Origin of the sequence: Providencia sp. PROV122 (assembly GCF_028482365.1) — a bacterium.
Lineage (GTDB): Bacteria > Pseudomonadota > Gammaproteobacteria > Enterobacterales > Enterobacteriaceae > Providencia > Providencia stuartii.
This window is the reverse complement of the sequence record NZ_JAMPQI010000019.1, coordinates 1-115343: the sequence shown is the minus strand read 5'-3', so window position 1 is coordinate 115343 and position 115343 is coordinate 1. Positions and strand designations below refer to the sequence as shown.

Sequence of the window (115343 nt, the reverse complement as noted above, 5' to 3'; positions counted from 1 at the left end):
ATAGTTTGATGTATTGACCAAACACAAAGCCAGCCCTGCAATAAGCAGAAACTGACGCCGACTGAATGACATAAATTCTCCACTAAACTAAAAATAGCAGCGCTAATTATTGTTAGATATTCGCAATATAAGCCAATTTAATCGTTAATTTTAGGTTCGCGCTAGCATAACCCATCATTGGGCCATAATCTTAAACTTGATACAAATGGGTTGTAATGATATCGCGAAAATAGATGAAACTCTAAAAATATCTATAACGATAAATAAAATTTAATAGTCAAAAATGACAAGATAAAATGTAATTAGACGTGTAAACAGGATCATGTGATTCATTAAATAAAAACGCCCTTTTCTGATGAGATAACCTATTCAGAAAAGGGCGTCATGTTAAGTCATCGTGCCGAACAACTTATTTATTTTGCTTGTCTATTTCAGCAATCTCTTCATCGAGCTGCTTAATTTTAGCTTCCATCAAATCATGGCAATATTCAGCGAGCTCCCTGACTTGCTCCTTGGAATAGTTTTTTGTCTCTATTGGCTCTAACATTTCAACGATCACATGACCATTATTCCAACGGTTGAGTTTGATCCTTCCTTGAGTGGTAGAAACACAAACCGGTACAATTGGTACACCCGCAGCAATCGCCGCATGAAATGCCCCTGTTTTAAAAGGTAGCAACCCACGACCACGGCTGCGAGTTCCCTCTGGAAACATCCAAATCGAAATTTGATGTTTTTTGATTTGTTCAGCCACTTGCGAAATTGTGTTATGCGCTTTTGAACGATTCGAACGGTCGATCAAAATATTCCCCGTGATCCAGTACAGAAAACCAAAAAACGGGATCAACACTAAACTTTTTTTCCCTACTGTCACCGTTCTTGGTTGAACACCATTCGACATTGTGACCATGTCATAGTTATTTTGGTGATTACCAATATAAATGCTCGGGCCATATTTTTTCGCTTTTTCTGGAACGCGGTTAATAATTTTTATGCCAAATAATGTTGATAACCGCCCAAACATATGGCCAAAAACCATCACATGTTTTGGATCACGAGGGCTAAATAAACAATAAATTCCCCCAAATACACACACCAATATTGTATAAATAATCACAATAATGGCCCTAATCAGCGCTAGCATAGAGACCTCTGTCTAAATAATCAGAACTTGATTATCCTCGCCATACTTCAAGTGCAGCATTGTCAGCACGATTGATTCCGCTATCGGCTGGCTGACCTTTACGTATTTAGAGCATAATCAATCCCATAATAAAATTGCACTATTATTATTTGTCTGCATCCGCAGTTTCAACTTCAATTCGCTCAATATTATGCAAGCCACGAGGTAGTGATGTACCACGACGCCCTCTTTCTGCACGATATTTTTGCAACTCTTCCGATTTCAATCTCAGTTTCCGTTTACCGAAATAGAGCGTAATTGAAGCCTGTGCTGGCAGCACTAATAACCAAACAAGAAGGTCTTCACCACTTGCCGCTTGAGCACCGGTAATATTGATGATCTTATTACCTTTCCCTTTCGACAATTGAGGCAAATCAGCAACAGGGAACATTAACATACGACCAGCCTTAGTAATGGCTAACAGTACATCTTCTTGCTCATTATTGATCTCAATTGGTGTGAGGATCTTGGCGTTATCCGGCAGATTAATCAGAGCCTTACCTGTTTTGTTCTTGGTGACAAGATCATTAAAGGTACAAATAAAACCATAGCCCGCATCCGATGCCATTAAATATTTTTGTTCATCTTGGGCCATCAGAACATGTTCGACGGTCGCCCCTGGCGGTAGTGATAAACGCCCGGTTAATGGCTCCCCTTGACTGCGTGCGGAAGGTAGCTCTAATGGGTCAACCGAATAACTACGCCCTGTCGTATCTAGGAAAACAACAGGCTGATTGGTTTTACCTCGAGCGGCACCTTTGAAACTATCTCCAGCCTTATAATTCAGGTTAGAAGGCTCAATATCATGCCCTTTCGCACTGCGTACCCAGCCCATTTCTGACAATACAACGGTAATCGGCTCTGAAGGTAGAATTTCATGTTCGCTCAATGCTTTTGCTTCTTCACGTTCACGCAGTGGCGAGCGACGCTCATCCCCATAAGCTTTGGCGTCAGCCTGAATTTCTTTTTTAATCAGCGTATTTAGCTTACGCTCGGAGCCTAAAATACTTTGTAATTCATCACGCTCTTTAATTAATTCATCTTGCTCGCCTCGAATTTTCATCTCCTCGAGTTTAGCCAAATGACGTAATTTTAATTCTAAGATAGCTTCTGCTTGCGTATCAGAGAGATTAAAGCGCGACATTAAGACAGGTTTTGGCTCATCTTCCGTACGGATGATCTCAATAACTTCATCAATGTTAAGATAAGCAATTAATAAACCGTCTAAAATATGTAAGCGTCTAAGAACCTTTTCTAAACGATGATTAAGGCGATTACGTACCGTTTGACGGCGGTAAACAATCCATTCATTGAGTATATCTACCAACCCTTTAACTGCTGGACGATTATCAAGACCTATCATGTTGAGGTTAACGCGATAGCTTTTCTCGAGATCTGTCGTCGCAAACAGGTGATTCATCACTTGTTCGAGGTCAACACGATTACTACGCGGCACAATGACTAGGCGTGTAGGATTTTCGTGATCGGACTCATCACGTAAATCATCCACCATCGGTAATTTCTTCGCGCGCATCTGGCTTGCAATCTGCTCAAGCACTTTCGCCCCAGAAACTTGATGAGGCAGAGCAGTAATAACCGCATTACCATCCTCTTTTTCCCAAACAGCACGCATACGAACCGAGCCGCGACCATTTTGATAGATCTTACGAATATCCTCTCGGGAAGAGATAATTTCTGCTTCGGTTGGGAAATCTGGACCAGGAACATACGACATAATGTCATCCAGTGACAGCATTGGCTTATCCAGTAGAGCAACCAAGGCTTGAGCCACTTCCCGTGCATTATGAGGTGGGATATCTGTCGCCATCCCAACGGCGATCCCCGTTGTACCATTGAGCAAAATATTCGGTAAACGCGCTGGCAACATTTTTGGCTCATTCAAAGTGCCATCAAAGTTAGGGATCCAATCCACTGTGCCATGCGCAAGCTCACTCAATAATACTTCTGCGTATTTTGATAGCCGTGATTCGGTATAACGCATCGCGGCGAAAGATTTAGGATCATCAGGCGCCCCCCAGTTTCCTTGACCATCAACCAATGGATAGCGGTAAGAAAACGGTTGAGCCATTAGCACCATCGCTTCATAACAGGCAATATCACCATGAGGGTGATATTTACCTAGTACGTCACCGACCGTCCTCGCTGATTTTTTATATTTCGCCGTATTATTAAGTCCTAACTCGGACATTGCATAAACGATACGGCGCTGGACGGGCTTTAGCCCATCGCCAATAAAAGGTAACGCCCTATCCATGATCACATACATCGAATAGTTCAGATAGGCGTTCTCAGTAAAGGCGTGGAGGGGTAAACGCTCTACGCCGTCATGAGTAATTTCACTCATTCAATACTTTCCTTACTCTTTTTGATAGCGTGATGAATGTTAGACTTCAATTTCAGCCATATCGCCTTTTTCTTGTAACCAGTTACGACGATCTTCTGAACGTTTTTTTGCTAACAGCATATCCATGACGGCCACTGTTTCTTTGTAGTTCTCATCATCAATGGTTAATTGAACAAGACGGCGAGTGTTGGGATCTAATGTCGTTTCACGCAATTGAATTGGGTTCATTTCCCCCAACCCTTTAAAGCGCTGTACATTGGGTTTGCCTCTCTTACGACTCAGCCTATCAAGCACGGCATTCTTTTCGCTTTCATCCAATGCATAAAACGTCTCTTTCCCTAAATCGATACGATACAGTGGCGGCATTGCCATGTATACATGCCCTTCTTTGACAAGCTTAGGGAAATGACGCACAAACAATGCACATAACAGCGTCGCAATATGTAACCCATCAGAGTCAGCATCCGCAAGAATACACACTTTCCCGTAACGCAATTGGCTTAAATCCTCACTATCAGGATCCATACCGATGGCAACAGAAATATCATGAACTTCTTGCGACGCCAGCACTTCATCGGAAGAGACTTCCCATGTGTTTAGGATCTTCCCACGTAAAGGCATAATAGCTTGATATTCACGGTCGCGGGCTTGCTTTGCTGAACCTCCCGCAGAATCCCCTTCCACCAAGAACAGCTCTGTCATACTTAAATCTTGGGAGCTACAATCTGCTAACTTACCGGGTAAAGCGGGGCCACTGGTTAACTTCTTACGCACCACCTTTTTAGCCGCACGCATACGCCGCTGAGCGCTAGCAATTGCCATTTCCGCTAACTGTTCGGCAACTTGAACGTTTTGGTTTAACCATAGGCTAAAGGCATCTTTTACGACGCCAGCAACAAATGCCGCACATTGGCGAGAAGAGAGACGCTCTTTCGTTTGCCCAGCAAATTGCGGATCTTGCATCTTAACCGAAAGCACATACGCACAGCGCTCCCAGATATCATCAGCAGACAGTTTTACGCCACGAGGTAAGATATTACGGAACTCACAGAACTCCCTCATTGCATCAAGTAACCCTTGGCGCAACCCATTCACATGGGTTCCCCCTTGTGCGGTTGGGATCAAGTTAACATAGCTCTCCGTGAGCAGTTCTCCGCCTTCTGGTAGCCATAAAAGCGCCCATTCAGCCGCTTCGCTCTCCCCCGAAAACTCTCCAGTAAATGGTTGATCCGGTAACAGCTCTAATCCATTAACGGCTTCCATTAAATAGTCTGTTAGCCCATCCGTATAGCACCAGCTTTGCTCTGTATTGTTGAGCTGATCCTTAAACGTGATTTTCACGCCAGGGCATAAAACCGCTTTTGCTTTTAAATTATGAGCTAAACGAGAAACGGAAAAACGCGGATTATCGAAATAGCTTTCATCCGGCCAAAAATGCACGCTAGTGCCAGTATTGCGCTTAGCGCACGTACCGATAACATGCAATTCTTCGACTTTATCGCCATTTTCAAAGGCAATTTGATAAATTTGACCATCACGGCGCACTGTGACTTCAATACGCTTAGACAAAGCATTAACAACGGAAATACCTACACCGTGCAAGCCACCTGAGAATTGATAGTTTTTATTGGAAAATTTACCACCAGCGTGTAACTGCCCTAAAATCAGTTCCACAGCGGAGACTTTCATTTCAGGATGGATATCAACGGGCATACCTCGCCCATCGTCAATCACTTCAAGTGACTGATCAGGATATAAAATTACTTCAATATGCCCTGCATGCCCTGCCAGTGCTTCGTCAACACTGTTATCAATTACTTCTTGTGCTAAATGGTTCGGTCGGCTGGTGTCTGTATACATCCCAGGGCGACGGCGAACAGGTTCCAAACCACTGAGGACTTCAATGGCCTCTGCGTTATAACTAGATTGAGTCATGTTGTCATTCTGCGGTAATAGGTGATTAATTGAACAACTCAAAGCGTTCAATCAGTGATTTACTGTTGATAATAACAGTGTACAGATGTTTTGGCATTATTTCTCTGCCAATCTCAGAAAATGGATGATTTGCGGAAAGTGATTCTCAAAACCAACAAAGGCATGATTACCTTGTGGTTCAACAGTTTGTTTGCATTTTGCAAGATAGGAAACCGCTTGGCGATAATCGAGCACTTCATCCCCCATTTGTTGTAACAACCAGATCAAATCGGGATGATCAACTTGTGGCAGATGCAATGCTTTCAGTTCATGCATATGCTTAGGCTCAAGAAAATACTTTTCATGCGTATAAGGATTGATATTTTCGCCAAGATAATCCTGCAAAAGATCAAAAGGACGCACTGCGGGATTCACCACAACAGCTGGGATCTGAAAACGCTGTGAAAACCAAATCGAAAAATAGCCGCCTAATGATGAGCCAACGAGCCCCATCGGCGCGTCTTTATGCTGTAGCACGATCTCTTCTAACATAGAAGCGGCTTGCTTTGGATAGTTAGGCAATTGCGGCACAATCATGTTGATGTGCGGGTAGTGCTCATTCACCCACTGTTTTAAGCCATTGGCTTTCGCCGACTGTGGCGAACTATTAAAGCCATGGATATAAAGAAGCGTCGACATTAGTAGCCGTCCGAATCAAAGTCAGGACTGAATTCTTTGGTATTTAAACGACACACTTGCGTACTAATATGCCTTTCCCCTTTCTCATTGATGGAGAGTTCGAGATAGCGCCAGCCTGGAGCGACGGTATCTAGTGCAAAGTTGGTACAATGAGGCTTAAACTGCACGCATGTCGAAGGCGTCGCTAATAAACGAATACCATGCCAGTATTCATCCATTTCTTGATGAATATGCCCACAAAGCATCACTTTAACTTGTGGATACCCTTTTAGGTAATCCGCAAGAATATGGGAGTTACGCAAGCTGTGCTGATCAAGCCAAGTACAGCCCGAAGGTAAAGGATGATGGTGAAGCATCACTAAAGTGGTACGCTGAGGGCGCTTATCCAAACAGCTTTTCATCCACTCAAGTTGCTGCTCTGACAATTCGCCATGTGGAACGTCTTGCAATTGGCTATCCAGCATCAAAATTTGCCATTCATCACCAATCAAAATTTCTTTTGCGCTTGAAATCCCCGCTAACTTTAAAGAGCTGACCATTGCAGGTTGGTAATCATGATTACCTGGGAGCCAAACACAGGGAGCCGGTAAACGCTCAATCCCTTTTGCAAAATGTTGGTAAGCTTCTGGTGATTGATCTTGGACTAAATCACCAGTTGCAACGATCAGATCGATAGGCAGATTTTGTTCTAAAATAGCATCAAGGACGGCATGATAGCTCTTGTGCGTGTTAATCCCCAATAGGGTATTCGCTGTATCAGCAAAGAGATGCGTATCAGTAACTTGTAAAATCCTGACTACCTTCGCATTACGAGCAGTCACTTCGAGCTGGCTGTCCAAAAGTTTTCCTTGTTCCAATAAAAAATGTCACCGTTATTTTGCTATTCTACCGTTAACAGTAGGTTAATATCTGCTAAATAGCACACACTTCATTAGATTAATTGTTATTTAAGACAGTTTCACCCATTTTTGTTGCAATTTTTTGTAATTAAGCTGTAGCCACTGGAGCACAATGACCGTTGCCGCATTATCAATAATCCCCTCCTCAACCCATTGATAAGCCTGCTCACGGCTAACCACATGGACACGGATATCTTCATTTTCTGATTTTAAACCATGGATACCAGAAGCATGGGAACTGTCAACCTCACCAACATACACGTACATACGTTCAGAGGTGCCCCCAGGACTCGATAAATAGCTTAATGCTTTTTCAGTGCGACCAATGACCAATCCGGCTTCTTCGTCAGCTTCACGACGTACTACTTGCTCTGCAGTTTCATCGGTTTCTATCATTCCTGCAACCGCTTCAAGTAACCATGGCGTTTGACTGGTTTCTATGGCAGGCAACCTAATCTGCTCAATAAGCACAACCTTATCGGCTTCAGGATCATAGGGTAAGATAACGCCGGCGTGCCCGCGTTCAAAGACCTCACGAGTAATTTCTTCGCTCCACCCCCCCTCAAATAATCGATGGCGAAAGCGGTATTCAATCATTTGAAAAAAACCATTAAATAATTTACGCTTAGATATAATTTCAACATCATTTTTATTATATTTAATTGGCTGCTCTACATTTTTTGTCATAACAATCTCCTAAGCTGATGTTTTCCATATTAAGGAAAAATTATGGAATAAAACAGTTTTTAGGGCTTTTTCCCTTTATATGAGTTAATGTTTAAACAAATTGAGACAAAATGGCACAAAACGCTACCGTTAACCTATGCGATACTCTGTTACAATAAGCGTCAATATGAACTGAAATATATAGGCAACAACAAGGTCTGTTTTTGACAAGTATTTCTAGTGATGATGATTTATTTACATATAGGTTCCAGTTTGTCCTATTTATCTCGGCTCTCTCCTCACTTATGCCAGTGGGGCACAGGTAACAGGCTGAACTTATTTGCTGTTTAATCAAGGAATCCAAATGAAGAAACTGCTTCCCCTTTTTATTGCATTAAGTTTTGTGGGTCTCAGTACGAATAGCTACGCAGAAGATCTACTTCAGGTTTACCAAAAATCCAAAGAAAGTAACCCTGATCTAAGAAAATCATTAGCGGAACGTAACCAAGCTTTTGAAAAGATTAATGAATCCCGTAGCCCATTATTACCACAATTAGGTTTAGGGGCCGGTATAACATATGGCAGTGGTTATCGCGATACGAGAAATACTGAAAGCAACGGTCTCAATGCTTCTTTGAAATTGACCCAAGTCGTTTTTGATATGTCAAAATGGCGTCAACTCAGCGTCCAAGAAAAAACCGCGGGTATCACGGATGTTTCGTATCAAACCAGCCAACAGCAACTGATTTTGGATACTGCAACAGCTTACTTTAACGTATTAAAAGCGATTGACGCGCTATCCTATATCGAAGCAAATAAAGAAGCCGTTTACCGTCAACTCGATCAAACGACCCAACGCTTTAACGTGGGCTTAGTGGCTATCACTGACGTACAAAACGCCCGTGCAAACTACGATAGCGTGTTAGCACAAGAAGTTTCAGGCCGTAATGACTTAGAAAATGCGGTTGAAAAACTGCGTCAGGTCAGCGGTGTTTACTACAATCAACTGGCTTCACTGAATATCGATCGTTTTAAAACCGTGACTCCTGATCAGGTTGATGCAATTTTAAAAGAAGCGGAAGAGCGTAACCTAAGCTTACTGAGCGCTCGTTTAGCACAAGATGTTTCACGTGAAAACATTCGTTTAGCGGAAACTGGGCATATGCCAACCATCAACCTTGATGCGGCTACCAGCGTTGCCAATACACATAACCATGGCAGCAACTTCAACGGGTTAGATCGCAATAGCTATACAGGTCAAAACAGCATTGGCTTAACCTTAAGCTTACCACTTTATAGTGGCGGTGCAGTGAGTTCACAAGTTGAACAAGCACAATATGGTTTCCAAGGTGCCAGTGAGCAACTTGAGAGTGTTTATCGTAACGTAATTCAGTTGGTACGTTCTTCATATAACAACGTGTCATCTTCTATCAGTAGCATCAATGCGTACAAACAAGTCGTTGTCTCTGCACAAAGTTCATTAGATGCGATGGAAGCTGGTTACCAAGTGGGAACTCGTACGATTGTTGACGTGTTAACCGCAACTACCGCGCTGTATCAGGCAAAACAAAACCTGTCTAATGCACGTTATGATTACATGATTAACCAATTAAACATTGAGTTTGCTCGTGGCACACTCAATGAAGAAGATATTGCTCGCCTTAATGCAAGCCTAGGCAAAGAGGTTTCAACCTCACCTAGCAGCATTATTCGCAATATTGAAACACCACAAATTAGGTAATACATCTTCTTTAAAGGGGTCGATAAGTCGGCCCCTTTTTATTCGCGCCAACCTCCCTCCTTTTTTAACTTTCCTTTCTTAAACACGTTGATGATCACCACGGCCTAAATTGCACGCTGTCATCAGTGAAAAATTTGTGTTTTCTCCTCCATCAATAAATTAACAAAATCTATTAATATAAAATAAATTCAATAGGTTACAATGAAATCTAGCATAAATTATGGAGTTTGCGTCAGTGAATGCAAAGCCATTTTTCTCAATAATTAGGGAGTGATATAAAACGAGCTCCTTAATTGATAGATAACAGATGGAAATATTATGAAGAGATTTATTCTTCTTGCATTATGCACGACGCTTATACTGCCAACTATGGGTGCACAAGCATCCCCACGCTCTCATCATACTGAGGCAAAAATTTCAGCATCACCAGTTAAAGCACATAAAAATAAAAAGCCAACACCACCGCCAAAAAAGAAAAAAGCCCCAAGAAAACATAAATCTAAAATTCCACCAAGACCATAATTGGGACTAATGTGCATGGGTGTGTTTATGAATTTAAACCACCCATTATTTAGCAAGCAAAGTATCTTTAACTGATAAAGCCCTTTTATTTAGTGAATAATCACCATAAAACAGGGTTTTTGATTTTATAAAAAGCCTAAAACATCATGTAGTAATAGTAGAAATTCGTATAAATATCGTTTTTGCTATCTAAAAGAGTGCAACCAGACTTTATTGATTATTTCTTTGTGCAAAATCAGCCAACTCTGATGAGAAACATTAAGTAATAAATCAAAAAACCAACAAAATATAATTTATTGAAATAAAACAAAAATAGTTATACTTTTTCTAAAATAACTTCTCTTGCGTATTAATTCTGACGAGGAATTTGCAAAATTTATTATTTAATCGCATTTCATTGGCATTTCTGCTTTAATTTTCAACGTATTTCCCCTATCCTAGAGTCAACAAAACTAACCTCTTACTCACTCTTAATTCAGGGTAATTACCATGACCATGAAGCGTACCAAGCATATTAATCAAGACGCATTTCGTAAGTCTTGGCGTTCATATCGCTTAGCACCTGTTGCTATTGCCGTTAGTGCTGTATTTATGCTCTCCGCTTGTGAAGAAAGCGATGAGACTGTTTCTCTGTATACCAATGCGCAGGATTGTAGCCAAGCTAATCCTTCTCAAGCTGAACAATGTACTTTAGCCTACAACAACGCATTACAAGAAGCGGCAAAAACAGCCCCTAAATATGCAACGAAAGAAGATTGTATCGCCGAATTTGGCGAAGCAATGTGTACTCAAGCACCTGCACAGGCTAGTTTCTCAAGTACCGCAGGTAATGGTGAACAAACAGCTCAAGCACAAAGTAGCTCTGGTAGCATGTGGATGCCATTGATGATGGGTTACATGATGGGTCGAATGATGGGCGGTAGTGCACCTTCACAACCACTTTTTAGCTCTAAAAACCCAGCTAGCCCAGCTAATGGCAAATTTGTCGATGCTACAGGTAAAAGCTATGGTCCTGCTGTTGCAGGTGGACGTTCAATCAGCGTACCAAAAACAGCAATGGCACCTAAGCCACCAACCACTTCCACCATCACTCGTGGTGGCTTTGGCGACACGGTGAATAAGCAAGCGATGGCACAGAAATCTTCCTCGTCTAAATCTTCTTCATCTTCCCGTTCAATGGGTGGTTGATAAGTAATGAAACGAGTACCAATTATTGAGCGCCCTGATTGGCGCGAAAAAGCAGCTGAATTTGGCTTTGGTTTTCATACCATGTATGGCGAGCCATACTGGTCTGAAGACGCTTACTATCAATTCTCAATGGCGCAAATTGAAGAAATTGAAGATGCCACTGCTGAATTACACCAAATGTGTTTAAAAGTGGTTGAACGGGTTGTTGAAAGTGATGAGTTACTTGCGCGCTTTCAAATCCCAAAACACTGTTGGGAGTTTGTACGCCAATCGTGGAAGACGAGCCAACCTTCGCTCTATTCACGCCTTGATCTGGCCTACGATGGAGTTAATCCTCCTAAGCTACTAGAGAATAATGCTGATACACCGACATCGCTCTATGAGTCAGCCTTTTTCCAGTGGATTTGGTTGGAAGATCAGATCAATGCAGGGAAACTACCAGAAAACGCCGATCAATTTAACAGTATTCAAGAGCAGTTGATCGAACGTTTCACTCAGCTTAAAGATCAACATGGTTTCCGTCTGCTGCATATGGCGTGCTGCCGTGATACCGATGAAGATCGTGGCACTGTTCAGTACCTACAAGATTGTGCTCATGAAGCAGGTGTCGCAACTGAATTCCTTTATATGGATGAAATTGGCTTAGGTGAAAGAGGTGAATTCACAGATACACAGGATCAGATCATTAGTAATCTGTTTAAACTGTATCCGTGGGAATTTATGCTCAGAGAAATTTTTTCTACCAAATTGGAAGATGCCGGTGTACGTTGGTTAGAGCCAGCTTGGAAGAGCATTATTTCGAATAAAGCACTGCTACCAATGTTATGGGAAATGTTCCCAAATCATCCTAATTTGTTGCCAGCTTACTTTGCTGATGGCGAAAAACCAGAGCTTGAAAGTTATGTGATCAAACCACTATTTTCTCGCGAAGGGGCAAATATTCGTGTGATTGAAAAAGGCCAAGAGATTGCCTCAGCAGATGGCCCATATGGCGAAGAAGGCATGATCATCCAGCAGTTCCATCCGCTACCTCAATTTGAAGGTAACTATACATTAGTAGGAAGTTGGTTAGTGAATGATCAACCTGCGGGTATCTGTATTCGCGAAGACAAAGAGCTTATCACTCAAGACCTCTCTCGCTTCTATCCTCATGTCATTATTGACTGATAGACAAACGGCATGTTAACCATGCCGTTTTCTTCCACTAAAAACACAAGGCAGTAAATTTACCTTCAACGCGGGAAAGTCATTTTTGTTTACCTTTCCTAGCCTGTTATTCACCTACTTGCACCGATAGCATGCTCAAAGAGCCTGATACAATCCCTTCTGTCGGGGTAGATATTGCTTCTTTACCATCCCAGCTACCAATCACATACAACAAAGGTAAAAAATGCTCCGGTGAAGGGTTAGAACGCCTCCCATCTTCCCGTATAAGAGCCGCTGTCAAAGGGTGAGGTAACTGCTTGCTTGTTAGGTGCTCAATCACAAATTGCTCAAACGAACGCGCCCAAGGGTACGCCTCAACATTCGCATTTTGCCAATTCATTTCCCTCAGATTATGCACCACATTCCCACTAGCCATAATCATCACTCCCTGCTCTCTTAATGAGGCCAGCTTACGCCCCACTTCTAAGTGCCAAGCCGCAGGTTTTGTTCCATCAATACTCAATTGAACGACTGGAATATCTGCTTGAGGATACATACGAACGAGGATCTCCCATGCACCGTGATCTAGCCCCCATTCACTTTTATCTAAATAGACTGGTAATGGCGCTAATAAATCGGCGACTTGCTGAGCTAGTTCAGGGGAGCCTGATGCTGGATATTGCACTTGATACAAAGGTTCAGGAAAGCCGCCAAAATCATGAATGGTTCTTGGCTGAGCCATCGCGGTGACCGCGGTTCCTCGAGTATACCAATGTGCCGAGATCATCAAGATAGCTTTGGGTTTAGGCAGCGACTGCCCAAGAGCTGCCCATGCCTGAGTATATTGGTTATCTGATATCGCATTCATTGGGCTGCCATGGCCAATAAAAACCGCTGGCATTTTGTTCGCTGACATGAGTTTCATGCTCCATCTTACACATTATTATCTCAGCATACGCAGTTTAATAATAAATCACAGTAGATGGTGCTGAGCATCTTCGTCAAATAAATTGAATAAGCCACAAAGGTGTGCAACTTTGTGGCTTAAAATTCGATGCTAAATGTCTAACTTTCTGTTTGCTTAGCTCGCTTTCTTTTCCATCTGCAAACGGTATGCAACCAGATCTTCAATCGTTAAAACGGTCATACCATGTTCTTTAGCAAAAGCAACGACGTCCGGTGCGCGAGCCATTGTGCCATCATCGTTAGTCAATTCGCACAACACTCCCGCGGGTTTAAACCCAGCTAGTGTCGCTAAATCAATGCTCGCCTCTGTATGACCACGACGAGTCAGAACCCCGCCATCACGACCACGCAGCGGGAACACATGTCCTGGATGATGTAGATCTGCCGGCGTTGCATTATCAGCAATGGCAGCACGGATTGTTGTGATGCGGTCTGCTGCTGAAACGCCCGTCGTTACCCCTTTAGCTGCCTCAATCGTTACCGTAAAAGCAGTATTGTTTTGGCTGGTATTATTTTGCACCATCATAGGCAATTCAAGCTGTTTACGGCGTTCTTCCGTAATGCACAGGCACACAATCCCGCTACTATAGCGGATCGTCATGGCCATTTGTTCTGGCGTCATTGTTTCTGCGGCAAAAACAAGGTCGCCTTCATTTTCACGATCTTCATCATCGAGCACAAGCACACCTTGGCCTTGGCGCAATGCTGCAATGGCACGTTCAACACGTTCGATTGGATTACCGAATTCGGAAAGTAGCGTCTGATTCATGGTAAAAACCTCTTAAGTAATAATTTATTAGTTACCAGAATCAGGGCAGTCTTAGGAGTATGAGAACTGAATAAACAAAACAGCCACGAGTGTGCGCTCTGCCAATTCAGATATGAAAAGCAATACAGTGCTTCGATAGCACAATGATGCTAATACCGTTATTCTCTCCCATCCGGACTATAACCGTCGGCTCCAGATTCACACTGGATCTGCTGACCTTTACCCTAACAAATGATAAAGCGCTCGCGGGCTTCATGCCTAGGCATGTTACCGCCGGTGGGGACTTCCACCCCGCCCTGAGATAAGCGCATTCAATATAACGCCAATAATTACAACGTGCAACGGGCAAACCCAAAATTAACGGCTAACTCACATTTTCTGTCAAAAAAAATCAATAAAAAACGAAGCGTTATTCATTCGAGTCACACATTAGATACGCTTAAGTGAAGATGAGTAATTGAGGAAGACAGGCCTATCTTGCACACCTTTATCTCAACTTGCTGCACAAGGTGCATATGGGCTTTATTACAAAGCATTCTAGTATTACACTATCGGCAAATTGATCTTTTAAAACTTAAGGACCCGCGAATGCTCGATCCGAAAAAAATTGAACAAGTAGCCCGCCAAATTCAAGGTGCTTTACCAAAAGGCGTCCGTGATTTGGGTGAAGATTTTGATAAGAAACTACGTTCACTGCTTCAGTCACAACTCAGTAAACTTGACCTTGTAAGCCGCGAAGAGTTTGATATTCAAACCCAAGTGTTATTGCGTACACGCGAAAAGTTAGCGCAAATGGAACAACGAGTGAAAGCATTAGAAGAGCGTTTTGGTGAACCAAAAGCGCTTGAAGAGAAGCCATCTGAACAAGAATAATTTCTTGCTCCCCTAGGCGGTAGCGCTATACGACGAATTTTGATAAGACCTGTGCCACATCTATCACAGGCCTTATCAACGGTATGTTTGTAGCTTATTTGCTGGTTTTCATAATATTTTTAATGATATTCGTCGTTGAAATACCATCTTCAAAGTTCAGTACTTTAACCTCACCACCCGCAGCCCAAACTTCCTCGCTCCCAGCTATCTCTTCAGGGCGATAATCTCCCCCTTTCACCAGAACATCAGGTAGCACTTCACTAATTAAACGTTGTGGCGTGTCTTCTTCAAAAGGAACGACCCAATCGACAGATTCCAACGCTCCTAGCACAATCATACGCTGCTCCAGCGGATTGACGGGGCGAGTTTCGCCTTTAAGGCGGCGCGTCGAAGCATCACTATTTACGGCGACGATTAGCCTATCCCCTAGCTTACGAGCATTAGCAAGGTACGAAACATGGCCTGCATGCAGAATATCAAAACAACCATTTGTCATCACCACACGTTCGCCACGCAACCTCGCGTTTGCCACAGCCTGTTTTAGCTGCTTTTCATCCATCACACCAAAACCGTTATCGGCACGGCCGCGGATCGCATTCTCTAACTCGATAGGGGAAACGGTTGAAGTCCCCAATTTTCCAACGACCACACCTGCCGCAGCGTTAGCTAACGCACATGCCTCATGCAGAGGGCGACCTGAAGCAATAGAGGCCGCTAATACGCCAATGACCGTATCCCCCGCCCCTGTTACATCATAAACTTCTTGCGCTTCTGTCGGTAAATGTAGCGGTGGCTCATCACGGCGGATCAGGCTCATCCCTTGCTCAGATCGTGTGATCAATAACGCTGTTAAATCGAGGGATTTCAATAAATTCATCCCCTTCTCTTCAACATCTTGGTTATCACGGCAACGACCGACAATGGCTTCAAACTCAGACATATTTGGTGTCAGCAACGTCGCCCCACGGTAGCGTTCAAAATCACTCCCTTTCGGATCAATCAGAACAGGCACGCCGGCTTTGTTTGCCAAGGCAATCATTTTTTGTACTTGCGATAATGCCCCTTTAGCATAATCTGACAATACCAATGCACCAATATGTGGCAAGGCTTGTTCAATACGTTCTAGCAAAGGTTGAACATCAATATTTTCAAAGCCTTCTTCAAAATCAAGGCGGATCAGTTGTTGATTACGTGACAACACCCGTAATTTCGTAATCGTGGGATGAGTTGGGATTGCCACAAAGTCACAACGTACTTTTACAGCATTCAAACTTTCAGTGAGTGCTTTTGCCGCATCGTCAATTCCCGTCAAGCCAACAAGGCGAGAGTTGGCGCCTAATGAAGCAATATTCATGGCTACGTTAGCAGCACCACCAGGACGCTCTTCAACCATATTGACTTTAACCACCGGCACCGGTGCTTCTGGTGAGATACGACTCGCTGGGCCATGCCAATAGCGGTCTAACATGACATCACCAACAACAAGTACACCTGCTTGTTTATAATCAGGGAGTGTTACTTTCATCCCAAAACTCCAGTTTTCAAAAGGAAGCTGTAATTAATTAACGCGATATTATCACAAAGCAATAGGCCGCGTTAATGATGCGATTCGACCGCCCCTAGCCATTTTTCCCAACTCGCTAAAACCTGTTCACGCTCAACGACAAACTGGCTGATATTCACTCTACTTGGCAATGATTGCAAAGCAAGATGATGTAATTCATCACGCATAGTCACATACGCCTGAGTTAAAGCATTGGCTTCATTTTCAGGCATCAACGAATGTTGAGCCATAAGTTCAAAGATACGGACATTATCAGACCAACGAGTTAATGATGGGTTTTCAGGTGCGTAGCGTAAAACAAGGTATTGTGCGATAAATTCAATATCGGTAATGCCACCCGGATCAGCTTTCAAATCAAATAGGTTACTTTGATGGCTCCCTAAGTGTTGATGCATTTTCAACCGCATATCACGTACTTGCTGACGTAATGTTTCTGCATCTTGTGGAGTACATAAGGTTTCATGGCGAATACGATTAAACTCTTGTTGTAATCTAGCATCGCCAAATACCATTCTAGCTCGGATCAATGCCTGATGTTCCCATGTCCATGCTTCATTTTTTTGATAATCATCAAAGGCTTCAATGGTACTGACTAACATACCAGACTCCCCTGATGGCCTTAAACGGGCATCCACTTCATACAGTACCCCAGAGGCTGTACGGGTACTAAATAGATGAATAATGCGCTGTGCAACACGTAAATAAAATTGCCTTGCGTCTATTGAACGCTCACCATTCGTGACAACCCCGATAGGGCAATCGAATAGAAACACCAAATCCAAATCGGAACTGTAGCCAAGCTCCCAGCCGCCTAATTTCCCATATCCCAATACCGCAAAACCATATTGTTTTTCATCTAATTGAGCAAGATGTGCTGGCTCACCGTAGCGTTTCACCATTTTTTGCCATGCTTGATGAACAACGGCATCAATGATCGCTTCAGCCAAATAGGTTAAATGATCACTGACTTTCATCACTGGCAAGACGCCCGTAATATCTTCCGCAGCAATACGCAATAATTGTGCTTGTTTAAATTGCCTTAATGCCTCTAGCTGTTGCTCTTCATCTTCTTCTGGCACTCGCATTAAATATTGACGCAATTCATCACGATATGCGGTTAAAGGTAGAGGTTGGTAAAGGGACTTCGGATCGAGTAGCTCATCAAGCAATAATGGGTGGCGGGCAAGCTGCTCCGCAATCATTGGGGATGCGGCACATAAGCGAATAACGTGAGTCAATACTTCATCAAATTCAAGCATCAACTCTAAATAGGTTGTTCGGCTAACTATGCTTAATAAAAGTGGTGTTAGACGTTCGACAACTTGCCCTGCATCCGCCCGCTCTCCCACTTTTGCCAATAATTTAGGCATTAATTCATCAAGAACATCTCGCCCACGCGGCCCTATCGTGCGTTTATTGAGGTCGTGACGAAACATCAAAATGCCATGAATGATTTTCTGGGCAACTTCCTCGTCCTGAGAAGGCAAGTAAGGGGCTAACTCCTCTTTAGTAAGCTCCCCTTGCCACAAGGTGATATAGATCTCATCGAAGCTATCTTGACGCTCTTCTTCATCATCCTGACCAATTTGTTCAGTAAAAATATGATGAACCATCGCCATTTTCTGCATGAGTTCTTGATAAAAAGCCTGCCAGTGTTCAAAGCCCATCCCCCAAGCTAAACGGGCTTGATTGAGAGCATCATCCGGTAGAGTCTGGGTTTGCTGGTCATCAATACTTTGCAATAAATTTTCCACCCGCCGTAAAAAGAGATAATTCTCTTGTAGCAGTTCGACTTGCTCGGCAGGAAGCAGTTCAAGCTCTCGAATACCTTTCATGGCTAGCAGTAATGATTGTGATTGCAGTGCCGGTTCGCGGCCGCCACGGATCAACTGAAAAACTTGAGTGATAAATTCAATTTCTCGAATGCCACCAGCCCCAAGTTTAATATTATCGACCAGCCCCCGACGGCGAACCTCTCGCTCAATCATATTTTTCATATTACGTAGCGATTGAATAACACTAAAATCGATATAACGGCGATAGACGAAGGGACGTAGTAACTGACGCAATGTATCTGCATAATGTAGGCTATCTGGCCCCATAATACGTGCTTTAACCATTGCATAACGTTCCCAATCTCGCCCTTGCTCTTGATAATAATCCTCTAAAGCAGAGAAACTGAACACCAAAGGTCCACTGTCACCAAATGGGCGTAAACGCATATCGACACGATACACAAAACCCTCAACCGTGACTTGATCGAGGACGCGGATCAACTTTTGTCCTAGACGGGTAAAAAATTGCGCGTTATCTAGCTCTTTGCGTCCACCGCGTGTTACGCCATTTTCGGGATAGGCAAAAATCAAATCGATATCAGAGGAAAAATTAAGCTCTCCACCACCCAGTTTCCCCATCCCGAGAACCAGTAATGGCTGTGGGTTACCTTCGCTATCACAAGGCGTTCCCCACGATTGACTATATTGCTGATATAACCAATCTCTTGCGGCAACGATCACGGTTTCCGCTAAATGACTCAGTTGCTGTAAGGTTTCTTTTTCCGAACTGATCTTTAAGGCTTGCATCCAAGCGGCTCTGACTAGCATTTGATGGCGAAATGTCCGCAATACTCGCATCAAATGATCTTCATCTACCACCGATTCCAAATCCTTTCCAAGCCACTGCTCATAATGTTGCCATTCGCTAGGGCTAGGTCGTTGCTCACGGATCTGCTGCAAAAAACGTGAATGCGCTAAAACCTGCTTTAACACAAAGTCACTAAAACTTAGTACGATGGCTTCTTCATCACTCAGAGGCAGTAATTCACTTCCATGATCGGCCAAACGTGCGATAACCCGCTCTCGTTGGCTGTGTAGCAACTCAGGAAAAGGATGCATATCAACACCTTAATGAATATCAGTATATTTCAAGGCAATTAACCACTGCGTGAAGGCCAATTTACATTTTAACCAGCGGCTGCTGTAGCAAAAGGTTTCTGCACTCAGTTTATCATCGGCAAGATCCGCGCGAAGCTGCTCTAAAGGAATATCCTGCACAAACTGGGGGGCAGAGTTGCGATAATGCACCAAAAACGCTTGGACAAAGCGTAAAAAGACATCAAGCCCTTCACGGGCACCCGCCTCATCGGCTAGCCAATAGGCTTCATGCTGTTGGCTTAGCTGCTGCATATGCATCAATGCTTGTTCTATGGGCTGTTGCTCATAATCAAACACCGTTTCTGGCTGTTGCAATGGTGCGCGCTCTGTTTGCATCAATGAATAGCCTCTCGCAGCTTTACTGGTGGAAGAGAGGCGCAAACCATCAATGTCGGCTAGCTTTTTCGCTAAATTCAGTACATCTGCAACGAAACCTTTTTTAAGTTCTAATTCAAATTCTTGAATAGGAAGATCTCGGGAGCCTGCAGAAATTTCCCCCTGATCGAAAACAATTTCGATTTCACTGTCTTCAAATGTCACTAGCCATTTTTCACGGGTAAAATTAGTACTAAAAAGGATCTGTAATTGTGACTGTAATTGCTGGACATCGGTGCCTTCTGGCCAAATTTCGACGGGAAAAGCGGGTAAATTGAGCTCTGGTGCATCAATATCAACATTATATTCAGGACGTTGATGCAATCCGCCAATCACTTGTCCTGCCGTTTTAATGGTCATTTCATAACGACCATCACAACCGCGAATACGCAATCCCATATCCCATTGGCGCAGTTGACGTGTTTCGGTGTCGAAATAGATATTAGTCAGTTTCTTTGGTTCAGTATGTTGGTGGGAAAGTGTCGATAAAAATTGGCGTACTGGCTCGATTGCCGTGGTTTGAGCAGCCAATTTCAGTTCAACTTCTAGGTGGCTCATACATTTCCTTAATTGATAATTTCTCTGCAATTATATTACCCCAATCAGCGCCGAGTGAGAAAACAAAGCGCAAAGAAACCAAAAATTCTATGCTCTCAATTTATTTCAGGTGTTTATGTCAAGAAATGCAAGGAATTATACGCTATATAGTGAGTTAGGATAGTTCCCATTCTGGTTTTACATTTGCACACGCACACTTAACTCTTTAGTATTTGTACTCGTCGTACTTCAAGTTGTCGCAACACGCTGAGTTTTTGTTGACTAAGTCATCCGCGCGAATGGCATCGCTATCTATTTCGCTCACTCACCGTCTAGCCGCAACTCGAATGATCTAGAGTATGTCTACACATATGCCGCATTCATTCACCATAAATAATAGAAAGTAAATACTATGCGAAAAATACCATTATTACTCCTTTCAATCATGGGGCTAAGCCTATCAGTCAGCACCGTTGCCGCTGAAAAACGTTATATTTCTGATGACTTATCAACTTATGTGCATAGTGGGCCAGGAACAAAATATCGGATTGTTGGCACACTCAATGCGGGTGAAAGTGTTGAGCTTATCTCAACGGATGGTAATTTCGCTCAAGTCAAAGACGAACGTGGGCGTACAGTATGGCTTCCAGAAAACCAACTCAGTGACACACCGAGTATGAAAATACGTATTCCTGAGTTAGAAGCCGAAAATCAAAAATTACGTCAGCAACTCGAAAATATTGATAATACCTGGAATACACGCACGGCGGATATGCAACAGCGTGTTGCCGATAACGATAAAATCGTCAACCAATTGAAAGCCGAAAATGAAAAATTGAAAAATGAGCTTATTAAGTCTGGCAAGAAATTAGAAATTGCGGAAGTCAACCTTGATGACCGTCGTCGTGAACTCATATTACAATGGTTTATGTATGGTGGTGGCGTTGCGGGGGCTGGGCTTATTTTTGGTTTGATCCTGCCGCATATTATTCCGCGCCGTAAAAAACGTAATGATCGTTGGATGAGCTAAAAATTAATGATGAAAGTATATCTGGTCGGTGGAGCGGTACGAGATGAACTGCTTGGCCTTCCGGTCTCAGATAGAGACTATGTGGTGGTAGGGTCAACACCTGAAACGATGTTGGCCCAAGGTTTCCAGCAAGTGGGGAAAGACTTCCCGGTATTTCTTCACCCTCAAACCCATGAAGAGTACGCTCTAGCAAGAACTGAGCGCAAAACAGGCGCAGGGTATACTGGATTCAGTTGCTATTCCGCCCCAGACGTGACCATTGAAGATGATCTTCTACGCCGTGATCTCACTATCAATGCCATCGCTAAAGATGACCAAGGACAGTTGACCGATCCCTATAATGGGGTCGATGACTTAAAGGCGAGAATCTTACGTCATGTGTCTGAGGCATTTGCTGAGGATCCACTACGCGTTTTACGCGTAGCGCGTTTTGCCGCTCGTTACGCTGAACAAGGTTTTCATATTGCCCCCGAAACCCTATCGTTAATGCAAACCATGACGGCATCTGGTGAACTTACTCATCTAACCGCTGAACGTGTTTGGGCAGAAACCGAAAAAGCCTTGAAGTCCAAATCACCGCAGGTCTACTTTGAGGTACTCCGTCAATGTGGGGCCCTTGCCGTGCTATTTCCCGAAATCGATAATTTGTTTGGCGTGCCAGCTCCTGCCAAATGGCACCCAGAAATTGATACGGGGATACACACCCTAATGGTGTTACGTATGGCCGCCCAACTTTCCACTGATGTTGATATTCGCTTCTCTGCACTGTGCCACGATGTCGGTAAGGCACTCACTCCCAAAACTATCTGGCCTAGCCATCCTCATCATGGCGAAGCTGGCGTTGCCCTAATCGATAACTTGTGTGATCGCTTAAAAATTCCTAATAGCGCGAGGGAGCTTGCACGCCTAACCGCTCGTTTCCATGATAAAATTCATGTCATAAATCGATTAACAGCCCAAGAGCTGGTTCAATTATTTGATGGATTAGACAGTTGGCGTAAACCTGAGCGAATAGCCCAATTGGGGGTAATTAGTGAAGCTGATGCGCGTGGTCGCGCTGGCTTTGAACAGCAAGCGTATCCACAAGCGGAGTTTTTTCGCCAAGCTTTTCATGTTGCCCAAACGGTTAGCGTTAAGCCTATTGTTGAGCAAGGGTTTCAAGGTCCCAAAATCCGAGAAGAGCTGACTCGCCAACGCATTGAACAGATTGAACAGTGGCGGCAACAGCAAACACTGTTACCTATTAATGCCTAACCGATAGTTGGCGGCGATACACCGCCCTATCTTTCTTTTCAGTTTTAAGCGGGTCTAGTGCCTCTTTCAATAATAACACCCACACTTTTCGCCCGCACAACTGCGCCTGGCTTAGCAACTTTAATGCGTACCCAAGGGCAACAAAAATGACCTAATAGAAGTTGAGCGACTTCTTCCGCGACACGTTCTACTAAGCCAAATTTGTTTTTACTGACATGATCCATAATGGCTTGGCTAATTTGCGCGTAATCGAGACAATCGGTGACATTATCGCTCCTTGATGCTCGTTTGTTATCCCATCCCATTTCGATATCGAGCACGAGTTTCTGCTCAATTTTTTGTTCCCAGTCATATACACCAATGGTGGTGATGACTGATAATTGTTCAATAAATACGATATCCATCACGTCATTTTCTCGTTTATGTGCTGAATTGATACCACTTCATGGAAAATATGCGTATTATCCAATGAGTGAAATAAATTGTGTATATATACCCCAACTGTTTTGGAGTTTGCTATGAGTGCAACCGCGCTTGGCATGATAATCTTTGCCTACCTTTGTGGCTCAGTTTCAAGTGCTATACTGATCTGCCGATTGGCAAGATTGCCCGACCCTCGTCAACACGGCTCAGGTAACCCTGGAGCAACCAACGTCTTGCGCGTCGGCGGTAAATTAGCCGCAGCCGCAGTGCTCATTTGTGACGTCCTAAAGGGGATGATCCCGGTTTGGTTGGCTTATTATCTAAAAGTTCCTCCATTCTATCTTGGCTTTGTCGCGATTGCAGCTTGTCTGGGACATATTTACCCCGTTTTCTTCCGTTTTAAAGGCGGGAAAGGTGTCGCAACGGCATTTGGCTCTATCGCCGCTATCGGCTGGGATCTTTCTGGCTTAATTGCGGGCACTTGATTACTCACGGTACTTCTTAGCGGCTACTCTTCATTAGGTGCCATTATCGGTGCACTACTTGCCCCATTCTATGTTTGGTGGTTTAAGCCCGAGTTCACCTTCCCTGTGGCGATGCTCTCCTGCCTCGTCTTAGTGCGCCATCATGGTAATATTCAACGTTTATGGCGCGGGCAAGAAAGCCGTATTTGGCAAAAGCTCAAAAATAAGAAACAAAAAACCCCGAAAGAAATCGCTCAAGAAGCAAAAGAGCAGGAACAAGAAGATTAATATTAAGAGGCTGTCATAACAGCCTTTTTTATGCTTTCAACATAATTGACCTACTCCTATCCAAACTCTGTACCAAACTTAAGTGATATTGCGGGTAAAAATCAGATAAACATCAAATTATTATAAATAATGCCTAATGATAATTTGAAATAAGTCGAAATATACCATTGAGAAACTCAACAATTATAATGGTGTATTTATGACGAGCATTCCCTTTATTACACAAAACGAATATCAATTAGAAGACGATACCACACTGATGACCACGAGTGATTTAGATGGCAATATCACTCACGCAAACGATGACTTTATTAAAGTAAGTGGTTATTCACTCTTGGAACTGATGAACCAACCTCATAACATCATTCGCCACCCTGATATGCCTAAAGCAGCCTTTGCGGACATGTGGAGTACCTTAAAAAAGGGGGAGCCATGGACTGGTATTGTAAAAAATCGCCGTAAAAACGGTGATCACTATTGGGTTAGAGCCAATATTTGCCCAATGATGAGAGAAGGTGTTATCACGGGTTATATGTCGATTCGAACAAAAGCTTCACGAGAAGAAATCGCCAGTGCTGAGCCGCTCTATCGGGCATTAAACCAAGGGCGCCCCCCTCATAAATTACATAAAGGCCTCGTGTTAGCAAAGCACTGGTTTGGACAATACCCTGCGCTGTCGATACGTTGGCGTATTCGATTACTGATGATCCTGTTATTTACGGGTTGGATAAGCGTTGCTGCACTCTCGGGCCTACAAGGCTTGTCTTTTCTTCACGCAACCGTTCTCACCTTAATCACCTTATCCGCTAGCAACGTTTTACTTGAACGTATGGTGGCGAAGCCTATCGAAAATGTTGCTAGACAAGCCCTTGATGTGGCAAGAGGCGAGCGCCACAGTATCAGCCATCTTCATCGTGTTGATGAAATTGGGATGATATTACGATCTATTGGTCAACTCGGATTAGTGTGCCGGTGGTTAACCAACGACGTGTCTTACCAAATCAGTAATGTGCACAACGAGAGTGAACTATTAGTTAACGATTGTGATGAACTAGAACAGCATACCCAAAAAACAGTGGGCTATGTGCAACAAACGGTAGCGGCGATGAATCAAATGTCAGTGTCCGTACAAATGAACGCAGATAATACAATACAGGCGGATAAACTCTCTAGTCAGACAAGTGAAACCGCAATTCATGCCGCGGAAGCCATGAAAAATGTTGTCCAAACCATGGATGAAATTGTTCACAGTACGAATAAAATCAACGCTATTACCGATGTGATTAAAACGATCGCTTTTCAAACCAATATATTGGCCCTTAATGCCGCTGTTGAAGCAGCTCGAGCAGGAGAGCAAGGAAAAGGTTTTGCGGTTGTTGCAGATGAAGTGCGTAGCCTTGCCAGCCGAAGTGCGAGCGCCGTAAACGATATTCGTGACCTTATTGATGACTGTGAAAACAAAGTACATTCAGGCAAATTGCACGTACACACCACGGGAGATACATTGCAAGAAGTGGTCAAGCAAGTACAGGATGTCACCCAACTGATCAGCCATATCAGCAACGCAACTTCCGAACAAGCAGCCGGACTCACTGAAATCACACAGGCCGTCTTTGAACTCGAATCCATCGCCCAGAAAAATACCGTGTTAGTCGAGCAAAGTGCTAATGCCTCTGAGGTCGTCAAAAAACATGCGATAAGATTGGATGATGCGATAACTATTTTGCACTAAATCACCGTTTCTGGATCTAAAAAAGAAAACGAGATATCGGGAGACAATAAATTAGCGGCGACTCAATTGACAATAAATGGGCCGCCGCGCTAATCACACTTTCGATACTATTCGCGAGTTTCGACTAATGGTGGAAGCTCCGCTAATGGCCAACGCGGGCGCACTGTAACGCCTAAGCCTGTTGTCGCGCCGCCTTTTAAGCGGATCAGCCCCGCTAATGCAATCATCGCACCATTATCAGTACAGAACTCTGGGCGTGCATAAAACACCTCCCCCCCACGCTGCTTTAGCACCTCTTCCATTTTAGCGCGTAGTGTACGATTGGCACTCACTCCCCCCGCCATAACTAGGCGTTTAAAACCGGTTTGTTCAAGTGCACGCTTGCATTTTATGGCTAATGTATCCACTACGGCATCTTCGAAAGCGCGTGCAATATCTGCGCGAGTTTGCTCATCATCCGCATTTTCCCGAATGGTATTAGCGGCAAAGGTTTTCAGCCCTGAAAAGCTAAAATCAAGCCCTGGTCGGTCGGTCATTGGTCGAGGGAAAACAAAACGACCTTCTGTGCCTTGTTGTGCCATACGCGATAACACTGGACCACCCGGATAATCTAACCCGAGTAGTTTTGCTGTTTTATCAAATGCTTCACCCGCGGCATCATCAATAGACTCACCGAGTAATTCATATTCACCAATACCAGTCACACTAATTAGCTGGGTATGTCCCCCTGACACTAATAAGGCAACGAATGGAAACTCAGGGCTTTTTTCCTCCAGCATCGGTGCTAGTAAGTGCCCTTCCATATGATGAACAGCAACAGCAGGAACGCCCCATGCAAAGGCTAGCGAACGTCCCACGGTGGCACCAACCATTAAAGCGCCTACAAGCCCCGGCCCCGCTGTATAAGCGACCGCATCAATATCGGCACTCGTAAGATTGGCTTGTTTAAGCGCGGCCTGAATGAGTGGAACCGTTTTGCGAATATGATCGCGAGAGGCCAATTCAGGAACCACGCCACCGTAGTCAGCATGAACTTTTATTTGGCTATATAATTGATTAGCTAATAGACCGGCCTTATCATCGTAGATTGCGATCCCGGTTTCATCGCAGGATGTTTCGATACCTAAAACGCGCATTGCACTACCCTTGTTTGTTGCATGAGCCAAAGTCTATCATTAAATTCAGGCTATCGTATAATTTATGATGCCAAAAGGCTGACTTTTCCTGTTGTATAGTCTATAATCAGTGCCCTGTAATAAATTTCGTGTGGCTAATTTTCATTATTACCTAAACTCGCTGTTTTTTTCATCAAAAAAACAACGAAATGGTAATCTTGTGTGTTTCAATTTTATACGGCACTTTACAAACCCGTACTCATTGAAGTAAAATTCCGCACCATTTTAAATGACGGCTGGTGGAATAAAGCCAGCAACAACCCGATTTCTATTGAGGTGAGAGGCACATGCCGGTAATTAAAGTACGTGAAAACGAGCCATTCGACGTTGCATTACGTCGTTTCAAACGTTCCTGCGAAAAAGCAGGAGTCTTAGCTGAAGTTCGTCGTCGTGAATTCTATGAAAAACCAACGACTGAGCGTAAACGCGCTAAAGCATCTGCTGTTAAGCGTCACGCTAAGAAACTGGCTCGCGAAAACGCACGCCGTACTCGCCTGTACTAATTGGTCGCGGTAACCACCGCAATCATCACAGGCAGTATTAGTAAGCAGTTAAAGGCCGTGCTTTCCTGAGGGAAGCGCGGCTTATTATCGTTCATCAACAGGCGAAAAGAGGCTTATGGCTGGACGAATCCCGCGTTCATTTATCAATGATTTGTTAGCGAGAACCGACATCATCGATTTAGTCGATGCAAAAGTCCCGTTAAAGAAACAGGGTAAAAATCATCACGCGTGCTGTCCGTTCCATAACGAAAAAACACCATCTTTCACGGTGAACAGTGAAAGGCAGTTTTATTACTGCTTTGGCTGTGGTGCACATGGTAATGCGATCGATTTCTTGATGAATTACGACAAACTCGATTTTGTTGAAGCCATCGAAGAATTATCCGCCTTACATGGCCTTGATGTTCCTTATGAAACGGGAACTGGCACAAGCCAAATTGAACTTCATCAACGGCAAAATCTGTATCAGTTGATGGAGAAAATAAACCATTTTTACCACGCTGCCTTAAATCATCCATCGGCAAGTAAAGCCAAAGATTATTTAAGCCAACGTGGTTTATCGGCTGACGTTATTGAGCATTTCTCGATAGGTTTTGCCCCTGTCGGATGGGACAACCTGCTCAAAAAATTTGCCGTAAACCCAGAAAGTCGCAAACAGCTTGATGATGCAGGTATGTTAGTGACGAATGATAGTGGCCGTACCTATGACCGTTTCAGGGAACGGGTAATGTTCCCCATTCGAGATCGTCGTGGGCGTGTTATCGCTTTTGGTGGGCGTGTTTTAGGTGACGCATTACCGAAATACCTAAACTCACCGGAAACCGATATTTTCCATAAAGGCCGGCAGCTATTTGGCCTCTATGAAGCAACGCAACACAACGGTGAACTTGATAAATTACTGGTTGTTGAAGGCTATATGGACGTTGTTGCATTGGCACAATACGGTATCCGTTATGCGGTTGCCTCACTTGGAACCTCAACAACCTCTGAACATATTCAGTTGCTCTATCGTTCAACAGATACGGTTATTTGCTGTTATGACGGCGACCGTGCTGGGAGAGAGGCAGCTTGGCGAGCCCTTGAAAATGCATTGCCCTATTTGACCGACGGTCGTCAATTACGGTTTATGTTTTTACCTGATGGCGAAGACCCTGATTCTTTAGTTCGCAAAGAAGGTAAAGAAGCATTTGAATTACGAATGAATGACGCACAAACATTATCGTCATTTCTATTTGATTCACTCGTGCCACAAGTTGACTTAAAAACACAGGAAGGACGAGCAAAATTTAGTAAGCTCGCCATCCCTTTGATAAAACAAATACCTGGTGAAACATTGCGCCTATATATGGCTCAAGAGCTAGGAAATTTTATTGGTATACCGGATATTTCTCAGGTTCTTGCTATGATTGATAGAGAGAATGCAGAACCGGTAAATTACCAAGCACCGAAATTAAAACCAACCACAATGCGTATTTTAATCGCGTTGTTGGTACAGAATCCGAGTTTTTCGGAATTCGTTCCCTCGCTAGAGGGGATAGCCCATATCCAAATGCCGGGGCTTTCTCTATTTCAGGAATTGGTTGATGTTTGCCGTTCCACCCCTGGTATGACGACTGGGCAGTTGCTTGAGCTGTATCGTGACAATAAATTCGCGAGTCAACTTGAAAAACTGGCAACTTGGAACGATATAGAAATAGAGGAGATAGCGGAAAAGACATTTAAAGATGCTTTAAACCATCTATTTAATAGCGCGCTTGACGAGCGTTTTGACTACTTGATAGCCAAAGAACGAACTGAAGGGCTGACCCCAGAAGAGCGCGCAGAAGTCCGCCTAATCACGCTTTCACGTGTGAAGACATAACTGAATACCAAACGGCTTAAGTGCCGATTTACTAAAGGCAAATGCCTGTAAAATGCTACGATTTTAAAGGGGCGTAGCGTAATAATAAAAATCCCCTTTGAATGTTCTTGTTGGCCGATTGTTTCGCCGACCGACACCAATCTAAATACTCAGAAGTGTGGATACCGTCTTATGGAGCAAAACCCGCAGTCGCAGCTTAAGCTACTCGTAACCAAGGGTAAAGAGCAAGGTTACTTAACCTATGCTGAGGTCAACGACCATCTGCCGGAAGATATCGTCGATTCAGATCAGATTGAAGATATCATCCAGATGATTAATGACATGGGCATCCAGGTCATGGAAGAAGCACCTGACGCCGATGATTTGATACTGGCTGAAACCACATCCGACACGGATGAAGATGCGGCAGAAGCTGCAGCACAAGTTCTATCCAGTGTTGAAAGTGAAATTGGTCGTACTACAGACCCTGTGCGCATGTATATGCGTGAAATGGGAACGGTCGAACTCTTAACCCGTGAGGGTGAGATCGACATCGCAAAACGTATTGAAGATGGCATAAACCAAGTTCAATGCTCTGTTGCAGAGTACCCTGAAGCCATCACTTATCTCCTTGAACAGTATGATCACGTCGAGGCAGGCGAAAGCCGTTTATCCGACCTGATCACCGGTTTCGTCGACCCTAACGCTGAGGAAGATCTCGCACCAACTGCAACACACGTTGGCTCTGAACTTCCACAAGAAGAGTTAGATAAAGACGACGATGAAGACGAAGATGATGAAGACGGCGATGACAGCGATAGCGATGATGATAACAGCATCGATCCTGAACTAGCCCGTGAAAAATTCAGCGAATTGCGCGCGCAATACGAAAAAACACGTCAGCACATTAAGCAATTTGGTCGTAACAATGCACAAACCGCACAAGCGATTGAAGAGCTTTCTGAAGTCTTCAAACAGTTCCGCTTAGTGCCAAAACAATTTGACTATCTGGTCAATAACATGCGTGAAATGATGGATCGCGTTCGCCTTCAAGAGCGTACCATCATGAAACTGTGTGTTGAACAGTGCAAAATGCCTAAGAAAAACTTCATCACGCTATTTAGCGGTAATGAAACCAGTGAAACTTGGCTAACAGCCGCCAAAGCGATGAACAAGCCTTGGTGTGAAAAGCTGGTTGAAGTTGAAGAAGAGATTTTGCGTTGTCTGCAAAGATTACGTCAAATTGAAGAAGAAACAGGCCTGACTATTGAGCAGGTGAAAGATATCAACCGTCGCATGTCTATTGGTGAAGCCAAAGCTCGCCGTGCGAAAAAAGAGATGGTTGAAGCGAACTTGCGTCTGGTTATTTCGATCGCGAAAAAATATACCAACCGTGGTTTGCAGTTCCTTGACTTGATCCAAGAAGGGAATATCGGTCTGATGAAAGCGGTTGATAAGTTTGAATATCGCCGTGGTTATAAATTCTCGACCTATGCAACTTGGTGGATCCGTCAGGCAATTACGCGTTCTATCGCGGATCAGGCTCGTACCATCCGTATTCCTGTTCACATGATTGAAACCATCAATAAATTGAACCGTATCTCTCGTCAGATGCTACAGGAAATGGGCCGTGAACCTTCACCAGAAGAGTTAGCGGAACGCATGATGATGCCGGAAGATAAGATCCGTAAAGTACTGAAAATAGCTAAAGAGCCTATCTCTATGGAGACGCCAATTGGTGATGATGAAGATTCACATCTCGGCGATTTCATTGAAGATAATACTTTAGAACTGCCATTAGACTCAGCAACTTCAGAAAGTCTACGTTCGGCAACTCATGAAGTATTAGCTGGCTTGACTGCACGTGAAGCAAAAGTACTGCGTATGCGTTTTGGTATCGATATGAACACTGACCACACGCTAGAAGAAGTGGGTAAACAGTTCGATGTTACCCGTGAGCGTATCCGTCAGATCGAAGCAAAAGCACTGCGTAAATTGCGTCATCCAAGCCGCTCAGAAGTTCTACGTAGCTTCCTTGACGAATAATTCAGTCTTTAAACACCTGCTTCGGCAGGTGTTTTTTTTATTCGCCTAATTAATACACTAAATGTTCACTTTTCGACGTTTAACAATCAACCATAGCGTGAAAACCACAACACCCGCCCCACCTATCATCGCCACATTAAACCCTGATGTCATTGCCGCTCGAACAGCTTGAGCAACATAAGGTAAGGTAACAGCGGAAGAATTATTAATAAGTAAACTGACTTCTTGAGCAGGTACGGTTGCCATTAACATTTCATCATGCTGTAATTGATTGAGTGCTTGATGCGTCATTAATGTCCCTAATAGTGCGATCCCCAATGTCATGCCTGTTTGCCGTAACGCATTCATCACCGCGGAGGCAACCCCTGAATAGGCTTTATCAACACTCCCCATAATCAAAGCTCCTATCGCCGGTGTCGCCATTCCCATCCCAGCCCCCAGCACAAATAAAAGCAAAGCAATAACCGTATAAGCCGTATCTGCATTCACCAAACCAAGCGCAGTAGATGTTAGTGCAATAAGCACAAACCCTAAAATCATTAAATTTCTGACACTCGTCAATCGAGTCAAGTGACCGAAAGAGAAAGAAAATAGTGCCATGGCAACAAATTCAGGAGCCATACGCAATCCAGCCTCAAAGGCTCCCCAGCCCTGCCCTTTTTGTAGAAATAAGGCGATAAAAAATACATTGCTGTAGGTCGCAAAACCAAGCGTAAAAGAGGCCACGTTATATTGAAAAAAGTATTGATTAGTTTTAAACAAAAAGATGGGAAATAAAGGCTTTGCGACTTTCATTTCGACTATCACAAAACTGATCAAAGCGAGAAAACCTACAGTTAATCCCCCTATCGTCATAACGCTTCCCCACCCTTGCGCTCCTGCTTCAATTAAGCCATATGTCACACCCGCAAGCGCAACAATACTCAAGCATTGGCCTAATGGATCAAAGGCGGCTTTCTCGGGATCTGCACTTTCATCAATGCCTATCCAACCCAACAACAAAGTGACTATTCCAAGAGGAAGATTCATTAAAAAGATCGTTGGCCAATCAAACAGTTCAACTAATAACCCGCCTAAAATAGGACCAATTATCAATGACAATGCACTCACAGCAGACCAGATCCCAATTATCTTCACTCGCTCAATATCATTCAAAAATGCTTGGGTAATAATAGATAAAGCTCCGGGGATCAGTGCTGCTGCCGCAATGCCTTGGGTCACTCTTCCCCAAATCAGCATATTTGTTGTCGTCGCTATCGCGCAAAGGGCAGAGCCAAGTGTAAAAATGGCGATCCCTGCTAGCCACACTTTTTTACGCCCATAGCGATCACTAATCGGCCCCACAGACAAAATCAATGCAGATAAACAAAGCGCATAAGCATCAATGATCCACTGGAGCATTCCCATATCAGCATTGAGATCCTGTTGAATTGCAGGTAATGCAACATTGACGATGCTGATATCTAATGTCGCCATAAACGTGCCTAAACAAACGGCAGAGATCAAAAAAAGACGTTTCATTATTCTCACCTTCCCATCAAATGATACCTTTATCATAATTATCGACCGACCGACGGTCAATAACAAATGAGATTGAATATCATTTAATGTTAGGGATCAATAAGATCACGCCTGTGGGTTTAATGAAAAGGGATCATTAACTAAGTTATAGGGGGATGTTGATAAACCAAGCCTACTTTATCAATTCATAAAATAAGACCATCACTAAAAGGTTTAGTAATGGTCTTAGTAAACGGATATAGCATAAGTCAAAATTATTCACTGCCCAGTATTATTTCACAGGCAATTCTGTTCACTTCAACAAATTCATGCCATGTATATTGATCGTGATAATGAAGCAAATACTGTTTATCGACACGACAGATATCTGGGCGCTCTTCGTAAATAGTGCATAACATGCTAGTTTCATTATAATGTTTACAGATGCCATCGCCTCTATCAAGAAATTGAGTTTCATTAGCGCGATCAACATGGCGGCAGCATGCCCCACATTTATCACAAGGAAATAGCTCGGTTTCTAAAATCATAATGAATCCAGCCAATCACTGAATGAATCATCACTATCTACATCATAGGGTAATGCAATATTGCTCCGTTTAATTTCCTGATTAAGAATAATTTTTCGCTCATATTCTGTATTTGTCGCCTGCAATGCATGGGTAAACGTCTGCATTTCAGCAACATTAAAATTAAATTCAAGCTGAGCAAGTTCTGTTAGGTATTTATCTAAAGCAGCATTAACATCTCGGTAGTACTTTAATGTTAGCTCATACTTATTGCAGAATTTATTTAAAAAACGCCAAATCTTTTGCATTAAATTACTGTGCTCTAAATAATAGCACATCGCCAATGTCAATAAACCAGAGACTAAAGCCCCAATGAATAGCGCAACATCATTACCGAATGGGAATGATAATATTCCATTCAAGTATGTTGTTATCATTGAACCGAGTACAACAGAAATACTGGTCGATATAATTTTAATGGCTGATTTTAGTAAATCCCCTAATGCTAAATTTTCTGGATTAAAAAAGAGCAGCTTCACAGCAGAAAATAGGCTATTTGCAGACTCTCGGATTAACTTCCCTATCATTTTTGTCGATGTTAGGAAAATATTCAACATGGTGGTTGTAACACTGGCTAATAACCCACCAAACAACCCATTATTAAACTCAGTCCAAAAATCTTTAAAACGAGCTTTTAATCTTTCCCAAATATTCGTAACAACACCTTTCAAATCCTCCAAGAAAAGTTTAAATTTAAAGTTTGTTTTATGCTGTTCAATCAATTTAGGAATCGAATCTTTTAATTCAAACCAAAGCTCTGCAAATACAATCCCTAGCATTTGCCTTGCTCCCATTCTCAACCCAGTGTTAATAGCCGCTGATGCCGTATTCACAAAAAACTTACTGCTACTGTAGTACTTGCTACTAATTTCTGCATCATACTGTTTTCTGGCCTTTTCATCGACAGCCTTCATGGCATCAAAATTGGCTTTCTGCTTATTCTTAAGTGTCTTGAGTTTTTTTAACTCAATATCGGTTAGTTGCCCTTTACTTTCTAATGCACTAATTTCTGCTTTAAGCAGTGTTTGCTGTGACTTTAGATTCGAAATAAAGTCTGCCATTTTTTTGGCTTTTTTCGACTTATTTAATGTTTCATTCGTAAAGGTCAAATTTGAGTCACGGTTAGCTAAATCCGCACCGTCAATTTCAGCAAGAACACGTGCAGGGTCATTATGCACTTCATAAGCCGCAATAATATGATCAAGATTAGTCACATCATGTTGGCTAAACGTTTCTCCTGTATAGGAGTCCGTTAACTCACCCGCTAACTTTTTTTGTTTGCCTTTGCGGTTTGTCTCTTTGTAATTCTCGTGGCTGTGGTATGCATGTGAATCATATTCACCACGATCCTGATAACGATTTTTTTCTTTCTCGGTTGCCCAAATATCATTTCTGACATTATGCACCGTATCAACATCCCCCCCTTTTTTATCTTTTAATAATAAAAAATCCAAACCAAAGGAAGTGACTAAACTTTGAACAATCGTATCATTCACTTCTTTTTGCCAATTATAATTTGTCTGTTGCATATGTCTTACCTATAAGTAGCAGTGAAAGTACTGCTACTTATGATTTATGATGCCATCAAGATAACGTAAAACGCTTAGTTTCATCTAATCGCTTATCTAAACATTCCTGATTTAATATTTTCAGACCATGGCTATCTGTTTCAATCTCGATAACCTCATCAACAATAATAGCCTCATTATTTTGATTTAATTTCGGCTTAAATAATGGTGTCGTAATTAGGTTAGTCATAATAGCTGCAAGTTTATAACCATTATTAATAGTGAGCTTTAACTCATCCGTAATGCCATGGGTGTTAGCCTGACCTAATGCTTTATTACGTTGAATCATTTTGTCGGCTTCTATGAGTGCTAATAGATATGGTTTAAACACGGTAAATTGTGCTTCTAAAACATGATAAATAGCGACAACGTACTCTTTGGTTTTGGTTAAATTTTCATAAGCTAAAGTCATTTTTGCAACGGCACCATTAACTTCAGAGCGAATTTTTTGGGCATTATCTAATGCTTTTTCAGCGTGAGAATTATAAGCCCAACCAGCAATCGCTAAGATAGGAGCAACAACAGCACCACCTAACACCATTGCTCCACCTGCCATCCCCCAACCACCAGCAGCTAGAGAACCGCCACCGATAGCCGCCATTGTCGCATTATAAGCAGCCGCACCTGAAAGCGCTGCAATTGGTGTTCCTGTAGATGCAGCCGCGAATGCCATAACACCACCATAGACAGCAAACCCCGCAGCAGCACTTGATGCACCGGCTCCCACTAAGGTTCCAAGATACTCTGTTGCTGAAATAGCGAGGTTTTCAATTTTATTGATTTCATGACGTGGAATCGAAATTGAAATATCCTGTCCTGATTCATTAAGCTGCTTTAATATTGATTGTGCGATAGTGTTAAATTTATTGAAACTTTTACCGATTTTTAACTCAAGCGTACCTAACTTTTCTAATTCCGTTGTCGTGCTAACATTTATTGACTCTAGCACTTCTTTTTTTTCATCATAACGACGTTTAGAGCTCTCTAAAATATCGTCAGCTTCTGATTTTGTTTGGTATCCGTCATAAGCTTTCTTTCCACCAAACGCGGCGGCCGCAATAGCTGCACCAGCAATAATAAATGGTATTGCCATAAAATCCTCTCAGTTTTAATAAAATGAAAATAACTAGTTACAATTGACTAATATAATCCCGTAGGTTTTGTTCAAACTTTATCTTTAACCATTCTGGCTCTAAAACTTTAATATTTGGGATCCAATATTGAATTAAAGGTAAAATTTGTTTTTCACTCATCGCAGAGCATGAAATAGTTAGAGAATCACTACTTTCATCAACAATACACTGATTAGGTAAAACATCTCTTCTTTTGAAGTAATCAGCTATCGACTTTGAAACCAATACTCGAGCATGAAAATAATTATGGCTAGTCCATGGGTCTTTACTCTCCATTAACATATTGACAATATTATTATCAGGTAAAAAAGTTTTTTTGCTGACATCTAACCATTCAATCCTATTTAGTGAAAATGATTTAAGCTTCCCCTCTTCAATGGCATTCAAGTACCAAATCGTATTGTGACAGATGAGCTTATATGGATATATTGTCCGATTTTTGCTTTTATACAAAATATGACATTCTCTTTTATTATCAATTGCATACCTAATTCTTTCATAATGTGTTTTTAAGTAGCTCTTGATCTTATGCTCAATGCCATTAAATTTAATGAGAACACTTCTGTTCTGAATAGTCTCAGGAATACTCTTCAAAAAAGACTGACTAAAATCAGGCAAATACTTATCTATACCAAAAAAAGAAATCATTTTATAATATTCGACAACTGTCGAAAAACCATACTTTGAATTCCCTTTATGCTCTAAAATTAAGTTTAGCGAATTCAAATCTCGATAAATCGTCCGCTCGCTGACTTTAAAACGAGAGGCTAATTCATATTTATCTACTTCACCATAAAGATATGCTTCGAGAATAATTGTTGCTAATCTGACTCCTTGATTTTTTTTATAGTCATCCATTTTATCACCAACTATGATTTAGGTTAAGATTGATTACACAAAGAATATCAAACTCAGTGACAAATGGCGTCAGTACAAAACTTTTTATCGTATAAGATAATTCTCATTTTTATATCATAGCAATTTTTCAGCTACCTTTAATTAAAACCCTTATTAAGTGTAATTACCTTTTATTTAAAAACCACTGTAATTCTGCACAGACTACTTAAGGGTAAACAGCCAATAAAAAACATTAGTAAAAAAATTACGCTTAATAGGTGATTTTTATTCTAACGACAAGTTAAAAATGCTCATAAAACAAACTGTGATTATCTAATTCTTATTATCTTAGTCTTTTAATAAAGGGAAAACGATACCATGATTAAGTAGCGTGATGACTTTAACTGGGTTGGAAATAGTGATAATGATGGCAGCATAGTCGCTCGCACATGTGAGCAACATTTTAATGTATAAAGGAATATCCTAGTTATCCCCAGCCAATATGTCGAAAATTCGATTAAAAATGATAATGAAGATGAAAAAACGTTAGCCTACTGATCAAAAATACGCTAACGCTTTAATAAGTAAGTTAGTTTTTATTTATAGGAGTTTCATGCAAATATACCCAAAAACAATGTTCCCCAAGTACCTTAATACAAACCGTAGCAGTTCGTAACAGCCTTGATTCAGGGGTTTCATGCAACTCTTGATACTGTATCCAGCAATACTCACCTCGCTCAAAAATTGGTTTAATATCTGATAATGTAATTGTAAGTGAAGGTCTTGTGCCTATATTTTGGCTAAACAACTCATTCACTTGCTCTAAACCAATACGTTCTCCCTTAATTGTCACCATTGCAAAAGCATCATCAAAGCTAGCTAATAAAGGGGTTAATGCATGCGTATCTTTGCCAGTAAATACATTTTCAATCAAGATATGTAGATCTATAACACTCTGCAACGCTTTTTCCATGTGACTCATAAATTATCTCTCTTTTAATACTGCGATTAATGATAGTAGGCCGACAACCGCTGCTATCATGAAGGTATACTGATAGCGTAATAAATCATTTTGTACGGTGACGACACTAAAAATAGATACCAACACGACCGTTCCCACACTGAACGAAACTTGGCGATTAATATTCCATAGCACACTCCCTTGCAATAAATCCTTCCCTGAAAAATCAATTAATGCACTGATCTGAGCGGTATTAGTACACAACCCACCACCAGCCCCCATTAATAAATAAGCAGCAATGAGTAGAGGCAAATCTGAATAACTTGATACCCAAAACAGCAACATTATTCCTAAGCTATGAGTCGTCATTCCTGCAAAAAATAGTGTTTTCTTACCAACTTGGTGATAGAGGTAACCACCACTTAGCATTGATAGTAGTGCCCCTGCGGCATATAGCAGCATAAACATACCCGTCTGAGCTGCACTAAAATGCAAATTGCTTTGTAAGTTAAAAATATTGAGTAAATTGACACCTGTAAATACACCAGGTACTGCGTAATAAACAATAAAAGCATTACGCAAATTGCTATTTACGAGTAACTGAAAATTTAAAATGGGCGCCGAACATTTTTTGGCGTATTGAAGATATAAAACCAGAATAAAAGCGGAAAATAGAAAGCTACTTACGGCCAGCACAAGGCTATGATAGTCGTTATAAAATGAAAAGGATAACAATAAGAACAGTAAGCTAAAGCTCACCATAATCAACCCTATCACATCAGGTTTTTCTCTTTGTTGCCGCCCATCATTATTCACCCACCACCATGCTAAGATTGCCGCAAATAATGAGAAAGGCAAATTAGCATAAAATACCCAGCGCCACGATAATGAATCAATAATCATTCCCCCTACTGCTGGAGAAAATGCAGGGGCCGTTAAAGCGACAACCATAATTAAAGTTGAAATACGATGGCGCTCTTTACCTGGAAATAGCTCAAAAACGAGAGCCTGTCCCACAGGGATCAATAGCCCACCAGCAACGCCTTGAATAAAACGCCAAACTACCAAGCTATAAATTGAATGACTCAGCCCACACAATAAAACACTGACTGAGAATAACAGCATAGAAATACTGAGCAGTTTCTGGTTACCTAACTGCCCAGCGAGCCACAAACTCAATGGCATGATCAGGACTAAACCTAAGATATAACTATTAGCGACCCAAGCCACCATTGATTGGCTGGTAGAAAACGCTGAAGCAATATCTGGCAATGCAATCGCTGACATAAAAATATTAATACAGTCGATAAAGAAGCCGATTAAAAAAACAGTTGCGATTTTATATCGATAAGACATACCTACCTCCGGCGCACAAGAGTAGGTATTCCCCCTTTCTTTGTCGATATAAGAGGATTAAACTCATTGTTTAATAATGGCAAACAATCAGACTGATTATGCAAAAAAACCTTAAGCAAATAACCACTTTTCTGCAAGTGGTGGACTCAGGCTCTTTTACCAAAGCCGCTGATATTTTAGGCATGAGCCGGTCTATGGTCAGTATTGATATCAAACAGTTAGAGATGCGGCTGAATGTCAGTCTGCTCATACGAAATACGCGCAATATTGCCCTCACCGAGGCGGGTAAGCATTTTTATGATGACTTTAAACGTATTCAATTAGAGATAGAAGAAGCGTTTGAAAGAAGCCAAAATTTAGCAACAAACGTCACAGGCTTACTGCGTTTTTCATCCACGAATGAGTTTGGCCAACGTTATATTTTGCCTTTACTACCTGAATTTTGTCGCCTTTACCCGAAGTTACGCCTGCAATACAGCTTTAATTCATCATTAGATGATTTGGTCACCGAAAAATTAGATCTCGCGATACGTTTAGGGAATTTAAAAAGCTCATCACTAAAAATACGTAAAATAGGTGAATACCAAATCTATATTGTGGCGACCCCTGAACTATTAAAACACTATCCCGTTAAAGGTATTAACGATTTAGCACAAATTCCTTGGATAACCCATTCATTACTCAATTGGCAAGATACACAATACGTTCTAAAAAATACTCTAGGGGAAAAATACCCTCTTCCCATCATAAAAGGCCAATATGAATCGAATTCAGCAGCAGTGATCCAGCAAATGGTACTGGCCTCTCTTGGGGTCGCTATCTGTCCTGATTGGCTAGTTAATGATGATATTAATGCAGGGCGTCTCATTCGTTTATTACCTGAATTTTATCTACCTTCACAGAATATTCAGCTACTTTATCCCAATAGCACCACTCTACCTGCGAAAACACGCGTCTTTATTGATTACTTAGTTGAAAAGTTTAGCCTATAAAAAAGCCGTGTCTCATCGAAACACGGCCTTAAAATAGCATCGCGACTGTCAATAACGCTGGGTGCAGCTAGACAACAAATGACTAAGGCGCTAGAGCACAGACTTGTGTGAGTGTGAGTGTGAGTCAGCGTCATCAGCAAAGCGTAAAGTATGACGAGTATATTAAAGGGCTATCCAAAACACCCCATTCGCTTTAATAGCCGTAAACTGCTGTAAGAATTCCTGCAAATTTTGCTCTGGCTCTAAGGTTGCAAAAGTCTGCGGATGCATAAACTTAGCCATGGCTTCAATAGCAAAAATATTCATTGGGTTATTATAGAAATTATGGTAAACCGCCATGACATACTTATCTTTTACCGCTGTCAGCGATGAAATCCCTTGGCGATCGACAAGCGTAGCCAATTGCTTTTTAGCAACCGTTGCATCTGCATAATAACCCAGTTTAACGGCTGTTGAACGGCGATTAAAATTCTGCCAATCTGCACCGGTTAATAAATAAAAATCAGGGTTTAGGGTAATAATGTTTTCAATTGAACTTTCAGCACCTTTAGCCGGAAACTTGTCTTCCACTAAGTTTTTACCACCCGCAAGGCTTGCTAAAACCCCAAAACCTGACCGACCGTAGAGCTGACAACAACTATCCGTGAATAAACCCGCATTAGCCTCAATTAATACCGATGGATAAGGTTTTTTCAATTGCTCTTCAATGGCGGCTAGCTTTTCTTGATACAATTTTGCAAAGCGGTTTGCACGTTCCTGAGTTCCTAATAATTCACCTAATAACACAATACTTTTTGGCGTGTTATTGGCGATATCCATACGGAAATCAATAAAAATAACCTTGATCCCTGCTGCTTCCAATTGTGGCATAAATTGGCTATCGCGCATCGCTGCATAATTAGATTTATGCATTAATACCACTTCTGGCGCCAGCTCAAGTAATTTCTCAATTTGAATGCCCGTCTCACGGGTTTTTCTTAGTGTTGGTATTTTGGCTAACTCAGGAACCGCAGAAAAATAAGCCTGCTTTAAATCAGGCGCGTACTGTTCTAACGAATCACTCCAGCCAACAATACGTGAAAAAGCGTCTTGCCCCGCGGCAATATCGACCGACAAAATATCTCTTCCATCAATCAAAAATAATTTTTCGACAGGAAGATCAACACTCACTTCACGTCCTTGTAAGTCCGTAATTAATGTAGGCGTTTTAGCTGACGCAATTACACTGACTAAGCATAATAATCCGGTTAATAGCCATTTCATTCAATAACCTCATTGAGTCATAAAGATGAGCCATCAATAAGATGACTCATAAAATATTCAACTTAAAACGTCACACTATAATTCAACGCAAAAGTTCTTCCTCTACCTTTATAGGTATACAGATCTGCTGCCCCATAACTCGGGCTATATAATTTAGGCGCACGCTGTCCCCAAATGGTGGTGTAATCTTCATCCAGTAAATTTTCTACCGCAAAACTGACTTTACCAACTGGCAATAAATAACTGCTTAAGAAATCCACGGTATTATAGCCATCGAGCTTGTTACCATCCGCATCTGAAACATTAAAGGTTTGCTGGCTTTGTAAACGTAGAGACCAATCATTAGGCTCCCATCCCACATAAGCAGTAACTTTTGATGGGCTAGCAAATTTAACGCTCCATTTTTCCCATTTACCATCCACTTTGGTTTCTGACTTTTGCAGATTAAAGTTACTACCAACACTCCAATCACTATTATCGAAGAAATAATCAATCGCCCCTTCCACACCATAAATACGACGTTTATCTGACTTCATATAAATCGTCATATCCGTATTATTAATGTCATAACTTCTGTCTGACAATGAATAATATGCTGCAATCTGTGTACGTAGGTTCTCGCCGGTATAACGCCAGCCCAGCTCATAAGAGTCAACTTTAATGCCTTTAACTTTAGTATCATTAATATTAATACTATTTTCTAATGCCAAATGCCCATTAGCATCAGGGGCTGCTGCATATTTCCCTGTACCATAATATTTTGCAATATCAGGAATTTCGAAGCCTTGAGAGAAATTAAACCATGTTTGCTGATCTTCCGTTAAATTAATTAGTAGACCTGCATTAAAGAGTAAATTGTTATAATCAGTGTTCCCCCCAGGTACTGCATCGGCGGATTTTATCTTACCTTCTGCAATTTGCTGCTGTTGAGCATACCCAACAAAGTCATCCACTTTGTTTTCGGTATATTGATAGCGCACACCGCCGCTTAAAGTGAATATTGGATTAATATCGTAGCTGCTTTGTAAGAAAGCGGCCATATTGGTTGTGGTATAACTTGGATAACGCCCAACTTGATAGGCTTTTTTCAAATCCATACCACCTGATTCTTTCGCTTTATCTAAATTAAAGAACATTTGATTAGCACGAAATTGTTCGTGCTCAGCGTCAGCACCATAAGTCAGCGTCAGATTATCGACAGGCTCACTATTAAACGTCAGCTTAGTGCCATAGAAATTGGTTTTTTGATCGGAAGCACTAATGCTGGTCACATCCTTTGCTTTATTTAAAGCGGGGAATGGGTAAAATTTTTGTGATTCATCACGATAATAAACTTGAGCAACAAAATCTTGCCCCCAAAGGTCGCCATTTGAATATTGTAAATTCAACATATGGCGCTCAGTACCCGGTAAACGATCTGAGTTTAATTTGCCACTATTATGGGCTTCGCCTTGGCCTTTCACCGCCGCAAAATCTTTGCCTAAATAAAGCCCATGTTTGCCATCGGACTCACTTTTATAATATTGAACCGTGGCTTGTAGCTGCTGATTATCATCAATATTAATAACCCCAGCGCCCATTACATCCAAGCGATCAGAAAATTGTAGGCCTGTTTGTGTATTATCAATATTAATTGCCTTACCTTTGCCATCATACCAACCGCCATAACGTTGATAGGCAACAGATAAACGACCATGGGCGTTTTCATTACCCCCACTCATTGCCGCAGCAACATTTTCATCATGATCTTTGCCATTACTGAAACCGGTTTTTCCACCAATTTGCAGGTCAACTTGTTTTTCTTCTTGGCCTTTTTTGGTGACAATATTAATTAATCCACCACTACTACCGCCACCATATAAAGAAGTCGCGCCAGAAATCACCTCAATATGGTTAATATTAAATGGGTCGATAGAGTCTAATTGGCGGCTGTCACTACGCGAAGAATTTAAACGTACGCCATCCACCATCACAATCATTGAGCGGCCACGCATATTCATGCCGTAATTAGTACGTCCTTGACCGCTAACACTCATACCGGGGATCAATTGTGACAGAATATCTTTTAACTCTTTGCCACCTTCTGCTTGCTGTTCAATTTCAACATTATCAATAACCCATGTGGTTTGGGCCATCTCCGACACACTTCGATAAGAACGCGTTGCCGAGACAGTCATTTCATCTTGTTTGTTTTCTGCTGCGAATGTTGCTGGTGCAATAAATGAAGCAAAACATGGAGAGAGTATCCAAAGATGCTTAATTTTCATGTGCCTAAGATCCTAATAGGTTGTCGTGTTTTTTTAAAAGCCGCGGCCGATAGCATTACGGCTTTTTATCCGGCTAAATTAGCGGCTAATTTTAACTGATAACAAACATACTATTAAGAACTATTATCATTATTATGTCTTTTTTTAGACGCTTTCGGCAGATAAGAAGATAGGAGAAGCCAAATATTTATAAATCAGAAAAAGAAATGCTGGAGGAGATCAGACAAAAAGCAGGTTTATCGGATTTTGAGCTACCATCAATAACAAGTTATGACTAAGTCGCTATGTCGTCGTCGAGCCAATTAAAACGATATATAAAACGAATAGTAAGGTGTTTGCCTTTGATTAAACTAAAAACAAACACCACATTAACAAGGCTTTGATTTTGTACTACCCATAATATTTCAAGTGACAACGTTATTGATTAGGTTCGCTCGTATTCACCACAACATTTTGTCTGTGCCTAACGACTTGCTCACTTATCAACTAACCTAAATTGAAATTATCTAGGGCATAAATTTAACTTATTTTTTTGACGCTAAGTAATCTTGTAACGTACCTTCAGGGTGCTTCTTACAGAATTCAACAATCTGTGGCGCTTCAGCAACGCTTTGCTCTGTTAACGCAACATAATCACCACCTTTAAATTGTGTATCCATATTGGTGATCCACAATGCAACAGGTGCCCAGCTTTGCGGGTTCAGGTTAATATATTCCTGACAAGTCATTTTTTCAGGCGTGACAATATTCGAGTCCGCAGCCATCGCATTAAAAGAGAATGCTGCCATAGCAGCTAAAACGCTAGAGATAACAATCTTTTTCATTATAAACCTCTTATGTGTATAAATAATGCATAACAATGTGGCTGTTTATTTTTATCACAAACTTATTAAAGTTTATATAATCTTATTTGGATGATAAAAATAGAAAATAAAAGACTTAACTTGACCATCTTTTTATAATTAACTTAAATTGATAAAATAGAAAAAAAAGCTTTCATTTAAGTTTCTATAAGAGTAAATAAAAATAATAATATAAACCTATCACTGAACCTAATATTTAAAATATAAATTGTTTATTGGAATAAATGAGCATAGAGATTTCATTATTTTTCTGTCCCCGGAAAATAACCGGCTAGCTTACTTAATGACCTAATTGATGATACTGCCACCTCTTTGTTAGGATCCTTGCATAGCGCCATTAATCTTACAACAGCATTATGTTGCTCAATCGTTGAGTAATCCTCCCGAAAAACCAGAGTGTTCATAAGTGGAATTTTCTCGTAATATGAATCGAGGGGATCCATATGAAAAAATCACGTTTTACTGACAGTCTGATTATCACAATCCTCAAGTAGACTGAGGCAGGAACACCAGTTCCCGAGCTTTGCCGCGAACACGGCATGAGCAGCGCAAGTTTTTATAAATGGTGTTCACGGTTCGAAGGGATGGATGCCTCCATGATGACCCGTCTTAAAGAGCTTGAAGATAAGAACTGGCGGCTGAAAAATGGATGCCGAAGAGTATTTTAAAGCCGAAATTATTCAGGAAGCCATGCAAAAAAGTGGTAACACTACTGCAGCGCCGTGAACTGGCTTAGACTGCGGTGGAGATCAGAGGTATCAGTGTCCGGCTTACGTGCGAGACTTTTTGTATTAGTGAAAGTGGTTATCGTTATCAGCCTGTGCTCTGCGATGAAAATCAGCAAATTACAGATTTGCTGACTGAGCTGACAACAAAAAATAAGTACAGGAGGTCGCGACAAACTGGTTATGCCATTATAATCATGAGTGACCACACATGGGTCTTAGCGGTATTACGCCGATGCAGAAGCGGCTCGGTTAACATCATTCTACTGAAAACCTCTGTGGAAAATGAACTGGGCGATAAAGATGCACAGCTCAACCTTGGCTTAATGTACTATCAAGGAGATGGAGTTCCTGTTTCCATTGAACAAGCACAGAAATGGTTTATGCGTGCAGCAGAACAGGGCAATGCATATGCACAATATAACCTTGGCTGGCTCATGCAAAAAGGTGAAGTCGAAAATGCTTCTCCTTATGCGGCACGCTACTATTTTGAGTTGGCCTGCAAAGGGGGCTTAGAAAAAGCCTGCTTCGCGCTAGAAAAATCGCATAGCGAACATTTCTAAAACAGCCTCTCTATTTAAACGTTAATGGGAACTTAAATCCCATTAACTTTTCCCAATGTATGTTTATTCAACCTATCAGATAATCTGCAAATTTCTTGATGTTGCCGCTAAAAAACAAAAAAAGCCCTATTTTTCGTTCTTAAGAATGATAGTCACCTTTCGTTATTTCACCCTAAAATCGACAAGTGATTATTAACTTTTTATTAACATTCACCGAAGGTACTGCTTATTATTGACGAGGTGCTTAAATGAACGAATCGCTGCACACACAAGATGTCAATGCCATGCCACCAAAAGTCATCCTAAAATCTTCATTGAGTTTACTACTCGCAATTATTATTTTTGCGGCCATTGCCCCAGGTATTTTGATGACAGCGCCGGCAGTTGCAACTCAATTGGGCTCTCAATGGCAGTTATCGGCCGATAAAATAGGTTATCTTTTTTCAGCAGAATTAGGGGCTATGAGCTTTGCAACTGTTCCTGCTTGGTATTGGATCAACCGTATTAATTGGCAAAAAATAGCCATTATCTCTGCCATTATTTTTATCATAGGTAACCTACTCTCTGCTTTCGCGGCCACCTATATCACCTTGTTAATTTTTCGCGTCATAGCATCATTAGCTGGTGGTACATTAATGATACTGTGTATTTCATGTGCCGGAAAAACAGAAAACCCGAGCCGCATGTACGCTTTTTGGGTTTTAGGTCAACTCGCATTAGGTACACTTGGACTACTTGTCTTACCACCGTTATTTGAACTCTACGGATTACGTATCGTTTACTTTATTCTCGCTGCTTTTATGGTCATCTTTTTTCCATTAATTCGAGCATTTCCTAATGTGATAATGGAAAAAGATCAACATCATCACTCATCAACTCACCCGCGAAATGCATTTATTAATAAGGCGATGGCCATTATTGCGATACTCATTTTCTATATTTGTTTGAGCCAAGTTTGGACATTCATAGGTGTATTTGGCCAAAATAGCGGGCTAGATGCTGAAGAGAATGGTCAGATTTTAGCGATCGCCACCATTTTAGGTATGGTTGGTGCGGTGATTGCGGCAACTGTTTCTAATCGGTTTAAAACCAATAAATTAGTGTTTTTAGGATATGGATTATTAATGGCAAGTATCTTGTTATTGATTGGTTCACCTACCGTAATACGGTTTATTGTTGCCGCCTTATTGTTTAAATTCACATGGACATTTGTCTTACCTTTTATTATGGGAGCGGTCTCCCAGCTTGATACCAGCGGTAGGCTCATGAATAACATAAATTTGGTAATTGGTGGTGGAATGGCTATTGGCCCTGCCATTGGTGGATATATTTTAGTCAATTCGACACAAATGTTGACCTTTATTAGTTTTGCAGCGTTATGCACCCTATGCTCATTCGCCTTAGTTGCTTACTTTATAAAACAGTCAAAGTCATAATTTAAGTTATAAAATAATAATTTTCTTACTTTTGATAAGTCGAGGTTTTCTTCACATTAATGATAACGTATGACTCTATCCATTTTCAGTAAGCTCATTTTGTCTTATGAGGAAATATTGGAAAGCGGTTTTCTCTCAAAATTGTCATGGTCAATAAAATTTGCCCACAGCACTTGAGCTATCGCGAATTATACAGAAGGTCTAGTATCAGCAGTGCGGTAGCTTTCTTGAATTGTATTGTGTGCTTGCAACCGGCTGATTTTTTTATTCATCGGTGAGGCTTATTGTGAATGCCTTTAGGCTTTCACTTGAACTGCCTGCTATTCATCTATGGTTGATTAACGCATTGATAGCTTTAGATGCAGTGTTATTTTAGCCTAGACCCCGTTAAGTGACCCCAAATTAAAATTCAGCACTGAGATTACGTGAACCTGATATGTTATCAATATCCTCTGTTGAGTAATGAAATACTCGTTCCCCAGTTCAAGTTGCTAAATTAGCTATATCACGACAATCGCACCATTTCCTTCTGCGTGAAAACAATAATACCGCCAAGGTAGCAATTCAAATAGATAGTCGCTATCAAAAACAATTTATTTATCGAAACGTTCAAATATTTATAGCTGTAAAAATATACCGACCGATAACGAACCTATAAAATCACTCATTCTCAGTTCGCTTTTGTCAACTTGATAAGATTATGATTGTATGATTAAGGTAGGCGCTTTAACATTAAGGAGCTTTTTACCTAACTCCTACAGTTATTTTCAAAAAGAAACTATTTCTACAACACAAAATATAGTAACCAAGCGTTAATAAATTATTGTAATTGTAGAAATAGTAACATGGACAAAAAATTAAACTTCAGAGTGCACAACAACCATATTAAAGTAAAACCTGGGAGGACAACACTTTATATACATTTATGTGCAAACTAAATTTAAACAATATATTTCAATCGTCGTTACACCTAATTCGGGATTAATAATATTCCAGCAATTTTAAATATTCAATAGCTTAAAATTCCCCAAAAACCCTTTAAAGTTGTAATAGTTAAATTATAAAATTAAAAATACTCATTAATAATCATGAACTTAATAAGTCAGAATAAATTAAAACAAACTTATTACAAAAGATTTCAAAAAAATAAAAAAACACCATTTAAGACTAATCTCACCATAGAACAATAACCACATAAGTAAAAACAACTATAAAAATACGAAAACCTACAATTACAGCCTACAAAAACGCAATAAAGGATAACTAAATAGATTTAAACACCACACAAATGCTATAATATATTTTTAAATTCCATTAATTATAAAAAATTAGACCAATTAACAAGAAAAACACTTCTTTATATAAAAATATTTCTTTCTCACTTTAAATTTTAATTAATAATATAATTTAAAATCTTAACAGATATATGCTTTTTAAAATTAATCGTGATTTTTATGAGGATATTTTCTTTAAACCAATGTGCATGATTAAACATACAACAAAGTTGTCATCACGAAACACCTATAAAATCCATCAATCTGATCACTATTAAGAACATTCTCAATGGTGATTTTTATAATTAATTAAACATTCATAAAGGAATAGTTTTAATGATTATGGGAATACTTCTTTCTCATTTAAAAATAAATATTACTCAACCAACCTTAAATGGATGATCTATATATGACAATCAAATAAAAATAAATCGTATCTTGTAGAAGTCAAACTCCCATTAACAGCATAAAGAAATATTTTTATCATTAGGTTCTTAACCGGAACGGATACCTAATTAATCTTGAAGCGAATAGTTTAAATTCATTATTTTCAATAGATAGGGAGAACTTCAGTGAAGAGATTTCTTGAACTAAAGGAATAGGATGGAAACAAAAAAGCCACTTGCTAAGAAGTGGCTTAATGCGCTGATTTAACAGCTAAAATTTGGTGGCCCCTACTGGACTTGAACCAGTGACCAATCGATTATGAGTCGACTGCTCTAACCAACTGAGCTAAGGGGCCAAAGTGGAAGCGATTATACGTGCTGTTTTCTCTCAGGTCTAGTCTTTCAAAACTGTATGGTGATTTTCTACGCAATTCCATTTTCTACTTTATCATTCAGCAAGATATCATTACTCAAAATGATAACTCTTGTTCAAAGAGCCGCATTTATCCCTCTTCCCTCTGCCTTTTAAACAAGTATTTTTACAACTCAGCACTGATAACAACCAAATGCTATGCATAAAAAATCAAAAAAATTAGTCTAACTATATAAAAATCAAACGATTTAATTGATAATGACTATTTCTTAAACAGAAAACAGCACCGATTAACCAACCTCTCTTATTGATTAATCACAGAGACTTATTTTTTATAAACTCAGCGAATGGCTATTAGCGAGGTTTCTCCAATTGCCACTGTAGATGGTGTTTTATCGATGGCCACTCTGACGCAATAATACTGTATACGCAGGTATCCCGTAATTCACCAGTACGAGTATACATATGACTTCTTAGTACCCCGTCAAGTTTAGCGCCCAGTCTCTCTATCGCCCTTCGACTTTGCTGATTTAAAAAATGAGTTCTAAATTCCACGGCAACGCAAGATAAGGTTTCAAACGCGTGTTGGAGTAACAAGAATTTCGCTTCTGTATTAATTGCAGTTCGTTGAACTTCTCGACTATACCAGGTTGCACCAATTTCAACTCGACGAGTCTCTTGGTCAATTTTATTGTAGGCGGTCATCCCAACAGCTTTACCTGATTTTTTATTCATCACTGCAAAAGGTAACATTTCTTGTTGCTGATATAGCTTTAAACGCCGTTCAACATCTTTAGCAAGGTTTTCTGGTTCAGGTACTGAGGTATACCATAGTTTATGTAAACTATCTCTTTGAATAATTTCCATAAACTCAGAGTCATATTGGTGGGACAGCAGCTCCAGTTTTACAAAGCCCCCTTCAAGTTCTATAGCCTCGCAAATCGTTTTCATCGTAACCATCCTTTTTCGTACAATGGTAAAATATCTTTACTGGTTAAGTTCCCTAATAGCCACCCTGTTTTACACGCCAATTATGACAAAAAAATAAAATCGCCTGTGCCGACCTAGACTACCTGCAATTTACCAATAAATCATATGATAAATATCACATTTTTTTAACATATTTTTCTATTGTTCCCATCATTGCGCTAGAGTTAACTCATCTGACCTGTTAATAAAACCCCGCAGGGGAGCAAAAATATGAGCAATTTTCCACATCTTTTTACCCCACTGAATTTGGGGCACACAGTACTAAAAAACCGTATTTTAATGGGTTCCATGCATACGGGGCTTGAAGAACATCCGGAAGGAAGCCAGCGTTTGGCTCATTTTTATCGGTTACGCGCAGAAAATGGTGTTAGCTTAATAATTACAGGAGGGATCGCACCAAATAAAGAAGGTGCCTTAACCGCTCATGGCGCGGTGCTCAATACTCCGGAACAGTTGCCTTTTCACCAAGAAATCACCCAAGCAGTACACAGCGCTGACGGTAAAATTGCTTTGCAGATCTTACATGCGGGTCGTTATGGTTTTCATCCTCATATTGTTGCCCCTAGTGCCATCCAAGCTGAGATCATTCCATTTACCCCCAACGCTCTCACAACAGAACAAATTAATAAAACGATTAATGATTTTGTCATCACAGCAAAACTCGCACAGCAAGCAGGCTATGATGGTGTCGAAATAATGGGCTCAGAAGGCTACCTTATTAATCAATTTATCGCCAAGCGCACAAACCATAGAACTGATGAATGGGGAGGAAGTTACGATAATAGGATCCGTTTCCCTCTCGAAATTGTCAGTAAAATCCGTCAGGCAGTGGGTGAAAACTTTATCATTATTTATCGCCTCTCAATGTTAGATCTCGTAGAGGAAGGTTCCAACTGGGAAGAAATTGAATATTTAGCGAAAGCGATTGAGCAAGCTGGCGCAACAATGATCAACACAGGTATTGGTTGGCATGAAGCGAGGATCCCAACTATTGCAACACAAGTACCACGTCATGCATTTAGCTGGGTAACAGAAAAATTAATGGGAAAAGTCACCATTCCTTTGATCACAACGAATAGGATCAACGATCCCTTTGTTGCCGAACGGATCATTAGTTCAGGTCAAGCGGATATGGTATCGATGGCTCGCCCATTCCTTGCCGACGAAGCATTTGTTCGGAAAGCACAAGAAAATCATGCTGATGAAATCAATACTTGCATTGGCTGCAATCAAGCCTGCCTTGATCAAATTTTTAATGGCAAGCTCGCTACCTGCCTAGTGAATCCTCGGGCCGTAAAAGAATTGAATTATCCCGATGAACAGGCGACACAAATAAAAACAGTAGCCATTGTTGGTGCAGGCCCTGCCGGACTCTCTTGTGCCATTTATGCAGCCAAGCGCGGTCATAAAGTGACTTTATTTGAAAAAGCCAATCAAATTGGTGGCCAATTTAATATGGCTAAACAGATCCCCGGAAAAGAGGAGTTCCACGAAACAATCCGCTATTTCTGCCGCCAACTGGAAATTCTAAATATTGAAGTCAAGCTTGAACATCAAGCGCATATTCGTGACCTTATTGGTTACGATGAAGTTGTTATTGCAACGGGGGTTGTGCCCAGAACCATTAATCTAGAAGGGCGTGAACACGAGAAGGTACTCTCCTATATTGATGTACTAACTGGAAAGCGCATGGTAGGCCGTTCAGCTGCTATCATTGGTGCCGGGGGAATTGGCTTTGATATTGCTGAGTTTTTAAGCCAAAAAGGCCCAAGCAGCAGTTTGAATATATCGTTATTTAATCAAGAGTGGAATATTGATACCAGCATCAATTCGACCGGAGGAATATTGAGCCAATCTCCTCATCCTATCCCCTCTTCTCGCCAACTCTATTTGTTACAACGCAAAAACAGTAAAGTTGGCGCTGGGCTAGGTAAAACCACAGGCTGGGTTCATCGTTTATCACTCATGAAGCGTGGCGTGCAGATGTTTAATGGTGTTGAATATATGCGAGTTGATGATGATGGCTTGCATATTCGCTATCAAGATAAAATACATTGCCTCCCCGTCGATAATGTCATTCTTTGTGCAGGCCAAGAGCCATATCACCCATTAAAAGAGCCTCTCGCAGAGCATGGGATTCAAGCTCACGTCATTGGTGGCGCTGATGTCGCTGCTGAGCTTGATGCAAGAAGAGCAATTGAACAAGGAATGAAAGTAGCCTATCAGCTATAAAAAGCGCCATATTTATAATGCTAACCTATAAAAAAACCCGCTATCCGTCAGCGGGTTTTTCTATGGATATTTATCGAGACTAAACTAGTCTTTTTGTGATAATTGCGCTGTAGGATCAGCCAATTTCTCATCTTCAGCAAGGCAAACTGCTGCTGTAAATAGTACGTCAGTCGAAGAGTTAAGTGCTGTTTCTGCTGAATCTTGCAGCACACCAATCATCACCCCAACAGCAACTACTTGCATAGCGATTTCGTTCGAAATACCAAACATGTTACAGGCTAATGGAATGAGCAGTAAGGAGCCACCCGCAACACCAGAAGCACCACATGCGCAAACCGCAGCAACCACACTCAGTAAGAGCGCTGTCGGAATATCAACAGGGATCCCTAAAGTATGCACTGCCGCTAAGGTCAGTACTGTAATGGTAACCGCAGCCCCGCCCATATTGATCGTCGCACCCAGAGGAATAGAAACCGAGTAGGTATCTTCATGCAAATTCATGCGACGACACATCCCCATATTCACTGGAATGTTTGCAGCAGAGCTACGCGTAAAGAAGGCGGTTACACCACTTTCACGTAAACATGCGAAAACGAGTGGATACGGATTACGTTTAATTTTCCAATATACAATCAGAGGGTTAACAACTAATGCCACAATCAGCATACAACCAATAAGCACAGCGAGAACATGGAAGTAGCCTTTTAATGTTGCAAAACCTGTTATTGCGATTGTTGAAGAAACGAGACCAAAAATCCCAAGAGGCGCTAAGCGGATCACCACTCTAACAAGCTGTGTCACACTTTCTGAGAAGTCTTGAATCAGGTTCTTAGTCGTCTCGCTAGCATGGCGTAAAGCGATACCTAAACCAATCGCCCATGCGAGGATCCCGATATAGTTCCCCTTGATCAATGCATCGACTGGGTTAGCAAAAATATTCACTAACAAGCCTTTAAGCACTTCTGCAATATTTCCAGGAGGTGTTAACTGAGTATCACCGAGTGCTAATACCAGTCTGGATGGGAATATAAAAGAACCAATAACGGCTACCAACGCCGCGAAGAACGTACCTAATATATACAATACTAAGATAGGACGGATATTGGTTTTTTGCCCTTTGCGATGATTCGCAATGGATGCCATGACCAGTACCCAAACGAGTATAGGAGCAACCGCTTTTAGCGCACTAACAAACAAATCGCCCAATAACCCAACATTTTTTGCTGCTGATGGCCATAACCATGCCAATAAAATACCTGCGATCAGGCCTACGAGTATTTGCTTAACTAAGCTACCGCTCGTAATAACCTGCCATAACCCTGTTTTGTTTGTTTCCATAAGAGACCCATACATTATTTATCTTTATTAGGAATTAAATGTGTTTGCTCTGCCAGTATAAGGAATAAATACCTTATGGAAAGGCGATTATTTTAAATATAGACAATAATTTTTTTATTTTAACAATATATTTACATATCTGTGATCCTAATTGTATTTTGTTTCTTATAGTAGGATAGGAAACTGAGAAATCTATGATATTTTTCAGTCTGTTAAAGAGAAAAAGCACTCGGTTTTTATGCCGAGTGCTTGAGTTAATTAAGCAGTGAAAGATTAGCAGTTAGAAGCGTTTCTTTTATTAACGATAATATTAATCACTAAAGTGGCGACTAAAATTGTTGCAACCGTCCCCAAAGAGATGATCGTTGGAATGTGATAAATATCCATTAAAAGCATTTTCACACCGATAAAGGTCAAAATCACCGCCAAACCGTACTTAAGCATAGTGAATTTTTCAGCGACCCCAGCCAGTAGGAAATACATTGCACGTAAGCCTAAAATAGCAAAAAGATTTGAGGTTAATACGATAAACGGATCCGTGGTGACAGCAAAAATAGCGGGAATGCTATCTACCGCAAAAATCACATCGCTGATTTCAACAAGGATCAAGACTAAAAAAAGTGGTGTAGCAAAAAGTAACCCATTTCGTTTAATGAAAAACTTTTCACCGTGTAATTCATCAGTCATGCGTAAATGAGAACGAACCCACTTTACCAAGGGCTTATCGGTAATTGGAGAGCCATCTTCCTTTGTAAAAGCCATTTTGATACCTGTAAAGAGAAGGAACAGGCCAAAAATGTAAAGAATCCAACTAAATTGAGATACGAGCCAACTGCCTGCAAAGATCATAATGGTACGCAGTATAATCGCACCGAGTACCCCATAAACTAAAACACGTCTTTGTAGGTTCGCTGGGATCGCAAAATAGCTGAACAACATTAACCACACAAATACGTTATCAACCGCTAAAGCTTTCTCTAATACATAACCCGTTAAGAAAGCCGTTGTTTGGCTATTAGCAAATTCAAGGCTTACCGTATTTTTGAGATACCACCAAAATCCCCCAGCAAACATCAATGCTAGCGTCACCCACACCGTGCTCCAAATCGCCGCTTGTTTCATCGACATAACTTGGTCTTTATGTTTGCCTTGCCATAATAGGTCAACAAGCAACATTATGAGAATGATAACCGCGAAACTTCCCCATAAAATAGGGCTACCAACAGAGTGCATATAATTTCCTTAATTACAAAAAAAACGGCTGACACCTCAGAAGGCATCAGCCGCTTAATTGTTTTTAACCTAGAGTGACTATCTTTTGGTTGTAAACGATGAGCAAACCTTGCCTTCTGGCAAGGTCTCACTTACAACACAATAATCCTAGGTTAGGAAATTGTGGTGCTCGGCTACCGGGTGCAATATGATGAGCACCGTAATGACGATAAACCGACAAGAAGAAGTTACTCCCCTTTGCTATGACTGATAAATTAGGGTAATTAGTCCTAAAAATCAATAATCCATAGGTATAATTTGAGTAAAAATATTTAAAGACTATTGAATAAGGAAACACCTTTTTTTACCATTTTTGTCAAGAAACATCTTGGTAAAGCCCATTTTCACACCATTTATTGTAGAAAAAACGCGAGGAAGAAGATTGCGTTTTTCCGCAAAACTTAAATGAATTCTAAAAATAGAACGAGAATTCGCTGTTTAGTTATTTTTTGTTTTGTTAAAGTGGAGAGGCTTTGAACTAACAGCCTGAGGAAACATGACTTTTCACTTAGGTATTCGCATAATCCATGTCTCCCTACCCAACAATAAAATTGTTGCTGTTATTGCCGTTTAGGAAACATTAATGGAATTAGTTAAAGAATTATTTTTTGCCCTTTGGCATCAAGACTATGTCACGCTCTCCAACCCTACGTTGGTTTGGGCTATTTACCTTATGTTATTCGCTATTCTTTTTCTTGAGAATGGGGTTCTCCCTGCCGCATTCCTACCAGGTGACAGCTTATTGATCCTCGTTGGTGTTCTCATAGCAAAAGGTACACTAAGTTATCCATTGACGATTGTTATTTTGACTGCTGGCGCTAGCCTTGGTTGCTGGGTTGGTTATATTCAAGGTCGATGGCTTGGCAACACGAAACTGGTGAAAGGTTGGCTAGCCCATCTTCCTGAGCATTATCATCAACGTGCTTACGGCTTATTCCATCGCCATGGTTTAGCAGCATTATTGATTGGTCGCTTTTTAGCTTTTGTCAGGACGCTCCTGCCTACAATTGCTGGTCTAGCAGGGCTACAGAATGGCCGCTTCCAAATATTTAACTGGCTAAGTGGTCTTCTTTGGGTCTTAATCTTAACAGCTATTGGTTTTGGTTTTGGGAAAAGCCCAATATTTCTACAGTATGAACAGCATATTATGAACGTGTTGATGCTGATCCCTGTCGGCCTACTTATCATTGGTCTTATCGGAAGTATTGCCGTCGTCATTAAGAAAAAACTTTCCACAAAAAAAGTTAACTGATCACATCACGAGGCGAGAGGCAAATTACGCCTCTCGTTTATTCTCTCTGACAGTAAATACATCTTTATTAGAGCATCCGTCTTGGATATAAATTCGTTTTTTATTTAACATAAACATAATATTATTCTCTCTTACTTGAAATAAAACATTCTTTTACATTAATTTAATCAATAATTCCCCCTCTCCTCATTGCACTTACTGTAAAAATAGCTATTGTTAAAGCTGCTAACTATATTTTTCTATTGATAGGAGGTTCCATATGTCATCGAATAACTCATCAGAAGATCTACGCGCAGAACTAAAAGCACTGGCTGACTCTCTCGAAGCGATGCTAAACGATACTGGAAACAAATCGAAAGAAGAAATAGACAGCCTGAAGCAAAAAGCTCAAGATGCCTTACACGCTTCACGCGCCAAACTGAGCAACGCGGGTGATAAAATCACCGAGCAAACAAAAGAAATCGCGGGTCGTGCGGATAATTATGTGCGCGAAAATCCGTGGACTGGCATCGGTATCGGTGCTGCTGTTGGCGTCGTTCTTGGCGTATTACTCGCTAAGCGTTAATTTTTATGGAACAACAAGAGCGTCAGGGCCCCGGAAAAGGGGTCCTTAATACCTTACAACGCATCGCCGGTATCGCCGTGCAAATGGTGGAAACTCGGATCCAATTAATCGCAGTTGAATTAGAGGAAGAAAAAACCACTCTTATTCAACTCATTTTAATGGCGGGTATCACCCTACTTTTTACTGCCTTTGGTCTAATGTGCCTCATTGGTTTGATCTTTTGGTCAGTTGATCCTATTTATCGCTATCAAGCCCTTGCGATTACCACAGGCGTTTTAATATTACTCGCTATTATTGGCGCAATTTGGACCCTAAAAAAAGCGAGACAATCGACCTTACTCGGCGCAACTCGAGAGCAGTTAAAGGAAGATTCTAAAGCGTTAATGGGGTCAAAAGATGAATAAAAGCAAGCGCCTATTATTGGTTAAAAAGAAACAGCGTTTAATCAAACAAATTGAGCAACAGCGTTCTGAACTCTCTGCGGCTTCCAAAGATTGGTTACAGATGACAGAGCCTTACGATCGCTCATGGCAAATCTTTGTCACCTTCCGGCCTATTTTTGTTGCCGCTGCCGGTCTTATTTCTCTTTATACCATTAAACGGCCTCAGCGTATTTTTTCCCTAGGCAAAAAAGCGATTGCCGCTTGGAGTTTAGTGCGAACCCTCCAAGGCGTTGTTAATACGGGTAAAAAATAACCTACTCTGCTCCAAACCTGAAATCTGACCATTTCAGGTTTCCTCTCCCTGCCATTATTCAATATTTTTGTCTATCTTTGTTAATAACCTTTGCTTTTTATTGAACCAGCAAATCACTACCATAGCGTCGTTAGGTGATTTCTTGTCATTTAATGCTAAAAAAACAATTTATATCGCGATGTGTATCTCATTTTATTGACACTTGCTGACCTAGTTAGCTGGAGAATCTTAATGAAAAATTTAGAAAATAGCGTGCTATTACTTGCCCGCATTATGATGCCGATTCTGTTTATTGTTGCTGGGTATGGTAAGTTAGGTGACGCTTATGCAGGCACTCAACAATATATGCAAGCGATGGGTGTTCCCGGCTTTTTACTTCCCCTGACTATTTTATTAGAACTGGGTGGCGGGCTTGCTGTGCTTTTTGGTTTCCTCACCAGAACAGTGGCTATTTTTACTGCTGTTTTTTGTGTATTAACATCCCTGCTCTTCCACATTAATTTCAGTGTAGAGCCAAATAGTTTGATGTTTATGAAGAACATGACTATTGCAGGTGGCTTTTTATTACTGGCAGTCACAGGCCCTGGTAAATTTAGTATTGACCATTTATTGAATAGAAAATGGTAAAAGTTGCTTTTTCATCATTAACCTTTACTTGATAAATTGATAACCGAATTTGGTTGCACCTCTATAGTGCTATATAGAGGTGCTTTTTTACTCTTTATTTATTAGCAAATAATTTAGGTATTTCTCGTAAGCACCACGATTTTGCTTCACCCATACTGTCTCTGCGCCACGCCATAATAATATTCGTCTGATGGCTATATTCTGCACTGACTACACGCAAGCGCCCTTCACGAATATCTTGCTCTACCATTGGATATGGCATCGTTGCTACACCTAACCCTGCTAATAGCGCACTACGCTTATCTTCAATAGTGGAGACCGTTAATCTTTGCTGTTTATCTAATAACTGTACTGTAATAACTGGTCGTTCACGTGCGGTATCGGCCACCGCAATACCTCGATATTTAATACGTGTCGTATCTGACAGCGGCTCTGGCTCTTGGTGGATCGGGTGATCAGGGCTAGCAACATAGACATGGTTAACGCTGTATAACGACTTAGAGTTTATCTCGGAGGAGGAACGAAAGTGCATATCCGGTGCGATAACAATATCCGCCTTTCCACTTTCTAACCGTTCCCACGCCCCTGCAAGTACTTCAGTTAAAATAGAAAGTTGCGTTTCGGATTTTTCAGCTAATTTATCCACTAACGGGAATAAGTAATACGCAGGAACTAATGCTTCACAAACAATGGTAAGGTGAGTTTCCCAACCTTTAGCGAGCGCTTCTGCATCGGATGTCAATTTTTCTGCGGCTTCAAGTAATACTCGACCTCGTTCTAACAACATCCTACCGACATTCGTAAATTTTGTTCTATGTCCTGAACGATCAAATAGAATAACATCCAACTCTTCTTCTAACTTTTGCATGGTATAACTGAGTGCTGAGGGCACTCGGCCCAATTCGTCAGCAGCAGCAGCAAAGCTACCACGCCGGTCGATTGCATCCATCACCCTTAATGATTCAAGTGTTAATGCTCTCTCTTTACTCATGGGATATCTCTTTCAGGAAATTTGAATGAAGTAAACAGATTAACTGGCTAACAATTCAACGTCCAGCTATTTATGATAACTCTATAAATTTATCAATTTTTGTGTATTTTTGTCGAGCGAAGGAGGGTTAGCCACCATGATGACATTAAGGGCAGTTAAGCACTGTGGAAAGGCTGACTATGGCTGGTTACAGGCACGTTATGCGTTTTCCTTCGGCCATTATTTTGACCCTGATTTTATGGGGTTTAAGACACTAAGAGTACTCAATCAGGAAGTTATTGCGCCTGAAAGTGCGTTTCAGCCTAAAAGCTACCCACATGTCGATATTCTTAACTTTATACTACAAGGAAGTGCCGAATATCGCGATAGTTTAGGTAATAAAATCAATGTAAGTGAAGGCGAGTGTATTCGTTTCTCACCTCGTCCTGATTTAAGTTACAGTGAACATAATATGTGTCCATATAAGCCGTTAACTCGTTTGCAGTTATGGCTAAATGCTTGCCCACAGCAAGAGTACTATCCGGCCCAAAAAATTCAATTACCGCCTGATAGTAATATGTTAGTTGCTTCACCTGATGGCGAAAATGAGAGCATTCAATTACGTCAACAAATTTGGATTACACAGCTCAATATTACGCCTGAAAGTGCTCAACATATTAAGCTTAAGGGGAAAAATGCTTATCTCCAATCCATTCGTGGAGGAGCGACTCTCCAAGCAGAAAATGGCGAAACCATAGAAATGAGTTGTAATGATGGTGTATTTATTCAAAATGAAAATGCACTAACACTCTCATCATCAAAATCAATGCGCGCTTTACTCATTGACCTCGGTGCATGATCTTCAATGGGCCAAATGACCTTTTTGGCCCATACAAAAAGTGCACTATTTCTTAAAATCTCTCGGTTTTTGCGAAGATATTCTCAAATTTATGATCTGCCATACTCGGTATGTTGATAGGCTTATGATAGAGTCCAATCCATAGTCAGCCAAAATAAAAGAACTATTTTGGCTATTAAGCTTATGGTTTTAGGTCGAGAAGGTATTTTCGTGGCTTTATTCACTCAACAGCGACTCAATCAAATTTTTGCAAGTATCCTTGATGAGGTAGTGCCTCAAGATGAGCTAGCTAAGCGTTTTTCGGTATCAACCCGAACAATTCGCTCTGACATTAATGAGATAAATGCACTCATACAAAATTACAGCGCTCATATCCTCTATGAGCGAGGCCATGGTTACCGTTTAAAAGTCGATGATGAAGCGCTTTTTGCTAAACTTACCCAGCAAAACCAAGTCGAAAATAGTATTCCTCGTACCAGTAAAGAGCGTGTTGATGCGTTATTGCTAAAACTATTGATGCTCTCTTTACCCGTAAAATTGGACGATATCGCGGAAGAGTGGTTTATTAGCCGTGGAACGCTACAGCAAGATATGAGTGTTGTCAGAGAGCATCTACAAAAATACCAGATCTTATTAGAAAGCATTCCACATCAAGGGATCCGTCTTAACGGTAGTGAGTGGGCCATCCGAGCTTGCATGACCGAAACCCTATGGCGCCGCTTTTCACAGCAAATTAATCAAGACTTATCCATTTTCCAGCCTGAATGTTTAGATAACCTTGATTTGACCTATATCGATAAAGTTCTCCATAACAGTATGAACCGTTTTGATGTGCGTTTAAGTAATGAAGGGCATCTATATCTGGTATTTAATTGCGCTGTCACTATTTTGCGGATCACTCGAGGCCATGAACTCACATCTATCGTTAAAGATCATGATAGTGAAGAGACGCTACGTAAAGCCTGTGAAGAAGTTTCGAAAGGGCTTATTTATTTTCTTGGCAGTGATCTATCAAGTGCAGAACTCAGCTATCTGCATGATCAAATCATCGCACAGCGCATTGGCCACCAAGATATTACTCAACAAAAAAATCATCATCATCATGAATTGGTTGAATATATTCTTAATTATATTAATGAATTATATAATTATGACTTACGTGATGATGAGAAACTCAAAAAGGATCTCAATACCCATATTGCGGCCCTGATGACACGTCTGCAATATCACATTATTACCCCTAACCCTTTGTTAAGTGATATCAAGCAATATTATCCTTTCGCCTATGATGTCACGCTCAGTGCACTGACCAGTGCAAGTAAGCAATTACTTCCTTATCCAATCAATGAAGATGAGCTTGGTTACCTTGCCGTTCACATTGGTGTTAGTTTGGAAAGGAATTATGGTGCCGGCTCTATTCGCCAGACAGAAGTGCTAGTTGTCACCGATGCGGGAAATTCCACATTTCGAGTCGTTGAATCAAAAATCATGCGTGAGTTTCCACAACTCAAATTTAGCCGAGGGTTAACTCTACAAGAATATGAGTCATTAGATGAAGTCGAAGAAGACTTTGTGATCACCACCGTTCGTATTTCTGAAAAAAATAAACCCGTGATCAAGATAGCGCCATTTCCGACGCCTTATCAACTAGAGCAGATCGGCAAATTAGCCATGATAGATCAAACCCGCCCCTATATTATTGAGCGCTTCTTTGATGAACGCTACTTTATGGTGATTAATGACAAAATCAGCCAAGAAACATTATTTCAAACGGTTTGCCATAAATTACAACAAGATGGCTATGTGACTGCGGATTTTTATCCATCATTACAAGAGCGCGAATCGATTGTTTCTACATTATTAGGCGAAGGAATTGCGCTTCCTCATTCACTGGGATTATTGGCAAATAAAACGGTTGTCGTGACGATTGTTGCCCCTAAAGGTATTGAATGGAACAAAGAGACGAAAGAAAACGCCTATGTGGTTTTCCTATTGGCGATTAGCAAGGCTGACTATGAGGAGGCTATGGCGATTTATGATCTTTTCGTTACCTTCGTAAAAGAGAAAACCACCCGTAGGCTGATTACGGTTAAAAATTTCAATGAATTCCAAGTGATCGCGAAAGACAGTCTGGCGCGTATCTAGTGGTTTGCTCGATTTATCAATCACTTTGCCTATCTCACTGCGTATTAAACGATAGGCAAAAATTCAGTGTGATAAAACGGTAGCTTCCTACTCTCGAATCACAAGGGCCTCCGGTTGCCTGAAATGAGTTCAACATCTTTGTGGTTACAGCAACTTTTAACGCAGATCATCGCTCGCTTCCACTTGTTAGCGGAAAAGGGAAGAATCGACTATTTTGCGTGATCATAACCGCAATTCTGTTATTTTGTTTTTCACCAAAAATCGCCTGTTTCAGGGCTAATCTCTCTAAGTGGAAATGCTCAGTTCCCTTTTATACCTATTTCCACTTTTCGATTTCCACTTTATTTACAGCGGCTATTTCGCCTTTCCAGTTCTATCATTACATTGCTAATAATTTGAATTTCAAAAGATTTAATAAATAAATTACTTAGTTATGCTTATTTTAGACACTCCAATATTGAGTTGTTTTCCATTTTATTTCCGGTTGGTTTAATTTTTATACGCATTACACTTATTTTCCCTTCCAATTTATTTCCACTTACAAGTGGAAATTCAATGTCTGCACAACTCCTATAGAACCGACTAAGGTATTCATCATGAAGGAACAAAGCGGTTTAATTGCATTATTACCTTGGATTTTAAACAGTTATGAGTGAATCAGTTGTCGTTTTCAAGATGTCGGAAGATAACCTCGATATCGATGAAGTAACACAGGAGCTGTTGGTCATCATTAGTGGCTGGCTTCAACAAGAAGATTGCTACACCACCGATGTACAACAACAGATGTTGGAGTCTCATCTGAGAGCCATGGTTGCGAGAGCAAAAACGGGTGAAGCGTTACCAGAAGTCGATATCAGTTTGTTCGATGAGATTTCGGCGCACTCGATAGCATTATCACAACGTGTTGTCGATGCACTTCCTGGATTAGCGCCAGAAGAGACATTTTTACTCTCTGTTCACTTTGAAGTTATCCGTTCGAATGATTAATTTTTGGGGAATATCACTATGAAACAAGTTGTTGTTGCTATCGGAGATCGTTTAGGGAAAGGCCAAAAAGTTGCCGCAGGTGTAGAGGCAGCAGGTGGCAAAGCGATTGTTGTGCCTGGCGTTGCCGCTGATATGAAGCTAGGTGATGTCATGAATGCCGAACACGCTGATTTGGGGATCTCGTTTTGTGGTAGTGGCGGCGCTGGAGCCATCACTGCACAAACCAAATATGGCTACAAAGCACGTTACGGTATGCGTTCAATTGAAGAAGGAGAAACCGCCATCGCAGAAGGCTGCACTGTATTAGGTTTCGGTTTTATGGATAAAGAAGAATTAGGTGAGCGCTTGGTTAAAGCTTATATCAAAAAATACGGCGACGCGTAATGAAGAAATCTATCGAAACGGTTGTGCGAGTCTCGGGGCAAGGTGACAGCAAGCAAAAAGCGATCGCTGATGCACTGAACTCGGTTCAACGCACGGTACTAAAAGAGAGCAATGACATAATCCTGCGAATCGAACCTAAGGATGTTGCCGTTGTAAGTGCACACTCGCACTCGCGGACAGAAAAATTTCTTTTCGTCTTTCTGCCGCGTAAACGTGAACATTTCCGTGTGGTGCTCGACGTTTCGCTAGATGTCACCCTACTTTCTGTCAACGAAATACCATTTACAGAACAATAAAAACAATTCAGGTCTGGAGGCATTTCTATGAGTGAAACTGCATCTTTCTTAGAAATATTGGGTATGTCCCTCATCATCGGCGGCCTATGTGGCTTTGGCCTTGGTGCAGGGGCTGCTCGTATGTTCCATGCCCCTACAGTGCAAGGAATGGGGGCATTCCGTACACTTGGGGAACTTAATGCCTGTGAAGGAGATCCCGCATCTCACTTCTCATTCGGTTTAGGATTCTTTTTCAACGCATGGGCATCATCCGTTGCCGCGGGTGCATTCACACAAGACGTTGATCACCGCATTATTCCTAACTGGGGGGCAGCCGCTTTATTATCCAAAAATCGTAATGTGGCTGAAACACTGCATAACCCGAAAAAAATGGCGATTGCCTGTACCGTGATCGGGGCCTTAGTCGTCGCGTTCTTAAATACGACCGCTTCTGCTGTTCCTGCTGCGCTGCAAACAACCGCAATTAATGTGTTAGTTCCTGCGGCAAACCTGTTGGTTAACACAGTGATGCCTGTGATTTTCTGGCTAGCCGCTATGGATGCAGGTCGACGCTCTGGCTTCTGGGCAACCCTTTTCGGTGGTTGTGCTCAGCTGATTATGGGAAATGCTATCCCAGGTTTAGTCCTCGGTATCCTGATCGGTAAAGGCGTTGATGATAACGGCTGGAACCGTGTGACACGCACAATGATGATCACTGTCGTATTGCTGTTTGTTTTGAGTGGCTTCTTCCGTGAATTTGACTTGAAGATGATCACCTCTTTCCATCTGGATAAACCTCTGTGGCTTGAATACATCCATGGACTATTGAGCGGGAAATAATCATGACAACTGAAATTAACAAACAAGATTTTTGGTACGCGGAGTGGTCCTTCCCAATCTTTGTCGGACTGTTATCTGCTGGAATTTTTGCCGGTACTCATATGTATGTTGTTTATGGGTTCGGGGCATTTAACGAAGTTGCGTTCGTGGCAATGTTAAAAGCCGGCTTAGATACGGGGGTTTACGGTGCGGTCGCCGCATTTGGTGCCAGCTTCCTATTTGCTCGTATTATCGAAGGTTCATTGGTTGGTATTTTAGATATTGGCGGTGCACTACAAACAGGGATAGGCCTCGGTGTTCCTGCACTGTTCCTTGCCGCCGGATGGGATATTTTAGTTACCAATTTCTGGATCTCACTGGTCACAGGTTTAGTGCTTGGTTTAATTATCGGCCTGATCATTATCTTTGCGCGTAAATTTACCATTGCACAAGCCAACTCCACCTTTGGTGCAGACATCATGATGGGGGCTGGTAATACCTCAGGTCGCTTCTTAGGGCCTTTGATTATCCTCGCCGCTATGGCTGCATCGATACCAATTGGTATTGGGTCACTAATTGGTTCATTGATCTTCTATGTATGGCAAAAACCCGTCGCAGGTGGCGCAATTTTAGGGGCGATGCTATTTGGGTATTTCTTCCCTCTTGCAGCCTAACCTCATGATAAAAAAGAAGGTAACTATGTATTCTCTAATCATCAAACAGGGTAAACGTATCGATGGAACACACATTGATATTCTTATTAAAGATGGAAAAATCGAAGCTGCAGGCCCTGAGTTGGCCTGCAACCAACAAGCTGAAAAATGGATTGATCTGAAAGGAAAAATCTACGTCAGTGCCGGATGGATTGATTCACATGCTCACTGTTTTGTTGAGTCTCCTATCTATTTCGATCAACCAGATTTAGCCGGTGCTGCTGGAGGTGTTACTTCATTAGTTGATGCAGGCAGTGTTGGTGCTGATGATATCGACAAATTTTATCAATTAACCCAAAAAGCCCAAACCAACGTCTTTTCATTATTAAATATCTCTCGTATCGGTATTATCGCGCAAAATGAGTTATCAGATATGAAGAATATTGATGAAACCTGTTTTCAGCAAGCGATTGAGCGCCATGAGGGTTTTGTCGTTGGTATGAAGGCTCGCATGAGTAAAAGTGTTGTTGGTGATAACGGTATTGAACCGCTGCTTAAAGCGAAACAAATGCAGAAAAAACATCGACTGCCACTTATGGTACATATCGGTAATAACCCACCCAATATTGATGAAATTGCCGATCTCTTAACACGCGGCGATATTATTACTCACTGTTTCAACGGTAAACCGAATCAAATTCTCGGTAGTGATGGTAACTTAAAACCCTCTATTGCCCGAGCATTAGCTCGAGGAGTGATTTTGGATGTGGGTCATGGCGCTGAAAGCTTTAGTTTTAAAGTCGCCGAACAAGCCATGCGTATTGGTACCTACCCAGACATTATTAGTTCCGATATCTACCACCGTAACCGCGTTAATGGCCCTGTCTACAGCCTTGCATTTGTGATGACGAAATTCCTTTGCATGGGCTTTAGCGCTGAAAAAATAATTCGTTGTGTAACAGAAAAAGCTGCCGATTTATTAGCGCTTCCCGCAAAAGGTTACTTAAAACCTGGTTTTGATGCTGATATCACGCTATTTGACCTGAAAGAAGAACGCACAGAGCTGACGGATGCAGAAGGAGAATGTCGTACTGGCACTCATCGCTTTGTGCCTATAGCGGCAATTATTGGCGGAAAACATATTGTTCATGCAGAAGGTGAATCTGAATATGCAATCGATTTATGAGAAATATCAGCTAAGACATGTGATTAACGCCTCTGGCCGCATGACCATACTCGGCGTCTCTACGCCGAGTCCAGAAGTTGTCGAACGCGTAGCTTACGGCCTAAACCATTACTTTGAGATCAAAGATCTGGTTAATAAAACGGGCGATTATATTGCCAAATTGCTCAATGTCGAAAGCGCCGTTGTCGTCTCTTGTGCTTCAGCAGGGATAGCACAGGCAATTGCTGCGGTGATCGTGCGTGATGATGATGATTTACTGCTAAATCTGCACTCATCGTCAAAAAACGTACCACGGGAAATCATTTTACCGAAAGGCCATAATGTGAATTTCGGTGCGCCTGTCGATACTATGGTGGCATTAGGTGGTGGTAAGGTTATCGAAGCGGGCTTTGCCAATGAGTGTTCACCTACACAACTATCAGCTAAGGTAACGCCACAAACAGCAGCCATCCTCTATATTAAATCTCACCATACAGTTCAAAAAAGTATGCTCAGTGTTAGCGAAGCGGCTGCCGTTGCTCGCCAACACAATCTTCCTTTAATTGTTGATGCTGCTGCGGAAGAAGATCTCACCAGTTACTACCAATCCGGCGCTGATTTAGTTATTTACAGTGGCGCAAAGGCCATTGAAGGCCCTACAAGTGGGTTAGTGATCGGTAAAAAAACCTATGTGGAATGGGTAAAACGTCAGAGCCAAGGTATTGGCCGAGCCATGAAAGTCGGAAAAGAAGGGATTTTAGGCCTGACGCTCGCGATCGAGCAATATTTGACAGCCACTAAAGAAACTGGCGCGGAGATGGTTGAGCGCATGGGTGAATTTATCGAAGCACTCAATTCGCTGCCTGCCATTTCAGCACGTATCGTTTGGGATGCGGCTGGACGTGATATTGCACGTGCTGAAATTAGTTTCGATGAAAAAATGATAGGTAAAACAACTTACCAAATCATGAATGAATTAAAACAAGGGGATACGGCAATCTATTTCCGTGAATACAAAGCGAATGAAGGCAAAGTGGAAGCTGATATTCGTAGTGTTAGCAATGAGCAACTTAATACGATTGCTGAACGTATCCGATTGTTAGTTAAAGGAATGTAGTATGAAATTATCACCAAATTTTTATCAAGATCGGGTATGTTTAAATGTACTCGCAGGCAGCCATCAAAATGCCAAAGATATTTATGAAGCCGCGGAAACCTTTGTGGTCGTTGGCGTGCTCTCTAAAAATTACCCTGATTTAACCAGTGCCATTGCAGATATGCGCATCTATGCAAAAGAAACCAATAATGCGCTTTCTGTTGGTTTAGGGGCCGGTGACCCTAACCAATCCACAATGGTTTCGTTGATTTCAAAAGCGATCCAACCGCAACACGTTAACCAAGTCTTCACAGGCGCTCCAATTAGCCGCGCCCTGCTTGGGCAGGATGAAACCTTTGTCAATGCGCTGGTTTCACCAAGTGGAACAAAAGGCATGGTGAAAATATCAACGGGGCCATTAAGCTCCCAAGCACCTGATGGTATCGTGCCGGTAGAAACGGCGATTATGATGCTTAAAGACATGGGAGCTAGTTCAATCAAATTCTTTAATATGAAAGGGTTAACTTATATTGAAGAGTATAAAGTCGTTGCACAAGCCTGTGCCAAATTTGACTTTTCCCTTGAACCTACAGGGGGGATTGATTTGGAAAACTTTTCCCAAATTTTACAGATTGCATTAGATGCTGGTGTGAAAAAAATCATCCCTCATATCTATAGTTCAATCATTGATAAAGAGAGTGGAAATACACGTCCAAAAGATGTACGCCAACTGCTCACAATGGTTAAACAAGCACTAAAATAGCGTTAATCAGTTTGCCTCAAAGAGTAGAGGGGGATATTTTCCCCTCTACAATAAACATCTATTATTTTGTCTATCATAAAGAATAAAATTCATATCCATAGCTCCCCCTATTAATCGCCCATAACTATGTTGACTGGTATATCGCTTTTCCACCGGAACCAAAATCAGACCGATAATTTTTTATCTCGCTCATTTTTCTAATAAAGTAATGAGTATCCTTATTCGCAAAAAACTCTATTAATTTTTTACTGCAACAGACTATATCTAAATTAAAGCTTTTTCATCGCGATAGTTGCGTATTTTTCTTTCTGTATCATTAATAATGACTGGCTCACCTATTTATTACTTCTTAAACAAACGACACTTTTAAATTCCATCTAACTGACTTAATCCCCATTCATGACTAAATATACTATTTTCTACTCATCACTTTTCCTGCATTACTTTATCTTTAATAGTGATAACGTTTTTATTATTTTTAAAGCGCTCAACTTACACATTATAAAAAGGCAAAAAAAGAAATACACAAAGCAAAAATATAGCTTATTTGACGGACAATACGCTATTATATATGAGCTATTTAATTAGCTATTCATATGCAAATTTTTTCACTGGGTATTTGCGCTTAAACTCTTTCGATAATATCGTTGCTTTTCTTAGTTCATCAATGGTCATCTGTTTTTCCATGTTATTTAACGTATCCTCATCGTATTTAACGGAATAAGCAGCTATCGAATACCATGCGTAACCTGTAACTTTATCTCCCATGTTAAAAGTTTGTCGCCCCAATTCTGTTTGAGCGCGCTCATTTCCTTGTTCCGCCGAGGCTTTCAATAGTAATAATGCTTTTTGCGGATCTTTTTTAAGATAGCTCCCTGTTAGATAATGTTCAGCAAGATGTTTTTGTGCAACGGGGTCATTTTGAGCGGCTGATTTGTTTAAATATTCAATGCTGAGGCGTTTCATATTGACCTTATTTTTAACATTAGCCATCCAATAATCGTTTTCACTGGTGATATATTGCGCAATAGCATCCCCATGATCTGCCGCCTTTTTATGCCATTCAAATGCCATATCTCTATCACGCTGAATATGAACGGTATCCTTTTCATACATGTTACCTAGCTGATACTGCGCCTCAGCATTCCCAGTATCTGCCAGTTTATTGGTTTTAATAAACAGCTTAGAGGGTTCTCTTAATTTTTGCCCTTCCATTAATGGCTTATAATTAGGCGATAATAACGGAACGATAACATTGACTTCTTCGTCAGGCTTTAGCCAATGACGATTCACATTAGAAGGATAATTATTGAATATGGGGGCAGATGTACTTGATACACTTTGATAATGCTTATCACTATTATTTTTTAATTTAATTAGAAATAAATAGTTATGAGCAATTTCATTGAGCTTCATCATCCATTCATCATTGACGTCTAATCCAAATTCATCGTTACCATTTGCATGAAGTGATAATGTCTTTGGTGATGAACTTCCCCCTAAATCAATCGACGTTTCAAGCACAAGGAAATCTCGCCCATCAATCATTGAACAGTCAATAAATTTAGTATTTTCTAATTCTGTGGCTTGTTCTTTTAATAAATTAACATTATCGCAACTTTCAATTATTGAAAAAAGATTAATTTTTTGTGTTGTCGCTTTTTCATTTATTATTGATTCTATATCAATTGGCTTATAATCAAGTAAATAAGCATTCGCGTCTATCACTATAAGACTTAGAAATAAAGCGAGATATTTCATTGTATAAACTCTCTTTTAGAATGGGATATTTCTCTTATCGGACTTCATTATATGGTATTACCAATATTATTCGAATACGATAATTTACTATAAAAATTTGGTATGCATGACACCCTATAAAAACGTACCAATGAAAAAAGATGCAGCCTTTAGGCCCCCAAAAGATAGGCACTATCGCATATGAGTATAAAAAATGCCCCACCGTACTCATGCACGTTGGGGCGTTTATTTGAGGAGTCGGCCGATAAGCCGGGTTCTGTCGTGGACAACCATTCATCTAGGCCAGCACTTGCGCACTGGCTCCAGCAACCTACCCGAGTTCAATGCGGGCCGCACCATATGAACCCCTATTTGGTCTTGCTCCGGGTGGAGTTTACCGTGCCACGGACTGTTACCAGCCGCGCGGTGCGCTCTTACCGCACCCTTTCACCCTTACCTGAGCCTGTAAACAGGCCATCGGCGGTTTGCTCTCTGTTGCACTAGTCGTAGGCTTGCGCCTCCCAGACGTTATCTGGCACCCTGCCCTGTGGAGCCCGGACTTTCCTCCCCTCTACCCGTCTCCCAAAGGACAACGATAAAGCAGCGGTTGTCTAGCCAACTCCGAGGCGGATTATAGGCACTTTATCTATTCATGTATAGGGGTTTGTACCGTTATTCCTCGTCACTTGATTGTTCAAGCATCAATTTATATAAGCGGTTCTTTTTCAACCCGTATATTTCGGCGGTAATCGCAGCCGCTTTTTTCGGTGGCAACTCTTGCTGTAATAAGTTTAAGGTACGGATCACTTCCGGTGAAATATCATCCTCATCTAGATTCGCTTTATAGCCTTCAACAACCAGCACCATTTCGCCTCGATGACGGTTTTCATCTTCTTTAACCCACGCTAATAATTCACCGACAGGGCGCCCTTCGATTGACTCCCAAGTCTTGGTTATTTCACGAGCAAGTACAACATGCCGTTCTGGCCCCCACACTTCAACCATGTCTGCTAAACTATCGAGTAAGCGATGTGTTGACTCATAAAAAATTAATGTGCGAGTTTCTCGTTCAAGTGCTTTAAGGGCGTCTTTACGACCTTTACTTTTGGCGGGTAAAAAACCTTCATAGCAAAAACGGTCAGAAGGTAACCCCGCAGCACTGAGGGCAGTGATAGCGGCGCATGCTCCCGGTAATGGAACAACGCGGATCCCGGCTTCACGGCAGCGAGTGACTAAATGATAACCAGGATCGTTAATTAAAGGTGTACCTGCATCGGAAACTAATGCGATACTATCACCCTGTTGAAGTCTGCTAATTAATTGATCTGCCTTCTGCTGTTCATTATGATCATGTAAGGCAAACATGCGTGCATTAATGGCAAAATTCTGCAACAGCATTCCTGAATGCCGTGTGTCTTCTGCAGCGACAAGGTCAACATGTTTAAGAACATCCAGCGCACGTTGCGTGATATCGCCCATATTACCGATAGGGGTAGGCACAATATACAGCGTGGATGCCATAACCACTGCTTGATTAGGTTGATTCATTGTTTCATCCGAATAGCCGGTTTAAAATTAAGCAACTGAAAATACACCACTGGATACAGTATGCGTCCTTCAATTTTTTTGCATGTAAAAAAAGGGTTAATCTGCACGGCAATGCTATCTGCTTTAGTGTTGTCAGGCTGTCAACTCACAGGGGATAACAGAGCACCGATCACCCCAACGACACCTGAGCAAATCAGCTCTGAAGTCAGTCGTTATCAGTCTATCATTGATTCTGCACAAGGTAAGCCTTCCGTTGAGGCTTTACGTGCCTATATCAGCCAAGAGCCATTGCTAACAGAACAAGCTGCTCATCAGGCAAATATCGATGGTACGTGGCAAATGTTAACACAAATGGCACCTAATCAGGTGGAGGGAATTGGAGTCGAAGAAAATACCCTCGCTGGATGGGTTGATTTGTTGGATATCTACCTCAATAACCGTGACGATATTGATGCACTACGTGCCGGTATTAATGACTGGAAAATCCGTTATGCGGATCACCCAGCGGTAAAAACCCCACCAAATCAACTTACTCAGTCATTGCAACCACCAGTTGGAACCTCACCAAAAATTGCGCTTTTCCTTCCTATGAGCGGTCAAGGGAAAGTCTTTGGTGAAGCTATTATGCGGGGCTTTATGGATGCACAAAAAGGCTTACCACAAGCACCTGTGGCAACCAGCAATAGTGCACCAGTAGCAACACCTGAGGCAAATAGCGGTAATGATGTATTAGAGCAAATCTATGCGGAAGTTGCAGCGACCACAGGTAATAGTAGCCCAAGCAGTGAGTCTGAAGTGGTCAATCCTTCGTTGAACATTGCGCCCGCGCCAACCAATACCCAAAGTGTCAAAGTCTTTGATACGAATGGGAAGTCACTGCCTCAGTTACTGCAACAAGCACAAAGTGAAGGCTTCACGTTAGTGGTTGGTCCACTATTGAAACCTGAAGTACAAGCGATTGCGCAAGCAGGATCGCCATTAAGTGTATTGGCACTGAATGAATTAGATGCCGATAAGCTACAGCCACGCCCAAATCTTTGCTATTTTTCCTTGTCGCCAGAAGATGAGGCCAAAAATGCTGCTGCACATATGATGGCCGATGGGAAACGTGCTCCATTGCTTCTCGTTCCTTCAAATGCCTTTGGTGAGCGTATTGCTAAAGCATTCGCTGAAGAGTGGCAATCAAAAGGTGGCGCAACCGTACTCAAACAGTCCTTTGGATCTACTGCATCGCTCAAAGAGTCGATAAACCGCGGTGCGGGTATTCGCATGACAGGTATACCTGTTATTGTTAATCAGCAAGTGGCCGCAAAATCAATCGATGGACAAAATTATCCTGAGCTTACTCAGCCTGAGCCGCAAGTAAGTTCAGCGAGTGCCGTTGATGCGGTCTATATTGTGGCGACTCGTGATGAATTAACTTTAATCAAACCAATGATTGAAATGGCGATTAGTAGCCGCCAACGCCCTGCGCTCTATGCTAGCTCACGCAGTAACCAAGCAGGTAATGGCGCTGATTTCCGTTTCGAAATGGAAGGGGTTAAATTCAGTGATATTCCATTGTTAGCGGGTGCAAATAATAATTTGCGCAAACAAGCTCAACAAAAGCTCAACAATGACTATTCCCTATTACGTCTTTATGCGTTAGGGGTCGATGCTTGGGCACTCGCGAATAACTATGATCAATTACAACACAATGCTCAATTCCGCTTACAAGGTGCATCTGGTGCCTTAAGTGTCGATAAAAACTGTGTTGTATACCGCGATCTTCCTTGGTTGCAATTCAATCAAGGGCAAATCAAATTGGCAAAATAAATTTTGTCGCGCAATTAGGATAATTGCCAAACTTTAAGACAAGGACGTCATGCAACCTCTCAAAAAAACATTAAAATGGTTAACTGGCCGGTACTATGAAAATCGGGTACTGGCTTTCCTGCAACAACAGGGGTTAACATTTATTGAACGAAATGCCAGAAATCGCCATGGTGAAATTGATCTTATCATGCGTGATAGCACTGGTTGGGTATTTGTTGAAGTACGTTTTCGCCAAGATAAGCAATATGGTGGAGCACTGTTATCAATTGATCGGTGCAAACGCAGAAAACTGATTGCCACCGCTAAATATTGGCTTGCCGAAAAACAAGAAAGCTTCGAAACTACCGCATGTCGTTTTGATATCTGTGCGATTACTGGTCGTCAGTTTGAATGGATACAGAATGCCTTTAACGATAGTGAACATGTTGGTTAATTTCACAGGAAAATAAGCAAGTGCTGGATAGAATTAAAGTCTGTTTTACAGAAAGTATTCAAACTCAGATAGCAGCGGCAGAAGCATTGCCGGATGCAATATCACGGGCAGCAATGATGATGGTTCAATCACTGCTAAATGGTAATAAAATTTTGTGCTGTGGAAATGGTGCTTCAGCGGCAACAGCACAACGTTTTGCCGCGAGTATGATCCATCGGTTTGAAACTGAGCGTCCGAGTCTTCCCGCACTCGCACTAAATACGGACAATGCCGTTTTAACCGCGATTTCTGGTAGCAAACAACCAGCTGAAATATATGCTAAACAGGTGAGAGCACTGGGTCAGCATGGTGATGTTTTAATGGCTATCTCAACACATGGAAATAGTAGCGATATTATCAAAGCGGTTGAAGCTGCTGTGACGCGAGATATGACGATTGTAGCACTGACGGGTTATGATGGTGGCGAGCTAGCTGGCCTCTTAGGCCCTCAAGATGTGGAAATACGCATTCCATCACAACGTAGTGTCAGGATCCAAGAGGTCCACCTTCTTACCGTGAATTGTCTTTGTGATCTCATCGATAATACACTTTTCCCCCATCAGGATGATTAAGGAGCAAAAATGCGATTACTCCCAATAGTAGCCATTGTTGTCAGCATGACAATGCTACAAGGCTGTATTGGCGCTGCCGTTGTTGGTTCAGCGGCGGTTGCCACCAAAAGTGCGACAGATCCTCGTACGGTCGGTCAGCAAGTTGATGATGGCACGTTAGAAGCTCGTGTCAGTGGTCAACTCAACAAAGATAAAGACATTACAGGCAAAGCGCGCATTATTGCGACAGCATATAAGGGAAATGTTCTGCTAACCGGCCAAAGTCCTGATATGTCATGGGCTGAGCGAGCGAAGCAGATAGCAGCAAATGTCGAGGGAACCAATGCGGTTTATAATGAGGTCCGCCAAGGAGAGCCCGTTACTTTAGGAACAGCGTCAAAAGATACTTGGCTCACAACCAAAATCAAATCCAAAATTCTCACTAGCGATGCGGTGAAGTCCTCCAGTGTGAAAGTGATTACTGAAAATGGTGAAGTATTCTTGCTAGGTGTTTTAACTAAGCAAGAAGGTGATGCTGCTGCAAAAATTGCCAGTGAAACAGATGGCGTCCGTCGTGTTACGACCGCTTTTACCTATCTCAATTAATCATAAACAATAATATATTGTTATAAAAACAAAAGTCATGAGTAAAAATTCATGACTTTTTTATTTGGTCGGACCAATAGCGTTGCTTTTCAGATAATTCCTACCTCCAAGAAGGTACATCTGATTCAAGATCCAAGCCTGCCGCTTTAACACATAAGAAGAAGGTGATTCTACCTTAAATCGATGAGGATTTGGTAGAACTGCTGCTAATAGTGCAGCTTCCTCCATAGTTAATTGATTTGCTGACTTTTTAAAGAATTTTTTTGATGCCTCTTCAACCCCAAAAACCCCATCACCAAACTCAACTATGTTTAAATAAACAGTAAGGATTCGTGTTTTAGACCACATAACTTCCATAATAGGAGTCATCGTTGCTTCAAGCCCTTTTCTTATCCAACTTCTCCCATTCCATAACCAAAGGTTTTTTACTGTTTGTTGAGAGATAGTTGACGCGCCTTGAATCGTCTTTTTTTTACTCATATTATGCTTATAAGCCCTCTCTATCGCTTCGAGATCAAAACCCCAGTGATGAGGAAAATTTTGATCTTCGGCGGCTATTACCGCCAAATACAGATAGGGAGAAATGTGATTTTCATCAACCCACTCAGAATGAGAAACATAAGAAAAGTTTAAGTTTATCCATGCGGATATTTGCTTTTCTATCATGACGGCAGAAAATGGCACTGGTAAGAACTTAAATGCAATCACAGTCAAAAACCAAAAAGCGGCTAATGAAAGAAAAACTTTCCTTAACCAGCGCCATAATAGAGAAATTTTCACTCTCATTTAGTTGATCATGCCATTTCTAATACTTTCTCAACGAGCTTATTAATACCGATTTCAGCCTCTGAGATCGATTGAGCCAGCATATAAGCAGGTGTTGTAACGACTTTGTTAGCATGATCGACCACAATATTATCGACAGTACAGGTAATGTGCTTACCTCCCATCTTTTCAATGTGGGCAATCGTTTCCTTATCGTTACCAATTGTTAATTCAACTGATGTATTTAAAAGCTTAGGAAGCATAACGGGCGCAATACATATTAGGCCTAATGGCTTTTTCTGTTGGTGCATTTGTTGGACTAAACTTAATAGTTCTTTATTAATTTCACAGTCACTTCCTTTAACCGCGAAATCACATAAATTCTTTGCTGCACCAAAACCACCAGGAATTATGAGGGCATCTAGCTTATTTGCATCCGCAGAGGATAAAGGCGCTATTTTCCCACGAGAAATTCTTGCAGCCTCCTCCATTTGATTGCGTTTTTCTGTTTTTACTTCACCAGTAATATGATTTATAACAGTAGGTTGATCTTCATCTGGTGCAAAAAAGTGGACTTCGACATTTTTTTTACTTAAAGCTAGCATAGTTAATACTGACTCATGGATCTCGCTTCCATCAAAAACACCACATCCACTTAAAATAACCGCAATTGATTTCATATCTCGCTCCATTTGTAGTAAATTATCACTGAACCGCAAAAAGGGAATAAACATCAATCTTCATCACAGATTTTAATGAATCTTGTAACAAATTCGCTAATATTTGGTATCTTGGTATTATTCTCTTAAGCAGTAAACAGATTCTAAAGGTCTGCCCAAAAAGAAAACCATAGGTAGATCAACGATTTCCCTGGTGTTGGCGCAGTATTCGCGCACCCCAACTTCGGTTGGGGTTATTTTTTTGCACGCCCGTCAACGTAGTTTCTCAAAGTTTCTATATCCGACTTCCAATCCTGTTTTAACTCATCCACCCACTCTTGTACATTATCCCACCAAGCAGGTAGTTCAGGTGATTGAATTTGTTGTGCAATTTTTTGCAAATTTTTCAATCCTACAGAGCCTGCGGCCCCTTTAATTTTATGCGCTTCTTCGACGATACCTTTCTGATCTTTTGCCACCATATTGGAATCTAAAATCGCTAAATAGCTTGGTAGCATTTTTTCAAAGACTTCGAGGCCGTCATAAATAACTTGCGGGCCAACCAACTCCATATACTGTTCCAGCATCTCACAATCTAGCACGGACTCATCAGTATCGCCGCAAACGCTTTGTATGCCCTTCTGAGGCGTTTCATTCGCATGCTCACCCCAGAACTGCTCAATGACCTGTTTAAGGGCTGAGACGGCCAATGGCTTGCTTAATACGCCATCCATGCCTGCATCGAAATACTCTTTCTTATCTTTCAAAACATTCGCCGTCAGTGCGATTAATGGAGGGAGATCCTCTTTCTGGTAGCGTTGATTCAATTCACGAGCAATATCAATTCCCGTCATATCTGGCAGTTGAATATCTAGTAGCACTAAATCGTATTCACCAGGAGCGAACATCGTTAATGCCTCTTTACCGTTCATGGCAACATCAACGGTATTTCCTAATTTCTCCAGCACAGAGCAGGCTACGACGACATTTAGCTCAATATCTTCCACAAGCAAGATATGTAAAGCAGGTAGTGGATACTCATCGTCATTGACTTGTGAATCAATCACTTCTTCTTCAATAACAGGTGCTACAATGGATAGCGTAAAAATTGAGCCTTGCCCAATTTCACTTTCAACTTGAATATCCCCGCCCATATTTTGTGCAAGGCGGCGTGATACCGACAGCCCGATCCCTGTGCCTGTTGCGGGTTTGCCACCCGCACTGTCTGTTACTTGGTAATACATCGCAAAAATTTTATCTAGCTCATCTTTCGGAATACCAATACCGCTATCTTGAACACGGAAGAATAGCTTATCTTCCCCTTCTCGCCAGATACTCAATTTAACTTCACCTTGCTGAGTGAACTTGACGGCGTTTCCAATGAGATTCCAGAGAATTTGACGAAGTCGGGTGCCATCTGTCAGCACTTTTTCAGGCAGTCCAGCCGCCACATCCATGACAAATTTCAACCCTTTCGGTTGAACTAAAAGACCACTGAGATTTTCTAAGTCATTGACAAATTGAGGTAAAGCAACAGGTTGATTATCTAATTGAACTTTACGACGTTCTATCTTATCCATTTCGATCACGTCATTGAAAATGTTCCCTAATGTGACCGCACTAACATGGATGGTTTTCAGATAATTCATTTGTTCCGCCGTTAGGTCTGTGTCTAACAGAATACGGCTTAGCCCGACAATACCATTGAGCGGCGTGCGAAGTTCGTGGCTAATTGTTGAAATAAATGTCGTTTTATCGCGGCTTGCGTTCTCCAATGCCTCTTGATAGCGCTTACGCTCTGTAATATCACGCCCAAAGCCCATTAGACCATGTCGCTTACCAACCCGATCATAAAACGGCACTTTACGTAGCTCAAAACACGCTTTTCGCCCATCCGGATAAACGAGCCACTGTTCATAGGTGAGAGAAACATTGTGGCGGAATACCTTTTCGTCGGTTTCCATCACTTTAGAGGCGATTTCAACATCATAAATATCTAACGGGGTTAACCCAACAAGGTGTTTTTCACTCTTACCTGTTAACAGCTCCATTGCCCGGTTACACCCTGAAAACTCATTGTTTTCATTACGGTAATAGACCAAATCTGGCGATGCATCAAGAAACGAACGCAATAATGTGGACTGCTGCTCAAGCTCAATTTGTGTTTGCTCGCGGTGTTTCATTTCTTGTTTTAATTGCTCAAGCAATTCAAGATGCGCGCTTTCCGCTTTTTCCCGCTCAATAATTTCCTGATTAAGCTGCTCTATGTTGCCTTGCAATTGCGTATTAAGTTCAGCATCGCGCTTACGCATCACTTCCAGCTTATCGACCATGCGAGAAAGGCGCTGCCGAGACTCTTCAAGTTGTTCAACCACCACCGATAAAAAATAGACAGCTAATGGTGTAATAATTAAACCAAAGAAAATAGAGCCAACCAAATCAAGGCTATCAACTTGACCACGCAATACAATTGTCACCGCCATTTGCATTATCATTGCGAGAACAACCAATGCAGATGCGAGTAAGAGCGAAAACCGGACGAGTCCGAGCTTCATCATTAAATCGACATAATATTGCGCAAGACCGCGAAGTACTTTCATAACCACCCCTTAATATGATACTCATTGAATCATATATCAAATAAGGCAAATCCGAGTCATTGTTGATAAGAAATGTCGATCCTGCTCATCAATAAAAGGGATTTTTTGTTACTCATACGATTACCACCCCTCTTTATTCACGGTCTTTATGCTCGATACCTTATTATTCAAAAATAAAATAATACGCGATATTCTTTAATTGAAGCACGTTCCTTATCTAAAATACACTTTATTTTTCAAAAATATAAGCATTTATAATAACAAACAACTACATTATTAATTTTATAAAACAACAAAAAACAGAATAAAAAACCAGCCTAACTCTTAAACTAAAAACATTTAATTATTTAATAAGTAAAACTCGATAGAGTTAGCGCAAAAAAAATCAATTTATTGGTGATGTATATCACAGTATTTACAAAAACAAGACGTGCATCACAAAAGCATTTTTGATAAGTTTTTCTTTCTTTATCAAATAAATAACATTATTTTATCTTGCAAATAATGCTTATTACGCACTATTTGACCTAGAAAAAGAATCTCGCTAAGTTAAAACCTGACCGTGTACCGCCCTCTCTGCTGATGACGTATACATAACAATTACTCCCATACACTGTTTATTTTTTATTAAGAATAGAAACAGCGACTCATTGGCGCTGTTGTTTGGTGTGCTCAAAAGATAACCAGTAAAAAAGATGAGTAAATGAATGAATTAACCCAAAGCAATAAGCCAGAGCAATAAATAGAAGAAACCAAGATAACCCATTGAATTTATTTACAGTGAAGAGCAAAGAAGTACGCCAATACAGTTGTAGTTAAAACCTCTACGGTAGCTATTTCCTAGATATTTCGCGCTACAACTAGGCATAAAGAACCGGTTCCCTGAAAGTAGAGCAACACTCTCTATTCAGCGGAAAAAACATAGCAATAACGTTGTAGTACGAAAGACGACGGAGAATCTATGCTGTACGATAAAAGATTAGAGAAAGACAACTGTGGCTTTGGCCTGATTGCCCATATCGAAGGTGAACCTAGCCATAAAATCGTCAGAACCGCTATCCATGCACTCGCCAGAATGCAGCATCGCGGTGCAATCCTCGCTGATGGAAAAACAGGCGATGGTTGCGGCTTATTGTTACAGAAACCTGACCGCTTTTTCCATTTAGTGGCACAAGAGCAAGGGTGGCGTTTAGCACGTAACTATGCCGTTGGGATGATCTTTCTAAGTCAAGATGAAACCATTGCAGCAGATTGCCGACGTATTATTGAAGAAGAGATCTTAGATGAAACCTTAGCGATTGTTGGGTGGCGTGAAGTTCCTATTAACCGTGAAATTCTTGGCAGCATTGCACTTTCTAGCCTCCCGAAAATTGAGCAGCTATTTATCAATGCCCCTGCCGGCTGGCGACCACGAGACCTTGAAAGACGCTTATTCGTTGCCCGTCGTCGTATCGAAAAACGTATTCATGACGATGATTTTTATATCTGTAGCCTATCTAACCTTGTCACCATTTATAAAGGGTTATGTATGGCAACGGATCTGCCCCGTTTTTACCCTGATCTCGCCGACTTACGAATGGAATCTGCTATCTGCCTTTTCCACCAGCGCTTTTCAACCAATACCGTACCACGTTGGCCACTGGCCCAGCCATTTCGCTATTTAGCGCATAACGGGGAAATTAATACCATTACAGGCAACCGCCAATGGGCGCGGGCGCGCTCATACAAGTTTCGTACCCCCCTGATCCCTGATTTGCAAACAGCGGCACCTTTTGTCAATGAAACCGGATCAGATTCAAGCTCTCTCGACAATATGCTCGAATTATTGCTCAATGGAGGGATGGATCTTATTCGAGCGATCCGTTTACTTGTTCCCCCCGCTTGGCAAAATAACCCCGACATGGATGAAGATCTCAAAGCCTTTTTTGACTTCAACTCCATGCATATGGAGCCTTGGGATGGCCCAGCAGGTTTAGTCATGTCTGATGGCCGTTATGCTGCTTGTAACCTAGATAGAAATGGTCTACGCCCAGCCCGTTATGTGATTACCAAAGATAAGCTCATTACATGCGCTTCTGAAGTTGGCATTTGGGATTACCAACCTGATGAGGTGGTCGAAAAAGGCCGTGTTGGCCCCGGTGAGCTAATGCTAATCGACACCCAAGAGGGGCGTATTTTGCACAGTGCGGAAACAGATAATGACCTAAAGAGTCGTCATCCGTACAAAGAGTGGCTTGAAAAAAACGTTATTCGGTTAACGCCATTTGAAGCCATGGAGCAAGCGCAAGATGCGGTAGGGCAACGCTCCATGGACAACCAAACCCTTGCCTCATATCAAAAGCAATTTGCTTACAGCAGCGAAGAGTTAGAGCAAGTTATCCGAGTCCTTGGTGAAAATGGCCAAGAAGCCACAGGGTCAATGGGGGATGACACCCCATTTGCCGTGCTTTCACAGCGTCCACGCATTCTTTATGATTACTTTCGCCAGTCATTTGCACAAGTCACTAACCCCCCTATCGATCCACTTAGGGAAGCACATGTGATGTCGCTTGCCACCTGTATTGGGCGAGAAATGAATGTGTTTTGTGAAGCGGAAGGGCAAGCGCATCGGCTCAGTTTTAAATCCCCTATTTTGCTCTATTCTGATTTCCAGCAATTATGCCAACAAGATAGTCGCTACTATCAAACAGCCACTGTCGATATTACCTATCCACCTTCTGTTTATTCATTAAAACAAGCGATTGAAAATCTGTGCCAAGAAGCACAGCAAAAAGTACGTGATGGCGCCGTATTATTAGTGCTTTCTGACCGTAATATTTCACCAGAGCGCTTGCCTATTCCTGCCGCAATGGCCGTAGGTGCCGTCCAGCACTGTTTAGTTGAAAACCATTTACGTTGCGATGCTAACTTAATTGTCGAAACAGCCAGCGCCAGAGACCCACACCACTTTGCGGTGTTATTAGGTTTTGGAGCAACGGCTATCTACCCTTACTTAGCCTATGAATCACTCGCAGCAATGGCGGAAAAACAGCTGTTTGATAAGCCTCTTGGTAACGTTTTGCTGAATTACCGCAATGGTATTAATAAAGGGCTATATAAGATCATGTCGAAAATGGGGATTTCGACAGTGGCCTCATATCGCTGTTCAAAATTGTTTGAAGCCGTTGGCTTACATGAAGAAGTCACCCAACTGTGCTTTGACGGTGTAGTCAGTCGAGTTAGTGGAGCTAACTTTAGTGACTTTGAATTAGACCTATTTAATTTATCCCGTAAAGCATGGCTACCGCGTCTACCTATAGAGCAAGGCGGTTTACTCAAATATATGCATAATGGTGAGTACCATGCCTACAACCCTGATGTGGTAAAAACCTTACAGCAAGCCGTCCACAGTGGTGACTACAATGATTATCTAAAATATGCGCAACTGGTGAATAATCGCCCAGTCACGACGTTCCGTGATTTACTCGCCTTAAAATTTTCAGATAATGGAATTTCGCTGGACGATGTAGAGCCTGAAGAAGCGCTATTTTCACGTTTCGATACCGCTGCAATGTCGATTGGGGCATTAAGCCCAGAAGCACATGAAGCGTTAGCCATCGCAATGAACACGCTCGGTGGTTTTTCCAATTCAGGCGAAGGTGGAGAAGACCCCGCACGCTACGGTACACAAAAACGTTCACGTATCAAACAAGTCGCTTCTGGGCGTTTCGGCGTCACTCCGGCTTATTTAGTCAATGCTGATGTCATTCAAATCAAGGTGGCTCAAGGTGCGAAACCGGGTGAAGGTGGGCAATTACCGGGAGACAAGGTCACCCCGTATATTGCACGTTTACGTTATTCCGTGCCCGGCGTCACCTTAATTTCACCACCACCACATCACGATATTTATTCAATTGAAGATTTGGCACAGCTTATTTTTGACCTCAAACAAGTCAACCCTCACGCTCTTATTTCCGTCAAGCTGGTGTCTGAGCCGGGTGTTGGCACTATAGCGACGGGGGTTGCAAAGGCATATGCTGATTTGATCACCGTCGCAGGTTATGATGGCGGAACTGGAGCGAGTCCAATTACCTCGGTTAAATACGCTGGGTGCCCATGGGAGCTTGGCCTTGTAGAAACGCAGCAAGCTCTTGTCGCCAATGGGTTACGTCATAAAATTCGGCTACAAACAGATGGCGGCCTAAAAACGGGCCTTGATATCATCAAAGCCGCTATATTAGGCGCCGAAAGCTTTGGTTTCGGCACAGGCCCCATGGTTGCATTAGGTTGCAAATACTTACGCATATGCCATCTCAATAACTGTGCAACCGGTGTTGCAACACAAGATGATTCCCTGAGGCAACATCACTATCATGGGTTACCTGAGCGGGTGATTAATTACTTTCGATTTATTGCAAGGGAAACCCGCGAGCTAATGGCGGCATTGGGTGTGACTAAACTGACTGATTTAATTGGTCGCACAGATTTACTTGAAATTATTGAAGGTACTACGGCAAAACAGAGCAAAATTAACTTGCAAAGCCTATTAGCGACGAGCGTACCACAGGCTGGCACAGCGGTGTTTTGTACTGAAAAGAACCCTTCTTTTGATGAAGGTTTATTAAACCAACGTATTTTACGTGATGCAGAGCCTTATTTAGCCCAAAAACAATCAAAAACCTTTTTCTACGATATCATGAATACCGATCGTTCCGTTGGTGCCGCACTCTCTGGTGAAATTGCTCGTCGTTTTGGTGACCAAGGCTTTGCAGCAACGCCGTTACAACTCTATTTTACAGGAACAGCGGGGCAGAGCTTTGGCGTGTGGAATGCAGGTGGTGTCGAATTGATTTTAACGGGTGATGCTAATGATTATGTTGGCAAAGGCATGACGGGAGGGATTATCGCGATCCGTCCACCGGTAGGCTCTTCCTTTGCAACACATAAAACCACCATCGCGGGTAACACCTGTTTATATGGCGCCACAGGCGGTAAACTCTATGCAGCGGGTCTAGCTGGTGAACGTTTTGCGGTACGTAATTCAGGTGCAACCGCCGTCATTGAGGGGATTGGTGATAATGGTTGCGAATATATGACAGGTGGGATCGTCTGTGTGCTTGGTAATACAGGGATCAATTTTGGGGCTGGTATGACAGGCGGATTCGCTTATGTTCTTGACGAAGAAGATAACTTTTCACGTCGAGTTAACAATGAAATGGTTGAGTTGCTATCCGTCAATGAGTTGCCTATCCACGCAGAGCATTTACGTGGGCTCATCACTGAACATGTCCGCTTAACACATTCATCCCGTGGCGAAGCTATCTTAGCTGATTGGGAGTACTGGGTAAGCCGTTTTGCATTGGTGAAGCCCAAATCCAGTGACATCAATGCGCTCTTAGGCCATCGTAGCCGTTCAGCAGCCGAATTACGCGTCCAAGCACAGTAAGGAGAGAAAAATGAGCCAGAATGTTTATCAATTTATCGACTTACAGCGTGTTGACCCGCCGAAGAAAACATTAAATGTTCGTAAGATTGAATTTGTGGAAATCTATGAACCTTTTAGCGCGATCCAAGCACAAACACAGGCAGATCGCTGCCTTTCATGCGGCAACCCATACTGTGAATGGAAATGCCCTGTACACAACTATATCCCTAATTGGTTAAAACTAGCGAATGAAGGGCGTATTATTGAAGCTGCTGAGCTTTCTCATCAAACTAACAGCTTGCCTGAGGTATGTGGTCGAGTGTGTCCTCAAGATCGCCTATGTGAAGGCGCATGTACCCTAAACGATGAGTTTGGTGCTGTCACTATCGGTAATATTGAGCGTTATATTAATGACACTGCCTTTGCAATGGGCTGGCGTCCCGATCTTTCCCATGTTGTGCCAGTCAATAAACGTGTTGCAATTATCGGGGCTGGCCCTGCTGGTCTCGCCTGTGCCGATGTTTTAGCGCGCAATGGTGTTCAAGCAACCGTGTATGATCGCCACCCTGAAATTGGGGGATTACTCACTTTTGGTATCCCTGCCTTCAAGCTCGAAAAAGAGATTATGTCTCGCCGTAGAGAGATTTTCACCGCTATGGGAATTGAGTTCAAACTGAATACGGAAATTGGCAAAGATCTGCCTTTAAGTGATTTGCTCAATGAATATGACGCCGTATTTATAGGTACAGGAACTTATCAATCAACGAAAGGGCAGCTAGCCAATGAAAATGCCCATGGCGTCCATGATGCCTTGCCGTATCTGATTGCCAATACGCGTCATTTAATGGGGTTTGAGGAGTTACAGGATGCACCTTATATCGACCTCAACAATAAGCATGTTGTCGTGCTTGGTGGTGGTGATACTGCAATGGATTGTGTCCGTACTGCTATTCGGCAAGGTGCAAAAAGAGTTAGCTGCGCTTATCGTCGAGATGAAGCGAGTATGCCAGGGTCGCCTAGAGAGGTAAAAAATGCGCGTGAAGAAGGCGCTGAATTTTTATTTAATGTGCAGCCAGTCAGTATTGAAGTCGATCAACAAGGAAAAGTATGTGGTGTTAAGGTGGTGAAAACCAGTATGAGCACATCTAAAAATGGTCGTGCTCAAGCTGAAGTCATTGAAGGGTCTGAGCATTTGCTCCCCGCAGATGCCGTGATCACCGCCTTTGGTTTTCGTCCACATGTTATGCCTTGGCTCGCAGATCACGATGTGCAACTCGATAATCAAGGGCGTATTATCGCGAGTCATGATGCGCTTTTGGCCTACCAGACTTCAAACCCCAAAATATTTGCAGGGGGGGATATTGTCCGAGGCTCTGATTTGGTTGTCACCGCAATCGCTGAAGGGCGTAAAGCTGCCGATGGTATTTTATGTTTTATGGGAGTCTAATTGCTAACGCCTTAGTAAGCGACCGATAGGCCGTAGTGATACCCCCTCCTAATGCCAGTCAGCTAAACTGACTGGCATTTTCTTGTCAGGATATTGATCGGATTTAGATTTATGGCTTATCCATGTATTGCAAAACACCGATTTTCGCGTTTTCTAGTTTGTTTCGTTTTCAACCTAAAGATCATCTATCTCGCGAGTCAATCTCATCACACAAATACAAACCCATAAAAAAATAGTGCGGTTCGATTTATCAATAGTCATGAGAGCCGCTATTTCATTATATTAGGAATGGTTATATAACGTTCATAACAAATATTGATGAGCGGCTTCGACTACTTATTAGTAATTTTAGCTATATGTGTTTGTCCCATCTAAAGTGCTACAGCACGATACTATTTTATCTAAGCCTTAAGCTTCGTTAAATGGCTATAGAGGGTAACTCGTCTCATTTACTGATAAGGGATAATAAAGTCTACAATTCATCAGACGCTTTATTTTCTCGATAATATTTTTCAATTATGCGTATTACGAATAAAACCATTTGTATAAAGATAATATCAATATACAAATGGCTATCTCGAAGTGATCGCCTAAATAGGCCACTGAGAGTGTTTATCGGCATGATTTAATCGCTATCTATACCGATTATGTTGAAATAAGTGACAATATTATTGATATTTATCTCACTCAACGAATAAAAGATCAGATCCACTCTCGTGATATCAGTTGGGATTATTATATTGATGCCCAAGATATATGTGATTTTTGACTAAGAAATATAACTGTAGAAGAGGCTAGATAAAGCCAAAGTAAAAGTAGCTTTCAGTAATTATACGTATCATCCAGCATCGCTAGTTGAATTATTAAAAGGTTTATCTGGCTGGAAAATTGATGCTGTAGTTCTTCTTGAACGCGATAGCAAGCAGCTTACTGATTAACTGGTTAATATAAATTGGTGTATCTCAATTAATAAGGAGTGGACAGCATCACCGATGCTAGAAGTAAGTAGACTCAATCAGCAACACCATAAAAAAATCCGATATTATATTCCTTAATATCGGATTTTATATATTCAAAGGGTCATCAGCCATTTCGCCAATTTTTTCTTTATTGATCAGCGTCGAAGATGCTCTTCCCTCTATTTTTTAACCTAGATAACTTACCAACTATTTGATAACTCTGAGAGATGGCCTACCTTTAGGGGGTGGCGTTGGTTCATCATCCGATGCTGTAGATTCATCACTTGTCGGCTCTGATTCGTGAACTAACATGATGTTATCCGCTGGGTTATCTTCAACCACTTCTGGCTCACCTGATAATTGCTCTTCATAGGCTGTTTCAGGTTCGAACATCATGCCAGCCCCATTTTCACGAGAGTAGATAGCGATAATCGCAGCCATCGGAACATACACCTGACGAGGTACGCCACCAAATCGTGCGTTAAAACGTACTTCATCATTTGTGATCTCAAAATTACCAACCGCACGCGGCGCCACGTTCAAGACAATTTGCCCATCACGAACAAATTCCATTGGTACGTTGGTATTAGGAACGGAGACATCAACTACCAAATGCGGCGTCATATCGTTATCGAGCAGCCACTCGTAATGCGCGCGTAACAGATACGGGCGTCGAGGTGTCATTGGTGCCATTTCCATCATGACACTTAGCCTCGTGCCGAAAGACGCATTTCGCGCTCTAATTCAGTCAGTGAAGCCAAAAATGCGTCACGTTCAAAAACACGTTGCATATACATTTGCAGGTGCTTGCTGCTTGAAGGCTTCAGTTCAATACCCAATACAGGTAAACGCCATAATAGCGGTGCTAAATAGCAATCAACGAGACTGAACTCTTCGCTCATAAAGAAAGGCATTTCAGCAAAAACGGGTGACACCGCAATCAGCTCTTCAGCTAATTGGCGACGCGCGTTATCGGCTTCCTGTGCACTTCCCTTCTCAATTTTGTACATCAGAGAATACCAGTCTTTTTCAATGCGATGCATCAGTTGACGGCTAGTACCACGCGCAACTGGATAAACAGGCATTAATGGAGGATGAGGGAAACGCTCATCAAGGTATTCCATGATGATATGTGGGTCATATAGGGTCAGATCACGGTCAACAAGAGTAGGAACACTCTGGTATGGGTTTAGATCAATCAGATCTTGAGGCAGATGACCTTGTTCGACATGTTCAATCTCAACGCTAACCCCTTTCTCAGCCAAAACGATACGGACTTGATGACTAAAGATGTCGGTTGGCCCTGAAAATAATGTCATTACCGAACGTTTGTTAGGAGCGACAGCCATTAAAACCTCCAAGTTGCATAAAAATGAACTAAACTGTAATAAGTTTTTTAATAATTACGAGCCCGCTCATTTTAAAATCCCCTGTGCTAAAACTCTCATTTATCCATATTGAAAGCCAGCACAACCCTCTCGCAATAATGCTGCGAGAAATAAGAAAATAAAAAGCAGTCGCATATTCTAGCAGATTTTGTGCAACTTAGGGGGATGTTGATGAAAAAATCATAACTAAATGTCTTTTAAGACAAATAAAAACATAAAAAATAGAGCATTAACATACTTAATGAAAACTTATTAGCATATAAACCTTGAAGTTAACTCTAAAGTTATCACTTTCAGAAAGAAAATAGTTTTTCTCAAAAGTGAGTAAATTACCTAAAGATCAGTAATTGAGACTAACAATATACTGTTTGCATAATTTTTATATGCAATAGATTTATATTAGCGAATCACTTACCCTTTTTCACCACAATAAATAATATTCAATCTCTTCCAGCCTAAAAAGATAAAGCGTTACAACATATTGGATACCATTCCCCTAAAAGATCCGCTCCCCCACAACGATAAATTCAAGACAATAAAAAACCCGCCATAAAGACGGGTTTTGTCATCAATTTTATGCCCAAAGGGCAACAAATTAACGTTTGGAGAACTGTGGACGACGACGTGCTTTGCGTAGACCAACTTTTTTACGTTCAACAGAACGCGCATCACGGGTAACGAAACCAGCTTTACGCAGATCAGAACGAAGAGTCTCATCATAAGCCATCAGTGCACGAGTGATACCGTGACGGATTGCGCCTGCCTGACCTGAAATACCACCACCTTTAACAGTGATGTACAGATCCAGTTTTTCCAACATTTCAACCAACTCTAGCGGCTGACGAACGACCATGCGCGCAGTTTCGCGGCCAAAGTACTGTTCCAGTGTACGCTGATTGATTGTGATGTTACCGCTACCTGGCTTAATGAAGACACGAGCGGAAGAGCTTTTGCGGCGACCAGTGCCGTAGTATTGATTTTCAGCCATTGCCTATAATCCCGATTAAATGTCAAGAACTTGCGGTTGTTGTGCCGCGTGGTTGTGCTCGTTACCTGCGTAAACTTTCAGTTTACGGTACATTGCACGACCCAGAGGCCCTTTTGGCAACATGCCTTTAACCGCGATTTCAATCACACGCTCAGGACTGCGAGCAATCATTTCTTCGAAAGTCGCTTGCTTAATTCCACCTACATGGCCTGTGTGGCGATAGTAGATTTTGTCTTCGCGCTTATTGCCGGTAACAGCAATTTTTTCTGCATTCAGAACGATGATATAATCACCAGTATCCACGTGCGGAGTATATTCCGCTTTATGCTTACCGCGCAGACGGCGAGCCAATTCAGTTGCAAGACGACCTAAAGTTTTGCCATCTGCATCAACAACGTACCAGTCGCGTTTTACGGTCTCTGGTTTAGCTGTAAAAGTTTTCATTAAAACTTACCCAATATTGAAGTTACACGTTGGTGAACACTCATGTTCATAAGCTTTGTGAGGTTCACACGACTCTTGTCCAGCAAACCTACCCCTTCGAGCAGCCTAGCCGGCATTATGCGATATTTCTTGGGAAATAAGAAAATATCGCTGTAACGTGGGGTCGCAAGATTATAGAGAAGTCAGCAATAAAAATCGACCCCAAAACACATTTTTTTTCACCACGCGGTGAACTGCGTCTTTTTTGTGCGAATAGCATGCCGGCATTTAATCGACTTAAGCCAAATGCGGGATCTTTAAATACTCTTCGCTTTGCATTTCCTGTAAACGAGAAAGGCAGCGCTGGTATTCAAAGGCTAATAAATTACCTTGGTACAGCGATTCCATCGGCACCTGTGCGTTAATGATCAACTTAACCTTACGCTCATAAAACTCATCCACTAACGCCAAAAACCGCCGTGCTGCATTTTCTTGTTTGGAATCTAACGCTGGCACATCATATAAAATGACAGTGTGATAACAATTGGCTAGATAAATATAGTCATTTTGGCTACGAGGCTCATCACACAATGCTTTAAAACCAATCGCAAGTACCCCTTCTGCGCTGCTGATAGCCTGCATTTTGCGATGATTCACTTCTAATACAGGTTGTTGTTCGCCTCGCTTACCTGCCAGCTTCACGAAAATTTCATTGAGATGCTGGCGATTTTCTTCATTTATTGGAGAGAGGAAAAGATGAGCCTGAGTTAATGTTCTTAGCCGATAATCAACCCCAGCATCAACATTCATCACTTCGCAATATTTTTTAATTTGTTCAATTGCAGGTAGAAAACGAGCGCGTTGCAGACCATTACGATACAGCTCATCAGGGATAATATTGGATGTCGCAATAAGCGTGATGCCTCGGGCAAATAGCCCCTCAAGCAATGTGCCTAAAATCATCGCATCCGTGATATCAGAGACAAAAAACTCGTCAAAACAAAGGACATCCGTCTGTTTTTTAAACTCATCAGCAATAATATCTAGCGGGTTTTCTTGACCTTGCAGAGCCATCAAGTCTTCTTGGACTTTTTTCATAAACCGATGAAAATGCAAACGAAGTTTCCGGTTTCCCGGTAAACTTTCATAAAACATATCCATAAGCCAAGTTTTACCTCGGCCAACTCCCCCCCACATGTATAACCCTTGTACAGGTTCAGTCACAGCAGCATGCTTTTTGCCTAGTAGACGTTCTAAGCGCATTTTCAACCCAGAAGGCTTTTCCTTTTGTTCATTTGAAGAGGATGACGCGATCAGTTGCTGATAAATTTCATCTAAACGCTCTACAGCACGTTTTTGTACGTCATCAGGCTGGTAGTGACCTTCAGCAAGAGCCTGCTGATAACGCATAGTAGGAGACATCGGCGACATTAACTGAATAATCCTTAAAAAATTTTCGGTTTTTTTACCGTTATATGGTATACACTGCCCTTATTATAACCAGATTCATTTATTATTTAACGTCTAGTTAACGAATGCTAAATAGAGTAAGGAATTTCACCTTAGTATTCCACTCTTTAGTGATTAACAGGTATAGTTATAAGTAGCCAAGCTTAATTTCTGCGAACAGTGAAGTAAACGAAGGAGTCAGCATGACCTGGGAGTATGCACTAATTGGATTAGTTATTGGTTTCATCATCGGCGCATTAGTTGTCCGTTATGGGAACCCAAAACTTCGTCAACAAAAAACAGCACAAGCTGAATTAGACAAGAAAAACACTGAGCTAGAAGAGTACCGTAAGGAGCTAGTCGGTCATTTTGCTCGCAGTGCAGAATTACTTGATAATATGGCTCGTGATTATCGTCAGCTATATCAGCATATGGCTCAAAGCTCATCTGAGTTAATGCCAGATATGCCAGCGCAAGATAACCCGTTCAATTATCGCTTAACAGAATCAGAAGCGGATAATGACCAAGCACCCGTCAAAATGCCACCAAGAGATTATTCCGATGGGGCATCAGGGTTATTCCGTCCTATTGACGAAAAAGAGAAGTAATTATTCATTTATGCTCTAAAGTATTTGAGGGGCAGCGCGCGAACAATAGCTTCATACAGCAAGCTGCAACTTAAAATATAACGAGTCGAACCACCAGCAAAGCAATTTGCTGGTGGATACCAAATATCATTTTCTATTTACACTAAACCAACGAGTTTGCTGCTGTAAATTAATCAGTTAACTCTATTTCACAATATATCGTTTCATATTAAATATTTCTTTTTATTTCAAAACTGTATAGAAATTAAGTCCTCATCTACAATACATGTAAATAGATGTAAAATAATGGATAACCGCTACCCGTTGTATGAACTTTTGCGCATAATCCATGGTCATAGTTATCAGTAAAATCAAATCTGATATGAGAAAAATATCCTGATTGGTGTAGCAAGGCTACAACCTGATAAATTTTATTCTTGAGAGAATCTACGGAATGATGAAAAGAAAAAATTTCTTTCTCACTGCAGTCGCAATGAGCCTAGGGTTATCCCTTTCAATTTTACCTTCAATTAGCAGTGCTGCTTTGCCTGCGACATTACCAGCAACGGCACAAAGCCAAAATATGCCAAGCTTGGCATCTATGCTTGAAAAAGTACTGCCAGCGGTGGTGAATATCCATGTTTCTGGTACGCGCGTTCAAAATCAGCAGATCCCAGAAGAATTAAAATTCTTCTTTGGCCCAAATATCCCTTCACAACAACAAAGTGTTAGGCCATTTGAGGGCTTAGGCTCTGGCGTTATTATTGACGCACAACAAGGCTACATTTTAACGAATAATCACGTGATTGATGGCGCGGATAAGATCCAAATCCAACTGAATGATGGGCGTGAAATTGATGTCAAACTCATTGGTAAAGACGCGCAAACCGATATTGCGTTACTGAAAATCACCAATGCGAAAGATATCAAAAACCTTACCGCCGTTAGCATGGCAGATTCAGATAAACTCCGTGTTGGTGACTTTGCCGTTGCCGTTGGTAACCCATTTGGTTTAGGGCAAACAGCGACTTCAGGTATCATTTCGGCACTGGGTCGTAGTGGTTTAAACCTTGAAGGGTTAGAAAACTTTATCCAAACCGATGCTTCTATCAACCGCGGTAACTCCGGTGGTGCTCTGGTTAACTTAAACGGTGAATTGATTGGTATCAATACCGCAATCTTAGCTCCGGGCGGTGGTAACATCGGTATCGGCTTCGCTATCCCAAGTAATATGGCGAAAAACCTCAGTGAGCAGTTAATTAAGCACGGTGAAGTAAGACGCGGTATTTTGGGTATTAAAGGCACCGAAATGAATTCAGATATTGCTAAAGCCTTTAATATCGATGCTCAACGCGGCGCATTCGTCAGTGAAGTTCTGCCTAAATCTTCTGCCGCTAAAGCAGGCATTAAATCAGGCGACGTCCTCGTGTCTGTTGATGGTAAACGTATCAACAGCTTTGCTGAGCTGAGAGCCAAAATTGGTACTAGCCAGATTGGTAAAGAGATCACGATTGGTTTGATCCGTTCAGGAAAACCAATGGATGTTAAAGTGGTTTTAGAAAACAATGAAGGCGAAGCCACTAAAGCGGAAAAACTGAGTGAATCATTACTTGGTGCAACATTATCTAACGCAACAGTTAATAACACCAAAGGTGTACAGATCGATAACGTAACACCTAAATCACCAGCAGCGGCTGTCGGTTTAGTGAAAGGTGACCTCATTTACGGTGTAAACGATGTTCGTGTCGAAACCATCGAACAGTTCCGTAAAGTCATTGATGCTAAACCACCAGTACTTGCTATGAAGGTTCTGCGTGGTGGTGAAACCTTATATCTATTGATGAAAAACTAATTAGCCCTCTGTACTTCGAGTGACTGTCAGTTACATATGGCTTCCTTTAACTCGAAATATTTAGAGCGTTACACAAAATTGTTGTAAAAGATCAAAACAGGTACAGGACAAACTGCTGTGCCTGTTTTTTTATGTTATGCTCAAGTTCCCTTTATTAACATCAACAACCTGAATAATTCGATATCTTATGGTGAAAAAGCTTATCTGGGCAGCAATGCTAGGCCTATTAATCGCTATGATTATTATCGTTGCGGTTCCTTCCCTACGTCCTCAAGGCTTAGCAGATTTGCTTTATGGTAAAATAGATAGCGAACCTGTCAGTTATAATAAGGCTGTGCGTAAAGCCGCTCCAGCTGTTGTTTATGTTTATAGCAGCTCAAAAGGCAGTTTTTCTCAATCAGGCCGCGAATTGAAATCACTTGGCTCGGGTGTGATCATGAGTTCAAATGGCTATATCATCACCAATAAGCATGTGGTTGATAACCCTGATCAAATCTTAGTCGCCTTACAGGATGGCTCTATTTTTGATGCGCTATTAGTTGGCTCGGATGCTCTGACTGATTTAGCTGTACTAAAAATTGATGCAGAAAATCTTCCCGTTATCCCAATTAATAAATTCCGCGTCACCCATGTAGGCGATGTCGTGCTCGCTATCGGCAACCCATATAATATTGGTCAAACCGTCACCCAAGGGATTATCAGTGCAACAGGTCGTGTAGGGTTAAGCTCCACTCGGAGGCAAAACTTTTTACAAACCGATGCATCGATTAATTCAGGTAATTCAGGGGGAGCTTTGATTAATAGCGAAGGAGAGCTTGTCGGTATTAACACGCTTTCGTTCAGTGCAGGCCAAGGGGTTAGTTCAGAAGGCCTAAGTTTTGCTATTCCAACAGCACTGGCTACAAAAATTATGGAAAAACTGATCCGTGATGGGCGTGTGATCCGAGGTTATATTGGGATCACCGCACGTGAATTACCGCAAATTAGAACCAACAACAACAATATCGATCAGATTAAAGGTTTGCGCGTTTTCCAAGTTGCTCCCAATGGCCCAGCGGCTAAATCCGGCATTCTCCAAGGGGATATTATTTTATCCGTCGATAATAAGCCTGCAATATCAGCCGCTGAAACGATGGACTTAGTGGCAGAGATCCGCCCCGGTAGCAAAGTGCCAGTAAAAATCTTACGTGATGGTGAAGTAAAAGATGTCGATGTGATCATCGAAGAGATACCTGAAGGGCAAGCGGGCTAGGCTATTTTCTGAGAGTCTCCCCCACAGCAATACAAAAAAAAAGTTGTTCAATTTGAACAACTTTTTATGTTTATCTTATCGCTCTCATCCACGAATTAATCGTCAGATTTGATCCGTTCGATATTCGCGCCTAAACCACGCAGCTTATCTTCAATATGCTCATATCCGCGGTCAATATGATAGATACGATCAACCGTTGTAGTACCTTCCGCGATACAACCTGCAATGACTAAGCTTGCTGATGCACGCAAATCTGTCGCCATGACTTGTGCTCCAGTTAGCTTTTCCACACCATGGCATAACACAGTATTACTTTCGATTTCAGCATGCGCGCCCATACGAATTAATTCAGGAATGTGCATGAAACGATTTTCAAAAATTGTTTCTGTGATCATCCCTGCACCCTCAGCCACTAAATTCAATAGGCTAAATTGAGCCTGCATATCTGTTGGGAAGCCAGGATGCGGTGCAGTACGCAAAGTAACCGCTTTAGGGCGTTTGCCTTGCATATCAAGACTGATCCAATCTTCGCCCACCTCAATTTTAGCACCTGCTTCGCGCAGCTTCGCCAAAACGGCATCTAGTGTATCTGGACGAGCGTTACGGCAAACCACTTTCCCTTTTGAAACTGCTGCTGCAATAAGGAAAGTACCTGTTTCAATACGATCAGGCAGTACACGATAGGTACCACCACCTAGGCGCTCAACCCCTTCAATAACAATGCGGTCAGTACCAGCACCGGTAATTTTGGCACCTAATGTATTTAAGAAATTAGCCGTATCTTCAATTTCTGGCTCGCGAGCGGCATTCTCAATAGTTGTCGTGCCCTCAGCTAATGTTGCCGCGGTCATAATAGTCACCGTAGCGCCAACACTCACTTTATCCATGACAATACAAGCGCCTTTTAAACGCCCATCAACCGTCGCTTTCACATAGCCGTCTTCTAGGATAATGTGCGCGCCGAGCTGCTCTAAGCCTGAGATATGTAGGTCAACAGGACGAGCGCCAATCGCGCAGCCTCCCGGTAAAGAAACTTCCCCGTGACCAAAACGAGCGACTAGCGGTGCGAGAGCCCAAATGGAAGCACGCATGGTTTTGACCAGATCATAAGGCGCACAGTATTCAGTGACATTTCTGGCATCAACATAAATGGAACCATTACGTTCAACTTTCGTTCCGAGTTGATTCAGCAGCTTAATCGTTGTATCGATATCCCTAAGCTTAGGTACATTTTGGATCTCTACCGGCTCTTCAGCCAACAGCGCAGCGAACAGAATTGGTAATGCGGCATTTTTCGCACCAGAAATTGTTACCTCACCTTCTAAGCGGGTAGGCCCTTTAACTAAAAATTTATCCATTCGGTTACTCTCGTATTCACACTCGCCATACTTCAAGTTGCGGATGTAATCGACTTCCTTAGTCCAGTGGCTTGCTAGAACTTCCTTTCATTGAGCGACGACAGGCAACGTGAAATATTTGGAGTATAGATTTTAAATACTGTTCGCGGATTTTTTATCAAAAACCGTTTAGCTTGCGGTCGCGAGCCCACTCTGCTGGGGTATATGCTTTTATTGAAAGCGCATGAATACGGTTATCCGCGATATACTCCATTAAAGGGGCATAAACAGCTTGTTGCTGTTTGACTCTGCTCATATTTTCAAACATGGCACCGACGGCAATAACCTGAAAGTGGCTGCCATCACCATTAACAATTACCTCATCCAGAGATAGCTTATCCATCAATACTTGTTTTATTTCGTTGGGTTCCATATATGACTCAATTTTATAATCATTGGTTACGGGTATAAATAGACGTCTATCCTAAAGGATCCGTCACAATTCTTAAACCAAAGAAAACGCCTCTGGTGCACAAAAACACGCAGAGGCGCCTTTCTTTACACAAACTGACCTTAACTTAGCAATAATGACTTAACACCATAAAGCTCCATCAAGGTTGTTAGATTATCACTCATACCGACTATCTTCAGTGAGCGTTTTTCTGTTGCCAATTCGCCTTTTAGGCGCACTAGCATTGCTAGCCCTGTTGAATCAACGTGTTCCAAGCCCGAAACATCGATTTGCTCAACCTCAGCAAGTAATGATTTTCGCTTTTCCCAGAACACCAGCAAAGAGTCTCGGCCTAATGTGCCGGACAGTAACAATGCCGATGATGACTTTTCCCACGTAAGATCATGACTCATTTGACTATTTCTCTTCCAGCGTAATAGGTGCTTTCGCACTGATTTCTAACTGTTTTGTTAAGCCATCAATGCCTTGTTTACGCAGGATATCACCCCATTCGTTTTGTTTGGTCGTGATCATACTGACGCCCTCTGCAATCATATCATAGGCCTGCCAGTTACCTGTTTTACTGTTTTTGCGCCATTGGAAATCAAGGCGTACTGGTGGACGGCCATTTGGATCTATGATGGTGACTCGAATAGCAACAATGTTTTTATTCCCAATAGGTTGCTCTGGTGCTATCTGATAAGTTTGACCATGGTACATCGCGAGTGCTTGACCATAAACTTGCTCAAGATACGCTTCGAAAGCAGTAAAGTAAGCGTCACGCTGCGCAGGCGTCGCGTTCTTGTAGTAAGTGCCTAAGACTAAAGCCCCTGCATATTTAATTTGTACATATGGCAATAATTCTTCACGAACAATAGTTCTCAGGTAGTTAGGGTCTTTACGAATTTGCGGCTGCTCATTCTTTAAACGGGTAAAGGTTTTTTCAGCCGCTTCATCCATCAGCTTATACGGGTTGGTTTGATCTATCGCCATTGCAAATGGTGCAATCGCTAACATTGCTATCATCATTAAGCGCTTAAACATAAGTTATTCCTTCTAAATTCGTCTTAACATCGAATCAATTAGCAGCAGGAGCAGGTTGAGATTCAGCGCCTTGGCTATCGCCGCTCTTATACAAGAATTGACCTATCAAATCCTCTAAAACCATCGCAGGTTTGGTATCTTCAATACGTCCACCATCTTTCAATAATTCTGCATCGAGACCTTCACCATAGGGCCCGATATTCATCGCAATATATTGCTCACCGAGTAAGCCGGAAGTACGAATAGATAATGAGCTGGTATCAGGAATATTATTATATTCACTTAGTAGGTCAATTTTAACATCAGGCACATAGGTCTCTTTGTTAAGCGTAATGCTAGCAACGCGCCCAATCACAACGCCCCCCACTTTCACTGGGGAACCTTCTTTTAAGCCACCAATATTTTCAAAAGAGGCCGAAATCTGATAAGTCGATTGGCTACCGAGCGATTTTATATCCGCCACTTTTAGGCACAGAAAAATAATTGCCGCAATCGCTAGCAATATAAAACAACCTACCCATACTTCACTTTTTTTACTTTGCATGACTTAGTTCCCAAACATCAGTGCTGTAAGTACAAAATCTAGACCAAGAACCGCTAACGATGCATGGACCACGGTTCGTGTTGTCGCTTGGCTAATCCCTTCCGATGTTGGGATAGCGTCATAGCCGTTGAACAACGCAATCCAAGTCACCGTTATGGCAAACACTAAGCTCTTGATAAAGCAATTTACAATGTCCATCCGCCAATCAACGGAGGATTGCATTGAGGCCCAAAAGAACCCTTCATCAATCCCTTTCCAATCAACGCCAACCAATGCACCACCTAGGATACCTACTGCAACAAATATCAGTGATAGCAATGGCATGCTAATAAAACCAGCCCAAAAACGCGGTGCTATCACTCGACGAAGAGGATCCACCGCCATCATTTCAAGGCTAGAAATTTGTTCTGTTGCTTTCATTAAGCCAATTTCAGCCGTCAATGCAGAGCCTGCCCGCCCTGCAAACAAAAGGGCTGTCACAACCGGACCAAGTTCACGCAACAACGATAGTGCCACCATCATACCAAGGCTGGCTTCTGCGCTAAACGTTGTCAGAACTAAATAGCCCTGTAACCCAAGCACCATACCAATAAATAGCCCTGAGACAGCGACAATCAAGAGTGATTGCACACCAACAGCATATAACTGCTTAATTAATAATGGCCACTGCTTGGAAAACTCAGGTTTCCCAATTAATGAGCGAAATAGCATATAACCCGCTCGCCCAAAGGCCGAAAAAATTTCAATCCACCGACGTCCGAGGGCAGCAATTGCCTCTACTATCATCTTATTTTACCCTAATAAATCAGCCAGATAATCATTGGCGGGGAAACGGAACGGTACAGGCCCGTCAGCAATACCATCTAAAAACTGCCTAACACGCGGGTCTTGGTTGTTACGTAGTTCATCCCCCGTTCCTTTCGCAATCACATGCTGCTGAGCCACAATATAGGCTTTATCCGCAATGCTCAGTACTTCAGGAACATCATGAGAAACCACAACACAAGTCACGCCTAACGCCTGATTAAGCTCATCAATCAATTTGACCAAAACTCCCATCGTAATGGGGTCTTGCCCAACGAAAGGCTCATCAAACATGATCAGTTCAGGATCAAGTGCAATCGCTCGAGCTAATGCAGCTCGTCTTGCCATCCCGCCTGATAACTCTGAAGGCATCAATTTCGCAGCACCACGCAAACCAACCGCCTCTAGTTTCATCATCACCGTTGTGTGGATCAATGACTCAGGTAAGTTGGTATGTTCACGCAGCGGAAATGCGACGTTATTGAACACATTCATATCCGTAAACAGCGCACCAGACTGGAAAAGCATGCTCATCTTTTTACGCGACTGGTACAATTTTGAACGTGATAACGCTGGAATATTATCACCATCAAACCAAATTTCACCTTGTTCTGGGCGTAACTGACCACCAATGAGACGTAATAAGGTGGTTTTACCAATCCCTGAAGGCCCCATAATTGCCGTTATCTTACCGCGTGGTACGGTTAGGTTAATATCCTCGAATATTTTCCGACTACCACGGGTAAAAGACATGTTACGTACTTCAATTAAGTTGTCTGTCTGTGCTTGCATTTGTTTGATAGCTCATTACACCATGAATTTTGTCTTTTAGACGCACCAAGAGCACGATCTTACAGAAAGATAAACCGAAAATCGTCTAATATCGCATCTGATTGTATTTATAGTATTATAACGTTCGAAATATGTCTGTTGATGTTCAAAATGTGTATTTATATAACTAAAAGGAACATAAAACAGTTCAACGACTTATAGTTAACCAGATTTTTACGCAATTAAAGCAGATAGCTCTTAGACTTTAAAAATTTGTTATCGTTTGAGAATACTAAAGTTTATCATCTTTTATTTGGTTTATGATGCTAATAAATGCAAAGCGCTCTTTGACTTAAGTTTTTGTTAATCACAACACCGTTAGTATTCATTAAAGTACAATGAATATTCGACTAATTTGACAAAGCACTTACTGATAGTAAGTATTCGTTATACAATTCGCGCTCGCTAATCCGATTAACTGAAAAGCTACGCATGGAACAGAAAATGTCAAACATCGATTTTCAGCAAGTAGGCAAAGAAGTTCTCCATATCGAAAGTGAAGGCCTAAAAAACTTAGAACAATATATCAACGATGACTTTACTCACGCTTGCCAGCGCATTTTTGCCTGCCAAGGGAAGGTTGTTGTGATGGGCATGGGGAAATCGGGACATATTGGGCGAAAAATTGCAGCAACATTAGCCAGCACAGGTACCCCTTCTTTCTTTGTTCACCCCGGAGAAGCCAGCCATGGTGACTTAGGGATGATCACCAATAAAGATATTGTATTGGCGATTTCTAATTCAGGAGAGTCAAGTGAGATCCTTGCGCTGCTGCCTGTTTTAAAGCGAATTAAAGTTCCGCTGATCTGTATGACCAATAATCCCAATAGCAGTATGGGCAAATATGCAGATATCCATCTATGCATCAAAGTACCAAAAGAAGCTTGCCCACTGGGACTTGCACCAACCACCAGTACAACAGCAACGCTGGTAATGGGGGATGCTTTAGCTATTGCGCTACTGACGGCAAGAGGCTTTACGCCAGAAGATTTCGCCCTTTCCCACCCAGGTGGCGCACTAGGGCGCAAACTTTTACTACTAGTTCGTGATTTAATGAACGTTGGCGATGATATTCCGCATATTCCTCAAACAGCAACGTTACGTGAAGCTTTAATTGAGATTACTCGCAAAAAATTGGGGATGACGGTTATTTGTGATGACGAAATGAATATTGCTGGTATTTTTACCGACGGTGATTTACGTCGTATTTTCGACATGGGCATCGATCTTAATAATGCCAAAATCGCCGATGTAATGACCCGTGGTGGAATTAGAGTGTCACAGAATATGCTAGCAGTAGAAGCACTCAACCTAATGCAGTCTAAACATATTACTTCGTTAATGGTTGCTGAAGGTAATAAATTAGTGGGTGTCTTGCATATGCACGACCTCTTACAAGCAGGCGTGGTATAAAAAGGAATGATTATGGATCCGCACTATCAGGATACCTGTTATGGCCCAGTCGCCGAGACAGTATTGCAGAAAGCCGCTAAAGTTAAATTATTAATCTGTGATGTCGATGGCGTTATGTCTGACGGACTGATTTATATGGGTAATAACGGCGAAGAACTCAAAGCCTTCAATGTCCGTGATGGATACGGTATTCGCTGCTTACTCACCTCTGGTATCGAAGTGGCGATTATCACCGGTCGAAAAGCCAAATTGCTTGAAGATCGCGCGAAGACATTAGGGATTACATATCTTTACCAAGGTCAAAGCGATAAGCTTTTGGCGTATCATGAACTGTTAGATACACTGAAGATAACAGAAGAAGAAGCGGCCTATATTGGGGATGACCTTATTGATTGGCCTGTTATGGCAAAAGTTGGGCTATCGGCAGCGGTTGCTGATGCACATCCATTATTACTACCAAAGGCAGATTACGTCACACGTCTTGGTGGGGGTAAAGGGGCGGTACGTGAACTTTGCGACCTCATCCTTCTAGCGCAAAATAAACTGGAAGAAGCTAAAGGCTTATCGATTTAAAGAATAAAGACACCCATGAGTAACGCTAAAAAGTGGTTAATTATCCTGTTATCATTGATAGCACTTGGTCTGATCGGCTGGAACCTTGCCGGTCTTGACACAGACACGCCCACAAACAGTGTCCTTGATAACAGCCAACCTAATTATCAAACCGATGATTCAGTGACATTTGTCTATAATCCAGCGGGTGATTTGGCCTATAAATTAGTATCAGATAAAATTGATAATTATACGGCTGAAAAAATCACTTGGTTTGCTAACCCTGTTTTAACAACATACAACGAAGTCGGTGTACCCACTTGGACTGTACGGGCGCTAAAAGCCAAGTTAACAAATGATAGAGTGCTCTATCTGTATAACGATGTACAGGCCGATAGTTTAAGCCCGGATTCCCAAATCCAACGGATTTCAACCCAAAGTGCCGTCGTTAACCTGATAACACAAGATGTTTCATCAGATGACAAAGTCACTATTATCGGGCAAGGCCTTAATTCTACCGGTCTAAAAATGCGCGGTAACCTGCGCTCAAGAACCGCAGAGTTAATTGAAGATGTAAAAACACATTACGTGCTACAAAAAGAAGAGCAAAAAAATGAATCAAGTAAATAAAAAGCGTTTTATTCAAGGAGCCGTTGCCAGCGCAATTTTTGCTCTTAGCGTACCAGCTTCTGCATTAAAAACTGACACGCAACAGCCAATGACGATTAATTCAGTCAAGCAATCCCTTGATTTAGAAAAAAATGTCACCACATTTACTGATGATGTCGTTATTAAGCAAGGCTCTATTGATATCCGAGCAAATAAGGTGGTTGTGACGCGCCCTAGCAGTAATTCAGATAAAATTACGATAGAAGCGTTTGGTAACCCAGTGACCTTCTATCAATTACAAGATGATGGTAAGCCAATTAAAGGCCGAGCGTCAAAAGCACGCTATGAGGTGGATAAAGAGCTCCTTACATTAACTGGCAATGCTTATCTTGAGCAGTTAGACAGTAATATTAAAGGTGATAAGATCACCTATATCGTGCCAACGCAGCAAATGGAAGCGTTTAGTGACAAAGGGAAACGTGTCACGACAGTATTATTGCCATCACAGCTACAAGAAAAAGGCCCAGCGGCAAACAACGGAAAGAGTAAATAATCGTTATGGCGACATTAACCGCAGAGAATCTGGCAAAAGCCTATAAAAAACGCAAGGTCGTTGAAGATGTTAGCCTTGAGGTGAAATCTGGCGAAATTGTTGGTCTTTTAGGCCCTAATGGTGCGGGAAAAACGACCACCTTTTATATGGTCGTCGGCATCGTCCAGCGGGATGCAGGCAAAATTACCATTGATGGTGAAGATATTAGTCTCCTTCCGCTTCATGAACGTGCGCGCCGTGGTATTGGCTATCTTCCTCAAGAGGCGTCGATTTTCCGTCGTTTGAGTGTTTATGATAATCTAATGGCAGTGCTAGAAATACGCCATGACCTCAACACTGAGCAACGCAAAGAGCGTGCAGAAGAGTTAATGGAAGAATTTAGCATTACCCATTTGCGTGATAGCATTGGCCAATCGTTGTCTGGTGGGGAACGTCGCCGCGTAGAGATTGCTCGTGCATTAGCAGCAAACCCGAAATTTATTCTATTAGATGAACCGTTTGCAGGTGTTGACCCGATTTCGGTATTAGATATTAAAAAAATTATCCAACATTTACGTGATTATGGCTTAGGAGTACTCATCACTGACCATAACGTACGTGAAACGCTCGATGTTTGTGAAAGAGCCTATATTGTCAGTCAAGGGCACTTAATTGCTCATGGCACACCTGAAATGATCCTAGAAAACGAACAAGTAAAACGGGTATATTTAGGGGAAGGTTTCCGGTTGTAAGTCATTGGTTAAGCATTCAATTGAGGTGGAGATAAAAGCACATTCATGAAGCAAAGTTTGCAGCTCAGAATCAGTCAACAACTTGCAATGACTCCTCAATTGCAACAGGCTATCCGTCTGTTGCAACTTTCTACGCTTGAGCTACAACAAGAGATCCAACTCGCCCTAGAAACTAACCCGCTTCTGGAACAAGAAGAAAACACCTCTGACTTAGACTCCCTTGATAGTCTCGATATTCATACTGACAGCAGTGAAATCGATACTAAAGATGCCCTTGAAAAAAGTGATATGCCAGATGAGCTTCCTTTGGATGCGAATTGGGATGAAATTTATACTGCGGGTACGCCATCGGGTACAAATAATGACTATAGCTTTGATGAGTTACCCGTCTATCAAGGGGAAACCACACAAACGCTGCAAGACTATTTGTTATGGCAATCTGAATTAACGCCTTTTACAGACACAGACAGAGCGATTGCTACCGCGATTATTGACTCAATTGATGATTCTGGCTATCTGACAACGCCAATAAAAGAGATCCACGAAGGTATCAATAACCCAGATATCACACTTGAAGAAGTGGTCGCTGTTTTAAAACGCATTCAGCATTTTGATCCGCTTGGTGTGGCAGCACAAGATCTGAAAGAGTGCTTATTGATCCAGCTATCCCTTTACCCAAAAGGTACTGACGGGCTAGATGAGGCTCGGTTGATTATTAGTCAACATATTGATTTACTGGCTAATCGTGATTTTCGCCAGCTCAGTAAACTCACCCGTCTAAAAGAGGATGCTTTAAAAACCGCTATTGACCTGATATTGACGTTGAACCCTAAACCGGGCCAATCTATCAATACCGGAGAGTCGGAATATGTTATTCCCGATGTTTTGGTGAAAAAAATCAACGGGCACTGGCAAGTTGAATTAAATACAGATAGCATCCCTAAATTAGGTATCAATAATCACTATGCTTCTTTGATAAAAGATTCCGTGAACGAAAGTGATTCACAATATATTCGTAGTCACTTACAAGATGCCAAATGGCTGATAAAAAGCTTAGAAAGCCGTAATGAAACTTTGTTAAAAGTGGCGACTTGTATTGTAGAGCAACAACAAGAATTCTTTGAGTTCGGTGAAGAGTACATGAAACCCATGATATTGGCAGATATTGCTTATCAGGTGAATATGCACGAATCAACGATTTCGAGAGTGACAACTCAAAAGTTTCTCCATAGCCCGCGAGGAATTTTCGAGTTGAAGTATTTTTTCTCTAGCCACGTCAGTACCGATACAGGAGGTGAAGCCTCTTCAACGGCAATACGTGCGTTAGTGAAAAAACTGGTTGCTGCTGAAAACCCAGCAAAACCATTAAGTGACAGTAAATTGACAAGCATGCTAGCCGAACAGGGCATTCAGGTTGCACGTCGAACTGTCGCTAAGTACCGTGAATCGTTATCTATTCCGCCCTCAAACCAACGCAAACAGTTGGTTTAATTGATAAAATAAGGAAGGTTGTATGGAATTTCAGATTACTGGACACAATATTGAAGTCACCCCTGCATTACGTGAAACTGTTGAGAAAAAGATCAGAAAATTGGAACAATTGTTTGATCGCATTAACGGTATTCAAGTCATTCTGAAAGTTGAAAAAGTTCAGCAAATTGCTGAAGCAACTGTGCAGGTTAATGGTGCTGAACTCCATGCGTCAGCGGAAGAAAGTGATATGTACGCTGCAATTGACCAACTGGTAGACAAACTGTCACGCCAATTAACTAAACATAAAGAAAAACTGAGACAACACTAATACATTTATGGTGAAATCACAGGTTGATTTCAGGCCTTCACCAGACCTTCAATGTTTAGTGGCGGTCATTAGGGATTGTAAAAATAAGCGTCGAAAGCCAAACGGTTGGTTTTCAACGTATGAAACAATGCGAACAACAGTATGCGTTCTCAGTTTGTTAACAACAATCCCAAATCATACTGTGGTGTATAACTAATAAATGGCTTAAACCAGATGGTGGCATACACCATCTGGTTTTGTAGTCCTAAGTGAACAATAAAATGAACAGTGATATAGAAATCCAATTAAGCGCCGTATTATCTTCAGCTTGTACACGCAATAACCTTACTTGTACTAGTAAAAAAAGAGCACTTGAGATTATTAGTGAACTGGCTGCCGCAGAGTTGGGATTACCGGAAAACACGGTATTTGAAGCTTTACTCACCAGAGAAAAAGTAGGAACAACAGGTATTGGCGGAGGAATCGCCATCCCTCACGGCAAGCTAGCAGAAGGTGAACATACACAAGCTGTTGGTGTTTTTTTGCATCTGGAAGAGCCAATCGCCTTCGATGCCATTGATAACCAACCTGTTGATCTGCTTTTTGCGCTATTAGTGCCCGCAGATCAGTGTAAAACGCATCTACACACTTTATCATTAATCGCGAAAAAATTAGCCGACAAATCTCTTTGTAAGCGTCTGAGATCGGCACAAAGCGATGCAGAGTTATATAGTATTATTACTGAGTAGCCTATAATTAAATAACTTCGTCATCACAGGGTTACATGTCTATGAAATTTTGATATTTTCTATATAGCTGTACTGACATAGACTGTGATGTTCTGATAAGTAAGCAAACGATCTATTCAACTATCGGGGTCCTATGATCACCGAAAAGAAACAAAAGGGAGTTAGCTCATGGTGCTGATGATTGTCAGCGGCCGTTCCGGTTCGGGAAAATCCGTTGCCTTACGTGCGCTGGAAGATATGGGTTTCTATTGTGTGGATAACCTGCCGGTTGTGCTGCTTCCAGAACTGGCCAATTCACTCGCAGATCGTAATATTTCAGCTGCTGTGAGCATTGATGTGCGTAATATGCCTGACAACCCAGAAATCTTTGAAGAGGCTTTAGGTAGATTACCTTCTAGCTTTTCGCCGCAATTGCTATTTCTGGATGCCGATCGCAACACATTAATTCGCCGCTATAGTGATACTCGTAGATTACATCCACTTTCGAGCAAAAACTTGTCACTTGAAAGTGCTATCGATGAAGAAAATGAGCTTTTAGAGCCTTTACGGTCACGCGCTGATTTAGTGATTGATACCTCAGAAATGTCAGTCCATGAATTAGCCGAGATGCTCAGAACGCGTTTGATGGGTAAACGTGAACGAGAGCTAACCATGGTATTCGAATCTTTTGGTTTCAAACATGGTATCCCTATCGATGCAGACTATGTTTTCGATGTGCGCTTTTTACCGAACCCACATTGGGATCCGAAATTGCGCCCAATGACAGGCCTCGATCGCCCTGTTGCCGCATTCCTCGATAGGCACACAGAGGTACACAACTTTATTTATCAAACACGTAGCTACCTTGAATTATGGCTGCCTATGCTTGAGACCAATAACCGTAGTTACCTCACGGTGGCAATCGGCTGTACCGGAGGGAAACACCGTTCGGTCTATGTCGCTGAGCAATTAGCTGATTACTTCCGTTCTCGTGGTAAGAATGTACAATCTCGCCACAGAACCCTAGAAAAACGCAAGTAATGACCTTAAAAGCGACAATCACATTAAAAAACCGGCTTGGTATGCATGCTAGGCCGGCAATGTTACTTTATGAATTAGTTAAAAAATTTAACTCTAAGGTTATTTTACGCAATAATAATCAGATTGAGGCTGAGGCCGATAGCGTTATTGCGATGTTGATGTTAGACTCAGAGCAAGGAAGTACCATTGATATTGAGGTTAGCGGCCCTGATGAGGATCAGGCTTTATCCGCGATTATTAACCTGTTCGAAAGTGGATTTGATGAAAGCTAGTATAATCCACCATTTATTTATGAACTAAATATCAATAATTTTACAAGTATTGGCTCAAAGATCGTGATCATGATCTCTTCCTTTTGGAGCTTGAAGAGCCTAATATTTTATACAATTTTATCACAGCGACACCCCCTACCTTATTGGGTGGGGGGTGTTTGCTTTGTACGTCTCTATTGGAGTGTGGTATGACAAAGCCAACAATTATTATCAATGATTTAGATGCAGAACGCCTAGATGCACTGTTGGAACAAGCAGCTTATGCGGGTACCCCAGTTGCTGACGCACTGAATGATGAACTTGATCGTGCAGACATCCTGTCACCACAGGAAATTCCTGCCGACGTCGTCACAATGAACAGTACGGTGCGTTTTCTTGATTTGATTAGCAATGAAGAACGCACACGCACTTTAGTTTACCCAGCCTCTTTAAAAGATAGTGCTGAGCAGCTCTCTGTTATGGCGCCAATCGGTGCGGCTTTGCTTGGTCTGCATGTTAATGATGAGATCAGTTGGGCATTGCCTAATGGTGTTGAAACACGCGTAAGAGTACTCGAAATTATTTATCAGCCAGAAGCCGCGGGTGAATACCATCGTTAATGGTATAAAATCGCCTAACTTAGCAATAACATCAATGTATTAAATAAGCAGGCTGACGTTAACAGAATAAAAAATGGGTTTTCCACGATAGGCTTTGCAGGCAAAGCGCTTGAAGCCACTTTATCAGGCAAAAAATAAATCTATTCTGTTTATTGATAAGGCACTTCAAAAGGAGTGCCTTATTCATTTGAGCAAATTACTCTCCCGCAATACTCATTTCAGGTAACAATACAGAGCCACACTGAATATTACTGCGAGTTTCAATATCATCGGCAATCGTGACGATATTTGCCCACATATCTTTTAAATTACCTGCTATTGTGATCTCGCTGACAGGATATTGGATCTCACCATTTTCCACCCAAAAACCGGAAGCACCACGTGAATAATCTCCGGTGATCCCACTGACCCCTTGCCCCATCAGTTCAGTAACAACCAGTCCTGTTCCCATTTGTTTTAGCAATGCTTCGAATGACAGCCCCTGACCAGCAATACGCCAGTTATGGATCCCTCCAGCATGCCCTGTACTTTGCAAGCCTAACTTTCTGGCTGAATAAGAGGTCATTAGCCACGTTTGCAACACACCATTTTCAATAATATTGCGCTCAGTGGTGCGAACCCCTTCACTGTCGAATGGCGATGACGCTAATCCACCGATTAAATGCGGCTGTTCAGTGATGGTTAACCAATCAGGTAAAATTTGCTTACCTAAGCTATCGAGTAGAAAAGAAGATTTGCGGTAAATACTACTTCCACTAATTGCCCCAACAAGATGACCAAACAACCCTGTCGCCACTTCAGCAGCAAAAATAACAGGTGCCTTCATCGTTGGCAGCTTTCTCGGTGAGAGGCGTGCCAATGTACGACGAGCGCACTCTTGCCCCACCCATTCAGGCGATTTCAAAGCACTTAAGCTGCGCCCGATGGTATAAGCATAATCACGTTCCATTTCACCATTTTGCTCTGCGATCACACAACTCGACATCGAATAACGGCTTGAGCAATAGCTTTGTAGCATACCGTGAGAGTTACCAAAAACCCGCACGCCATAATGACCATTAAAGCTTCCCCCTTCCGTATTCACAATACGCGGGTCAACCTTAAGTGCCGACATTTCCGCTTGTGACGCCAATTTAATTGCTTCTTCAGGAGTGATATTACTGGCTTGGAATAGTTGTAAATCAGGGGCATCAAAGGCTAATAGTGACTTCTCAGCAGGGCCTGCACATGGGTCTTCCGATGTGTAACGGGCAATGTCTACCGCAGCTTGCACTGTACGCTCAATCGCTTCGGGGCTTAAATCTGTTGAAGAGGCGCTCCCTTTACGTTGGTTGTGATAAACGGTGATCCCAAGTGCGCCATCACTATTGAATTCAACATTTTCGACTTCTCCTTGACGGGTACTGACACTAATTCCAGTGCTTTTGTTCACAGCAACTTCAGCGGCATCACAACGACTTTTTGCAAAATGAAGCGCCCGTGCAACCGCCTCTTCTAAATTTTTACGTTGTTCGCTGACTTGTTCAGTTAAATTCATCGATTCAATCCACATAAAATGGGGGAAACCCGGCTTTTTTTACACCAACTCACAAATGTCGGGTGTCATCAGGGCTTTTTCCCAGTTACAATACATAATATATGAATGTTAACATCCACAACGCGGCAGGTCATGCAATTACACGCTGCGTTCTGTAAAAAGGAAATCGATATATGGCCAAACAGCCTGAAGACTGGCTGGATGATGTCCCAGCGCCGCAAGATGAAGACGATGATGAGATCATTTGGGTCAGTAAAAGCGAAATTAAACGCGATGCTGAAGTTCTCAAAAAACTGGGGGCCGAACTTGTTGAATTAAGCAAAAATGAACTTGAGCGCATTCCACTTGATGCTCAGTTACTCGATACCATTGAACTGGCACAAAAAATCAAGCGTGAAGGTCGTCGTCGCCAACTACAATATATTGGTAAGTTGCTACGCTCTCGAGACGTTGACCCCATCACAGAGGCTTTAGATAAACTGAAAAATCGCCATAATCAGCAAGTTGTCATTCTGCATAAGCTTGAAGACCTGCGTACACGCCTTATTGAAAATGGTGATGATGTTATCGAAGAAGTCGTTGCTCTGTTTCCCCATACAGATAGACAACAACTTAGGGCATTGGTACGTAACGCTAAAAAAGAGCGTGAAGGCAATAAGCCACCAAAAGCCTTCCGCCAAGTTTTTCAATATTTAAAAGAGCTGTCCGAAAGCGCTTAAATCACCATCCCCTATACCACTCACAATATGCTATAGGGGATGATGTCAAAAATAGATTAAAAACTAACCCCTAAACATTGCCTTGCTTCTTTTATATCAACTTCATATTCACCCATAATGAATTTTTTAAGGTTCTCTCTGAGTACGATTGCATCAATAATTGTTTGATCTTCTAAGACACTATCAATAACCAATGTATTCCAATTTTTGACGGCTAATAGTGCTTGAGCCACCTGATTACCATAGAACGGATTATCACTCTTTAGAAAATTAGCGATATATTGTAGCTTAGGAAGTTTTTGTAAAATATTGATATGACTTTCTTCCATATAGAGAATTGAAAAAGAGAGTTTTTTTAATTTTTTTAACTCAGAAAACTCATCAGGTAGCCATCTCATTTTATGATTATAACTCATATCCAAGTGTGTAAGATGTGTTGACTTGGTTAATGCAATTGGAAAAGTATCCATTAGACAATGGCTGATATTCAGTTCATATAATTTGGGTTGTGGTGCAGTAATATTGATATTTGCATTACCCGATAGCAGTAACACCTTTAAACTTTGAAGTGCTTTGTCGATAAGAAATAAGGTTTCTTCATCTTGAAAACCAAGATCTAAATATTCTAAATTGACTACCTGATATAAAATACAAGGGAACTCGGTAAAATTACAATGGCTTAACAGCAGTTTTTTCAGTTGATTGAGTACAGGTAGTCTTTCGGGTAAACTTGAAATAGTGTTAAAACTTAAATCAATAGATTCTATCTGATTGATATTTAATATATCTATTGGAAATTCAGTCAACGAGCAGCACGCTAAATTAATGGATTTTAAATGGTCAGTCTGCATGCCCTTCAACGATAATTCTTTTAGCGGATTATTTGATAAATCTAGCTCTTTAATATTTTCAAGCTGAAATATTTCTTCGGGTATTTCTGTAAGATTTAGGTTAGACAAATTAAGTTTAGCATTTTTTGATGCTTTAAACTTATCTATTGCCTTCTGAACTTGACTTACTATATTACCATTTTTCTTAATCGAATTACCTTTTTTTATCGCCTCAATGATTTTATCTATTTTGATATTTTCTTCGGCGTCATCATAATACTTTCCAGATAATACGTCTTTTGCATGATACCTTAAATCTTGGAAACCTAAAAAGATGCCTTTACTCCCCTCATCATAGATTGAAAAACAGTGGTCATCCGAAATAATATATTCCGCTGTGACTTTACCTGTTATATTTATCACTCCATGATTATAAATTCCTATCATGGTTTGCTCAACGGTCACATCCCCCTTGATGATAATACAAGCTCCCCCAAATGCTATGTTCTTAGCTGATACATTCCCTTTTACAATAACGGTTGGACCATAATCTACATTACTTTGAGTTAACGCATTTTCGATAATAAGGTCTTTTTCAAAAAGAATAATAGTCCCTCTCATCTCGTCTATATCATCAATTTCTAAAGAATCCAATGTGATACTTTCTTTGACCCGTAAAAGTCGGCCGTTATAATAATCCTCAAGATAACTAGGTAGAAACTCGAGATGGTATTTTTTAACACAATCGGAAAAACTGATGTTTATTCTTTCAAAAAAATTCATTTCCCTTACCTTATTTAGCATTATTTTATTATAAATAAATCTAGCTTTAGTCATAAATATTCAATTATCATTAACCTTGCGATAAATGTAAAATGATTAAACCCAATAACAGTAGAATAATCATTATTAGGATATAAATAACGTAATAATCCTAAAAAACGTTAACTATCTTGCATTTGCTTGATAGTCATACAATGTCTCCGTATGATACTGACGTTAATCATATTCTTACCCGTATTATCGCGGCTGCTATCCCCGATAACCTTATGTGGAAGATATGGATAATTCAAGAAATCGAGCATGGCGTAGAGCCAAAAATAGAATCCACTCGCCGCGAAAAAAACGAGATCGCTTTCCCGCTGAGAAAAATTGGAAACAGATGTATGGGCGTAGGAAAAAATTATTCGCGCGACACAGCTAGGTATGGCATACCTCCAAATCAGTAACAGACAGCTTGCTCTGAAAGGTTTGGAGGAAATACATAACAGTAAATGAATATTTTATTTATTTGTAGTCGTAACCAATGGCGTAGCCCAACCGCAGAGCAAATTTGGCGCCACCATCCAAGCTGGTCGGTACGCTCTGCTGGCACCAGTAGCAATGCAAGACGCCGAATTACCGCAGATTTGCTCCGTTGGGCTGATGTTATTTTTGTCATGGAACAAAAACATAAAGATCGGCTAAAAGCCAATTTTACTCGCCTACTCGAACACAAATCACTTTATGTACTCGATATTCCTGATGAGTATCAATACATGGACCCGCAATTAATTGAGATACTTAAAGATATTGTTCCAAGTTATCTCAGCGAGTTTATCCCGTAAGAAATGACGATAAGTGAAACCTTTTTTAATTACCCTTAAAGAAGGTTTTATCACAAAATTGATTGAGCCAACATCGAACCTACCGTGTTATCTATTTTATGATTAAAAAAACATTTTATTGGCTTATTCAATATAAAAACCCATAATTCAAACACAATAGGATGTTATCAAAAATGAAAAAATGGTTAGCCTCTCTTTTTAAAAAAGGACAAGAAAATTATCCTGTCGTTTGGAATACGAATATCACGCCAATCTATCAGCATTTATTGCCTTGGATAAACGAATTATCCCCACTCCCTGAATCACTGTCTGAGCTCCCAGATACAACTGAAGTCGATGAAAATACAATTCGTTGGGCTAATGGCGCTGAAGATGGTGTATTCAGCCACCACGGAATGGGGGCTTCTGAAATCACTGCTAGCGAAATTTACACTTCACTAAAAAGAGCGCTGGAGAAAAACGACAAAGAATCGGTTTATCATTTCTATCAGCAAGTCGCCGAACAAAGCCCGTTATCTTATATCGACGACCTAATCCATTTAATCGTCGATAAACAAGAGATCCATGCGCCAAAATTGGAAGCCTTTACCGACTGGTTACTCCACAATAGCCCCGATACTAATGTGGTTAAATTGGCCATTTCCTTTACTGTGTTTTTTCCAAGTGATGAACGCCTTAAGACACTTTATTGTCTTGCTTGCCATGATGAATTCACGCTTTACACTATTATCCCAATCCATGCGATGCTCACATCCACATCTGACTATGATGCAATGTGGCTAAAGTTAGCAAAACGTGTTGAAGGCTGGGGGCGCGTACATCTTATTGAACATCTACCCGATGAAATAAGTGAGGAAACCAAGCAATGGATACTGACTACAGGCTATCAAAATAGTGTTATGGTTGAATATACCGCTTGGCACTGTGCAACCTATTGCCACTTGGCAGATGCATTAGAAACACAAAATGATAGCCAATTATTAGTAGCCTCATCCGATATTATTCAAGCGTTGCTAGGCGGTGGGCCGGCACGTGATATCAATGACTATGATGATGCTTTTCGTTGTTGCTTCAATTACTTGAGCCGCATTTTAGAACAAGATTATTTATTAGACTATTATTTTACTGTACTCGGCATTAATGATTATTTTCAAGAAAATAGCGAGAAATTTGAAAATAGCACAGCCATCACTTCATTAGCACAAACTATATTGGATAACCCTATATGGGATAAATTAATCGCTCAAGGTTTAAATAGTGATGATGATATCTTATTCCGTAATAGCACCAGTATAGCCAGAGCCCGTGGTCAAGATATCTTCCCTTATCTATACGAAAAACAGTTAAATCATCCTGAGAATGATTTGTGGTTTGAGTTAATGAAAACGAACGATATAGACCGACCAATTCAAACAAGTGATAGCCTTAGCAGAGCAGCAGCTCCCATTAGAAGCAATATCGACAGGGCCGAGTGATAGCCTTGGTCTTGGTGCTGGCTATGTACAACATGGAAAACTTGATTTTATTTTACAAGAATTACCGCGTTTTCCTGGTGTCGGTTTATCTATGATCCTCTGTGGGTTGCAAAGCCCTGTAGTGCGTAACCGTAATATGGCTCTTAGGGCATTAGCGAATTGGAAAAGAGAAGATTGGCCTCAAGACTTAGAGCCATTGCTGACTCAATGTCATGCCATTGAGCCGGATAACGAAACCAAGGCAAGATTTGCAGCCCTCTTACGGGGCGAGCCACTTGAAGATTAATAAAATCAGGCTGGTTGACTTCAATCAGCCTGATTTTATATTCAGTTAAATTGAGTTTTTATTGAGTGAAGTAATGTTGGGAATTCTGTATACCCTTCTCTATCAAGGAAATGCCCAGCTTCTTCCTCAATAATCACTTCGGTTTGTAATGCCTTGGCGAGTGTTTGTGATGATTGTGGTGAAACGACCCAATCATTGGTAGAGATAATTGAAATCCTTTTATCTGCTATATCAATTAAATATGGGTAATCCAATCGGCTCAACGTGTGAGGCTTTAATTCAGGTAGTGTGCTTTGCTCCTGATCAAAACCCGCTACTAAAATATAGCCACCGACTTTATTGCCTTTTGCAACCTGCTGCTCTAAAAAGCGCAATACGGTCACACACCCTAGGCTATGCCCAATAAATAGGGTATTTTCATCAATCTCAATTGCTAAGTTTTTGAGATGTTGTTGCCACTTTAATGGCTCGGGTGATAGCGGTTCAGGCATTTCAGGTACATACACTAACGCGCCTAACGACGCCAACTCAGCCTTTAACCATGGAAACCAGTTTTTTTCTGGTGAAGCGGTATAACCATGCACAATGACAAACTTCTTACCTTTCAATGACTCATTTTGAGAAACGTCATTTGCCATTTTTATTTCTCCATAACCTTAATCAGTTGGCATATACTATACCACGCATCATTTAATGGTTATTTAGAATTTTTCGTTATATCTAGGGCGAAAATAAACTCATCTTCCCACATATCTTGTGCATCATTCATTACATCAATAATATCCGAGAATTCTATCCGCTGAGTTGATGTCATGTGGCTAAAAACAA

Annotated in this window: 102 protein-coding genes, 1 tRNA gene, 1 other RNA gene, 2 pseudogenes and 1 riboswitch (1 of these 107 running past the window's edge); of the genes and pseudogenes, 56 read left to right on the top strand and 50 right to left on the bottom strand. The window is 41.5% G+C overall.

What is annotated here, in order from left to right; all coding sequences use genetic code 11:
- From ftsP to nudF, 7 genes are all read right to left on the bottom strand, one after another.
- Window positions 1-72: the beginning of a cell division protein FtsP gene (ftsP, locus tag PSE69_RS14815; protein WP_121874930.1), read on the bottom strand. Its footprint begins 1341 nt before the window's first position; 72 of the gene's 1413 nt are visible here — the first part of the coding sequence; the start codon lies at window positions 70-72; the stop codon falls past the left edge of the window.
- A gap of 337 nt (window positions 73-409) precedes the next feature.
- The gene (locus tag PSE69_RS14810) at window positions 410-1144 is read right to left on the bottom strand and encodes a 1-acylglycerol-3-phosphate O-acyltransferase (protein WP_014657639.1); all 735 of its coding nucleotides are present in this window, start codon (window positions 1142-1144) and stop codon (window positions 410-412) included.
- Window positions 1145-1289: 145 nt separating this feature from the next.
- On the bottom strand, window positions 1290-3548 hold the full coding sequence (gene parC / locus PSE69_RS14805) for a DNA topoisomerase IV subunit A (protein ID WP_272514087.1): 2259 nt from the start codon (window positions 3546-3548) through the stop codon (window positions 1290-1292).
- Between the two features lie 39 nt (window positions 3549-3587).
- Window positions 3588-5483 carry a DNA topoisomerase IV subunit B gene (gene parE / locus PSE69_RS14800; protein WP_004925119.1) on the bottom strand — a complete coding sequence of 632 codons (1896 nt, stop codon included), beginning with the start codon at window positions 5481-5483 and terminating at the stop codon, window positions 3588-3590.
- 96 nt (window positions 5484-5579) lie between these two features.
- The gene (yqiA, locus tag PSE69_RS14795) at window positions 5580-6161 is read right to left on the bottom strand and encodes an esterase YqiA (protein ID WP_004925122.1); all 582 of its coding nucleotides are present in this window, start codon (window positions 6159-6161) and stop codon (window positions 5580-5582) included.
- Window positions 6161-7000 carry a 3',5'-cyclic-AMP phosphodiesterase gene (gene cpdA, locus PSE69_RS14790; protein WP_014657637.1) on the bottom strand — a complete coding sequence of 280 codons (840 nt, stop codon included), beginning with the start codon at window positions 6998-7000 and terminating at the stop codon, window positions 6161-6163. The genes yqiA and cpdA overlap by 1 nt, the downstream gene beginning before the upstream one ends.
- Before the next feature lie 108 nt (window positions 7001-7108).
- Window positions 7109-7747, bottom strand: coding sequence for an ADP-ribose diphosphatase (gene nudF, locus PSE69_RS14785; RefSeq protein ID WP_004925129.1), 639 nt, complete (start codon window positions 7745-7747; stop codon window positions 7109-7111).
- A gap of 343 nt (window positions 7748-8090) precedes the next feature.
- Between nudF and tolC the strand changes: the two genes are divergently transcribed.
- The 4 genes from tolC to PSE69_RS14765 all read left to right on the top strand — a co-directional run bounded on the left by tolC (window position 8091) and on the right by PSE69_RS14765 (window position 12344).
- Window positions 8091-9467 (top strand): outer membrane channel protein TolC, encoded by a 1377-nt coding sequence (tolC, locus tag PSE69_RS14780; RefSeq protein WP_004925132.1) that lies wholly within the window; start codon window positions 8091-8093, stop codon window positions 9465-9467.
- Window positions 9468-9785: 318 nt separating this feature from the next.
- Window positions 9786-9989, top strand: a complete 204-nt coding sequence (locus PSE69_RS14775; protein ID WP_127891330.1) for a hypothetical protein — start codon at window positions 9786-9788, stop codon at window positions 9987-9989.
- Window positions 9990-10478: 489 nt separating this feature from the next.
- Entirely contained in the window at window positions 10479-11177 is a 699-nt protein-coding gene (locus tag PSE69_RS14770) for a DUF1190 family protein (RefSeq protein ID WP_004925139.1), read from the top strand.
- A 6-nt stretch (window positions 11178-11183) separates the two neighbouring features.
- Window positions 11184-12344 (top strand): glutathionylspermidine synthase family protein, encoded by a 1161-nt coding sequence (locus PSE69_RS14765; protein WP_004925143.1) that lies wholly within the window; start codon window positions 11184-11186, stop codon window positions 12342-12344.
- Window positions 12345-12450: 106 nt separating this feature from the next.
- On the opposite strand, the gene ygiD is transcribed toward PSE69_RS14765, so the two are convergent.
- On the bottom strand, window positions 12451-13239 hold the full coding sequence (ygiD, locus tag PSE69_RS14760) for a 4,5-DOPA dioxygenase extradiol (RefSeq protein WP_104873249.1): 789 nt from the start codon (window positions 13237-13239) through the stop codon (window positions 12451-12453).
- 165 nt (window positions 13240-13404) lie between these two features.
- Window positions 13405-14058, bottom strand: a complete 654-nt coding sequence (gene ribB, locus PSE69_RS14755; RefSeq protein WP_004925150.1) for a 3,4-dihydroxy-2-butanone-4-phosphate synthase — start codon at window positions 14056-14058, stop codon at window positions 13405-13407.
- Between the two features lie 156 nt (window positions 14059-14214).
- Window positions 14215-14365, bottom strand: a riboswitch (FMN riboswitch).
- A gap of 281 nt (window positions 14366-14646) precedes the next feature.
- Between ribB and ubiK the strand changes: the two genes are divergently transcribed.
- A complete protein-coding gene (ubiK, locus tag PSE69_RS14750) occupies window positions 14647-14931 on the top strand; it encodes a ubiquinone biosynthesis accessory factor UbiK (RefSeq protein ID WP_004925153.1) in 285 nt (94 codons plus the stop codon).
- 94 nt (window positions 14932-15025) lie between these two features.
- Here ubiK and hldE read toward each other — a convergent pair whose 3' ends face one another.
- The 3 genes from hldE to PSE69_RS14735 all read right to left on the bottom strand — a co-directional run bounded on the left by hldE (window position 15026) and on the right by PSE69_RS14735 (window position 20361).
- Window positions 15026-16456, bottom strand: a complete 1431-nt coding sequence (gene hldE / locus PSE69_RS14745) for a bifunctional D-glycero-beta-D-manno-heptose-7-phosphate kinase/D-glycero-beta-D-manno-heptose 1-phosphate adenylyltransferase HldE (RefSeq protein WP_004925155.1) — start codon at window positions 16454-16456, stop codon at window positions 15026-15028.
- 71 nt (window positions 16457-16527) lie between these two features.
- Window positions 16528-19389 carry a bifunctional [glutamate--ammonia ligase]-adenylyl-L-tyrosine phosphorylase/[glutamate--ammonia-ligase] adenylyltransferase gene (gene glnE / locus PSE69_RS14740; RefSeq protein ID WP_121874932.1) on the bottom strand — a complete coding sequence of 954 codons (2862 nt, stop codon included), beginning with the start codon at window positions 19387-19389 and terminating at the stop codon, window positions 16528-16530.
- Window positions 19390-19398: 9 nt separating this feature from the next.
- On the bottom strand, window positions 19399-20361 hold the full coding sequence (locus PSE69_RS14735) for a CYTH domain-containing protein (RefSeq protein ID WP_004925160.1): 963 nt from the start codon (window positions 20359-20361) through the stop codon (window positions 19399-19401).
- 391 nt (window positions 20362-20752) lie between these two features.
- Between PSE69_RS14735 and PSE69_RS14730 the strand changes: the two genes are divergently transcribed.
- Window positions 20753-21370, top strand: a complete 618-nt coding sequence (locus PSE69_RS14730; RefSeq protein WP_014657632.1) for a TIGR04211 family SH3 domain-containing protein — start codon at window positions 20753-20755, stop codon at window positions 21368-21370.
- A 9-nt stretch (window positions 21371-21379) separates the two neighbouring features.
- Entirely contained in the window at window positions 21380-22624 is a 1245-nt protein-coding gene (locus PSE69_RS14725) for a multifunctional CCA addition/repair protein (RefSeq protein WP_121874938.1), read from the top strand.
- A gap of 44 nt (window positions 22625-22668) precedes the next feature.
- On the opposite strand, the gene folB is transcribed toward PSE69_RS14725, so the two are convergent.
- Window positions 22669-23028, bottom strand: a complete 360-nt coding sequence (folB, locus tag PSE69_RS14720) for a bifunctional dihydroneopterin aldolase/7,8-dihydroneopterin epimerase (protein WP_004925173.1) — start codon at window positions 23026-23028, stop codon at window positions 22669-22671.
- A gap of 114 nt (window positions 23029-23142) precedes the next feature.
- Here folB and plsY point away from each other — a divergent pair.
- Window positions 23143-23799 (top strand): annotated as a pseudogene (gene plsY / locus PSE69_RS14715) (glycerol-3-phosphate 1-O-acyltransferase PlsY).
- Between the two features lie 199 nt (window positions 23800-23998).
- Window positions 23999-25531 carry a methyl-accepting chemotaxis protein gene (locus PSE69_RS14710; RefSeq protein ID WP_040132438.1) on the top strand — a complete coding sequence of 511 codons (1533 nt, stop codon included), beginning with the start codon at window positions 23999-24001 and terminating at the stop codon, window positions 25529-25531.
- Between the two features lie 107 nt (window positions 25532-25638).
- On the opposite strand, the gene tsaD is transcribed toward PSE69_RS14710, so the two are convergent.
- Window positions 25639-26667, bottom strand: a complete 1029-nt coding sequence (gene tsaD, locus PSE69_RS14705; RefSeq protein ID WP_004925183.1) for a tRNA (adenosine(37)-N6)-threonylcarbamoyltransferase complex transferase subunit TsaD — start codon at window positions 26665-26667, stop codon at window positions 25639-25641.
- A 326-nt stretch (window positions 26668-26993) separates the two neighbouring features.
- Here tsaD and rpsU point away from each other — a divergent pair, with 326 nt between their 5' ends.
- The 3 genes from rpsU to rpoD all read left to right on the top strand — a co-directional run bounded on the left by rpsU (window position 26994) and on the right by rpoD (window position 31095).
- Entirely contained in the window at window positions 26994-27209 is a 216-nt protein-coding gene (gene rpsU, locus PSE69_RS14700; protein ID WP_001144069.1) for a 30S ribosomal protein S21, read from the top strand.
- Window positions 27210-27324: 115 nt separating this feature from the next.
- Complete coding sequence (gene dnaG / locus PSE69_RS14695; RefSeq protein ID WP_104873245.1) at window positions 27325-29070, top strand: DNA primase; 1746 nt, start codon at window positions 27325-27327, stop codon at window positions 29068-29070.
- A gap of 117 nt (window positions 29071-29187) precedes the next feature.
- A complete protein-coding gene (gene rpoD / locus PSE69_RS14690) occupies window positions 29188-31095 on the top strand; it encodes an RNA polymerase sigma factor RpoD (RefSeq protein WP_120752680.1) in 1908 nt (635 codons plus the stop codon).
- Window positions 31096-31152: 57 nt separating this feature from the next.
- On the opposite strand, the gene PSE69_RS14685 is transcribed toward rpoD, so the two are convergent.
- The 7 genes from PSE69_RS14685 to PSE69_RS14655 form a co-directional block, all read right to left on the bottom strand.
- Entirely contained in the window at window positions 31153-32616 is a 1464-nt protein-coding gene (locus PSE69_RS14685) for an MFS transporter (RefSeq protein ID WP_121874933.1), read from the bottom strand.
- Window positions 32617-32870: 254 nt separating this feature from the next.
- Window positions 32871-33143, bottom strand: coding sequence for a YkgJ family cysteine cluster protein (locus PSE69_RS14680; RefSeq protein ID WP_004925202.1), 273 nt, complete (start codon window positions 33141-33143; stop codon window positions 32871-32873).
- Window positions 33140-34711, bottom strand: coding sequence for a cobalamin adenosyltransferase (locus PSE69_RS14675; RefSeq protein WP_121874934.1), 1572 nt, complete (start codon window positions 34709-34711; stop codon window positions 33140-33142). Before PSE69_RS14675 ends, PSE69_RS14680 begins: the two co-directional genes overlap by 4 nt.
- A gap of 55 nt (window positions 34712-34766) precedes the next feature.
- Complete coding sequence (locus tag PSE69_RS14670; RefSeq protein WP_004925206.1) at window positions 34767-35843, bottom strand: hypothetical protein; 1077 nt, start codon at window positions 35841-35843, stop codon at window positions 34767-34769.
- 37 nt (window positions 35844-35880) lie between these two features.
- Window positions 35881-36741: a helix-turn-helix transcriptional regulator gene (locus tag PSE69_RS14665; RefSeq protein ID WP_061064382.1), complete on the bottom strand. Its 861-nt coding sequence runs from the start codon at window positions 36739-36741 to the stop codon at window positions 35881-35883.
- A gap of 568 nt (window positions 36742-37309) precedes the next feature.
- Complete coding sequence (locus PSE69_RS14660; protein WP_181710236.1) at window positions 37310-37702, bottom strand: hypothetical protein; 393 nt, start codon at window positions 37700-37702, stop codon at window positions 37310-37312.
- A 3-nt stretch (window positions 37703-37705) separates the two neighbouring features.
- Window positions 37706-39037 (bottom strand): MFS transporter, encoded by a 1332-nt coding sequence (locus PSE69_RS14655; RefSeq protein WP_121874935.1) that lies wholly within the window; start codon window positions 39035-39037, stop codon window positions 37706-37708.
- A gap of 98 nt (window positions 39038-39135) precedes the next feature.
- On the opposite strand from PSE69_RS14655, the gene PSE69_RS14650 reads away from it, so the two are divergent.
- Window positions 39136-40029: a LysR family transcriptional regulator gene (locus tag PSE69_RS14650; protein ID WP_121874936.1), complete on the top strand. Its 894-nt coding sequence runs from the start codon at window positions 39136-39138 to the stop codon at window positions 40027-40029.
- A gap of 162 nt (window positions 40030-40191) precedes the next feature.
- Here PSE69_RS14650 and PSE69_RS14645 read toward each other — a convergent pair whose 3' ends face one another.
- From PSE69_RS14645 to PSE69_RS14635, 3 genes are all read right to left on the bottom strand, one after another.
- Window positions 40192-41292: an ABC transporter substrate-binding protein gene (locus PSE69_RS14645; RefSeq protein WP_121874937.1), complete on the bottom strand. Its 1101-nt coding sequence runs from the start codon at window positions 41290-41292 to the stop codon at window positions 40192-40194.
- 62 nt (window positions 41293-41354) lie between these two features.
- Entirely contained in the window at window positions 41355-43559 is a 2205-nt protein-coding gene (locus tag PSE69_RS14640; RefSeq protein ID WP_004925228.1) for a TonB-dependent siderophore receptor, read from the bottom strand.
- Window positions 43560-44083: 524 nt separating this feature from the next.
- Window positions 44084-44383, bottom strand: coding sequence for an HdeA/HdeB family chaperone (locus tag PSE69_RS14635; RefSeq protein WP_014657621.1), 300 nt, complete (start codon window positions 44381-44383; stop codon window positions 44084-44086).
- Between the two features lie 482 nt (window positions 44384-44865).
- Between PSE69_RS14635 and PSE69_RS14625 the strand changes: the two are divergent.
- The 3 genes and pseudogenes from PSE69_RS14625 to PSE69_RS14615 all read left to right on the top strand — a co-directional run.
- A pseudogene (locus tag PSE69_RS14625) lies at window positions 44866-45305 on the top strand (transposase); the annotation flags it as partial.
- Window positions 45306-45344: 39 nt separating this feature from the next.
- Window positions 45345-45710, top strand: coding sequence for a tetratricopeptide repeat protein (locus PSE69_RS14620; RefSeq protein WP_052127991.1), 366 nt, complete (start codon window positions 45345-45347; stop codon window positions 45708-45710).
- Window positions 45711-45958: 248 nt separating this feature from the next.
- Complete coding sequence (locus tag PSE69_RS14615; RefSeq protein ID WP_053109755.1) at window positions 45959-47146, top strand: MFS transporter; 1188 nt, start codon at window positions 45959-45961, stop codon at window positions 47144-47146.
- A gap of 1939 nt (window positions 47147-49085) precedes the next feature.
- On the opposite strand, the gene PSE69_RS14610 is transcribed toward PSE69_RS14615, so the two are convergent.
- Both PSE69_RS14610 and PSE69_RS14605 read right to left on the bottom strand, forming a co-directional pair.
- A tRNA-Ile gene (locus tag PSE69_RS14610) sits at window positions 49086-49162 on the bottom strand.
- 371 nt (window positions 49163-49533) lie between these two features.
- Entirely contained in the window at window positions 49534-50130 is a 597-nt protein-coding gene (locus PSE69_RS14605; RefSeq protein ID WP_014657597.1) for a GNAT family N-acetyltransferase, read from the bottom strand.
- Between the two features lie 249 nt (window positions 50131-50379).
- Here PSE69_RS14605 and PSE69_RS14600 point away from each other — a divergent pair, with 249 nt between their 5' ends.
- Window positions 50380-52401, top strand: coding sequence for an NADPH-dependent 2,4-dienoyl-CoA reductase (locus tag PSE69_RS14600; RefSeq protein WP_121875335.1), 2022 nt, complete (start codon window positions 50380-50382; stop codon window positions 52399-52401).
- A gap of 84 nt (window positions 52402-52485) precedes the next feature.
- Here PSE69_RS14600 and sstT read toward each other — a convergent pair whose 3' ends face one another.
- Both sstT and PSE69_RS14590 read right to left on the bottom strand, forming a co-directional pair.
- Window positions 52486-53739 carry a serine/threonine transporter SstT gene (sstT, locus tag PSE69_RS14595; RefSeq protein WP_036943096.1) on the bottom strand — a complete coding sequence of 418 codons (1254 nt, stop codon included), beginning with the start codon at window positions 53737-53739 and terminating at the stop codon, window positions 52486-52488.
- A 273-nt stretch (window positions 53740-54012) separates the two neighbouring features.
- The gene (locus PSE69_RS14590; RefSeq protein ID WP_121875336.1) at window positions 54013-54972 is read right to left on the bottom strand and encodes a TerC family protein; all 960 of its coding nucleotides are present in this window, start codon (window positions 54970-54972) and stop codon (window positions 54013-54015) included.
- 622 nt (window positions 54973-55594) lie between these two features.
- Between PSE69_RS14590 and PSE69_RS14585 the strand changes: the two genes are divergently transcribed.
- The 5 genes from PSE69_RS14585 (at window position 55595) to PSE69_RS14565 (ending at window position 58151) form a co-directional block, all read left to right on the top strand.
- Window positions 55595-56263 (top strand): DedA family protein, encoded by a 669-nt coding sequence (locus PSE69_RS14585; RefSeq protein ID WP_004925324.1) that lies wholly within the window; start codon window positions 55595-55597, stop codon window positions 56261-56263.
- Between the two features lie 259 nt (window positions 56264-56522).
- Window positions 56523-56828, top strand: coding sequence for a DUF883 family protein (locus PSE69_RS14580; protein ID WP_004925327.1), 306 nt, complete (start codon window positions 56523-56525; stop codon window positions 56826-56828).
- Window positions 56829-56833: 5 nt separating this feature from the next.
- On the top strand, window positions 56834-57232 hold the full coding sequence (locus PSE69_RS14575; RefSeq protein ID WP_004925329.1) for a phage holin family protein: 399 nt from the start codon (window positions 56834-56836) through the stop codon (window positions 57230-57232).
- Window positions 57225-57524 carry a YqjK-like family protein gene (locus PSE69_RS14570; RefSeq protein ID WP_004925332.1) on the top strand — a complete coding sequence of 100 codons (300 nt, stop codon included), beginning with the start codon at window positions 57225-57227 and terminating at the stop codon, window positions 57522-57524. The genes PSE69_RS14575 and PSE69_RS14570 overlap by 8 nt, the downstream gene beginning before the upstream one ends.
- A gap of 231 nt (window positions 57525-57755) precedes the next feature.
- On the top strand, window positions 57756-58151 hold the full coding sequence (locus PSE69_RS14565) for a DoxX family protein (RefSeq protein WP_004925336.1): 396 nt from the start codon (window positions 57756-57758) through the stop codon (window positions 58149-58151).
- Between the two features lie 94 nt (window positions 58152-58245).
- Here the strand turns inward: PSE69_RS14565 and PSE69_RS14560 are convergent, their stop codons facing one another.
- Window positions 58246-59142: a LysR family transcriptional regulator gene (locus PSE69_RS14560; protein WP_004925339.1), complete on the bottom strand. Its 897-nt coding sequence runs from the start codon at window positions 59140-59142 to the stop codon at window positions 58246-58248.
- A 136-nt stretch (window positions 59143-59278) separates the two neighbouring features.
- Here PSE69_RS14560 and PSE69_RS14555 point away from each other — a divergent pair, with 136 nt between their 5' ends.
- The 10 genes from PSE69_RS14555 (at window position 59279) to dagF (ending at window position 68267) form a co-directional block, all read left to right on the top strand.
- Window positions 59279-59980 carry a pirin family protein gene (locus PSE69_RS14555; RefSeq protein WP_004925342.1) on the top strand — a complete coding sequence of 234 codons (702 nt, stop codon included), beginning with the start codon at window positions 59279-59281 and terminating at the stop codon, window positions 59978-59980.
- A gap of 183 nt (window positions 59981-60163) precedes the next feature.
- On the top strand, window positions 60164-62125 hold the full coding sequence (locus tag PSE69_RS14550; protein ID WP_014657592.1) for a BglG family transcription antiterminator: 1962 nt from the start codon (window positions 60164-60166) through the stop codon (window positions 62123-62125).
- A 648-nt stretch (window positions 62126-62773) separates the two neighbouring features.
- Complete coding sequence (locus tag PSE69_RS14545) at window positions 62774-63112, top strand: transcriptional antiterminator (RefSeq protein WP_004925351.1); 339 nt, start codon at window positions 62774-62776, stop codon at window positions 63110-63112.
- Window positions 63113-63130: 18 nt separating this feature from the next.
- Window positions 63131-63496: an SFCGS family glycine-rich protein gene (locus tag PSE69_RS14540; protein WP_004925354.1), complete on the top strand. Its 366-nt coding sequence runs from the start codon at window positions 63131-63133 to the stop codon at window positions 63494-63496.
- Window positions 63496-63792 carry a DUF4312 family protein gene (locus PSE69_RS14535; protein WP_004925357.1) on the top strand — a complete coding sequence of 99 codons (297 nt, stop codon included), beginning with the start codon at window positions 63496-63498 and terminating at the stop codon, window positions 63790-63792. Before PSE69_RS14540 ends, PSE69_RS14535 begins: the two co-directional genes overlap by 1 nt.
- Window positions 63793-63819: 27 nt before the next feature.
- Window positions 63820-64611 (top strand): DUF4311 domain-containing protein, encoded by a 792-nt coding sequence (locus tag PSE69_RS14530; protein ID WP_014657591.1) that lies wholly within the window; start codon window positions 63820-63822, stop codon window positions 64609-64611.
- Window positions 64612-64613: 2 nt separating this feature from the next.
- Complete coding sequence (locus PSE69_RS14525) at window positions 64614-65264, top strand: DUF4310 family protein (protein ID WP_004925362.1); 651 nt, start codon at window positions 64614-64616, stop codon at window positions 65262-65264.
- A 25-nt stretch (window positions 65265-65289) separates the two neighbouring features.
- A complete protein-coding gene (locus tag PSE69_RS14520) occupies window positions 65290-66429 on the top strand; it encodes an amidohydrolase/deacetylase family metallohydrolase (protein WP_014657590.1) in 1140 nt (379 codons plus the stop codon).
- Complete coding sequence (locus PSE69_RS14515; protein ID WP_004925369.1) at window positions 66413-67525, top strand: DgaE family pyridoxal phosphate-dependent ammonia lyase; 1113 nt, start codon at window positions 66413-66415, stop codon at window positions 67523-67525. The genes PSE69_RS14520 and PSE69_RS14515 overlap by 17 nt, the downstream gene beginning before the upstream one ends.
- A 1-nt stretch (window position 67526) precedes the next feature.
- Window positions 67527-68267, top strand: a complete 741-nt coding sequence (gene dagF, locus PSE69_RS14510) for a 2-dehydro-3-deoxy-phosphogluconate aldolase (protein ID WP_154610245.1) — start codon at window positions 67527-67529, stop codon at window positions 68265-68267.
- 588 nt (window positions 68268-68855) lie between these two features.
- On the opposite strand, the gene PSE69_RS14505 is transcribed toward dagF, so the two are convergent.
- From PSE69_RS14505 to rsmI, 3 genes are all read right to left on the bottom strand, one after another.
- Window positions 68856-70028: a tetratricopeptide repeat protein gene (locus PSE69_RS14505; protein ID WP_121874587.1), complete on the bottom strand. Its 1173-nt coding sequence runs from the start codon at window positions 70026-70028 to the stop codon at window positions 68856-68858.
- A 229-nt stretch (window positions 70029-70257) separates the two neighbouring features.
- Window positions 70258-70630, bottom strand: an RNA gene (gene rnpB, locus PSE69_RS14500) — RNase P RNA component class A.
- Between the two features lie 49 nt (window positions 70631-70679).
- A complete protein-coding gene (gene rsmI, locus PSE69_RS14495; RefSeq protein ID WP_004925382.1) occupies window positions 70680-71555 on the bottom strand; it encodes a 16S rRNA (cytidine(1402)-2'-O)-methyltransferase in 876 nt (291 codons plus the stop codon).
- A 60-nt stretch (window positions 71556-71615) separates the two neighbouring features.
- Here rsmI and PSE69_RS14490 point away from each other — a divergent pair, with 60 nt between their 5' ends.
- Genes PSE69_RS14490 through dolP form a run of 4 tightly spaced genes read left to right on the top strand, consistent with a single transcriptional unit; the run spans window position 71616 to window position 74999 of the window.
- Window positions 71616-73370 carry a penicillin-binding protein activator gene (locus PSE69_RS14490; protein WP_104873211.1) on the top strand — a complete coding sequence of 585 codons (1755 nt, stop codon included), beginning with the start codon at window positions 71616-71618 and terminating at the stop codon, window positions 73368-73370.
- Window positions 73371-73419: 49 nt separating this feature from the next.
- Window positions 73420-73803 (top strand): YraN family protein, encoded by a 384-nt coding sequence (locus PSE69_RS14485; RefSeq protein WP_004925388.1) that lies wholly within the window; start codon window positions 73420-73422, stop codon window positions 73801-73803.
- A 20-nt stretch (window positions 73804-73823) separates the two neighbouring features.
- Window positions 73824-74414 (top strand): DnaA initiator-associating protein DiaA, encoded by a 591-nt coding sequence (gene diaA / locus PSE69_RS14480; protein ID WP_036943080.1) that lies wholly within the window; start codon window positions 73824-73826, stop codon window positions 74412-74414.
- Between the two features lie 9 nt (window positions 74415-74423).
- The gene (gene dolP, locus PSE69_RS14475) at window positions 74424-74999 is read left to right on the top strand and encodes a division/outer membrane stress-associated lipid-binding lipoprotein (protein ID WP_004925393.1); all 576 of its coding nucleotides are present in this window, start codon (window positions 74424-74426) and stop codon (window positions 74997-74999) included.
- 60 nt (window positions 75000-75059) lie between these two features.
- Here dolP and mtgA read toward each other — a convergent pair whose 3' ends face one another.
- The 3 genes from mtgA to arcB form a co-directional block, all read right to left on the bottom strand.
- Complete coding sequence (mtgA, locus tag PSE69_RS14470) at window positions 75060-75785, bottom strand: monofunctional biosynthetic peptidoglycan transglycosylase (protein ID WP_014657584.1); 726 nt, start codon at window positions 75783-75785, stop codon at window positions 75060-75062.
- Between the two features lie 8 nt (window positions 75786-75793).
- Window positions 75794-76444, bottom strand: coding sequence for an isoprenoid biosynthesis glyoxalase ElbB (gene elbB, locus PSE69_RS14465; protein WP_014657583.1), 651 nt, complete (start codon window positions 76442-76444; stop codon window positions 75794-75796).
- A 233-nt stretch (window positions 76445-76677) separates the two neighbouring features.
- On the bottom strand, window positions 76678-79023 hold the full coding sequence (arcB, locus tag PSE69_RS14460) for an aerobic respiration two-component sensor histidine kinase ArcB (protein ID WP_014657582.1): 2346 nt from the start codon (window positions 79021-79023) through the stop codon (window positions 76678-76680).
- Between the two features lie 961 nt (window positions 79024-79984).
- Here arcB and gltB point away from each other — a divergent pair.
- Both gltB and PSE69_RS14450 read left to right on the top strand, forming a co-directional pair.
- Window positions 79985-84448 carry a glutamate synthase large subunit gene (gltB, locus tag PSE69_RS14455; RefSeq protein WP_053109779.1) on the top strand — a complete coding sequence of 1488 codons (4464 nt, stop codon included), beginning with the start codon at window positions 79985-79987 and terminating at the stop codon, window positions 84446-84448.
- A gap of 10 nt (window positions 84449-84458) precedes the next feature.
- The gene (locus tag PSE69_RS14450) at window positions 84459-85874 is read left to right on the top strand and encodes an FAD-dependent oxidoreductase (protein WP_121874586.1); all 1416 of its coding nucleotides are present in this window, start codon (window positions 84459-84461) and stop codon (window positions 85872-85874) included.
- Between the two features lie 1166 nt (window positions 85875-87040).
- Here the strand turns inward: PSE69_RS14450 and sspB are convergent.
- The 5 genes from sspB to zapE form a co-directional block, all read right to left on the bottom strand.
- Window positions 87041-87532: a ClpXP protease specificity-enhancing factor gene (sspB, locus tag PSE69_RS14445; RefSeq protein WP_014657579.1), complete on the bottom strand. Its 492-nt coding sequence runs from the start codon at window positions 87530-87532 to the stop codon at window positions 87041-87043.
- An 8-nt stretch (window positions 87533-87540) separates the two neighbouring features.
- Window positions 87541-88182 carry a stringent starvation protein SspA gene (sspA, locus tag PSE69_RS14440; protein ID WP_004925425.1) on the bottom strand — a complete coding sequence of 214 codons (642 nt, stop codon included), beginning with the start codon at window positions 88180-88182 and terminating at the stop codon, window positions 87541-87543.
- Window positions 88183-88816: 634 nt separating this feature from the next.
- Window positions 88817-89209: a 30S ribosomal protein S9 gene (rpsI, locus tag PSE69_RS14435; protein WP_004258235.1), complete on the bottom strand. Its 393-nt coding sequence runs from the start codon at window positions 89207-89209 to the stop codon at window positions 88817-88819.
- Between the two features lie 15 nt (window positions 89210-89224).
- Window positions 89225-89653, bottom strand: coding sequence for a 50S ribosomal protein L13 (rplM, locus tag PSE69_RS14430; RefSeq protein ID WP_004925433.1), 429 nt, complete (start codon window positions 89651-89653; stop codon window positions 89225-89227).
- Window positions 89654-89929: 276 nt separating this feature from the next.
- Window positions 89930-91063 (bottom strand): cell division protein ZapE, encoded by a 1134-nt coding sequence (gene zapE / locus PSE69_RS14425; RefSeq protein ID WP_121874585.1) that lies wholly within the window; start codon window positions 91061-91063, stop codon window positions 89930-89932.
- Window positions 91064-91284: 221 nt separating this feature from the next.
- Between zapE and zapG the strand changes: the two genes are divergently transcribed.
- The 3 genes from zapG to degS all read left to right on the top strand — a co-directional run bounded on the left by zapG (window position 91285) and on the right by degS (window position 94772).
- Window positions 91285-91689 (top strand): Z-ring associated protein ZapG, encoded by a 405-nt coding sequence (gene zapG, locus PSE69_RS14420; protein WP_004925439.1) that lies wholly within the window; start codon window positions 91285-91287, stop codon window positions 91687-91689.
- A 436-nt stretch (window positions 91690-92125) separates the two neighbouring features.
- The gene (locus tag PSE69_RS14415) at window positions 92126-93520 is read left to right on the top strand and encodes a Do family serine endopeptidase (protein WP_183124483.1); all 1395 of its coding nucleotides are present in this window, start codon (window positions 92126-92128) and stop codon (window positions 93518-93520) included.
- Between the two features lie 187 nt (window positions 93521-93707).
- Window positions 93708-94772, top strand: a complete 1065-nt coding sequence (gene degS, locus PSE69_RS14410; protein WP_004925447.1) for an outer membrane-stress sensor serine endopeptidase DegS — start codon at window positions 93708-93710, stop codon at window positions 94770-94772.
- A gap of 95 nt (window positions 94773-94867) precedes the next feature.
- Here degS and murA read toward each other — a convergent pair whose 3' ends face one another.
- The 7 genes from murA to mlaF form a co-directional block, all read right to left on the bottom strand.
- The gene (gene murA, locus PSE69_RS14405; protein WP_004925449.1) at window positions 94868-96130 is read right to left on the bottom strand and encodes a UDP-N-acetylglucosamine 1-carboxyvinyltransferase; all 1263 of its coding nucleotides are present in this window, start codon (window positions 96128-96130) and stop codon (window positions 94868-94870) included.
- Between the two features lie 157 nt (window positions 96131-96287).
- Window positions 96288-96542, bottom strand: a complete 255-nt coding sequence (gene ibaG, locus PSE69_RS14400) for a BolA family iron metabolism protein IbaG (RefSeq protein ID WP_004925453.1) — start codon at window positions 96540-96542, stop codon at window positions 96288-96290.
- A gap of 140 nt (window positions 96543-96682) precedes the next feature.
- A complete protein-coding gene (gene mlaB, locus PSE69_RS14395) occupies window positions 96683-96973 on the bottom strand; it encodes a lipid asymmetry maintenance protein MlaB (RefSeq protein ID WP_004925456.1) in 291 nt (96 codons plus the stop codon).
- A gap of 4 nt (window positions 96974-96977) precedes the next feature.
- Complete coding sequence (gene mlaC, locus PSE69_RS14390; RefSeq protein WP_004925458.1) at window positions 96978-97604, bottom strand: phospholipid-binding protein MlaC; 627 nt, start codon at window positions 97602-97604, stop codon at window positions 96978-96980.
- A gap of 34 nt (window positions 97605-97638) precedes the next feature.
- Complete coding sequence (gene mlaD / locus PSE69_RS14385; protein ID WP_004925461.1) at window positions 97639-98148, bottom strand: outer membrane lipid asymmetry maintenance protein MlaD; 510 nt, start codon at window positions 98146-98148, stop codon at window positions 97639-97641.
- 3 nt (window positions 98149-98151) lie between these two features.
- Window positions 98152-98934, bottom strand: coding sequence for a lipid asymmetry maintenance ABC transporter permease subunit MlaE (gene mlaE / locus PSE69_RS14380; protein ID WP_004925463.1), 783 nt, complete (start codon window positions 98932-98934; stop codon window positions 98152-98154).
- Window positions 98935-98940: 6 nt separating this feature from the next.
- A complete protein-coding gene (gene mlaF, locus PSE69_RS14375) occupies window positions 98941-99744 on the bottom strand; it encodes a phospholipid ABC transporter ATP-binding protein MlaF (RefSeq protein ID WP_004925466.1) in 804 nt (267 codons plus the stop codon).
- 483 nt (window positions 99745-100227) lie between these two features.
- Here mlaF and kdsD point away from each other — a divergent pair, with 483 nt between their 5' ends.
- The 11 genes from kdsD (at window position 100228) to rnk (ending at window position 108061) form a co-directional block, all read left to right on the top strand.
- Complete coding sequence (kdsD, locus tag PSE69_RS14370; RefSeq protein ID WP_014657575.1) at window positions 100228-101196, top strand: arabinose-5-phosphate isomerase KdsD; 969 nt, start codon at window positions 100228-100230, stop codon at window positions 101194-101196.
- A 12-nt stretch (window positions 101197-101208) separates the two neighbouring features.
- A complete protein-coding gene (kdsC, locus tag PSE69_RS14365) occupies window positions 101209-101769 on the top strand; it encodes a 3-deoxy-manno-octulosonate-8-phosphatase KdsC (protein WP_014657574.1) in 561 nt (186 codons plus the stop codon).
- A gap of 15 nt (window positions 101770-101784) precedes the next feature.
- A complete protein-coding gene (lptC, locus tag PSE69_RS14360) occupies window positions 101785-102378 on the top strand; it encodes an LPS export ABC transporter periplasmic protein LptC (protein WP_004925475.1) in 594 nt (197 codons plus the stop codon).
- Window positions 102362-102910, top strand: coding sequence for a lipopolysaccharide ABC transporter substrate-binding protein LptA (gene lptA / locus PSE69_RS14355; RefSeq protein WP_004925478.1), 549 nt, complete (start codon window positions 102362-102364; stop codon window positions 102908-102910). The genes lptC and lptA overlap by 17 nt, the downstream gene beginning before the upstream one ends.
- Window positions 102911-102915: 5 nt before the next feature.
- Complete coding sequence (gene lptB / locus PSE69_RS14350; RefSeq protein ID WP_004925481.1) at window positions 102916-103641, top strand: LPS export ABC transporter ATP-binding protein; 726 nt, start codon at window positions 102916-102918, stop codon at window positions 103639-103641.
- Between the two features lie 45 nt (window positions 103642-103686).
- A complete protein-coding gene (gene rpoN, locus PSE69_RS14345; RefSeq protein ID WP_272675283.1) occupies window positions 103687-105132 on the top strand; it encodes an RNA polymerase factor sigma-54 in 1446 nt (481 codons plus the stop codon).
- 22 nt (window positions 105133-105154) lie between these two features.
- Complete coding sequence (hpf, locus tag PSE69_RS14340; protein ID WP_004925485.1) at window positions 105155-105442, top strand: ribosome hibernation promoting factor; 288 nt, start codon at window positions 105155-105157, stop codon at window positions 105440-105442.
- Between the two features lie 260 nt (window positions 105443-105702).
- The gene (ptsN, locus tag PSE69_RS14335) at window positions 105703-106170 is read left to right on the top strand and encodes a PTS IIA-like nitrogen regulatory protein PtsN (RefSeq protein WP_004925489.1); all 468 of its coding nucleotides are present in this window, start codon (window positions 105703-105705) and stop codon (window positions 106168-106170) included.
- A gap of 168 nt (window positions 106171-106338) precedes the next feature.
- Entirely contained in the window at window positions 106339-107190 is an 852-nt protein-coding gene (gene rapZ / locus PSE69_RS14330) for an RNase adapter RapZ (protein ID WP_004925493.1), read from the top strand.
- The gene (gene npr, locus PSE69_RS14325; RefSeq protein WP_004925495.1) at window positions 107190-107462 is read left to right on the top strand and encodes a PTS phosphocarrier protein NPr; all 273 of its coding nucleotides are present in this window, start codon (window positions 107190-107192) and stop codon (window positions 107460-107462) included. The genes rapZ and npr overlap by 1 nt, the downstream gene beginning before the upstream one ends.
- A 188-nt stretch (window positions 107463-107650) precedes the next feature.
- Window positions 107651-108061, top strand: a complete 411-nt coding sequence (gene rnk, locus PSE69_RS14320) for a nucleoside diphosphate kinase regulator (protein WP_004925498.1) — start codon at window positions 107651-107653, stop codon at window positions 108059-108061.
- A gap of 196 nt (window positions 108062-108257) precedes the next feature.
- Here rnk and pmbA read toward each other — a convergent pair whose 3' ends face one another.
- Window positions 108258-109598: a metalloprotease PmbA gene (pmbA, locus tag PSE69_RS14315; RefSeq protein WP_014657572.1), complete on the bottom strand. Its 1341-nt coding sequence runs from the start codon at window positions 109596-109598 to the stop codon at window positions 108258-108260.
- Window positions 109599-109771: 173 nt separating this feature from the next.
- Between pmbA and yjgA the strand changes: the two genes are divergently transcribed.
- The gene (yjgA, locus tag PSE69_RS14310) at window positions 109772-110317 is read left to right on the top strand and encodes a ribosome biogenesis factor YjgA (protein WP_121874583.1); all 546 of its coding nucleotides are present in this window, start codon (window positions 109772-109774) and stop codon (window positions 110315-110317) included.
- 56 nt (window positions 110318-110373) lie between these two features.
- Here yjgA and PSE69_RS14305 read toward each other — a convergent pair whose 3' ends face one another.
- The gene (locus PSE69_RS14305; RefSeq protein WP_230088946.1) at window positions 110374-111930 is read right to left on the bottom strand and encodes a leucine-rich repeat domain-containing protein; all 1557 of its coding nucleotides are present in this window, start codon (window positions 111928-111930) and stop codon (window positions 110374-110376) included.
- 491 nt (window positions 111931-112421) lie between these two features.
- Between PSE69_RS14305 and PSE69_RS14300 the strand changes: the two genes are divergently transcribed.
- The 3 genes from PSE69_RS14300 to PSE69_RS14290 all read left to right on the top strand — a co-directional run bounded on the left by PSE69_RS14300 (window position 112422) and on the right by PSE69_RS14290 (window position 114515).
- Window positions 112422-112754 carry a low molecular weight protein tyrosine phosphatase family protein gene (locus tag PSE69_RS14300; RefSeq protein ID WP_004925512.1) on the top strand — a complete coding sequence of 111 codons (333 nt, stop codon included), beginning with the start codon at window positions 112422-112424 and terminating at the stop codon, window positions 112752-112754.
- A 173-nt stretch (window positions 112755-112927) separates the two neighbouring features.
- Window positions 112928-114229 (top strand): hypothetical protein, encoded by a 1302-nt coding sequence (locus PSE69_RS14295; RefSeq protein ID WP_272675282.1) that lies wholly within the window; start codon window positions 112928-112930, stop codon window positions 114227-114229.
- Window positions 114171-114515, top strand: coding sequence for a hypothetical protein (locus tag PSE69_RS14290; protein ID WP_272675281.1), 345 nt, complete (start codon window positions 114171-114173; stop codon window positions 114513-114515). The genes PSE69_RS14295 and PSE69_RS14290 overlap by 59 nt, the downstream gene beginning before the upstream one ends.
- Before the next feature lie 41 nt (window positions 114516-114556).
- Here the strand turns inward: PSE69_RS14290 and PSE69_RS14285 are convergent, their stop codons facing one another.
- Window positions 114557-115153 carry an RBBP9/YdeN family alpha/beta hydrolase gene (locus tag PSE69_RS14285; protein WP_014657567.1) on the bottom strand — a complete coding sequence of 199 codons (597 nt, stop codon included), beginning with the start codon at window positions 115151-115153 and terminating at the stop codon, window positions 114557-114559.
- Window positions 115154-115343 lie beyond the last annotated feature (190 nt).

Coding starts and splice junctions, on each gene's coding strand:
- PSE69_RS14810 (WP_014657639.1), bottom strand. CDS start 1,144: ATGCTAGCGCTGATTAGGGCCATTATTGTGATTATTTATACAATATTG.
- parC (WP_272514087.1), bottom strand. CDS start 3,548: ATGAGTGAAATTACTCATGACGGCGTAGAGCGTTTACCCCTCCACGCC.
- parE (WP_004925119.1), bottom strand. CDS start 5,483: ATGACTCAATCTAGTTATAACGCAGAGGCCATTGAAGTCCTCAGTGGT.
- yqiA (WP_004925122.1), bottom strand. CDS start 6,161: ATGTCGACGCTTCTTTATATCCATGGCTTTAATAGTTCGCCACAGTCG.
- nudF (WP_004925129.1), bottom strand. CDS start 7,747: ATGACAAAAAATGTAGAGCAGCCAATTAAATATAATAAAAATGATGTT.
- tolC (WP_004925132.1), top strand. CDS start 8,091: ATGAAGAAACTGCTTCCCCTTTTTATTGCATTAAGTTTTGTGGGTCTC.
- PSE69_RS14775 (WP_127891330.1), top strand. CDS start 9,786: ATGAAGAGATTTATTCTTCTTGCATTATGCACGACGCTTATACTGCCA.
- PSE69_RS14770 (WP_004925139.1), top strand. CDS start 10,479: ATGACCATGAAGCGTACCAAGCATATTAATCAAGACGCATTTCGTAAG.
- PSE69_RS14765 (WP_004925143.1), top strand. CDS start 11,184: ATGAAACGAGTACCAATTATTGAGCGCCCTGATTGGCGCGAAAAAGCA.
- ygiD (WP_104873249.1), bottom strand. CDS start 13,239: ATGTCAGCGAACAAAATGCCAGCGGTTTTTATTGGCCATGGCAGCCCA.
- ribB (WP_004925150.1), bottom strand. CDS start 14,058: ATGAATCAGACGCTACTTTCCGAATTCGGTAATCCAATCGAACGTGTT.
- ubiK (WP_004925153.1), top strand. CDS start 14,647: ATGCTCGATCCGAAAAAAATTGAACAAGTAGCCCGCCAAATTCAAGGT.
- hldE (WP_004925155.1), bottom strand. CDS start 16,456: ATGAAAGTAACACTCCCTGATTATAAACAAGCAGGTGTACTTGTTGTT.
- glnE (WP_121874932.1), bottom strand. CDS start 19,389: ATGCATCCTTTTCCTGAGTTGCTACACAGCCAACGAGAGCGGGTTATC.
- PSE69_RS14735 (WP_004925160.1), bottom strand. CDS start 20,361: ATGAGCCACCTAGAAGTTGAACTGAAATTGGCTGCTCAAACCACGGCA.
- PSE69_RS14730 (WP_014657632.1), top strand. CDS start 20,753: ATGCGAAAAATACCATTATTACTCCTTTCAATCATGGGGCTAAGCCTA.
- PSE69_RS14725 (WP_121874938.1), top strand. CDS start 21,380: ATGAAAGTATATCTGGTCGGTGGAGCGGTACGAGATGAACTGCTTGGC.
- folB (WP_004925173.1), bottom strand. CDS start 23,028: ATGGATATCGTATTTATTGAACAATTATCAGTCATCACCACCATTGGT.
- PSE69_RS14710 (WP_040132438.1), top strand. CDS start 23,999: ATGACGAGCATTCCCTTTATTACACAAAACGAATATCAATTAGAAGAC.
- tsaD (WP_004925183.1), bottom strand. CDS start 26,667: ATGCGCGTTTTAGGTATCGAAACATCCTGCGATGAAACCGGGATCGCA.
- rpsU (WP_001144069.1), top strand. CDS start 26,994: ATGCCGGTAATTAAAGTACGTGAAAACGAGCCATTCGACGTTGCATTA.
- dnaG (WP_104873245.1), top strand. CDS start 27,325: ATGGCTGGACGAATCCCGCGTTCATTTATCAATGATTTGTTAGCGAGA.
- PSE69_RS14685 (WP_121874933.1), bottom strand. CDS start 32,616: ATGAAACGTCTTTTTTTGATCTCTGCCGTTTGTTTAGGCACGTTTATG.
- PSE69_RS14680 (WP_004925202.1), bottom strand. CDS start 33,143: ATGATTTTAGAAACCGAGCTATTTCCTTGTGATAAATGTGGGGCATGC.
- PSE69_RS14675 (WP_121874934.1), bottom strand. CDS start 34,711: ATGCAACAGACAAATTATAATTGGCAAAAAGAAGTGAATGATACGATT.
- PSE69_RS14670 (WP_004925206.1), bottom strand. CDS start 35,843: ATGGCAATACCATTTATTATTGCTGGTGCAGCTATTGCGGCCGCCGCG.
- PSE69_RS14665 (WP_061064382.1), bottom strand. CDS start 36,741: ATGGATGACTATAAAAAAAATCAAGGAGTCAGATTAGCAACAATTATT.
- PSE69_RS14660 (WP_181710236.1), bottom strand. CDS start 37,702: ATGAGTCACATGGAAAAAGCGTTGCAGAGTGTTATAGATCTACATATC.
- PSE69_RS14655 (WP_121874935.1), bottom strand. CDS start 39,037: ATGTCTTATCGATATAAAATCGCAACTGTTTTTTTAATCGGCTTCTTT.
- PSE69_RS14650 (WP_121874936.1), top strand. CDS start 39,136: ATGCAAAAAAACCTTAAGCAAATAACCACTTTTCTGCAAGTGGTGGAC.
- PSE69_RS14645 (WP_121874937.1), bottom strand. CDS start 41,292: ATGAAATGGCTATTAACCGGATTATTATGCTTAGTCAGTGTAATTGCG.
- PSE69_RS14640 (WP_004925228.1), bottom strand. CDS start 43,559: ATGAAAATTAAGCATCTTTGGATACTCTCTCCATGTTTTGCTTCATTT.
- PSE69_RS14635 (WP_014657621.1), bottom strand. CDS start 44,383: ATGAAAAAGATTGTTATCTCTAGCGTTTTAGCTGCTATGGCAGCATTC.
- PSE69_RS14620 (WP_052127991.1), top strand. CDS start 45,345: ATGAGTGACCACACATGGGTCTTAGCGGTATTACGCCGATGCAGAAGC.
- PSE69_RS14615 (WP_053109755.1), top strand. CDS start 45,959: ATGAACGAATCGCTGCACACACAAGATGTCAATGCCATGCCACCAAAA.
- PSE69_RS14605 (WP_014657597.1), bottom strand. CDS start 50,130: ATGAAAACGATTTGCGAGGCTATAGAACTTGAAGGGGGCTTTGTAAAA.
- PSE69_RS14600 (WP_121875335.1), top strand. CDS start 50,380: ATGAGCAATTTTCCACATCTTTTTACCCCACTGAATTTGGGGCACACA.
- sstT (WP_036943096.1), bottom strand. CDS start 53,739: ATGGAAACAAACAAAACAGGGTTATGGCAGGTTATTACGAGCGGTAGC.
- PSE69_RS14590 (WP_121875336.1), bottom strand. CDS start 54,972: ATGCACTCTGTTGGTAGCCCTATTTTATGGGGAAGTTTCGCGGTTATC.
- PSE69_RS14585 (WP_004925324.1), top strand. CDS start 55,595: ATGGAATTAGTTAAAGAATTATTTTTTGCCCTTTGGCATCAAGACTAT.
- PSE69_RS14580 (WP_004925327.1), top strand. CDS start 56,523: ATGTCATCGAATAACTCATCAGAAGATCTACGCGCAGAACTAAAAGCA.
- PSE69_RS14575 (WP_004925329.1), top strand. CDS start 56,834: ATGGAACAACAAGAGCGTCAGGGCCCCGGAAAAGGGGTCCTTAATACC.
- PSE69_RS14570 (WP_004925332.1), top strand. CDS start 57,225: ATGAATAAAAGCAAGCGCCTATTATTGGTTAAAAAGAAACAGCGTTTA.
- PSE69_RS14565 (WP_004925336.1), top strand. CDS start 57,756: ATGAAAAATTTAGAAAATAGCGTGCTATTACTTGCCCGCATTATGATG.
- PSE69_RS14560 (WP_004925339.1), bottom strand. CDS start 59,142: ATGAGTAAAGAGAGAGCATTAACACTTGAATCATTAAGGGTGATGGAT.
- PSE69_RS14555 (WP_004925342.1), top strand. CDS start 59,279: ATGATGACATTAAGGGCAGTTAAGCACTGTGGAAAGGCTGACTATGGC.
- PSE69_RS14550 (WP_014657592.1), top strand. CDS start 60,164: ATGGTTTTAGGTCGAGAAGGTATTTTCGTGGCTTTATTCACTCAACAG.
- PSE69_RS14545 (WP_004925351.1), top strand. CDS start 62,774: ATGAGTGAATCAGTTGTCGTTTTCAAGATGTCGGAAGATAACCTCGAT.
- PSE69_RS14540 (WP_004925354.1), top strand. CDS start 63,131: ATGAAACAAGTTGTTGTTGCTATCGGAGATCGTTTAGGGAAAGGCCAA.
- PSE69_RS14535 (WP_004925357.1), top strand. CDS start 63,496: ATGAAGAAATCTATCGAAACGGTTGTGCGAGTCTCGGGGCAAGGTGAC.
- PSE69_RS14530 (WP_014657591.1), top strand. CDS start 63,820: ATGAGTGAAACTGCATCTTTCTTAGAAATATTGGGTATGTCCCTCATC.
- PSE69_RS14525 (WP_004925362.1), top strand. CDS start 64,614: ATGACAACTGAAATTAACAAACAAGATTTTTGGTACGCGGAGTGGTCC.
- PSE69_RS14520 (WP_014657590.1), top strand. CDS start 65,290: ATGTATTCTCTAATCATCAAACAGGGTAAACGTATCGATGGAACACAC.
- PSE69_RS14515 (WP_004925369.1), top strand. CDS start 66,413: ATGCAATCGATTTATGAGAAATATCAGCTAAGACATGTGATTAACGCC.
- dagF (WP_154610245.1), top strand. CDS start 67,527: ATGAAATTATCACCAAATTTTTATCAAGATCGGGTATGTTTAAATGTA.
- PSE69_RS14505 (WP_121874587.1), bottom strand. CDS start 70,028: ATGAAATATCTCGCTTTATTTCTAAGTCTTATAGTGATAGACGCGAAT.
- rsmI (WP_004925382.1), bottom strand. CDS start 71,555: ATGAATCAACCTAATCAAGCAGTGGTTATGGCATCCACGCTGTATATT.
- PSE69_RS14490 (WP_104873211.1), top strand. CDS start 71,616: ATGCGTCCTTCAATTTTTTTGCATGTAAAAAAAGGGTTAATCTGCACG.
- PSE69_RS14485 (WP_004925388.1), top strand. CDS start 73,420: ATGCAACCTCTCAAAAAAACATTAAAATGGTTAACTGGCCGGTACTAT.
- dolP (WP_004925393.1), top strand. CDS start 74,424: ATGCGATTACTCCCAATAGTAGCCATTGTTGTCAGCATGACAATGCTA.
- mtgA (WP_014657584.1), bottom strand. CDS start 75,785: ATGAGAGTGAAAATTTCTCTATTATGGCGCTGGTTAAGGAAAGTTTTT.
- elbB (WP_014657583.1), bottom strand. CDS start 76,444: ATGAAATCAATTGCGGTTATTTTAAGTGGATGTGGTGTTTTTGATGGA.
- arcB (WP_014657582.1), bottom strand. CDS start 79,023: ATGAAAGTACTTCGCGGTCTTGCGCAATATTATGTCGATTTAATGATG.
- gltB (WP_053109779.1), top strand. CDS start 79,985: ATGCTGTACGATAAAAGATTAGAGAAAGACAACTGTGGCTTTGGCCTG.
- PSE69_RS14450 (WP_121874586.1), top strand. CDS start 84,459: ATGAGCCAGAATGTTTATCAATTTATCGACTTACAGCGTGTTGACCCG.
- sspB (WP_014657579.1), bottom strand. CDS start 87,532: ATGGAAATGGCACCAATGACACCTCGACGCCCGTATCTGTTACGCGCG.
- sspA (WP_004925425.1), bottom strand. CDS start 88,182: ATGGCTGTCGCTCCTAACAAACGTTCGGTAATGACATTATTTTCAGGG.
- rpsI (WP_004258235.1), bottom strand. CDS start 89,209: ATGGCTGAAAATCAATACTACGGCACTGGTCGCCGCAAAAGCTCTTCC.
- rplM (WP_004925433.1), bottom strand. CDS start 89,653: ATGAAAACTTTTACAGCTAAACCAGAGACCGTAAAACGCGACTGGTAC.
- zapE (WP_121874585.1), bottom strand. CDS start 91,063: ATGTCGCCGATGTCTCCTACTATGCGTTATCAGCAGGCTCTTGCTGAA.
- zapG (WP_004925439.1), top strand. CDS start 91,285: ATGACCTGGGAGTATGCACTAATTGGATTAGTTATTGGTTTCATCATC.
- PSE69_RS14415 (WP_183124483.1), top strand. CDS start 92,126: ATGAAAAGAAAAAATTTCTTTCTCACTGCAGTCGCAATGAGCCTAGGG.
- degS (WP_004925447.1), top strand. CDS start 93,708: ATGGTGAAAAAGCTTATCTGGGCAGCAATGCTAGGCCTATTAATCGCT.
- murA (WP_004925449.1), bottom strand. CDS start 96,130: ATGGATAAATTTTTAGTTAAAGGGCCTACCCGCTTAGAAGGTGAGGTA.
- ibaG (WP_004925453.1), bottom strand. CDS start 96,542: ATGGAACCCAACGAAATAAAACAAGTATTGATGGATAAGCTATCTCTG.
- mlaB (WP_004925456.1), bottom strand. CDS start 96,973: ATGAGTCATGATCTTACGTGGGAAAAGTCATCATCGGCATTGTTACTG.
- mlaC (WP_004925458.1), bottom strand. CDS start 97,604: ATGTTTAAGCGCTTAATGATGATAGCAATGTTAGCGATTGCACCATTT.
- mlaD (WP_004925461.1), bottom strand. CDS start 98,148: ATGCAAAGTAAAAAAAGTGAAGTATGGGTAGGTTGTTTTATATTGCTA.
- mlaE (WP_004925463.1), bottom strand. CDS start 98,934: ATGATAGTAGAGGCAATTGCTGCCCTCGGACGTCGGTGGATTGAAATT.
- mlaF (WP_004925466.1), bottom strand. CDS start 99,744: ATGCAAGCACAGACAGACAACTTAATTGAAGTACGTAACATGTCTTTT.
- kdsD (WP_014657575.1), top strand. CDS start 100,228: ATGTCAAACATCGATTTTCAGCAAGTAGGCAAAGAAGTTCTCCATATC.
- kdsC (WP_014657574.1), top strand. CDS start 101,209: ATGGATCCGCACTATCAGGATACCTGTTATGGCCCAGTCGCCGAGACA.
- lptC (WP_004925475.1), top strand. CDS start 101,785: ATGAGTAACGCTAAAAAGTGGTTAATTATCCTGTTATCATTGATAGCA.
- lptA (WP_004925478.1), top strand. CDS start 102,362: ATGAATCAAGTAAATAAAAAGCGTTTTATTCAAGGAGCCGTTGCCAGC.
- lptB (WP_004925481.1), top strand. CDS start 102,916: ATGGCGACATTAACCGCAGAGAATCTGGCAAAAGCCTATAAAAAACGC.
- rpoN (WP_272675283.1), top strand. CDS start 103,687: ATGAAGCAAAGTTTGCAGCTCAGAATCAGTCAACAACTTGCAATGACT.
- hpf (WP_004925485.1), top strand. CDS start 105,155: ATGGAATTTCAGATTACTGGACACAATATTGAAGTCACCCCTGCATTA.
- ptsN (WP_004925489.1), top strand. CDS start 105,703: ATGAACAGTGATATAGAAATCCAATTAAGCGCCGTATTATCTTCAGCT.
- rapZ (WP_004925493.1), top strand. CDS start 106,339: ATGGTGCTGATGATTGTCAGCGGCCGTTCCGGTTCGGGAAAATCCGTT.
- npr (WP_004925495.1), top strand. CDS start 107,190: ATGACCTTAAAAGCGACAATCACATTAAAAAACCGGCTTGGTATGCAT.
- rnk (WP_004925498.1), top strand. CDS start 107,651: ATGACAAAGCCAACAATTATTATCAATGATTTAGATGCAGAACGCCTA.
- pmbA (WP_014657572.1), bottom strand. CDS start 109,598: ATGAATTTAACTGAACAAGTCAGCGAACAACGTAAAAATTTAGAAGAG.
- yjgA (WP_121874583.1), top strand. CDS start 109,772: ATGGCCAAACAGCCTGAAGACTGGCTGGATGATGTCCCAGCGCCGCAA.
- PSE69_RS14305 (WP_230088946.1), bottom strand. CDS start 111,930: ATGAATTTTTTTGAAAGAATAAACATCAGTTTTTCCGATTGTGTTAAA.
- PSE69_RS14300 (WP_004925512.1), top strand. CDS start 112,422: ATGAATATTTTATTTATTTGTAGTCGTAACCAATGGCGTAGCCCAACC.
- PSE69_RS14295 (WP_272675282.1), top strand. CDS start 112,928: ATGAAAAAATGGTTAGCCTCTCTTTTTAAAAAAGGACAAGAAAATTAT.
- PSE69_RS14285 (WP_014657567.1), bottom strand. CDS start 115,153: ATGGCAAATGACGTTTCTCAAAATGAGTCATTGAAAGGTAAGAAGTTT.